The organism is Companilactobacillus keshanensis (assembly GCF_003946205.1).
GTDB lineage: Bacteria > Bacillota > Bacilli > Lactobacillales > Lactobacillaceae > Companilactobacillus > Companilactobacillus keshanensis.
Genome location: NZ_RHOS01000006.1, coordinates 1 through 115343, shown reverse-complemented (window position 1 = coordinate 115343; position 115343 = coordinate 1). Strand labels below are relative to the sequence as shown.

General features: G+C 36.1%; 115 protein-coding genes, 1 other RNA gene, 1 CRISPR repeat array, 1 riboswitch and 1 other annotated feature (1 of these 119 running past the window's edge). Of the genes, 96 read left to right on the top strand and 20 right to left on the bottom strand.

Annotation, left to right across the window (positions count from 1 at the left end; translation table 11 throughout):
• Window positions 1-1696, bottom strand: the 5' portion of a protein-coding gene (locus EKM64_RS05255) for an HAD-IC family P-type ATPase (RefSeq protein ID WP_191988519.1). It extends 944 nt beyond the left edge of the window; 1696 of the gene's 2640 nt are visible here — the first part of the coding sequence; it begins with the start codon at window positions 1694-1696; its stop codon lies beyond the left edge, outside the window.
• Between the two features lie 410 nt (window positions 1697-2106).
• Here EKM64_RS05255 and nagE point away from each other — a divergent pair, with 410 nt between their 5' ends.
• The 5 genes from nagE to EKM64_RS05230 all read left to right on the top strand — a co-directional run bounded on the left by nagE (window position 2107) and on the right by EKM64_RS05230 (window position 8065).
• Entirely contained in the window at window positions 2107-4092 is a 1986-nt protein-coding gene (gene nagE, locus EKM64_RS05250; RefSeq protein ID WP_125676317.1) for an N-acetylglucosamine-specific PTS transporter subunit IIBC, read from the top strand.
• Between the two features lie 724 nt (window positions 4093-4816).
• The gene (locus EKM64_RS05245; RefSeq protein ID WP_125676315.1) at window positions 4817-5788 is read left to right on the top strand and encodes a mannose/fructose/sorbose PTS transporter subunit IIA; all 972 of its coding nucleotides are present in this window, start codon (window positions 4817-4819) and stop codon (window positions 5786-5788) included.
• 36 nt (window positions 5789-5824) lie between these two features.
• Window positions 5825-6634: a PTS mannose/fructose/sorbose transporter subunit IIC gene (locus EKM64_RS05240; protein ID WP_125676313.1), complete on the top strand. Its 810-nt coding sequence runs from the start codon at window positions 5825-5827 to the stop codon at window positions 6632-6634.
• Between the two features lie 16 nt (window positions 6635-6650).
• Entirely contained in the window at window positions 6651-7562 is a 912-nt protein-coding gene (locus tag EKM64_RS05235) for a PTS system mannose/fructose/sorbose family transporter subunit IID (RefSeq protein ID WP_125676311.1), read from the top strand.
• Between the two features lie 110 nt (window positions 7563-7672).
• A complete protein-coding gene (locus EKM64_RS05230) occupies window positions 7673-8065 on the top strand; it encodes a DUF956 family protein (RefSeq protein ID WP_125676309.1) in 393 nt (130 codons plus the stop codon).
• A gap of 280 nt (window positions 8066-8345) precedes the next feature.
• Here EKM64_RS05230 and EKM64_RS05225 read toward each other — a convergent pair whose 3' ends face one another.
• The gene (locus EKM64_RS05225; protein WP_125676307.1) at window positions 8346-9098 is read right to left on the bottom strand and encodes a DUF5067 domain-containing protein; all 753 of its coding nucleotides are present in this window, start codon (window positions 9096-9098) and stop codon (window positions 8346-8348) included.
• A 204-nt stretch (window positions 9099-9302) separates the two neighbouring features.
• Here EKM64_RS05225 and EKM64_RS05220 point away from each other — a divergent pair, with 204 nt between their 5' ends.
• Together EKM64_RS05220 and EKM64_RS05215 are read left to right on the top strand one after the other, a co-directional pair.
• The gene (locus tag EKM64_RS05220; protein ID WP_225420961.1) at window positions 9303-9518 is read left to right on the top strand and encodes a hypothetical protein; all 216 of its coding nucleotides are present in this window, start codon (window positions 9303-9305) and stop codon (window positions 9516-9518) included.
• 124 nt (window positions 9519-9642) lie between these two features.
• Complete coding sequence (locus tag EKM64_RS05215; RefSeq protein ID WP_125676305.1) at window positions 9643-10314, top strand: 2,3-bisphosphoglycerate-dependent phosphoglycerate mutase; 672 nt, start codon at window positions 9643-9645, stop codon at window positions 10312-10314.
• Window positions 10315-10352: 38 nt separating this feature from the next.
• Here the strand turns inward: EKM64_RS05215 and EKM64_RS05210 are convergent, their stop codons facing one another.
• The 3 genes from EKM64_RS05210 to EKM64_RS05200 form a co-directional block, all read right to left on the bottom strand.
• Entirely contained in the window at window positions 10353-12434 is a 2082-nt protein-coding gene (locus tag EKM64_RS05210) for a KUP/HAK/KT family potassium transporter (protein ID WP_125676302.1), read from the bottom strand.
• 123 nt (window positions 12435-12557) lie between these two features.
• Window positions 12558-14981, bottom strand: a complete 2424-nt coding sequence (locus EKM64_RS05205; protein ID WP_125676300.1) for a Xaa-Pro dipeptidyl-peptidase — start codon at window positions 14979-14981, stop codon at window positions 12558-12560.
• 104 nt (window positions 14982-15085) lie between these two features.
• Complete coding sequence (locus EKM64_RS05200; RefSeq protein WP_125676298.1) at window positions 15086-15511, bottom strand: MarR family winged helix-turn-helix transcriptional regulator; 426 nt, start codon at window positions 15509-15511, stop codon at window positions 15086-15088.
• A gap of 113 nt (window positions 15512-15624) precedes the next feature.
• On the opposite strand from EKM64_RS05200, the gene EKM64_RS05195 reads away from it, so the two are divergent.
• Window positions 15625-17001: a DHA2 family efflux MFS transporter permease subunit gene (locus EKM64_RS05195; RefSeq protein WP_125676295.1), complete on the top strand. Its 1377-nt coding sequence runs from the start codon at window positions 15625-15627 to the stop codon at window positions 16999-17001.
• A gap of 190 nt (window positions 17002-17191) precedes the next feature.
• On the opposite strand, the gene EKM64_RS05190 is transcribed toward EKM64_RS05195, so the two are convergent.
• The 3 genes from EKM64_RS05190 to EKM64_RS05180 are packed head-to-tail and all read right to left on the bottom strand — an operon-like array spanning window position 17192 to window position 19540.
• A complete protein-coding gene (locus EKM64_RS05190) occupies window positions 17192-18535 on the bottom strand; it encodes a C1 family peptidase (RefSeq protein WP_125676293.1) in 1344 nt (447 codons plus the stop codon).
• A gap of 19 nt (window positions 18536-18554) precedes the next feature.
• Window positions 18555-19241, bottom strand: coding sequence for a ribose-5-phosphate isomerase RpiA (gene rpiA / locus EKM64_RS05185; RefSeq protein WP_125676291.1), 687 nt, complete (start codon window positions 19239-19241; stop codon window positions 18555-18557).
• Window positions 19238-19540, bottom strand: coding sequence for a GNAT family N-acetyltransferase (locus EKM64_RS05180; protein WP_125676289.1), 303 nt, complete (start codon window positions 19538-19540; stop codon window positions 19238-19240). The genes rpiA and EKM64_RS05180 overlap by 4 nt, the downstream gene beginning before the upstream one ends.
• A 131-nt stretch (window positions 19541-19671) precedes the next feature.
• Here EKM64_RS05180 and EKM64_RS05175 point away from each other — a divergent pair, with 131 nt between their 5' ends.
• The 38 genes from EKM64_RS05175 (at window position 19672) to EKM64_RS04990 (ending at window position 51059) form a co-directional block, all read left to right on the top strand.
• Window positions 19672-20214, top strand: a complete 543-nt coding sequence (locus EKM64_RS05175) for a dCTP deaminase/dUTPase family protein (RefSeq protein WP_125676287.1) — start codon at window positions 19672-19674, stop codon at window positions 20212-20214.
• Between the two features lie 18 nt (window positions 20215-20232).
• Window positions 20233-21603: a DNA repair protein RadA gene (gene radA, locus EKM64_RS05170; protein WP_125676285.1), complete on the top strand. Its 1371-nt coding sequence runs from the start codon at window positions 20233-20235 to the stop codon at window positions 21601-21603.
• Window positions 21604-21613: 10 nt separating this feature from the next.
• Entirely contained in the window at window positions 21614-22822 is a 1209-nt protein-coding gene (locus EKM64_RS05165; protein WP_125676283.1) for a PIN/TRAM domain-containing protein, read from the top strand.
• Complete coding sequence (gene gltX, locus EKM64_RS05160) at window positions 22803-24299, top strand: glutamate--tRNA ligase (protein ID WP_125676281.1); 1497 nt, start codon at window positions 22803-22805, stop codon at window positions 24297-24299. Before EKM64_RS05165 ends, gltX begins: the two co-directional genes overlap by 20 nt.
• Window positions 24300-24384: 85 nt before the next feature.
• Window positions 24385-25791, top strand: coding sequence for a cysteine--tRNA ligase (gene cysS, locus EKM64_RS05155; protein ID WP_125676279.1), 1407 nt, complete (start codon window positions 24385-24387; stop codon window positions 25789-25791).
• A complete protein-coding gene (locus EKM64_RS05150; RefSeq protein WP_125676277.1) occupies window positions 25784-26197 on the top strand; it encodes a Mini-ribonuclease 3 in 414 nt (137 codons plus the stop codon). Before cysS ends, EKM64_RS05150 begins: the two co-directional genes overlap by 8 nt.
• Complete coding sequence (gene rlmB, locus EKM64_RS05145; protein WP_125676275.1) at window positions 26178-26942, top strand: 23S rRNA (guanosine(2251)-2'-O)-methyltransferase RlmB; 765 nt, start codon at window positions 26178-26180, stop codon at window positions 26940-26942. Before EKM64_RS05150 ends, rlmB begins: the two co-directional genes overlap by 20 nt.
• 160 nt (window positions 26943-27102) lie before the next feature.
• Window positions 27103-27660 carry a sigma-70 family RNA polymerase sigma factor gene (locus EKM64_RS05140; protein ID WP_125676273.1) on the top strand — a complete coding sequence of 186 codons (558 nt, stop codon included), beginning with the start codon at window positions 27103-27105 and terminating at the stop codon, window positions 27658-27660.
• Window positions 27661-27733: 73 nt separating this feature from the next.
• Complete coding sequence (gene rpmG, locus EKM64_RS05135) at window positions 27734-27883, top strand: 50S ribosomal protein L33 (RefSeq protein WP_076613567.1); 150 nt, start codon at window positions 27734-27736, stop codon at window positions 27881-27883.
• Between the two features lie 13 nt (window positions 27884-27896).
• Window positions 27897-28082, top strand: coding sequence for a preprotein translocase subunit SecE (secE, locus tag EKM64_RS05130; RefSeq protein ID WP_125676271.1), 186 nt, complete (start codon window positions 27897-27899; stop codon window positions 28080-28082).
• Between the two features lie 94 nt (window positions 28083-28176).
• Window positions 28177-28719, top strand: a complete 543-nt coding sequence (gene nusG / locus EKM64_RS05125; RefSeq protein WP_125676268.1) for a transcription termination/antitermination protein NusG — start codon at window positions 28177-28179, stop codon at window positions 28717-28719.
• 123 nt (window positions 28720-28842) lie between these two features.
• Window positions 28843-29268 (top strand): 50S ribosomal protein L11, encoded by a 426-nt coding sequence (rplK, locus tag EKM64_RS05120; RefSeq protein ID WP_057765935.1) that lies wholly within the window; start codon window positions 28843-28845, stop codon window positions 29266-29268.
• Window positions 29269-29356: 88 nt separating this feature from the next.
• Window positions 29357-30037, top strand: a complete 681-nt coding sequence (gene rplA / locus EKM64_RS05115) for a 50S ribosomal protein L1 (RefSeq protein WP_125676266.1) — start codon at window positions 29357-29359, stop codon at window positions 30035-30037.
• Window positions 30038-30067: 30 nt separating this feature from the next.
• Window positions 30068-30185: a sequence feature (ribosomal protein L10 leader region), on the top strand.
• 47 nt (window positions 30186-30232) lie between these two features.
• The gene (gene rplJ / locus EKM64_RS05110) at window positions 30233-30739 is read left to right on the top strand and encodes a 50S ribosomal protein L10 (protein ID WP_125676264.1); all 507 of its coding nucleotides are present in this window, start codon (window positions 30233-30235) and stop codon (window positions 30737-30739) included.
• Between the two features lie 31 nt (window positions 30740-30770).
• A complete protein-coding gene (rplL, locus tag EKM64_RS05105) occupies window positions 30771-31139 on the top strand; it encodes a 50S ribosomal protein L7/L12 (RefSeq protein WP_057765941.1) in 369 nt (122 codons plus the stop codon).
• Window positions 31140-31212: 73 nt separating this feature from the next.
• Entirely contained in the window at window positions 31213-31815 is a 603-nt protein-coding gene (locus EKM64_RS05100; RefSeq protein ID WP_125676262.1) for a class I SAM-dependent methyltransferase, read from the top strand.
• 52 nt (window positions 31816-31867) lie between these two features.
• Entirely contained in the window at window positions 31868-32185 is a 318-nt protein-coding gene (locus EKM64_RS05095) for a hypothetical protein (protein ID WP_125676260.1), read from the top strand.
• A 6-nt stretch (window positions 32186-32191) separates the two neighbouring features.
• Window positions 32192-32668, top strand: coding sequence for a nucleoside deaminase (locus tag EKM64_RS05090; protein ID WP_225420960.1), 477 nt, complete (start codon window positions 32192-32194; stop codon window positions 32666-32668).
• A gap of 43 nt (window positions 32669-32711) precedes the next feature.
• Window positions 32712-32794, top strand: an RNA gene (gene ffs, locus EKM64_RS05085) — signal recognition particle sRNA small type.
• 81 nt (window positions 32795-32875) lie between these two features.
• Window positions 32876-34573 (top strand): DNA polymerase III subunit gamma/tau, encoded by a 1698-nt coding sequence (dnaX, locus tag EKM64_RS05080; protein ID WP_125676256.1) that lies wholly within the window; start codon window positions 32876-32878, stop codon window positions 34571-34573.
• Window positions 34574-34606: 33 nt separating this feature from the next.
• Entirely contained in the window at window positions 34607-34912 is a 306-nt protein-coding gene (locus EKM64_RS05075; protein WP_377769863.1) for a YbaB/EbfC family nucleoid-associated protein, read from the top strand.
• A gap of 1 nt (window position 34913) precedes the next feature.
• Window positions 34914-35513, top strand: a complete 600-nt coding sequence (gene recR / locus EKM64_RS05070; protein ID WP_125676251.1) for a recombination mediator RecR — start codon at window positions 34914-34916, stop codon at window positions 35511-35513.
• Window position 35514: 1 nt separating this feature from the next.
• Window positions 35515-35802, top strand: coding sequence for a DUF2508 family protein (locus EKM64_RS05065; RefSeq protein WP_125676249.1), 288 nt, complete (start codon window positions 35515-35517; stop codon window positions 35800-35802).
• A gap of 161 nt (window positions 35803-35963) precedes the next feature.
• Window positions 35964-36614, top strand: a complete 651-nt coding sequence (tmk, locus tag EKM64_RS05060) for a dTMP kinase (protein ID WP_125676247.1) — start codon at window positions 35964-35966, stop codon at window positions 36612-36614.
• A gap of 2 nt (window positions 36615-36616) precedes the next feature.
• The gene (locus EKM64_RS05055) at window positions 36617-36940 is read left to right on the top strand and encodes a cyclic-di-AMP receptor (protein ID WP_125676245.1); all 324 of its coding nucleotides are present in this window, start codon (window positions 36617-36619) and stop codon (window positions 36938-36940) included.
• A complete protein-coding gene (locus EKM64_RS05050) occupies window positions 36940-37893 on the top strand; it encodes a DNA polymerase III subunit delta' (protein WP_125676243.1) in 954 nt (317 codons plus the stop codon). The genes EKM64_RS05055 and EKM64_RS05050 overlap by 1 nt, the downstream gene beginning before the upstream one ends.
• An 11-nt stretch (window positions 37894-37904) precedes the next feature.
• Window positions 37905-38261, top strand: a complete 357-nt coding sequence (locus tag EKM64_RS05045; protein ID WP_125676241.1) for an initiation control protein YabA — start codon at window positions 37905-37907, stop codon at window positions 38259-38261.
• A 13-nt stretch (window positions 38262-38274) separates the two neighbouring features.
• Window positions 38275-39147 (top strand): 16S rRNA (cytidine(1402)-2'-O)-methyltransferase, encoded by an 873-nt coding sequence (gene rsmI, locus EKM64_RS05040; protein WP_125676239.1) that lies wholly within the window; start codon window positions 38275-38277, stop codon window positions 39145-39147.
• Window positions 39125-39889 carry an acyl-[acyl-carrier-protein] thioesterase gene (locus tag EKM64_RS05035; RefSeq protein ID WP_318530739.1) on the top strand — a complete coding sequence of 255 codons (765 nt, stop codon included), beginning with the start codon at window positions 39125-39127 and terminating at the stop codon, window positions 39887-39889. Before rsmI ends, EKM64_RS05035 begins: the two co-directional genes overlap by 23 nt.
• 49 nt (window positions 39890-39938) lie before the next feature.
• Window positions 39939-40046, top strand: a riboswitch (THF riboswitch).
• Window positions 40047-40106: 60 nt separating this feature from the next.
• Window positions 40107-40631: a folate family ECF transporter S component gene (locus EKM64_RS05030; protein WP_125676235.1), complete on the top strand. Its 525-nt coding sequence runs from the start codon at window positions 40107-40109 to the stop codon at window positions 40629-40631.
• Between the two features lie 78 nt (window positions 40632-40709).
• Window positions 40710-41432 (top strand): tRNA (adenosine(37)-N6)-threonylcarbamoyltransferase complex dimerization subunit type 1 TsaB, encoded by a 723-nt coding sequence (gene tsaB, locus EKM64_RS05025; protein ID WP_125676233.1) that lies wholly within the window; start codon window positions 40710-40712, stop codon window positions 41430-41432.
• A complete protein-coding gene (gene rimI, locus EKM64_RS05020) occupies window positions 41416-41952 on the top strand; it encodes a ribosomal protein S18-alanine N-acetyltransferase (protein WP_164505302.1) in 537 nt (178 codons plus the stop codon). Before tsaB ends, rimI begins: the two co-directional genes overlap by 17 nt.
• 10 nt (window positions 41953-41962) lie before the next feature.
• On the top strand, window positions 41963-42976 hold the full coding sequence (gene tsaD / locus EKM64_RS05015) for a tRNA (adenosine(37)-N6)-threonylcarbamoyltransferase complex transferase subunit TsaD (RefSeq protein ID WP_125676231.1): 1014 nt from the start codon (window positions 41963-41965) through the stop codon (window positions 42974-42976).
• Window positions 42977-43076: 100 nt separating this feature from the next.
• Window positions 43077-46469 carry a type II CRISPR RNA-guided endonuclease Cas9 gene (gene cas9, locus EKM64_RS05010; RefSeq protein ID WP_125676230.1) on the top strand — a complete coding sequence of 1131 codons (3393 nt, stop codon included), beginning with the start codon at window positions 43077-43079 and terminating at the stop codon, window positions 46467-46469.
• 174 nt (window positions 46470-46643) lie between these two features.
• Entirely contained in the window at window positions 46644-47552 is a 909-nt protein-coding gene (gene cas1, locus EKM64_RS05005; RefSeq protein WP_125676227.1) for a type II CRISPR-associated endonuclease Cas1, read from the top strand.
• 11 nt (window positions 47553-47563) lie between these two features.
• A complete protein-coding gene (cas2, locus tag EKM64_RS05000; protein ID WP_125676356.1) occupies window positions 47564-47872 on the top strand; it encodes a CRISPR-associated endonuclease Cas2 in 309 nt (102 codons plus the stop codon).
• Complete coding sequence (csn2-St, locus tag EKM64_RS04995; RefSeq protein WP_125676225.1) at window positions 47869-48891, top strand: CRISPR-associated protein Csn2-St; 1023 nt, start codon at window positions 47869-47871, stop codon at window positions 48889-48891. The genes cas2 and csn2-St overlap by 4 nt, the downstream gene beginning before the upstream one ends.
• Window positions 48892-48917: 26 nt before the next feature.
• Window positions 48918-50273: a CRISPR direct-repeat array (repeat unit 36 nt; unit sequence GTTTTTGTACTCTTAAGGATTTAGTAATAGTAAAAC).
• A gap of 147 nt (window positions 50274-50420) precedes the next feature.
• Window positions 50421-51059, top strand: coding sequence for an FMN-dependent NADH-azoreductase (locus tag EKM64_RS04990; RefSeq protein ID WP_125676223.1), 639 nt, complete (start codon window positions 50421-50423; stop codon window positions 51057-51059).
• An 83-nt stretch (window positions 51060-51142) separates the two neighbouring features.
• Here the strand turns inward: EKM64_RS04990 and EKM64_RS04985 are convergent, their stop codons facing one another.
• The gene (locus tag EKM64_RS04985) at window positions 51143-51715 is read right to left on the bottom strand and encodes a TetR/AcrR family transcriptional regulator (RefSeq protein ID WP_125676221.1); all 573 of its coding nucleotides are present in this window, start codon (window positions 51713-51715) and stop codon (window positions 51143-51145) included.
• A gap of 141 nt (window positions 51716-51856) precedes the next feature.
• Between EKM64_RS04985 and EKM64_RS04980 the strand changes: the two genes are divergently transcribed.
• Entirely contained in the window at window positions 51857-53596 is a 1740-nt protein-coding gene (locus EKM64_RS04980) for an MFS transporter (RefSeq protein ID WP_125676219.1), read from the top strand.
• Window positions 53597-53647: 51 nt separating this feature from the next.
• Here the strand turns inward: EKM64_RS04980 and EKM64_RS04975 are convergent, their stop codons facing one another.
• On the bottom strand, window positions 53648-54130 hold the full coding sequence (locus EKM64_RS04975) for a GNAT family N-acetyltransferase (protein ID WP_125676217.1): 483 nt from the start codon (window positions 54128-54130) through the stop codon (window positions 53648-53650).
• Window positions 54131-54281: 151 nt separating this feature from the next.
• Here EKM64_RS04975 and EKM64_RS04970 point away from each other — a divergent pair, with 151 nt between their 5' ends.
• Window positions 54282-55163 carry a LysR family transcriptional regulator gene (locus EKM64_RS04970; protein WP_125676215.1) on the top strand — a complete coding sequence of 294 codons (882 nt, stop codon included), beginning with the start codon at window positions 54282-54284 and terminating at the stop codon, window positions 55161-55163.
• Between the two features lie 289 nt (window positions 55164-55452).
• Here EKM64_RS04970 and EKM64_RS04965 read toward each other — a convergent pair whose 3' ends face one another.
• A complete protein-coding gene (locus EKM64_RS04965) occupies window positions 55453-56307 on the bottom strand; it encodes a DUF368 domain-containing protein (protein WP_125676212.1) in 855 nt (284 codons plus the stop codon).
• Between the two features lie 57 nt (window positions 56308-56364).
• The gene (locus EKM64_RS04960) at window positions 56365-58275 is read right to left on the bottom strand and encodes an ABC-F family ATP-binding cassette domain-containing protein (RefSeq protein WP_125676210.1); all 1911 of its coding nucleotides are present in this window, start codon (window positions 58273-58275) and stop codon (window positions 56365-56367) included.
• 136 nt (window positions 58276-58411) lie between these two features.
• On the opposite strand from EKM64_RS04960, the gene EKM64_RS04955 reads away from it, so the two are divergent.
• Genes EKM64_RS04955 through EKM64_RS04940 form a run of 4 tightly spaced genes read left to right on the top strand, consistent with a single transcriptional unit; the run spans window position 58412 to window position 62251 of the window.
• Window positions 58412-59062, top strand: coding sequence for a redox-sensing transcriptional repressor Rex (locus EKM64_RS04955; RefSeq protein ID WP_125676208.1), 651 nt, complete (start codon window positions 58412-58414; stop codon window positions 59060-59062).
• Window positions 59063-59080: 18 nt separating this feature from the next.
• A complete protein-coding gene (manA, locus tag EKM64_RS04950) occupies window positions 59081-60043 on the top strand; it encodes a mannose-6-phosphate isomerase, class I (protein WP_125676206.1) in 963 nt (320 codons plus the stop codon).
• A 57-nt stretch (window positions 60044-60100) separates the two neighbouring features.
• Window positions 60101-60913, top strand: a complete 813-nt coding sequence (locus EKM64_RS04945) for an alpha/beta fold hydrolase (protein WP_125676204.1) — start codon at window positions 60101-60103, stop codon at window positions 60911-60913.
• Window positions 60914-60970: 57 nt separating this feature from the next.
• Window positions 60971-62251, top strand: coding sequence for a cation:dicarboxylate symporter family transporter (locus EKM64_RS04940; RefSeq protein ID WP_125676202.1), 1281 nt, complete (start codon window positions 60971-60973; stop codon window positions 62249-62251).
• A 109-nt stretch (window positions 62252-62360) separates the two neighbouring features.
• On the opposite strand, the gene EKM64_RS04935 is transcribed toward EKM64_RS04940, so the two are convergent.
• Both EKM64_RS04935 and EKM64_RS04930 read right to left on the bottom strand, forming a co-directional pair.
• The gene (locus tag EKM64_RS04935) at window positions 62361-62747 is read right to left on the bottom strand and encodes a MerR family transcriptional regulator (RefSeq protein WP_125676200.1); all 387 of its coding nucleotides are present in this window, start codon (window positions 62745-62747) and stop codon (window positions 62361-62363) included.
• A gap of 46 nt (window positions 62748-62793) precedes the next feature.
• Entirely contained in the window at window positions 62794-63423 is a 630-nt protein-coding gene (locus tag EKM64_RS04930; RefSeq protein ID WP_225420959.1) for a CPBP family intramembrane glutamic endopeptidase, read from the bottom strand.
• A gap of 131 nt (window positions 63424-63554) precedes the next feature.
• On the opposite strand from EKM64_RS04930, the gene groES reads away from it, so the two are divergent.
• The 33 genes from groES to EKM64_RS04765 all read left to right on the top strand — a co-directional run bounded on the left by groES (window position 63555) and on the right by EKM64_RS04765 (window position 99482).
• Complete coding sequence (groES, locus tag EKM64_RS04925; protein WP_125593779.1) at window positions 63555-63839, top strand: co-chaperone GroES; 285 nt, start codon at window positions 63555-63557, stop codon at window positions 63837-63839.
• Window positions 63840-63882: 43 nt separating this feature from the next.
• Complete coding sequence (gene groL, locus EKM64_RS04920) at window positions 63883-65523, top strand: chaperonin GroEL (RefSeq protein ID WP_125676198.1); 1641 nt, start codon at window positions 63883-63885, stop codon at window positions 65521-65523.
• 217 nt (window positions 65524-65740) lie between these two features.
• Window positions 65741-66550: a MerR family transcriptional regulator gene (locus EKM64_RS04915; RefSeq protein ID WP_164505301.1), complete on the top strand. Its 810-nt coding sequence runs from the start codon at window positions 65741-65743 to the stop codon at window positions 66548-66550.
• 94 nt (window positions 66551-66644) lie between these two features.
• Complete coding sequence (locus tag EKM64_RS04910; RefSeq protein ID WP_125676194.1) at window positions 66645-67322, top strand: DUF554 domain-containing protein; 678 nt, start codon at window positions 66645-66647, stop codon at window positions 67320-67322.
• 101 nt (window positions 67323-67423) lie between these two features.
• Entirely contained in the window at window positions 67424-68101 is a 678-nt protein-coding gene (locus tag EKM64_RS04905; protein ID WP_125676191.1) for a DUF554 domain-containing protein, read from the top strand.
• Between the two features lie 111 nt (window positions 68102-68212).
• Window positions 68213-69187 carry a ketopantoate reductase family protein gene (locus EKM64_RS04900; RefSeq protein ID WP_125676189.1) on the top strand — a complete coding sequence of 325 codons (975 nt, stop codon included), beginning with the start codon at window positions 68213-68215 and terminating at the stop codon, window positions 69185-69187.
• 198 nt (window positions 69188-69385) lie between these two features.
• Window positions 69386-69919 carry an SLAP domain-containing protein gene (locus EKM64_RS04895; RefSeq protein ID WP_225420958.1) on the top strand — a complete coding sequence of 178 codons (534 nt, stop codon included), beginning with the start codon at window positions 69386-69388 and terminating at the stop codon, window positions 69917-69919.
• Window positions 69920-70077: 158 nt separating this feature from the next.
• Window positions 70078-70629, top strand: a complete 552-nt coding sequence (locus EKM64_RS04890) for an SLAP domain-containing protein (RefSeq protein ID WP_125676185.1) — start codon at window positions 70078-70080, stop codon at window positions 70627-70629.
• Window positions 70630-71197: 568 nt separating this feature from the next.
• On the top strand, window positions 71198-72001 hold the full coding sequence (locus tag EKM64_RS04885; RefSeq protein WP_125676183.1) for a TIGR00282 family metallophosphoesterase: 804 nt from the start codon (window positions 71198-71200) through the stop codon (window positions 71999-72001).
• Between the two features lie 12 nt (window positions 72002-72013).
• Entirely contained in the window at window positions 72014-74614 is a 2601-nt protein-coding gene (mutS, locus tag EKM64_RS04880; protein WP_125676181.1) for a DNA mismatch repair protein MutS, read from the top strand.
• 15 nt (window positions 74615-74629) lie between these two features.
• On the top strand, window positions 74630-76483 hold the full coding sequence (mutL, locus tag EKM64_RS04875; RefSeq protein ID WP_125676179.1) for a DNA mismatch repair endonuclease MutL: 1854 nt from the start codon (window positions 74630-74632) through the stop codon (window positions 76481-76483).
• Window positions 76484-76485: 2 nt separating this feature from the next.
• Window positions 76486-77076: a Holliday junction branch migration protein RuvA gene (gene ruvA, locus EKM64_RS04870; protein ID WP_125676177.1), complete on the top strand. Its 591-nt coding sequence runs from the start codon at window positions 76486-76488 to the stop codon at window positions 77074-77076.
• A 16-nt stretch (window positions 77077-77092) separates the two neighbouring features.
• Entirely contained in the window at window positions 77093-78118 is a 1026-nt protein-coding gene (ruvB, locus tag EKM64_RS04865; protein WP_125676175.1) for a Holliday junction branch migration DNA helicase RuvB, read from the top strand.
• A gap of 13 nt (window positions 78119-78131) precedes the next feature.
• Window positions 78132-79166, top strand: coding sequence for a tRNA preQ1(34) S-adenosylmethionine ribosyltransferase-isomerase QueA (queA, locus tag EKM64_RS04860; RefSeq protein ID WP_125676173.1), 1035 nt, complete (start codon window positions 78132-78134; stop codon window positions 79164-79166).
• Window positions 79167-79456: 290 nt separating this feature from the next.
• The gene (tgt, locus tag EKM64_RS04855) at window positions 79457-80599 is read left to right on the top strand and encodes a tRNA guanosine(34) transglycosylase Tgt (protein WP_125676171.1); all 1143 of its coding nucleotides are present in this window, start codon (window positions 79457-79459) and stop codon (window positions 80597-80599) included.
• Between the two features lie 99 nt (window positions 80600-80698).
• Window positions 80699-81139 (top strand): preprotein translocase subunit YajC, encoded by a 441-nt coding sequence (gene yajC, locus EKM64_RS04850; protein ID WP_125676169.1) that lies wholly within the window; start codon window positions 80699-80701, stop codon window positions 81137-81139.
• A gap of 190 nt (window positions 81140-81329) precedes the next feature.
• On the top strand, window positions 81330-82766 hold the full coding sequence (gene zwf, locus EKM64_RS04845) for a glucose-6-phosphate dehydrogenase (protein ID WP_125676167.1): 1437 nt from the start codon (window positions 81330-81332) through the stop codon (window positions 82764-82766).
• Window positions 82741-83913, top strand: coding sequence for a DNA polymerase IV (gene dinB, locus EKM64_RS04840; RefSeq protein WP_125676164.1), 1173 nt, complete (start codon window positions 82741-82743; stop codon window positions 83911-83913). The genes zwf and dinB overlap by 26 nt, the downstream gene beginning before the upstream one ends.
• Window positions 83906-84859, top strand: coding sequence for a DHH family phosphoesterase (locus EKM64_RS04835; protein WP_125676162.1), 954 nt, complete (start codon window positions 83906-83908; stop codon window positions 84857-84859). Before dinB ends, EKM64_RS04835 begins: the two co-directional genes overlap by 8 nt.
• Window positions 84860-86206: a DEAD/DEAH box helicase gene (locus tag EKM64_RS04830; RefSeq protein ID WP_125676160.1), complete on the top strand. Its 1347-nt coding sequence runs from the start codon at window positions 84860-84862 to the stop codon at window positions 86204-86206.
• 537 nt (window positions 86207-86743) lie between these two features.
• Window positions 86744-87772 (top strand): anthranilate phosphoribosyltransferase, encoded by a 1029-nt coding sequence (gene trpD / locus EKM64_RS04825; RefSeq protein ID WP_125676158.1) that lies wholly within the window; start codon window positions 86744-86746, stop codon window positions 87770-87772.
• Complete coding sequence (trpC, locus tag EKM64_RS04820) at window positions 87769-88503, top strand: indole-3-glycerol phosphate synthase TrpC (RefSeq protein WP_125676156.1); 735 nt, start codon at window positions 87769-87771, stop codon at window positions 88501-88503. Before trpD ends, trpC begins: the two co-directional genes overlap by 4 nt.
• A 3-nt stretch (window positions 88504-88506) precedes the next feature.
• The gene (locus EKM64_RS04815; RefSeq protein WP_125676154.1) at window positions 88507-89082 is read left to right on the top strand and encodes a phosphoribosylanthranilate isomerase; all 576 of its coding nucleotides are present in this window, start codon (window positions 88507-88509) and stop codon (window positions 89080-89082) included.
• Between the two features lie 12 nt (window positions 89083-89094).
• Complete coding sequence (gene trpB, locus EKM64_RS04810) at window positions 89095-90303, top strand: tryptophan synthase subunit beta (RefSeq protein ID WP_125676152.1); 1209 nt, start codon at window positions 89095-89097, stop codon at window positions 90301-90303.
• Window positions 90296-91048 carry a tryptophan synthase subunit alpha gene (gene trpA, locus EKM64_RS04805; protein WP_125676150.1) on the top strand — a complete coding sequence of 251 codons (753 nt, stop codon included), beginning with the start codon at window positions 90296-90298 and terminating at the stop codon, window positions 91046-91048. Before trpB ends, trpA begins: the two co-directional genes overlap by 8 nt.
• A gap of 301 nt (window positions 91049-91349) precedes the next feature.
• Entirely contained in the window at window positions 91350-93989 is a 2640-nt protein-coding gene (gene alaS, locus EKM64_RS04800) for an alanine--tRNA ligase (RefSeq protein ID WP_125676147.1), read from the top strand.
• A gap of 63 nt (window positions 93990-94052) precedes the next feature.
• Window positions 94053-94310, top strand: a complete 258-nt coding sequence (locus EKM64_RS04795) for an IreB family regulatory phosphoprotein (protein WP_057766528.1) — start codon at window positions 94053-94055, stop codon at window positions 94308-94310.
• On the top strand, window positions 94310-94744 hold the full coding sequence (gene ruvX / locus EKM64_RS04790) for a Holliday junction resolvase RuvX (protein WP_125676145.1): 435 nt from the start codon (window positions 94310-94312) through the stop codon (window positions 94742-94744). The genes EKM64_RS04795 and ruvX overlap by 1 nt, the downstream gene beginning before the upstream one ends.
• A gap of 8 nt (window positions 94745-94752) precedes the next feature.
• A complete protein-coding gene (locus EKM64_RS04785; protein ID WP_125676143.1) occupies window positions 94753-95061 on the top strand; it encodes a DUF1292 domain-containing protein in 309 nt (102 codons plus the stop codon).
• A gap of 87 nt (window positions 95062-95148) precedes the next feature.
• On the top strand, window positions 95149-95691 hold the full coding sequence (locus EKM64_RS04780) for a CvpA family protein (protein ID WP_125676141.1): 543 nt from the start codon (window positions 95149-95151) through the stop codon (window positions 95689-95691).
• A gap of 55 nt (window positions 95692-95746) precedes the next feature.
• Entirely contained in the window at window positions 95747-98101 is a 2355-nt protein-coding gene (locus EKM64_RS04775; RefSeq protein ID WP_125676139.1) for an endonuclease MutS2, read from the top strand.
• A 77-nt stretch (window positions 98102-98178) separates the two neighbouring features.
• Window positions 98179-98490: a thioredoxin gene (trxA, locus tag EKM64_RS04770; protein WP_125676137.1), complete on the top strand. Its 312-nt coding sequence runs from the start codon at window positions 98179-98181 to the stop codon at window positions 98488-98490.
• A 185-nt stretch (window positions 98491-98675) separates the two neighbouring features.
• The gene (locus EKM64_RS04765) at window positions 98676-99482 is read left to right on the top strand and encodes a hypothetical protein (protein WP_125676135.1); all 807 of its coding nucleotides are present in this window, start codon (window positions 98676-98678) and stop codon (window positions 99480-99482) included.
• 55 nt (window positions 99483-99537) lie between these two features.
• Here the strand turns inward: EKM64_RS04765 and EKM64_RS04760 are convergent, their stop codons facing one another.
• Window positions 99538-100026 (bottom strand): DUF2507 domain-containing protein, encoded by a 489-nt coding sequence (locus EKM64_RS04760; protein ID WP_125676133.1) that lies wholly within the window; start codon window positions 100024-100026, stop codon window positions 99538-99540.
• Window positions 100027-100165: 139 nt separating this feature from the next.
• On the opposite strand from EKM64_RS04760, the gene murI reads away from it, so the two are divergent.
• The 4 genes from murI to EKM64_RS04740 all read left to right on the top strand — a co-directional run bounded on the left by murI (window position 100166) and on the right by EKM64_RS04740 (window position 102326).
• Window positions 100166-100966 (top strand): glutamate racemase, encoded by an 801-nt coding sequence (murI, locus tag EKM64_RS04755; RefSeq protein WP_125676131.1) that lies wholly within the window; start codon window positions 100166-100168, stop codon window positions 100964-100966.
• Between the two features lie 2 nt (window positions 100967-100968).
• Complete coding sequence (locus EKM64_RS04750) at window positions 100969-101568, top strand: XTP/dITP diphosphatase (protein WP_125676129.1); 600 nt, start codon at window positions 100969-100971, stop codon at window positions 101566-101568.
• Between the two features lie 66 nt (window positions 101569-101634).
• On the top strand, window positions 101635-102045 hold the full coding sequence (locus EKM64_RS04745) for a DUF948 domain-containing protein (protein ID WP_125676127.1): 411 nt from the start codon (window positions 101635-101637) through the stop codon (window positions 102043-102045).
• Between the two features lie 2 nt (window positions 102046-102047).
• Window positions 102048-102326 carry a hypothetical protein gene (locus EKM64_RS04740; protein WP_225420957.1) on the top strand — a complete coding sequence of 93 codons (279 nt, stop codon included), beginning with the start codon at window positions 102048-102050 and terminating at the stop codon, window positions 102324-102326.
• Window positions 102327-102520: 194 nt separating this feature from the next.
• Here EKM64_RS04740 and EKM64_RS04735 read toward each other — a convergent pair whose 3' ends face one another.
• Complete coding sequence (locus EKM64_RS04735; protein ID WP_125676124.1) at window positions 102521-103621, bottom strand: M24 family metallopeptidase; 1101 nt, start codon at window positions 103619-103621, stop codon at window positions 102521-102523.
• Between the two features lie 177 nt (window positions 103622-103798).
• Here EKM64_RS04735 and ccpA point away from each other — a divergent pair, with 177 nt between their 5' ends.
• The gene (gene ccpA / locus EKM64_RS04730) at window positions 103799-104800 is read left to right on the top strand and encodes a catabolite control protein A (protein ID WP_125676121.1); all 1002 of its coding nucleotides are present in this window, start codon (window positions 103799-103801) and stop codon (window positions 104798-104800) included.
• A gap of 25 nt (window positions 104801-104825) precedes the next feature.
• Here ccpA and EKM64_RS04725 read toward each other — a convergent pair whose 3' ends face one another.
• From EKM64_RS04725 to EKM64_RS04710, 4 genes are all read right to left on the bottom strand, one after another.
• Window positions 104826-105125: a hypothetical protein gene (locus EKM64_RS04725; RefSeq protein ID WP_125676119.1), complete on the bottom strand. Its 300-nt coding sequence runs from the start codon at window positions 105123-105125 to the stop codon at window positions 104826-104828.
• Window positions 105126-105220: 95 nt separating this feature from the next.
• Window positions 105221-107920, bottom strand: a complete 2700-nt coding sequence (locus EKM64_RS04720; protein ID WP_125676117.1) for a transglycosylase domain-containing protein — start codon at window positions 107918-107920, stop codon at window positions 105221-105223.
• Window positions 107921-108043: 123 nt separating this feature from the next.
• Window positions 108044-109438, bottom strand: a complete 1395-nt coding sequence (pepV, locus tag EKM64_RS04715) for a dipeptidase PepV (protein ID WP_125676115.1) — start codon at window positions 109436-109438, stop codon at window positions 108044-108046.
• A 70-nt stretch (window positions 109439-109508) separates the two neighbouring features.
• Window positions 109509-110930, bottom strand: coding sequence for a glycerophosphodiester phosphodiesterase (locus EKM64_RS04710; protein ID WP_125676113.1), 1422 nt, complete (start codon window positions 110928-110930; stop codon window positions 109509-109511).
• Between the two features lie 71 nt (window positions 110931-111001).
• On the opposite strand from EKM64_RS04710, the gene EKM64_RS04705 reads away from it, so the two are divergent.
• Genes EKM64_RS04705 through EKM64_RS04680 form a run of 6 tightly spaced genes read left to right on the top strand, consistent with a single transcriptional unit; the run spans window position 111002 to window position 115239 of the window.
• Window positions 111002-111328, top strand: a complete 327-nt coding sequence (locus tag EKM64_RS04705) for a hypothetical protein (protein ID WP_125676111.1) — start codon at window positions 111002-111004, stop codon at window positions 111326-111328.
• An 8-nt stretch (window positions 111329-111336) separates the two neighbouring features.
• The gene (locus EKM64_RS04700; protein WP_125676109.1) at window positions 111337-111948 is read left to right on the top strand and encodes a metallophosphoesterase; all 612 of its coding nucleotides are present in this window, start codon (window positions 111337-111339) and stop codon (window positions 111946-111948) included.
• Between the two features lie 4 nt (window positions 111949-111952).
• Window positions 111953-113329, top strand: coding sequence for a bifunctional metallophosphatase/5'-nucleotidase (locus EKM64_RS04695; RefSeq protein ID WP_125676107.1), 1377 nt, complete (start codon window positions 111953-111955; stop codon window positions 113327-113329).
• An 11-nt stretch (window positions 113330-113340) separates the two neighbouring features.
• A complete protein-coding gene (locus EKM64_RS04690; RefSeq protein ID WP_225420956.1) occupies window positions 113341-113871 on the top strand; it encodes a YutD family protein in 531 nt (176 codons plus the stop codon).
• Entirely contained in the window at window positions 113871-114647 is a 777-nt protein-coding gene (locus EKM64_RS04685; protein ID WP_125676350.1) for a TIGR01457 family HAD-type hydrolase, read from the top strand. The genes EKM64_RS04690 and EKM64_RS04685 overlap by 1 nt, the downstream gene beginning before the upstream one ends.
• Window positions 114640-115239: a TIGR01906 family membrane protein gene (locus tag EKM64_RS04680; protein ID WP_125676105.1), complete on the top strand. Its 600-nt coding sequence runs from the start codon at window positions 114640-114642 to the stop codon at window positions 115237-115239. The genes EKM64_RS04685 and EKM64_RS04680 overlap by 8 nt, the downstream gene beginning before the upstream one ends.
• Window positions 115240-115343: the final 104 nt, after the last annotated feature.

The window sequence follows — 115343 nt, the reverse complement described above, 5'->3', positions numbered from 1 at the left end:
CGGCTAAGCCTAGTTGTTCACCAATTGCTTTCGCAGTAATGGCACTATCACCAGTAATCATTTTAACTTGAACGCCAGCGTCGTTCATAACTTTTAGTGAATCAATAACTTCTTCTCGAGGAGGATCGATAATGGCAGCCAGTCCTAAGAAGTCCATACCATTTGTTATCTGTTCATGGGTTATTTCATTGATATTTTCAGGTACTTCTTCGTAACTTACCGCAATTACACGTTTACCTTGAGCAGAATAAGCAGTAACTTTATCTAACCAATAATTGTAATCGAAGTCTTTATCATTAGTCATTTTTAACAGTTTATCGGGTGAACCTTTAGCAAATAAGAACTTTTTACCAGAATTATCTTTAACTAATTTAGCCATGTAACGATAGTCGGAATCAAATGGCAAAATATCTAATTCTGTATAATTATCAACTGTTCCTAGAGCCTTTTGATAAAGAGTTAAGAAAGCTCCATCAGTTGGTTCACCATTAATGATCCACTTATTGTCTTCATATAATAAGTCAGTATCGTTAGCCTGAAATCCGGCTTCTAAAAATAGTTTAAGTTTAGGATCAATGTCGGCCTTTTGATAATTTAAGTTGATTTGACCAGTTGGTTCATAACCAGTTCCCGATACAGAGTAGGTTTTATCATCAATCAAAATGTCCGTAACAGTCATTTCATTTTTAGTTAAAGTACCAGTTTTATCGGTTGCTACCACATCGACAGAGCCAAGAGTTTCAACCGCCGGTAGAGTCTTAACAATCGTGTTGTGATTTTTAGCCATGTCACTAACACCTTTAGCTAAAATAACTGAGGTCGTGGCAGGTAATCCTTCAGGAATAGCACCAACCATCATTGAAACAACAGCTAAAGTTAAAACCGATAATGAGTAGGTTTCAAAGAATAAACCTATCAAGAAAATTACGATCGATGCAAAGACGATAAAGTAGGATACGTTAGTACCCAAACGATCAATGATTTGGATCAATGGTGTTTTACGTTTCTTAACGGAGCTGACTTCTTGTGATATCTTACCGATTTCAGTTTCTTCAGCAGTCGCAATAACTAGACCAGAACCACTACCATTAGTGACAGCAGTCGATGCAAACGCCATGTTGGTTTGTTCAGCTAATGCAACTTTGTTACCAGCCAAGGCGTCAGTGATCTTTTCAACAGAATTGGCTTCACCAGTTAAGGCCGATTCTTGAATGCGCAAGTTGTCAGAGTCAATAATTCTAAGATCAGCTGGAACATTGTCACCAGCTTCCAAGAAGACCACATCTCCAACCACAATTTCTTCGGCAGGGATATCCTTTCTGGCACCGTCACGATAGACAGTGGCATCAGTTGACAACATTTCTTTGATTTTTTCTAAAGCATTTGAAGCATTATTCTCTTGATAGTAACCAATTAAAGCATTGATTATAACTACCATACCGATGATTATCGAATCAGAATAATGTCCCATCAAAAGTGTGATCATTGTTGCTGCTAGTAGGACATAGATCACCATACTTTTAAATTGACGGAAAAATATCTTCCACTTAGGTGTTTTTTTCGATTCTAATTTATTGGGACCAAATTTCTCAAGACGTTCTTTAGCTTCTTTTGATGTTAAGCCATCTTTGAAATCTTCAAGTTTTGTTTGTTTTTGTAGTTCTTCCAGATTTTTTTGATAATATTTTTTATCCATTTTCATCTCCTATTTTTTGTGTAAAAAAAAGACGGCTGCTCTAGAGCAGTGCGCCGCAAACAAACGTGATTAACTTTTAATGATGACAGTGTTGATATTAGCCTTCAGTTTCAATTCACTCCTTAAGATATGTTAACAATAAAATAACAGGTTTTATCTATTATGTCAATTTTAATATATTCATTAGATTTTAATTATGATTTACAATAAATAATTGGAGATCATCTTATGCTTTATGTAACTTTTGGAATATACCAATTATCGTAAATAGATTATTTGTCTGAATTATGAAAGCCTATACTCCACTTACATTAACCGATATAAGAAATTTTTGCTTGCAAAGTTACATATAGACCATTATTATTGACTTCATTGATATAAAATGGTTTTTGTAAGGGGAAAATAGGAAAATGAAAACATATCTTCAAAAAATGGGTCGTTCGTTACAACTACCCGTTGCGGTACTTCCTGCCGCAGCTCTTTTGCAAGGTATCGGACACTTAATGCCACAAAGCTGGGGGATTGCCCAGTTTATGCAGGCTGGTGGTGTTGCGATACTTAATCAAATCGCACTATTATTTGCGGTTGGATTGGCTTTTGGAATGTCCAAAGATAAAGATGGGGCAGCTGCCTTGGCAGGTTTAGTTGCCTACATCATTCCAGTTGGAATTTTAACTCCAGCTAATGTTGCATTGTTGATGGGAATCAGTGTTAAATCAGTTGATCCAGCCTTCAACTTTGTTTCAGGTAATGTGCTTGTGGGTATCATTGCCGGGTTATCCGCTGGTGCTCTGTATAATCGTTTCCATGAAACTAAGTTACCAATGGCACTTTCATTCTTTAGTGGAAAAAGATTGGTGCCGATCGTGGCCTCGTTGGTTATGTTGTTAGTCAGTGCAGTATTATTATTTGCTTGGCCAACTATCTACGATGCACTAGTAAGTTTTGGTAAATTCTTTATTAATTTAGGTGCTGTTGGTGCTGGATTGTATGGCTTTTTCAATAGGTTACTGATTCCAACCGGATTACATCAAGCACTTAATCAAGTATTCTGGTTCAATGTTGCTGGTATCGATGATATCGGTAATTTCTGGGCCAACAAAGGTGTTAAGGGTGTTACCGGAATGTATCAAGCTGGATTCTTCCCAGTCATGATGTTTGGTTTACCTGCTGGTGCCTATGCGATCTATCGTAATGCCTTACCTGAACGTAAAAAGGAAACTGCCGGATTGATGATGGCTGGTGCCTTTGCCTCATTCTTTACAGGTGTTACTGAACCATTAGAATTTTCATTTATGTTTGTAGCTTGGCCACTATATATTCTGCATGCAATCTTTGTAGGACTCTCACTAGGGTTTGCAGCTTTTATGCATTGGACTGCTGGTTTTACATTTAGTGCTGGGTTGGTCGATTACTTATTAAGTATTCACATGCCGATTGCAAACATGCCTTTAATGTTATTGGTCCAAGGAATATTTATGGCAGTTATTTACTACTTTGGATTTGATTTCGCTATTAAAAAATTCAACTTAATGACACCAGGTCGCGAGCCACTAAATACTGACGCCGTTGACTCGGTTGAAGTTTCAGATGATGACGACAAATATTCACTCGCTGCTAAGAAGGTTTATGCTGGAATTGGCGGATTTGAAAATATCAAAGTAATTGACAATTGTACAACACGTTTACGATTACAATTATTTGATACTGATAAAGCAGATCAATCATTGATCAAAACCTCTGGCGCTGCCGGAGTTAATATTTTGGATAAGAACAATATTCAAATTGTTATAGGAACAGAAGTACAATTCGTAGCTGATGCATTAACAAAATTATACGATGCAAAAACACCTTTGACTAAGGCTAAAGAAACTACAGAATCTGAAGAAACACTTGAGTCCACAAAAGAAGAAAAAATATCTGATGTTAAATCGGGGACAGAAACCTTCTATAGTGTAGCTAATGGAAAGCTTGAAGATATTGAACAAGTTCCTGATGATACTTTCTCACAAAAAATGTTAGGCGATGGATATGCGGTTGTTCCAACGGATGGACAAATAGTTTCACCAGTCGATGGAATTATTACGACTATTTTCCCAACCAAACATGCAATGGGAATAAAAACTGAAAATGGCTTAGAAGTCCTTTTACATATGGGAATCGATACTGTGCAATTAAAAGGTGAACCGTTTGATCTTAAAGTAGCTGATGGACAAACAGTTCGTCATGGAGATTTACTAGCATCGGTTGATCTTGATGCCATAACGGCAGCCGGAAAGAAAATTGATATGATGGTCATTGTTACCAATATGCCAGTTGTTTCCATGATGAAATTTAAAGATTTAGATCGACAAGTTAATAAAGATGACGATGTTGTCAAAGTAACTACTAAATAAATAGCAAAAGTCCAAATCGAAATTTTCGATTTGGACTTTTTGCTGTAATTAAATGATCAAAAGAAATGATAAATTTGGCAGAACATTTTATTATGTAATGATTCTACAAAGCCAAACACTATGTATGCAGCATAGTGTTTGGCTTTTTTTAAATTTAGTCACTTTTGTTAAAACGTTCAAATTTCAGCAAGAAGGGATGTAATGTATAGGTTTTAATTAAAGAGGAAACCCTATATTGAAGGCATTATGCAATGCTTATGTTGAAAAGGCATGACTGATAGAGGCTGAATAAATTAATAATTTGGAAAATTTTTAGTCTAATAGGAAGTAACCGGTAATACAATGAAAAAGACGATAAATGAATACGCTTTCATTATCTTTGATAAGTACACAAAAATCTGTCAAACCCTTGGCACAGCATTGGTCTAAACCATTTGAAAATAAATGACGGCCTGATTTAGAGCCTTTTTAGATGATAATCATTATCGCTTTCCTAAAAAAAGAAAATTTAAAAAAACTTAAAGATTCATTACGTTTTATATTTCTTTATATAAAAAGGTGTTTTTTTTCAGAAAAAATGATATTATGTAAGGGTTCACAAAGAAGGGTGAGCTCGATTAAAGTGCCTTATTACGAAATTATTCCATTTTAATTTTTATCAAGGGACTATTATTGTTTAGTTTAAGTAAGCGCTTTAATCACTAATTCATAAGGAGGATTAAAGATGGTAGGGATTATCATTGCTAGTCATGGTAAGTTTGCCGACGGTATATTGCAATCCGGATCGATGATCTTTGGAGAGCAAGAAAACGTCAAAGCCGTTACACTTATGCCTAGTCAAGGCCCAGACGACTTAAAGGCTAATCTGGAAGCTGCGATTGCATCTTTCGATGACCAAGACGAAGTATTATTCTTAGTCGATCTTTGGGGTGGTACACCTTTCAATCAAGTTAATAACTTGTTTGAAGCACATAAAGACAAGTGGGCAATTGTTGCCGGCTTGAATTTGCCTATGTTGATCGAAGCATATGCATCACGCATGTCTATGGACAGTGCGCACGAAATTGCTGCTCACATTATTGAAACAGCAAAAGAAGGTGTTAAGGCTCGTCCTGAATCACTTCAACCAAAAGAAGCTGCAAAACCTGTAGCTCAATCAAATGGTAGTGCTGGTAGACCGGGATCATTGGAATATGTTCTTGCACGTGTTGACTCACGTCTATTACACGGTCAAGTTGCAACCGCCTGGACAAAGACAACAAACCCAACACGTATTATCGTTGTGTCTGATGCCGTAGCTAAAGATGAACTTCGTACAAAGTTGATCCAACAAGCTGCTCCATCAGGTGTTAAAGCCCACGTTGTTCCTGTTGATCAAATGATCAAGATCGCCAAAGATGATAAACATTTCGGTGGTCAACGTGCACTATTACTATTCGAAGACCCACAAGATGCATTACGTGCTGTCGAGGGGGGAGTTCCTTTGAAGGAAATCAATGTCGGCTCAATGGCCCATTCAACTGGTAAAGTTCAACCTAACAAGGTTTTGGCTTTTGACCAAGATGACATTGATACATTCAAGAAACTTGAAAAAGAGGGCGTAGAATTTGATGTTCGTAAAGTTCCCGCTGACTCAAAAGACAACATGGATTCAATCTTGAACAAAGCTCAAGAAGAGCTTAACAAGAAAAAGTAAAATAATTATCAGAGGAAAATTGGAGGATTAATAATCATGGATTTGAATATTTTTCAAGTGATATTAGTCGTTTTAGTATCATTTCTAGCTGGTATGGAAGGTATTTTGGATGAATTCCACTTCCATCAACCAGTTATCGCCTGTACATTAATCGGATTAGTTACAGGTAACCTAATACCATGTTTGATTTTAGGTGGTTCACTACAAATGATTGCTCTTGGATGGGCAAACATTGGCGCTGCTGTTGCTCCTGATGCTGCTTTAGCATCTGTTGCTTCCGCAATTATTCTTGTTCTTGGTGGCGAAGGTAGAAAAGGTGTTGCTTCTGCTATCGCTATCGCTGTTCCATTGGCTGTTGCCGGATTGTTATTAACAATTATTGTTCGTACAATTACTACTGGTATTGTTCATATTATGGATAAAGCTGCCGAAGAAGGTAGTTTTAGAAAAATTGAATTCTGGCAAATTGTTGCTATCTGTTTACAAGGTATCCGTATCGCTATTCCTGCCGCTATGATCTTGGCAATTGGTGCCGGTCCCGTTAGAGGTATGCTAAATGCTATGCCTTCATGGTTGACTGACGGTCTTGCTGTTGGTGGTGGTATGGTTGTTGCTGTTGGTTACGCAATGGTTATCAACATGATGGCTTCTAAAGAAGTTTGGCCATTCTTTGCTATTGGTTTCGTTCTAGCAACTGTTACTGATCTTACATTGATCGCACTTGGTACTATTGGTATTTCTATGGCACTTATTTATCTTAAACTTGAAAAAACAGGTGGCGGATCAAATAACGGCGGTGGATCTAATACTGGTGATCCAGTCGGCGATATAATAGATAATTACTAGGATGGAGGAAGAAAAATTGGCTGAAGAATTAAAGTTAACTAAAAAAGATCGTATAGCCGTTTGGTGGCGTTCAACCTTCATTCAAGGTTCATGGAACTACGAACGTATGCAAAACGGTGGTTGGGCATATTCAATGATCCCAGCACTTAAGAGACTATATACTACTAAAGAAGACCGCGCCTCAGCATTGAAGCGTCACTTGGAATTCTTTAATACTCACCCTTACTTAGCTTCACCTATTTTAGGTGTTACTATGGCTCTTGAAGAGGAACGTGCTAACGGTGCACCCGTTGATGACGTCGCCATTCAAGGTGTTAAAGTTGGTATGATGGGTCCTCTAGCTGGTATTGGTGATCCAGTGTTCTGGTTCACTGTTAAGCCTATCGTTGGTGCTCTAGCAGCATCACTTGCTATGACAGGTAATATCTTAGGACCAATCATTTACTTCGTTGTATGGAATGCTATTCGTATGGGATTCATGTGGTATACACAAGAACTTGGCTACAAAGCCGGTTCAAAGATCACAGAAGATATGTCTGGTGGTTTGCTACAAGACATTACTAAAGGTGCTTCGATTCTAGGTATGTTTATCCTAGGGTCATTGATTAACCGTTGGGTTGTTGTTAAGTTCACACCAACCGTTTCAACAGTTAAACTTGATAAGGGTGCCTTCATCGACTGGGCTCATTTACCAGCAGGTGCACAAGGTGTCAAAGAAGCATTGATCCAACAAAAGGCAGGTCTTTCATTGACTGCACATAAAGTAACAACATTACAAGATAACTTGGATAGTTTGGTACCTGGTTTAGCTGCCTTACTTCTAACATTCTTATGTATGTGGTTATTAAAGAAAAAAGTTTCACCAATCATTATCATTCTTGGCTTGTTCGTTGTCGGTGTCTTACTACACGTACTCCACGTTATGTAATAATTGGATCTATAAATTTGATGAACTCTTTTGGAGTTCATCTTTTTTTTAACCGAAAAATTCATAGGTGTATAATGACAATTAATTAGAGAAAGAATGGAGTAAATCAAATGGTCCAGTCAATCAATACAAAGTCTGACCTTGTCATAGATGGGACTTCACATGTTGGTATGTCGGAGTATGGCAAGATCATGGTCGGTGATAAGGGATTTGAATTTTATAGTGATAGAGATACTAAAAATTATATTCAAATTCCTTGGAAGGAAGTCGACAAAGTCGTCGTTTCTATCATATTCAAGGGTAAATGGATACCTCGTTATGCTTTAAAAACTAAGAAGAACGGAATGTATGCATTCTCTTCAAAAGACCCCAAAAAGGTTCTTAGAACGATCAGAAAGTATATTGATCCAAAAGATATCGTCCAATCATTGAGTTTTAATGATGTTGTTAAACGTGGTGTTAAGAATCTTTTCACACGTAAAAAGAAAAACAAGAAGAAATAATAGAAAAACGCTTATCAAATTTTTTATTTGATAAACGTTTTTTATTTTGGGCTATTTTAAAATAGCCATTTGGATAAGAAGGGTGTAAGTAACTCGATTGACTTACAATTTGTATTTTAAGTTATGAAACGCGTTCCACAGCAAGTACTTTTTAATAATAATAGTCTATATCTCAGAAGCCTAATATTTGAGTCTCTAAGAGCATATTAAAAAAGACGACTAATTGTCCGTATGACAGTCGATCGTCCTTGTCAGAGCTTTTTAGATGTATTTAAAAGCGCTAGCTGAGTTTGAATGGTTGTGTTGTTTGAATTGGTTGATTAGTTTGAATATTTAGGAATGACATTATAACGTCGTCATCTGTACTATTTACCTTAACTAAGAGTGCGCCGTCAAAGCTTTTACCTGGTTGTACTTGGTCGTTATTACTTGAATTAACGATACCAGCATAATCGCCAGTGGCTTGAGTTGCTGACAATTGTTGATCATCTTGTTTTAAGATCATGTACTTAGATTGGATCTGGGAAGGATTCTGAGGTGATTGTGTCTTATTGGTGTAATTGTAATTGATCATCAAAGCTGCGTCTCCGTTTGCATCTTTAATGAGCTTTACGTCGTTTGATAGTTTGAAAGTGAACCAATCGCTAGTATAAGAGAGTGCATTGTAAGTTCCGGCATTCTTAATTGATTTGTCATCAGATCCGGCATTCTTAGCCTCGTCCTTTTTTTCGTCAGTTTTTGTTTCATCTTTTACAGTTTGAGGATCTTGTTTCTTCGATTTATCAGCAGTTTTTTTCTTGGGTGTGACTTTTTTTAGTTTGATATCAGTTTTTTTGCTGGAGGCTTTATTCTCAACTTTTGGAGTAGCATTTGAGTTGTCTTTGTTAAATAAATAAACGCCACCACCGATCAAACAAATAACTAATAAAGAAATGATGGTAATAAAACCCTTCTTTTTGTAGAACGGTTTTTTACGGTTACGTAATGCGCGACGAGTTAAGTTAGAATTATTTTTTTGGTGACGTCTATTCATGGTCTAAAACCCCCAAAGTATATACCCTTATAGTAACTTAATTGGTGGCTATTATCATAGTCATTTTGCGATAATTTTTTAACTAAAAGTAGAAAAATCTTTTTCGATAAAAAAAGGCAAAAAGTATTGAACGCCCTCGAAAAAAATGGTATAAATATCTGGTCGAAACATGTGGGGTTTCTATCAATATAAAAGGGGGTCACAATGATGTTGTTTTTTGGTAATCATGGCGACTATGAGGTCACTTGCAAGTTTTTGAATAAAGAAGGCCAGCGAATTGCTAAGAAGCGCGTCTGTCACAACGTTTCTAAGAAAGAAGCACGTGACGGTATGAGGGACTATATTACAAATAGATTCTCTGATACTATTGATGTAGCTCAGCCCATTAGAGTTGTTGCTAAACCGGCAGTCTCTAAATAATACAGAAGAATAATATACATAAGTCGCCTTGGGGGCGATTTTTTTATTTTCATTAATAAATGAAAATAACGATTGTGATAATATATAATAGGTATCTTTCAAGAAAGTTGGTAACATCACAAATATGGTAAAACTAATTATGGTAAGACATGGGGAAAGTATTGCAAATGCCCTAAATCGTTACACCGGTTGGAGCGACGTTGATCTTACCAAAATGGGAGAGCAGCAAGCACATCAAGCTGCAAAACAATTGCAAGGTATAGGGATCGAACATGTTCATACGTCTGTTTTAAAACGGGCCATTATGACAGCTTATTTGATCCAAGATGACCTTAATATCAATTATGTGCCGATTACCAAAAGTTGGCGCTTAAACGAACGACACTACGGAGCATTACGCGGGCAGAATAAAGATGAAACTCGTGTTGAATATGGTGTTGAGCAAGTTAGACTGTGGCGTAGAAGCTATTATACGATGCCGCCAAAGTTAGCTGAACCAGATAAAAATGTGGGACCATATAAGTATCTTGATCCAAGGGTCATGCCGTTGTCTGAGAGCCTGTTTCAAGCCTATAAGCGGATTATACCTTACTATGTTGATGCGATCGCACCACGCCTTTTAGAGGGTAAAAATCAATTAGTAGTAGCTCATGGCAGTACCATCCGCGCTTTGATCAAATATCTTGAAGATATTAGTGATAAAGATATTGATGGGGTAGAGGTTGCTAATGGGAAGCCATTGATTTATGAACTGGACGACAAGTTGAATATTATTAAATCCAATCGAATAGAATAAAAAATGGACCGATTATTTTAAATAATCGATCCATCTTTTTATTCATCATCGTCGTCATCAATAGGTTGATCAATTGGGATATCTCGTAATGCGGAGCTATCCTTTCTGACTAATCTGAGACGATTTAGCGATACTTTGCCTAAAACTAAAGGAACACGTTCTTCCAACACATCACTGTAGGATAATCCAAACCAGTTAGCAGGAGAAATGAACTTTTGTAGTAATAGACGAAGTCTAATAATACCTTTTTTAACATTGCTGATCTTTGTGTCAGGTGAAAGAACTTCTTTGATAAGAACGAATGAGAAGTCACCAACCTGACGGTCAGGAATGGTGGTATATTTTTGTGGTTGTGATTTGATCTCACCACTGGCCATAAGATCTTGCACGACTTGTCTTAGATAGACGTTAACCTTTTGGTCGACTCTAAAGCCAAGATATAATTGAACGCTGACCATGTAGTCAGTATCGAAAGTCTCGACACTGTAAGCTGCAGTGTACGGCTCATCAGTAACGTTTACTGTTACGAACCAGTAGACTTCAGCACGTTTTGGCCGTTTGTCTAAGATCGAATAAAGAATGTTTTTCTTGATTCGATAGCCGTCGTGAACTTTAGTCAAGTAAACCAAGTTAGTTGTATAAAGTGGATAACTTGGATCTTTTCTAAGGTCATTTAATTGATGCTTGAAAGCTAGTAATGATGCAAAGTGGCTTCTAAAAGTATTGTCATCCATTAGACGGTCACCATATCTCCAAATGAACATCACACTAATCAAAACAGCGGCGATGAACATAGTGATATAAGCACCATGAATGAACTTACTACTGTTTGTTACAAAGAAGATACTCTCGATAACAAAGAAGAAACCAATAACTAATGATGTTAACAAACGATTGAATCGCTTCATTAGTAACCACTGATGTAGCAAGATAGTCGTCATCAGCATTGTGATCGTAATTTCCAAACCGTAAGCATTCGACATGTTTTCAGAATTTTGGAAGTAAACGACGATAAACATACAAACGACCCAGATAATTGAGTTAACAGTCGGAATATATAGCTGTCCTTTGAAATTAGTAGGGTAGTAAGTCTTCAAACGTGGGAAAATTCTCAGTTTGATAGCTTCTGAAACCAGGGTATATGATCCAGAGATCAAAGCTTGCGAAGCAATGATAGCAGCCATGGCCGATAGGAAGATACCAAAGACACGTAAATTGTCAGGCATTGATTGATAGAATGGATTCATTGAATCCATTGCTTGCATGGCAGGGTTATCTTTGACACGTAACAACCAAACGGCTTGACCTAAATAACTTAACAAGAGACATATCTTAACAAAAGGCCAACTAGTATAAATATTAGAACGGCCAACATGTCCCATGTCAGAATAAAGTGCTTCAGCACCAGTCGTGGCTAGGAAAATACTTCCTAAAATGAAAACACCACGAATATTAATCGGGCTGCGCAGCAATTCAAAAGCGTAGTAAGGATTTAGGGCACGAATAATAGTCCAATCAAAGGAGATGTTGTACAGCCCCATTAAGCCCAAAAAGGCAAACCAGACTAACATTATCGGTCCAAAAGCTCTACCGATCAATTGTGTTCCGAATCTTTGAATGAAGAACAACGTCGACAAAATTATCAAAGTAATTATGATAACTTGTGTCTGATTATGAATCATGACGTTGTTATTAAAGGAGATCCCCTTTAAGCCTTCAATTGCAGCCGTAACAGTAACAGCTGGTGTCATCATACCATCAGCCAAGAAGGTTGCTCCTCCAACCATAGCTGGAATTATCAGCCATTTGGCACGCTTTCTAACTAAAGTATAGAGGGCAAAGATACCACCCTCACCACGGTTATCGGCACGCAAAGCAATCAGCACGTACTTGATCGTGGTAACTATGGTCAGTGTCCAAAATATTAAGGAAACACTACCTAAAATAAAATTGGTGGACATTTTACTTAATCCACCATTCCCCACCATTAATGAGTGCATAACATATAGAGGCGAGGTTCCGATGTCTCCATAAACAATTCCTAGAGCAATCAGAAATCCCGCTAAACTCATTTTTGAACGAGGATTATTTTTTAAAGAATTCAATTCACGTTTTTCCATTATAAATAATCTCCAAATAAACAGTTCAAGCGTGATTATAACATTAGAAAAGAGCACATGAAACCTTTTAATTTTGGTCTAGTTAGTAAGCGCTTTGTTAATGAGGATCATTGAAGTCTGGTATTAATTTTGTTTGTGAAGTGGAATTGATAGTTTGGCATTCTCTAATTCAAAACTGTACTTCAAATCTTGATTGCCACGAACTGTCATTCCAAAGTCAGTTGCGTAAATGATTAATCCTAATTGATGATCCTTTAATAGATGATAGAAGTTAGGTTGTAATGAAACGCTTAGATCGTAGAACTTATCAGGTGTTAATTCGTCATTCTTATATGGGTTATGACGATTTTGAAGATTGATATGTCCTTTAGTGATCATCTTTGAGGCTGTTTCTTTACCTAATTCAAATTCTCTAAGGTCATCTTTTCTCCAGTCAAAGGTCTCATCGATTCCGTTTGGTGTGAGAACGGAAGGGGAAACGTTGAGGCGTTTTGCTTTACCATAATCAACTAGTTGGAAACTTAGCATCCCAAGATCTTGATTGGATGAAACAGTTAAATCAAGTTTTGGAATTCCATCCAAAGTCATGTTATCTGATAATTTATCAGTCTTGAAAACTAAACGATTGTCATTTAGAGGACTGTCATCTTTTAGAAGATCAGCTTGCCATGCATCGTTATCTTTTGAATAAGCCCAGTATTGATCATCTGATAGAGAATCCTTGAAGGAAACTGTTGTATCAGAAGGTTTGTCAGCTAGTTTATCAGGTGCTAAATTAAAAACTTTGCGAGGATTCTCAGGGTCGCTCCAGTTGTCATAAGTATCCCATGTTTCTGGCTTGATATTGTCTTGGATAATAACATCTGGCAAGATTTTTTCAGCCTGATTGTCGACATCTAATAGTTCATGTGTCATCCATAGGTTGATCATGTCTGTATAGTCAATTGAGCGGAAATTATTGATGTAAATATGCTGACCTTGATGTAGGATCGCTTTTTGAACAATATTGTTATTCTTGATACCGTTCCAGAGTCGTTCAACGTTTCTTGGCTTAACATTCCAATCATTTAGACCATGAACCATTAGGACATCGGCTTTAATATTCTTAAAGTTCTTGTGATAATTTCTAGCATCCCAATAAGTGTTGTAATCACCAGTATCACGATCTTGATCGTGATTTAACTCAATCAATTTTTCATCCCAGGCTTCTTTGATACGATGGAAATCACCAGGGTTTAGGCGACGACTAAAGGTTTCTTCAGCTAGAACGTCAGCATCTTCACCAGGAAAACCTCCAGCAGCAATGACAAGTCCGCCATCACGATAGTAGTCATACCAACTAGAAATGGCGGCTTCAGTAACAATAGTCTTTAGGCCTTCAACACCAGTAGTTGCCGCAGCGGTAGCTAATGTACCTAGATAAGAACGTCCAGTCATACCAACTGATTTATTTGACCACCAAGCTTTTATTTCAATGTTGTCGACACGATTTGTGAATGCAATACGATTTCCGGCTAACCATTCAATGATGGCAATTGTAGAAGTTGTTTCTTCAGGACCACCGGTAGTACGCATACCATCAGAGTCACTAGTACCAACACCTGAAGCGTAAACTACAGCAAATCCGCGAGCCAAGAAGTAGTCGTTTAAACTGTAACAGAGGTCTTTGATAAATCCTTCTTCGGCTTCAGTTGCACTACCATTAACAATACGTTTGTCAGGTAGTTTCTCGTCAGGTGTGTGATATTCAATGTCTTCATATTTAGTGTCGTTTGGTTCCTTATGGCGTAAAGAAACGTTGACATTGTGAGTCATTTCCAAACCTGTTTCATCATTAGTACCTTGTAGATAAGGAGTGGCAGTATAGAGAACTGGAACTTTTAGACCTTTTTGCGTTTGGGCGGGGCGAATTATTTCGGCTTTTAGTAAGTCTAGTTTACCGTCGTGATCAGTGTCTTGTGGTGATTCAACGTAGACGACCTCACGGATTAATTTATGTGGATCAAATATGGGCAAGGTTTTACCATTGAAAAGTAGTTGTTTAGTTGTGTCTTTATAGAATGGTACAAAATAACCTTGAGTAGCCAATCTGTCAATGAAGGATTGACCATTCTTAGTATGGGTAGCTAATAGCCAGTACCAGGCTGAAATTATCTCATCGTGATCAAATTTGTCAGTTTTATGATCAGAAACTTTTAATTGAATCTTTTTCATAGCTTCCAGTGGATCAGAAAAAGTAAAGTCCACATCCGGATTAAATTGTAGAAGTTGAAGAGCAATATTATAGAAGGCGAGTACAGATACTTGTTCATTATTCTCTAAATAATCGTAAGCGTCTGAATCTTCAGTAGCTTGCAAAGAATGCAATCTGTGAGCAAGTGCTTGGTCAGATTTTATCTCGGGATAACCAAGTTTTAGAAAGCTCTTTAAGAGTTTACTTGGACTATTTTCAGCCTCATTGTCTTTGTTTAAGAATCTAATTTCTTTCAGTTCCTTAATTTGAGTATCAAAATCAGTGGGACGAATAGCAAATTGATTATTACGCATAACAAAACATCTCCTTAATCTATTTATGACTCATGCCTTCAGTATAAGATAATTAATTCACAATTACTATTTGATTTGTGAAGTTGTCAAAAAGTAATGCGTGATCAGTCTGATAATTGGGTGATAATTTTTGATAGTCCATTGAAAACTACTGATTTATTGTCTGTTCCCAATGCATCAATAATAATTTCTTCCGTTTGATCGAAGTAATTATTGATCTGCTTTGAAATTTTTTTTGCTTTATGAGTAAGTAGAACTTGTTTTAATCGAGCATCTTGTTCTACGGAAATGCGCACGATCAAATCTCTTTCTTCCATTAATTTGAGAGCACTAGTAGCAGTTGCACGTCTAATATTGAATTCTTTTTCAATGTCTTTTTGAAAGATGGCTCGATTGTCCAAACCCCTTGATAAGTAATCAATAATACTAATTTGAACACTTGTTAATCCCAGTGTCTGTGCAAATTTATCAGCGTTTCTAGTTACAGAATTGTTAGCTTGTTTGATAAGAGTACCAAATTTACGATTCATAAGATCACCTCGTTGTTAGAATTCTAACATATTTTTCTAGAGATTTTATAAAGATATGTGTTATAACAAGTAAGGTTAGTTTGAATTCTAACAATCAATGAGGAGGAAAATCAGTGAATAAAGGCTTGAATGCTAAATTGATCCTGTCGATCGTTGCTACAGGATTATTATCGTTTAGTGGGGTGGTTGTCGAAACGGCCACAAATGTTACGTTTCCAACTTTAATGAAGGAATTTAATGTGACGACTTCATCAGTTCAGTGGATGACAACTGGTTATTTATTGGTGGCTGCCATCATGATGCCTCTATCGGCATTTCTGAAGAATAGATTTACATATAAAAAATTATTTGCCTTTGCAGCTTCACTATTTGCGAGCGGTTTGTTGATCGATGTTTTGGCACCCGCCTTTTTAGTTTTGGTTATTGGAAGAGTTGTCCAAGGAATCGGTGCTGGGATCGCTCTGCCATTGATGTTCAACATTATATTGGAGCAAGCACCTCGAAATAAAATTGGCTTCTTAATGGGGATCGGAACTTTAATAACAGCCGTAGCTCCAGCAATTGGACCAACTTTTGGAGGTGTTATCGTTGATGCCATTGGATGGCGGAGTATTTTTGGATTACTGATACCAGTTATCATTATTGCTCTAATCATCGGTATATATGCTATTAAACAAGTACAAGAACCAGTTAAAACACATTTAGATTTTTTGAGTGTTTTTTATATAGCGTTAACATTTATTGGTCTAATTATTGGTTTCAGTAATCTATCAAAAGGTTTAGGAATGTTTTTGATCCCAGTAATTTTAGGAATAGTATTTTTGATGCTGTTTATGAAACGTTCAAACCAAGTTGAGCAACCATTATTAAATTTAAAAGTTTTAAAAAATAAGCTGTTCAGACAACACCTGGGGGCATTTTTCCTATTTCAAATGTCTGCTTTGGGGATGTCATTTATTTTACCTAATTATATTCAATTGGTAGATCACAAATCGGCCTTGATGGCCGGATTAGTAGTTTTGCCAGGTGCGGCCATTGGGGCAATGTTTGCTCCTGTAAGTGGGATTTTGTTAGACAATTTGGGAGCAAGAAGACCAATTATTTTTGGTTCTTGTTTGCAGATATTAGCTATGATCATTTTTGCAATTTCGGGCAGAAGTTTAATTGTTTGGTCGATCCTGAGTTTCTACATTCTATATATGGTCGGAATAGGTACTAGTTTCGGCAATACGATGACTAATGGAATCAATAAATTACAACAGTCAGATAGTGCGGATGGCAATGGTTTATTCAATACAGTACAACAATTTGCCGGAGCAGTTGGAACATCAATAATTTCGGCCATTGTAGCCATTTCTCAATCTTCTGTTAATAGTTTTAGCCGTGCCGAAAAGACCGCGATTGGTTCACAACACGGCTTTATAGTTTTGTTAGTGTTGCTTGTAATTGGCGCATTGCTGTTGAATAACGCAACCAAGAAAGAGGATTAAAAATTTCTTATGAGCTATAGGGAACTGGACTGCTTTTTGGTAGCCGAATTTTGAATATTGTATTAATAAGAAGAACATAAAAATCCCTAGATATACAAGATTTACTATTAAATCTGTGTATCTAGGGATTTTATTTTCTCGATATATATTTGTATAGAATTACTCACCCGCGTAAGCGGTTATAAAATAATTATGCTAATGCGCCCATTGGATCCCATGGTGCAAGCACTTTAGGATCTTTAGACTCAGTTTCAAAAGTTTCTTTTAGTGAATCACTAAGAAGGCTCTTATTAATAACGAGTTGGTAAACATATTCGTCAAACCATGAATCACTCATGACGAAGTAACCTTTAGTACCAACTTTTTCACCCCATGAATTTTCAACTTTCCATTTGAGTGGTTTGCCATTTTCATCAAGATCTACACCAGTGATGACCATAGCGTGTGTCATCATACTTTCAATATAATCAAGACGTTGTGCTTTAGTAAGCCCAAGATCAGTATTTAAAAGGCCTTCAAGGTCGTAGATATTTGTATCCATGATTCCAACCTTTGTGTCAGAGCTTTGTCCAACATCACTACCGAACCAAACCACTTCGCCACTTTGCAATTGTTTAACGGCTAAGTCTTTAAAGTCATTGATCTCAAGATTCAAGTGACGTACTTGACGTCCGCCGACAACATTACCTAACATTTCTACGGTATAAACGTGGTTGTATGGTTTGTCATCAGTTGGAGCATTGATAGTTGAAACATAGTTATCTAAGTCCCAACCAACATACTTCTTGAAGAATTCTTGAGGTGTGATATTTGATTCTTTGTGATATTTTTTGTCGTCATCACGATAAGCCCAATCGAATTTAGCGGGTGGCTCGCCAACTGAATAAACTAAGATCTTATAAATTTCACTTAGCATTTCATTTTTTTGACGTTCGACATCTGTTTCTGATTCATTCTTGTTAACTAAGTTACGCAAAATAATCGCATCTTTACGTAGTTTAGTGTTCAAAACAGTGTTAAGCTCATTTGATTTAGTCCGGCTGAAGGTGTCAGGCATAACACTCTTAGGAACGACACCATATTTTTGAACAAGTGCCATGACCATGTCCCATTGTCCACCATCTTGTTGTGGCGTTGTCATTAGGAAGTCAACTTTTCTGTCGCCAACTGGTAGGTCGGCTGTGTTGATCACGTTTTGGAAGAAGAAGTTGGATTTTTCTAGTTTGTCCCAGAACAACATGTATCCTTCAGATAATTCAAAACCTTTGATCTTGAAATCTTTTTGTAAAGGATGTCTCATTGTATTTAAAGCTGCAAAGACCCAGCAAAGACCCGATTGTTTTTGATCAGCAACTGCGCCGGTATCGATGTCAACCGAAAAAATAGGATCCATAGCTACTTTAGAAGCAATTGTTTCACTTGATTTGTAGAGACCATTATTTGCAACGGAATTTTTTATTGCTGAAGATCCAGGAGTTTGTTCAAAGCTTTCTTGAAACTTGGCCAATTCTTGTGATGTTATTTCTTTTGTCATAAAATTTCTCCCTCTAATTTTATCTGCATTCAATTACTTTTGGACCATCATCATAACCGACGACGATCGTATTAACTAGGTCAAGAAATAATCCATGGGCAACAATGCCAACTTGATGATCCAGCCAATCTGCCAAAAGATGTGGATGCTTGATTGATCCCATCTTGAGGTCAATTACGTAATTTTTATTATGCGTCAGTACACGTTTTCCATTTTCGTCCAAACGGAACTCTGGTTGCAAGTTTTCGGCTTCGAGATCGGCAAATGTCTTCTCGCATCCAAAAGGAATAACCTCGCTTGGAAGTGGGAAACTGCCCAATTCGTTAGCTAATTTTGATTGATCAACGATCCAGATATTCTTATGTGAGTTAGTAGCTACCATTTTTTCCAGCAAATGGGCAGCACCGCCACCTTTGATACCTTGGAAATTTTTATCAATTTGATCAGCGCCATCGATCGTTAGGTCGATATGATCAACTTCATTTAAGTCCTTCATTGGAATGCCTAATGACTCAGCCTGTTTTTGAGAACGTGATGAAGTAGCAACGCCAACGATGTTTTTGATCTCACCATTTTGATATCTTTTGCCGAGCTCTTCGATCATATAATAGACGGTTGATCCTGTACCTAATCCCACGACGGAATTACTTTGAATGAAGTCTACTGACTTGATACCGACAGCTTTTTTAAGTTCATCTTGATTCATTTTTCTCCTCCTAGAAGTTCTTGATAGTTTTTAGTTAAGAGATACTGGATCCCTGGAGTGTTTTTGAAAGTTGCTTTAGCGTATGAACAGACTGGGACTACTTTTAAGTCATACAATTTTGCATATTCTAAAGCAGAGTCTAACAACTTTTTAGCTAACCCTTGACCACGATAGTTTTCGTTTACAAAAGTATGATCGATCGAAATTGTCAAATCATCAATTTGGGTGATCCCTACTTCGCCAACTAAAATATCGTTTTCTTCGATATAAAAACGATTAGTTTCTGACTTTATTTCCATAAACAGCCCCCTTTAAAAACTTTTAATTCAATATTACCGTATTAATGGAGGAAAGTCAGTGTTCAGGATAGTTTTATATCCATTAGAATGCTATCATTTTAGGTATCTAATAGTTTGGTGAGGTTGGAATTTTGAATAAAAAACGCGGTTTTGAAATTGTCGAGAAATATCGTGAACAGGAAATTAATTTGCCAAAGAGACAGACTAAAAGCGCTGCTGGATATGATATCGAGAGTGCGGCCGATTTTGTGGTTCCTTCAATTTGGAAATTTGGAGTACTAAATGTTTTAAAATTTTTATTTAACAAGGGTAAAATAGAAGATCTAGAATTAGACAAAGTTCAAAAATCTATCAAACCAGTTTTGGTTCCAACTGGAATCAAGGCTTACATGCAAGATGACGAAGTTTTGATAATTGCCAGTCGTTCTAGTAATCCTTTAAAGCGAGGACTTTCAATTCCTAATGGAATCGGAGTGGTTGATGCTGATTACTATAATAATGAAGGAAACGAAGGAGAATTGTTCATTCAATTGATCAATTTCTTCCCCGTAGATTATAAAATCAAGAAGGGTGAACGCTTAGCTCAAGGGATTTTCATCAAGTATCTTACAAGTGATGATGACCAGGGCGGTCTTAAAGAGAGACAAGGCGGATTTGGTTCATCTGGAATTTAGTTAAGGAAGGAATTTTTAGTGGCTAAACCAAAAACAAAATATATTTGTCAAAATTGTGGTTACGTTTCTCCAAGATATTTGGGACGTTGCCCAAACTGTGGTGTTTGGAATCAGATGGTAGAAGAGGTTGAGCATAAAGAAGTTGCTCAGGCCACTCCCAGCCGTCGGACAAGTGATCTAGAGTCTAAACCTATCAGTTTGAATAACGTTTCTTTCTCAAAAGAGGAACGTGTTAAAACTAAGATGTCAGAACTTAATCGTGTCTTGGGAGGAGGCATCGTACCAGGATCATTGATCTTGATCGGTGGTGATCCTGGTATTGGTAAGTCAACTTTATTGATGCAAGTATCAGGTCAATTACAAGATGCTGGTGGTAAAGTTTTATATGTTTCTGGTGAAGAGAGTGCTTCACAGATCAAGATGCGCGCTGATCGTTTAGGAATTAATGGGGATGACCTATTTGTCTATCCGCAGACTGATATGAGCTACATCAGGGAGACTATCAATGATATTAAACCTGATTACTTAGTTATTGATTCAGTTCAGACAATGGATGAACCAGAGATCACTTCAGCAGTCGGCAGTGTGTCACAGATCAGAGAAGTTACGGCAGAGTTGATGAATATTGCTAAACAGCAGAATATTACGGTTTTTGTTGTTGGACATGTAACAAAGGGTGGAGCCATCGCTGGGCCTAAAGTTTTGGAGCATATGGTGGATACAGTTTTATATTTTGAGGGTGACACGCACCATAGTTATCGTATTTTACGTTCAGTTAAAAATCGTTTTGGATCAACTAATGAAATTGGTATTTTTGAGATGAGGACTCAAGGTCTGATCGAGGTCGATAATCCTTCTGAAATATTCTTAGAGGAAAGATTAACTGATACTAATGGTTCGGCTGTTGTAGTATCTATGGAAGGAACTAGACCTATTTTAGTTGAGATCCAATCTTTGATTTCTCCAACGATCTTTGGAAATGCTAAACGCACAGCAACGGGATTGGATCATAATCGAGTGTCAGTTATTATGGCAGTTTTAGAAAAACGTGGTAACTTAATGTTGCAAAACCAAGATGCTTATTTAAAATCAACTGGTGGTGTAAAATTAGATGAGCCGGCAATTGATTTAGCCTTGGCTATGGCAGTGGCTTCAAGTTACAAGAATCTAGGTATTCCGGCAACGGATTGCTTTGTTGGTGAGATAGGTCTAACAGGCGAAGTTAGACGAGTAAATTTGATCGATCAAAGAGTTAACGAAGCGGAAAAATTGGGTTTCAAACGAATTTTTATTCCAAAGAACAATCTTGGTGATTGGTCAAAGGATAACACGATACAAATTATTGGAGTTTCTACAGTTACAGAAGCAATGAATAAAGTTTTTAACTAGGAGGTTTTCTATGCGAAAAATTTTGATAAACGCTATTTTCGCATTGCTTGGAATAGCTGTTGGTATAACGGTTTTACCAACATTATGGATAGTTACTGGTATGTCAGATATCAGATGGTTGAATAATGGCTATGTTGATGGAATTATTGGTGGGATTATTTTATATTTGTTATCATTTTTATTTGTTAAACCAATATCTGACTTAAATACTAGAATTGAAAAGTATCTTAATTCCCGTTCTCCTGGATGGATAATTTTTGGTGCACTTTTCTTGATAGGTGGATTAATTTTAGCAAACATCATTTCGATTCCTTTTTATATGATGCACAATATGTTTGCTAATATTATTCCTCCAATATTAATGATTATTTTTGGATTCCTTGGCTTCAGAATGGGGACAAGTCGAAGAAATGATTGGCGTAGTTTTTCTATAAACAAGCGAAAAAATACTGATAAAAATGAGGGATTAGATTTCAATGGTGAAATCACCCGTCGAGAATCTAAAAAAGATTTTTATCCATATAAGATCCTTGATACATCAGTCGTTATTGATGGAAGGATTCATCAAATTGCGCAGACGGGTTTTCTTGAAGGAAAGTTAATGATCCCAGATTTCGTGGTTCATGAATTGCAATTGATCTCTGATTCTAGCGATAATCAAAAGCGTGAACGTGGTCGTCGTGGCTTGGATATTTTAAATGAGATCAAAATGGATCAAACAATAAATTATGAAACAACAACCAGAGATTATGATAATATCCCTGAAGTTGATATGAAATTACTTAAATTAGCTAAAGAAATTGGTGGCGCTGTAATTACAAATGATTATAATTTAAGTAAGGTGAGTGAATTTCAAAACGTTCAGGTCCTGAATATTAACGAACTAGCTAAAGTCTTAAAACCTATGGTTTTGCCAGGAGAGACAATGACTGTTAATGTAATAAAGGAGGGTACTGAACGAGAACAAGGCGTTGCGTACCTAGAAGACGGAACGATGGTCGTCGTTGAAGATGGGAAATACTTCATCGATAAAAAGGTCGACGTCGTTGTAACTAGTGCACTGCAAACAGATGCTGGTAAAATGATTTTTGCAAAACCTAAGCATTCTATGAATGGTATCCAAGAAAGCACTAAGAATAGTTCAAAGGAAAAGAAAAATCCTAAGAACAATTCGCAAAATAAGAGGGGAGTCAATAGAAATGGCAAAAAAGTCAGATAGTAAAGTACGAGTTAGATATGCACCAAGTCCTACAGGACATTTGCATATTGGTAACGCTAGAACTGCAATCTTTAATTATTTGTTTGCAAGAAGACATAAGGGGACTTTTGTTATCCGTATCGAAGATACAGATACAAAACGTAATGTTGAAGGCGGAGAACAAAGTCAACTAGAAAACCTTAAATGGTTAGGTGTCGATTGGGATGAAGGTCCTGATATCGGTGGAGATTACGGTCCTTATCGTCAATCTGAAAGAAAAGAAATTTATCAAAAATATATCCAAGAATTACTTGATAAAGGTCTAGCTTACGAATCATATCTGACTGAAGACGAACTAACTAAAATGCGTGAGGATCAAGAAGCTCGCGGAGAAATGCCTCATTATGAATATGAATTTGCTGGTATGAGTGAAGAAGAAAAGGCAGCTAAGATCCAAGAATCTAAAGATGCCGGCTTGACACCAGTTGTCAGAATCCATGTTCCAAAGGGTAAAGATTACGAGTGGGATGATATCGTTAAGGGTAAAGTTTCAATTGATTCCGACACTATCGGTGGAGATTGGATCATTCAAAAACGTGATGGTATGCCAACGTATAATTTTGCTGTTGTTATTGATGACCATCTGATGGAAATCAGTCATGTTCTTCGTGGTGATGATCACGTTGCTAACACACCAAAACAATTGATGATTTATGAAGCACTTGGCTGGGAAGCTCCACGATTTGGTCATATGACTTTGATCATCAATACTGAAACTGGTAAGAAGTTAAGTAAACGTGATGAATCGATCCTACAATTTATCGAACAATATCGTGCATTAGGTTATTTGCCAGAAGCTATGTTTAACTTCATTACTCTATTAGGCTGGTCACCAGTGGGTGAGGATGAATTATTCACACGTAAACAATTTATCAAAATCTTTGATGAAAACCGTTTGAGTAAGTCACCAGCTAAATTTGATCAAAAGAAATTGGAATGGGTCAATAATCAATATGTTAAGACAGCTGATGTTAGTGAAATCACAGACTTAACACTTGAGAACTTGATCGAGGCAAAACGCATTCCAGAAAATCCGGATACAAATACTATTCAATGGGTAAGACATTTAACAGAATTGTATATGCCACAAATGAGTTTTACACAACAAATTGTTGATCTATCAGATGTCTTCTTCAATCAACCAGATGTTTTGACAGATGATGAGCAAAAAGAATTAGTAGACGATGACGCCCGTCCAGCGATTGAAGACTTACGTACTAAACTTGAGAAACTAGATCGCTTCACAGCATCAAGAATCATGGCTGCTATCCAATCGGTTCGTGCAGATACAGGTGTTAAGGGTAGAAAACTTTATATGCCAGCTAGAATTGCTGCTACGCGTACAATGCATGGTCCAGCAATTGCTGAAGCTATCGAATTAGTTGGTCGCAAAAAGGCATTAACTAATATTGATACTACTTTGTCACAAATGAACTAAATTTGAATAAATAAAAAAGAGGTCGAAGGCTCAATTTGCCTCGACCTCTTTTTTTGAAATAACTTATATATGGGAAGGAGAAATCATGCTAAAGATATTCAACACGTTGACAAGCCGAAAAGAAGAATTTAAATCAATCGTCCCAAATGAGGTTCACATGTATGTCTGTGGTCCAACCGTTTATAATTATATTCATATTGGTAATGCTCGTTCGATAGTAGCCTTTGACACGATCCGTCGTTATTTAGAGTATTTGGGCTACAAAGTAACCTTTGTATCTAACTTTACTGATGTTGATGACAAGATGATCAAAGAAGCAAATCGTGAAGGTACAACCGTGCCTGCCGTAGCTGACAGATTTATCAAAGCATTCTATGAAGATGTGGGAAAATTGAACGTTCAAAGGGCTACCATCAATCCACGTGCGACAGATAATATAAAAGAGATTATTGAATTTATTTCTGACCTGATTGAAAAAGGCTATGCTTATGAATCAGAGGGGGATGTCTTCTATCGTGCCCGTAAATTCAAACACTATGGAGAATTATCAGGTCAAGATATCGATCAATTAGTTCAAGGTGCAAGTGAGCATGTTGGTGAGGCTGAGTTTGATAAGAAACAAGATCCAGTAGATTTTGCTCTGTGGAAAAAGGCTAAGCCTAATGAGATTAAATGGGATTCACCTTGGGGTGAAGGACGTCCTGGTTGGCATATTGAATGTTCAGTTATGTCGACTAAATACTTAGGTGATACTTTTGATATTCACGGTGGTGGTCAAGATCTTGAGTTCCCACATCATGAAAATGAGTTGGCTCAAAGCGAAGCCAAAACTGGTAAAAAGTTTGTTAATTATTGGATGCACAATGGCTTTGTAACAGTTGAGAACAATGAAAAAATGAGTAAGTCACTGGGAAACTTTGTTACAGTGCACGACCTTGTAACGAAAGTAGATCCACAAGTATTGCGTTTCTTCTTATCTTCAACTCATTACCGCAGACCTTTGGAATATTCACAATCCAATTTACAAAAGGCAGCTGATAACTTTGAGAAGATCAAGACAGCTTACAATAATTTACAATTCAGATTAGATGATGCCAGTGGTGTTGCTGATGATGGAATCAAAGATCAATTAGTAGTTATTTCTAACAAGTTTCAGGAGGCCATGAATGATGATTTTAATGTTCAAAATGGTTTAACTGAGATTTTTGAATTAGTCAGTTTAGCAAATAATTACAGTTCTCAAGATGAAATCAATGTTGATAGTGCCAAGGCTATTTTAGATGAAATGGCTTCATTTGGTGGTATCTTGGGTATCAAATTTGACGAACAACAAGATTTGTCAGATGAAATTCAAAAGATGGTTGACCAACGTGATCAAGCACGTGCAGACAAGGATTTTGCAATGAGTGACCAATTACGAGATAAATTAAAAGAAATGGGTGTCATCCTTGAAGACACTCCACAGGGAACACGGTGGCACATTAATGGTTAAAATTGAACAATTAAACGGTGTTACTTTGGCATATTTAGGTGATGCTACCTATGAAGTTTATATTCGTAGACATCTTTTAGATCTGAATATTACTAAGGTAAATCTGTTGCAACAAAAGGCTAAACACTACGTTTCAGCTAAGGCTCAGGCGGCACTTATAAACTTGATGTTAGAGGAAAATATTTTATCTGATGAAGAAATCAGGATCTATAAGAATGGCCGTAATGCTAAGAAGTATACAAAAGCTAAGAATACTGGTGTTTTGACATATCATATGTCAACTGGCTTTGAAGCCTTGATCGGCTATTTAGATATAAAAAAAGATCAAAAACGTTTGGAAGAATTAATTCTTTGGTGTATTAAAAAAGTAGAATCGGGGGAAACTGATGCAGAACAATTCGAATGATAATGAAGAGAGTGAATTAGTTTTTGGACATCACTCAGTTGTGGAACTATTAAAATCGCCTACAGCTGGACAACGTGTTAATAAAGTATTAGTTCAAAAGGGTCTAAAGAGTTCACATATCGGTGAAGTTATTGAATTGGGTAAGCGCAGTAAGTTGATTGTGCAAGAAGTTCCCAAAGCAAAGTTGGATGACATCACTAATGGTGGCAATCACCAAGGGATGGCGGCATACATTGCACCATATCAATATGCAGAACTTGATGACATATTCAAGGCTGCCAAGGATAAAAATGAAGATCCATTCATTTTGATCTTGGATCGGATTGAAGATCCACATAATTTGGGATCAATTTTGAGAACTGCCGATGCAGTAGGTGTCCACGGAATAATCGTACCTAAGCATCGCTCAACTGGCTTGACATCAGTTGTTGCTAAGACATCAACCGGTGCAATCGAGCATGTTCCAGTCGTACGTGTTACTAATTTAGTTAATACTATTAAGGACTTGAAGAAAGAGAACGTTTGGATTTTTGGTACAGCTATGGAAGGAGACAACTACCGTAATTGGAATGCCAAAGGTGCTGTTGCTTTGGTTATCGGTAACGAAGGTAAGGGTGTCTCACCACTCGTTCAAAAGCAAGTTGATCAGACTTTGAGTATTCCGATGGTAGGTCATGTCCAGAGTTTAAATGCCAGTGTTGCTACTGGCGTATTGTTGTATCAAGCATTTGCTTCAAGACATTAAAGTCGGAATCCTTTGAGGATCTGGCTTTTTTTATATTGTGAAATAATCAATTCAGTATCAAGCATAACGAAGTTTTAATGAACTAATGTTCTCTTTATATTAGTAACCATCCAATGATAAATTTAAATAGAAAAATCGTTCATAAAAGAGGGGACCTTTTATGAATATATCTGAGACCGATCTTATTTCGATGGTTAAGCGAGGAAATGATTCTGACTCTTTGCAAAAATTGATCAAACGTTATAGACCAATGATAGAGAATTTATTTCAGCAATATTATATCCACGGTTATGATCGCAATGATTGGTATCAGGAGGCATTCATCGTCTGCCATGAAACCTGTATGATTTTCAATGGTAGTAATGGATCACAATTTGGCAGTTTTTTTAAAATGAGATTTAAGAATCATATTATTGATATTGTTCGTAGGGAGAATGCTGATAAACGTCAGGCTAATCAGAATGCAAATTCATTTGAAATATATTTAGTCGAAGATAATCAGTCATTCATCTCAAATCAACACACAAAAATGGTTGATCTCGTTAACTGCCTAGAAGGTTATTTTAATGATTTAAGTCACCGAGAAGCGTTGGCGTTACAGTTTCTATTAGGCAAAATTGAATTTGAAGATGCATGCTTGTCAGCTCAGTGTAGCAAAGAACAAATGATCAGAGCGACTAGTCGTTGTAAAACCAAGATCAAAAGCCAATTGCACTAAAATTATTGGACTTTTGATATTTAAAAAGCTACAATTAACAAGATAATAAACTGCATAGATTCTGGAGAATTCAATGGGACTAAGAAAAGTAGCACTAGCTTGCAGCGTTTGTGGATCAAGAAATTACACAATCTCTGAAAATCCAAATAGAACAGAACGTCTTGAAGTTAAGAAGTTTTGCAAGCATTGTGGAAAACATACGTTACATAAAGAAACACGCTAAACTGGAGGACTAAATGAAATTATTCAAATTTTTCGGTAGTGTCAAAAAAGAAATGAAACTTGTTGTTTGGCCTACATTTAAAGAAAATAGACGTGATACATGGACAGTTATTGCTACATCATTAATATACGCTGCCTTTTTAGCTCTGATCGATTGGGGCATGTTATCAATACTACAACATTTCTTAATGGGCAAATAGGTTTGTAACTAATTGAGAAATTTGCTAGTATTGAACTAAGCGAAAACTTCGAATTATTTCGGAGTTTTTTTATTTTGATTTTTTGGAGGAAATTATGGCTGAAGCTGGAGATAAACAATGGTATGTTCTACATACATACTCAGGTTACGAAAATAAAGTTAAAGAAAACTTGGAATCACGTGCCCAATCAATGGGTATGGAGGACTACATTTTTCGTGCAGTAGTGCCAGAAGAAGAAGAAACAGAAGTAAAGAATGGTAAGTCTAAGACAGAAATGAAGAAGACTTTCCCAGGTTATGTTTTGGTTGAAATGGTTATGAGTGATGAATCATGGTTTATCGTTCGTAACACACCTGGTGTTACAGGATTCGTTGGAAGTCACGGTTCAGGTAGTAAACCTGCACCACTTCTACCAGAAGAAATTGACCATATTCTAAATGACCTAGGTATTAGCATTAAAGATCAAGGCAATGACTTTGAAGTCGGTGAAACAGTTACGATCATCGAGGGTGCTTTTGCTAATATGACTGGTAAAATTACAGAAATTGATGCTGATCACAGCAAATTAAAAGTTGATGTTGATATGTTCGGACGTATGACAAGTGCCGAAGTTGACTTCAATGCCGTTGAAAAATAAAAAACATCATTGATATAGTAAATAATTGATGATATTATAAGACGGTATGTTTTTATCATACATGTGGGAGAGAAAATATTTATTCTCAATATGACCACATCACGGAACAAGGAGGTATGCACCGTGGCTAAAAAAGTTGCTAACGTAGTTAAATTACAAATTCCTGCTGGTCAGGCTACTCCAGCTCCACCAGTTGGTCCTGCTTTAGGACAAGCTGGTATCAATATCGTTGCATTCACAAAGGATTTCAATGCACGTACACAAGATCAAAAGGGAATGATCATTCCCGTTGTTATCTCTGTATATGAAGATCGTTCATTCGACTTCGTTACAAAGACACCACCCGCAGCTGTTCTATTAAAGAAAGCTGCTGGCGTTGAAAAAGGCTCTGGCGAACCTAATACTAAGAAAGTTGCCAAAGTCTCACAAGACCAAGTTCGCGAAATTGCTGAAACCAAGATGAAAGACCTAAACGCTGCAAATGTTGAATCTGCAATGCGTATGGTTGCTGGTACTGCAAGAAGTATGGGCTTTGAAGTAGAAGACTAGACATAGCAGTTTACAGGGATACGAAAGTATTCTTAACAAGTGGGAGGGGAAAATCCCCAATAGACCACAAAGCAAGGAGGAACTTAGCATGGCTAAGCATGGAAAAAAATATATTGAAGCTCTTAAGCAAGTAGATAAGACAAAGACTTATACTGCTACTGAGGCTATTGACTTACTTAAAAAAGTAAATTACGCAAAATTTGACGCAACTGTTGAGGTTGCTGTTAACTTGGATGTTGATCCAAAACAAGCTGATCAACAAATTCGTGGTGCCGTTGTTCTACCTAATGGAACAGGTAAATCACAAAAGGTTATCGTCTTCGCTGAGGGTGAACAAGCTAAGGCTGCTGAAGCTGCCGGTGCTGACATCGTTGGTTCTGATGATCTTGTTGAAAAAATTCAAGATGGTTGGTTAGACTTTGATGTTGCTGTTGCAACACCACCAATGATGGCTAAAGTTGGTCGTTTAGGTCGTGTACTTGGACCTAAAGGATTAATGCCAAACCCTAAGACTGGTACTGTAACAATGGATGTTACAAAGGCAGTTAATGATGTTAAGGCTGGACAAGTTACTTACCGTGTAGATCCTAATGGTTTGATCCACGCACCTATCGGTAAGATTTCATTTGATACAGATAAACTTGCTGAAAACTTTAACGCTTTTTACGACGTTATCGCTAAAGCACGTCCTGCATCACTTAAGGGTAACTATGTTGTTAGTGTCAATATGACATCAACATTTGGCCCTGGTCTAACAATCAACGCTTAATGTTGACTTATAACCAAAATAATGATAATGTACAATAGTTGATTTCTACCGAAGACTCAGGTGATGTGAATCTTAATATCCTGCCGAGGCCAGAAGATTGTTAATTAATCTCTGTGTCCTTCGGGCGCAGAGATTTTATTTTTAGCCGAAATTTGTAGAATTAACTAAAATAAATTGTGGAGGTGAAACGTAATAATGAAGCAAGAAAAACTAGCACAAAAAGAAGCACTCGTTACAGAAGTTGCTAAGAACCTTAAAGGCGCTAAGTCAGTTATTGTTGTTGACTACTTAGGTCTTACTGTTGAACAAGCTACTGAAATGCGTGCTGAATTACGTGAGCAAGGTGCTACTATGCAAGTTATCAAGAACACTGTCTTGAGACGTGCTGCTGAAGAAGCTGGACTAGAAGGTCTCGAAGAATTCTTCGTTGGCCCAACAGCCATCGCTTATTCTGAAGAAGATCCAGTTGGACCTGCTAAAGTTGCTGCCAAATTTGCTAAGGATGTTGAAGCCGTTGAAATCAAGGGTGGAATCATTGAAGGCAAAGCTGCATCACTTGAAGAAATTCAAGCCCTTGCAACACTACCAAACAGAGATGGTATGCTATCTATGTTGGTATCTGTATTACAAGCTCCAGTTCGCGACTTTGCATTGGCTGTTAAGGCTGTTGCTGAAAAGAAAGACGACGAACCAGCTGCTTAATTAAAACAAACATAATTCGGAGGACAAAATAATGGCTTTAGATACACAAAAGATTATTGATGATTTAAAAGATGCTTCAATTCTAGAACTTAACGACCTTGTTAAGGCTATCGAAGAAGAATTTGACGTTACAGCTGCTGCTCCTGTTGCTGCAGGTGCTGCTGCTGGTGGCGACGCTGCTGCTGAAAAGGATTCATTTGATGTTGAACTTACAGAAGCAGGTCAAGAAAAGGTTAAGGTTATCAAGGAAGTTCGTGGTATCACAGGACTTGGCTTGAAAGACTCAAAAGACCTTGTTGATGGTGCTCCTAAGGTTATCAAGGAAGGCGTTGCTAAGGCTGACGCTGATGACATGAAGTCAAAACTTGAAGCTGTTGGTGCTACAGTTACTTTGAAATAATAATTTCAAATTTTAAAAAGTTTGGGTTTAGCCCAGACTTTTTTTGTATCTAAAAATACAGAAAGAGAATAATATGGCTAATCAATACTTTGAAAACTCAACAGATTTAGAACACGAATTAAAAAAATTCGACTTTACTTTACGAGGTCATAATCTGGCCTTTACATCAGATAGCGGGGTTTTTTCCAGACAAACGATTGATTTTGGATCACGAGTTTTAATAGAATCGATCAATTTTGATGAGATACCAGCTGGGAATATTTTGGATGTCGGCTGTGGATATGGACCAATTGGTCTAGCGCTTGCCAAAGAACAAAATAAACGTCAAGTTGTTATGGGGGACGTTAATTTACGTGCTTTGGATTTAGCCCGTGATAATGCTAAAGCTAATGGAATCAAAAATGTAGATATTTTAGAATCAGATGTTTATGACAAAATCACTGATAAATTTGCACTTGTAGTTTCCAACCCTCCAGTACGTGCCGGTAAAAAGGTCGTCACTGATATTCTGAAAAATTCGATCAATCATTTGATTGATGGTGGGGAACTTTGGATCATCTTACAGAAGAAACAAGGTGCACCATCTGCCAAAAAATTGATGAAAGAAACGTTTGGTAATGTTGAAGTCGTTACTAGAGATAAGGGATATTACATCTTAAAAAGTTGTTTAAACTAATTTGTTTTTTAATTAGATTAAATATGTTATATTCATGCTGGAGGTGTTTACAATGGACAAAAAACAAATTGCTGTTGGTATGATCCTAGCGCTAATAACAGGTGGAATTTTCTTAATTGCTATCTTTATTTGGAAGGCTGTTAGAACCCTCAGAGTTAAGAGAGAAAGAATCCAATTGGAGTCATATATTAAAGATTATTTTCGAGGTAATGAGAAAATTTTGGCTTTTGTAGGCACATTATCAGATGAAGAAGTTAAGATATTGATCGATATTATCAATAAAGTTCGTGAAGATAAGTCTGAAATAGAGTGGAAAACTCTTAAACTACCAAAGGTAATTGAGCAGAAGTTTAAAGATTTAGTTGATTAAAACAATATGAAGTTTTCAGAAGAAGAAATTAATTACTTTATGGATCTCGCAATAGAGGAAGCTAAGGATGCTGAAATTAGAGCCGAGGTACCTATTGGCTGTGTTATTGTAGATAATCGTACTAAGGAAGTTGTTTCTGTGGGTTCAAACGAACGAGAAGAGACTCAAAACGCTATAAAGCATGCTGAAATCATTGCGATTGAGGCTGCTTGTGCAAAGGTTGGAAGCTGGCGCTTAGAGCATATGAGTTTATTTGTGACCCTAGAACCGTGTCCGATGTGTGCCGGTGCAATTATTAATAGTCGAATTGAAGAAGTTATTTTCGGTGCAAGTGATCCTAAGGCTGGATCAGTTGGATCAATTAATAATTTATTGGCGGAAACGCGCTATAATCACCAGCCGGAGGTGCTAGCAAACGTTAAATCTGAAGAAACTGGTGATTTATTACGAAATTTCTTTCGAAAAATCCGTGGCAAAAAGTAGCATAAAAAGTAAATTTATAGTATTATAGTTATTGCCGCAAGGCCTTAGGGCAATGGTGCTCTTGCGAATCGTGTCAGGTTCGGAAGAAAGCAGCACTAAGTGAGTTGTACCATGTGCCTTTTGTTATGTATATTAGCCTCCTAATCATAATTGGTTAGGAGTTTTTTTGTGGTAAAATTTACTTATTCTATTCACTAAGGAGACAAAATGGCATATCAAGCACTTTATCGAGTTTGGCGTCCCCAAACTTTTTCAGATGTAATTGGTCAGAGTGTGATAACACAAACTTTGAAAAATGCTGTCGCAAGTAAAATGACCAGTCATGCTTATTTATTCAGCGGACCCCGTGGGACTGGGAAAACTTCCTGTGCCAAGATATTAGCTAAGGCTGTTAACTGTTTGAATCCACATGATGGTGAACCATGCAATGAGTGTGAAATTTGCCAAGCCGAAAATGAGAACCGTTTAAACGATGTTATCGAGATCGATGCCGCATCAAATAACGGTGTTGAAGAAATTCGTGATATTCGTGACAAGGTAAAATATGCACCAACTGAGGCTAAATTTAAGGTTTATATTATTGATGAGGTCCATATGTTATCACAAGGTGCATTCAATGCCCTGTTGAAAACTTTGGAAGAACCTCCGGCCAATGTTATGTTTATTTTGGCAACAACGGAACCTCAAAAAATCCCCGCAACCATTATTTCCAGAACACAAAGCTTTACTTTTAGAAGGATTTCCAGACAAGATATTTTGGAACGAATGGTTTATATTCTAAAAGATAAGCATATTGAATACGATGAAGAAGCGTTGAATATCATTGCGGCCTCTGCCGAAGGTGGTATGCGTGATGCTTTGAGTATTCTTGATCAGGCACTTTCATATGGCGATGATCAGCTGACTTTGAAGAATGCTCAAGAAGTTACGGGTGCTTTGAGTAATGACCAGATAACGGCTTATATGACGGCTATCGCTAATAATAAGTCGGCGCAAGCACTAGAAAGTCTATATAAGATCTTGGAAAGTGGTCGCTCAGCCGTTAGATTCACTGAAATGATCATTCGAGTCTGTCGAAATCTTATCCTGTATAACTCAAATTCTGATCTATCAGAGCAGATGGACAATACAATAATGACCAAGGATTTGTTGAATCTCGCTGATAAATTCGACAATAAGCGCTTATTTTATATCGTTGATCAAGTCAGTGCTGCGCAGAAAAATTTAAAAAATTCTAACCAAACTGATGTTTATATGGAAATTTTAACTGTTAAAATCAGTGAGCCAAAAGTTATAGATCAACCAGACGTTGAAGAAGTCAAAGTTGATAATCAAGAAGTTGAAAAACTCAGTGGACAAGTTGAGAAACTTCAAAAAGAAATCAAGAATCTTTCCACAGGTAATGTTCAACCTCAGTCCGAAAAACCAAAAAAAGCTACACATAAGTCAAAAACTAATCATCTTAATAAGACTGCTATTTATAAAGTCTTAGATAATGCAACAAAAAGTGATTTAGCCGTGGCTAAGGATATTTGGCCTGATTTAATGAGTAAGCTTTCAGTGACACAACGTGCTAAAATGAGAGTTGCTGATCCTGTGGCTGCCAGTGTAGATGGAATCGTTGTAGCATTTGATTTTGAACTCTGGTATGAGCAGGTTCAAGAAGATACTGAATTCTTGGATGAGTTGAGTAATAGTGCTGGTACGCTTTTAAAAAAGGATTGTCAGATCGTATTAGTACCGAAAGATCAATGGCCAAGAATTAGAAAAGAATATATTTCTAATAATATTGATTTACCAAAGAAAGAAAATGTAGAATCTAAAGCAGAACCTAAAAAGGATCCAGCGGTCGATGAAGCGTTAAATCTTTTTGGAAATGAAATTGTAGATATCAAAGACGACTAGGAGGAACTATTTATGAGTAAAGGAATGCCTAACATGGGTGGAATGGGAAACATGGGAAATCTCATGCGCCAAGCCCAAAAGATGCAAAAAGAAATGCAAGGTGCCCAAGAGGAATTAAAGAAGTCTGAATATGTTGGTAAGTCAGTTGATGATTTGGTAACTGTTAAATTAAACGGTGACCACAAAGTTTTAGATATCAAAATTGATGAAAAAGTTATCGATCCTGATGATCCTGATACATTGACAGATATGTTAATTGACGCCTTTAACAACGGTGTCGATGAAGTTGCTAAGGACCAACAGGATAAGTTAGGAAAATACACGAACGGGTTGATGTAGTATGAAATATCCAGAACCAATTTCTAAATTAATTGATAGTTATATGATGTTGCCAGGTATCGGTAAGAAAACTGCAACAAGAATGGCATTTTTTACTTTGAGCATGGATAAAAACCGCGTTCAAGAATTTGCTGACAATCTTGTTTCTGCTAAGACAGACCTGAGATATTGTAAAATTTGTGGAAATATCACGACTGATGAAGTTTGTTCAATATGTACAGATGAGAGCCGTGATCAATCGACAATTCTAGTTGTAGAACAACCTAAAGATATAATGGCACTTGATGATATGAATAGTTACAACGGACTTTACCACGTCTTAGGCGGTGTATTGTCGCCAGTTGATGGTATTGGACCAGAAGACCTCAATATTAAATTATTGTTGAATCGTTTAAGAACCAATAATTCAGTCAAAGAGTTAATCATTGCAACAAATGCCACCCCAGAAGGGGAAGCAACCGCACAGTATTTAGCTAAATTAGTTAAACCAGCTGGTATCACGGTTACAAGATTGGCTCATGGTCTAGCCGTTGGATCAGATATTGAATACGCCGATGAAATGACTCTAAAGAGTGCCGTTCAGGGCCGTAGGGAGATCTAATATGTTTGGTAAAAAAAAAGTAAGTGTTCAAAAAGCAGAAGATGATCGACTATTGGGTAAGACCCATGAATTACAGGAGAAAATCAATAATTCATCAAAGTTAATGAATAGTTCCTTTGATCTTCCACAGGATACGCAAGATGAAATGAAATTAGATAGAATTAAATATCAGTATCTTTATTTAGAAGCCAGAAGAAGAAAGGCTGCCGCTAAGAGGACGACTAATATTATTTTTGGTGAAGAAGATACCTTTTTGAGACAACCTAGTCGAGCCGAGAAACATTGGTAGAGAGTGGAGGGGGTTTGTCCTCTTGCACTCATTTAAAGTAGTAAATAAAACAGCACACTTTTGAAGTGTGCTGTTTTGTTATAAACTCTTAGTCCACAACCTTGGATTTATCTACCGATTCAAGTAAAATAGTTATAATCACTTAGGAGAGAGTAATTTATATGTCAGGAATTTTTATTTCGTTTGAAGGTTCAGATGGAGCTGGTAAGACAACAGTTTTGAATTCACTATTACCTTTATTAAAGCAAAGAACTAATCAAGAAGTTATTGTTTCCAGAGAACCTGGTGGCAGTCCTATTTCAGAAAAAATCCGTAAAATAATTTTGAGTATTCATGATCAAGAAATGGATAATAGAACTGAGGCACTTTTATACGCGGCGGCTAGAAGACAGCATTTGATCGATGTCATTTTACCAGCGTTAAAATCTGATAAGATCATGATAAGTGATCGCTTCGTCGACAGTTCTATTGCCTATCAGGGTGGAGGTCGTCAAATTGGCGTTAAGGAAGTTGCCGAGATAAATGACTTTGCCATTAATGGTACAATGCCTGATCTAACAATTTATTTCGATGTCACTCCCGAGGTTGGTCTAGCAAGGATACGTAAAGATCATGAGGACACAATGGATCGACTTGAGCAAGAAAAGATTGACTTTCATCAGCGAGTTCATGATACTTATCAAAAATTGATCGAAGAGAATCCTAATAGAATTGTTACGGTCAATGCTGAACAGACACCTGAAAAAGTTGTAGCAGATGCATTGGACGCAATAATCAAGAGATTTCCTAAGACATTTAATGGAGGAAAATAATTATGAAACTTATTTTAGCCATTGTCCAAGATAAAGATAGTCAACAATTACAGGCACATTTAGTTAAAGATGGATTTCGTTCAACTAGATTACCTTCAACTGGTGGGTTTTTGAAGTCTGGTAATTCAACCTTTATTCTTGGGGTAGAAGACGAAAAAGTTGATGATGCATTGAATGTTATCAAAGAAAATTGTCATACAAGAACTCAATATGTAACGCCTTCATTTATTTTGCCTGAAGCCGCCAATATGAGTGATCCTGTAGAAGTTCAAGTTGGAGGGGCAACTTGCTTTATCTTACCTGTAGATAAGCTTGTCAGATTCTAATGAATGAATTATTGGAAACACAGTCTAAAATACTAGATGAATTTCAAAAAGTTATTCAAGCCAATATGCTATCACATGCTTACTTGATCGATAAAGCATCCTCAAAAGTAAGGCATGAGGTTGCTATTTGGCTTGCTCAAAGTCAATTCTGCAATAACTTACAAGATGGAGTACCAGATCAAACCTGTCAGCGCTGTAAAACGATAGCCTTAGGAGATAATCCCGACGTGCTGGAGATAAAGACAGATAAACAGAGTATTGGTGTGGATGATATTAAATTCTTCAAAAGAGAAGCTAGTATGACAGCAACTCAAGGTAAAAGGCGTATTTTGATTATCGATGCTGCTGAGAAGATGACTAATGCTGCCAGTAATAATTTATTGAAAACGATTGAGGAACCAGAAGGTAATCTGATGATTATTTTATTGGCCGATTCGTCAAAACAACTTTTACCGACCATTAGATCGCGGGTTCAAACTTTCCATCTGTCCGATCAAAGTAATGATGAAGAAGTGGAGGCATTAGTGGAAACTGGATACAAAGAGATTCAGGCTAAAGTTGCATTAAAGGTCTCAGATATTAAATTCCTACAAGGGATGACTGGAGAGAATTATCAATTATTATTGTCAGCAGTTGTCAATTGGATGAAAGAATGTAATCGTCAAAAAATAAGTAGTTTTATTGATATACAGACTGATATCATGACGTTAGTAGAGAATAAAGATCAGCAACATTTGGTATTCGACATGATGAATCAAATTTTTAGTGATATATTATCAATTAGGTATAATTTTAAAAAAGCACTTTTGATTAAAGAGGATATTCTATCTAACAAGAGTATTCAAAAGATTGTTGATCTTTCGGATGAGTTATTTAAAGCAGAAGAAATGTGGAAAAGTAATGTCGCCTTTCAAGCAGTCTTAGAAGATTTATCGTTAAAATTTGTGGATTAGTGGGTGAAACTATGGCAGAAAAGGATTTATACGATGAGTTTGAGACTATCTCTAATCAATTAAATAATTTGAATGATCGTTTGGAATCGTTAAAAGAACAGTTGTCAAAGAGTTTAGAGGAAAAAGAAGAGTTGGAGATGGAAAATCAAAATCTTCGCAAACATTTAGAGAAACTTGGTTATGAAGATAAAGATTTTGGAGCAAACGGATTATCTACTTCCAGATTAAACTTGGAAAAGTTGTATCTGAAAGGATTTCACGTTTGTCAGCCATTTTATGGTTCGCATCGAAAGGAAGATGAAGAATGTGTCTTCTGCCAAGGTGTGATTTATGGTAATCATGAAAAGAAAAATAAAAAAGTAAAGTAAGGGAGCTAATTGAATGAGAGAACAAAAAAGTTTTGTCGACAATTCTAAGGGCTGCCTTTTTTTAGTACCAACACCAATTGGTAACTTAGATGATATGACCTTTAGAAGTGTCAAGACTCTGCAGGATGCTGATTTAATTGCCGCAGAGGATACTAGAAATACAATGAAGTTATTGACTCACTTTGAAATAGATACTGATTTGATCAGTTTTCATGAGCACAATACGTCTCAACGTATTCCAGAATTGATTGAAAAATTAGAAGAAGGTACAAATATCGCTCAAGTAAGCGATGCGGGCACGCCTTCAATCAGTGATCCAGGTAAAGAATTGGTTAAGGCTGCAATTGAGCATGACATTTCAGTTATTCCTTTACCAGGGGCCACGGCTTCGATCAGTGCTTTGATTGCATCAGGAATTGAACCACAGCCATTTTATTTTTTTGGTTTCTTGCCAAGGAAAGGCAAAGAGAGAACTGAAGCATTAGAAAACCTTTCAAATCGGGTTGAAACGTCAATTATTTATGAATCACCTAAACGAGTGGTTAAAACTCTAACTGATTTAAAAGAGTCATTAGGTGAAGATCGACAGATAACTTTGGCTAGAGAATTAACTAAGATCCACGAAGCATTTTTACGCGGAACAGTTGTTCAGACATTAGACTATTATCAAGAACATGATCCTAAAGGTGAGTTCGTTATTATCATTTCTGGTAAATCAATTGAGAAGAATGCCGAAATGACCGATGCTGAGATCATAAACGCTATTGATCTGCAGATTCAAGGCGGAGAAAAGCCCAATCATGCAATCAAAGATATTGCCAATCAGAATTTATTAAAGAAGCAAGTTGTTTACAACTTGTATCATGGAATCGGAAAGGATGAATAAATTGTCCGAGGAACAAATTTTTTCACAAGAAATGGAATTCCCCTTTTATTTTGCTAATTTAACAGGGGACATGCGTTTGTCATCTTTAGTAGACGCAATGCTATTGACCTCAGAAAAACAATTGCACCAGTCTGATTCAGATAGTTCAGAAATGGTCAAACGTGGTTTAGGATGGGTCGTTGTCCAATATCATATGGACATTAAGTCAATGCCACAACTTGGTCAGAGATTGAATGTTAGAACACGTGCAACTAGTTATAATAAGTATTTTTTCTATCGTGATTTTTGGATCGATGATTTAGATGGAAATAATATGGTCAAGTTGGAAAGTGCATTTGTCATTATTGATGTTAAAGAACGTAAAATGGTCAGCGCTGCCGATAAGTTAACTGATATGTTTGGAGCAGAAGAAATCACTAAGATCAAGCGATTTCCAAGAGTTAAGGCTCCTAAGGAATATGATATCAAGCGTGATCAACAGATCGGTTATTACAATATTGACGTTAATCGTCACGTTAATAACTCGTATTATTTTGATTGGATGGTCGACTCTTTAGGCATTGAATTTGTCGAAAAGCATCGTGTTAAGACGATGGATATAAAATACGAAAAAGAGCTGGATATCACTAGTAATCCGGAAGTTTTTGCTAAGATCAGTGATGATGGATTAGAAACTACACATTGGATTCAAAATGGCAACGACTTAAACGTTGTTGCGCACATGACCTGGGAAGACAAATAAAAAGGCTTTGTAAAAATAAACACTTGTGCTAATATATTGGGGTAATAATTTTGGAGTAGGATTCAAAGCGTGAAGTGCCAGCGGAACGGAATGTGAACGTTGGACGAAGAGTCAGAGATTTTTCTCTACTCGCGGTTTTGTTTCCGCATTCGCCACTTTATATAGTTAATTTGCCTCTAGTTATATTCGGTGGCAGCTCCTCCTAGGAGATGTCAATATGTTAAGTAAGAGTAGAAGTAGTATAAGTGTCCACGAACTTACGTGGATGGCGATTTTAATTTCATTGGAAATGGTTTTGAGCCGTTTTTCAATAGGAAGTAATGCGTTGCAAGTCGGTTTCAGTTTTGTGGCTATGGGTCTACTTGGATATTATTTTGGACCGTACAAGGCTGCAATTGCAATGGCTATTGCGGATATAATGAAGATGGTAATTTTACCGAGTTCAGGTGCATTCTTTTGGGGATTCACTGTCTCGGCAATTATTTCAGGAATTATTTATGGTGTAATGCTTCATAACAAGAAAGTAACCATTGTTAGAGTTTTGATTACGACTATTTTAGTAGTTGTAATTGTTAATACTTTAATGAATACATTGTGGATTCAAATGATTTCTAATGCACCATTTTGGGTATTGCTAACGCCAAGACTGTTAAAAGAGGCTATCAGCTTGGTTTATCAAACCGGAATCTTGTACATAGTCCTTAAATGGATCAGTAATTCAAGATTTAACAAAATTGATTAATAAGAAGACCGGAAGGTCTTTTTTTTTACGTTAAATAACTTGTGGTAGAATAATGCTATTAAGAATGAGGGGATATTTATGAAAATTTTAGCTTTTGACACTTCGAATAAGCCTTTGACCGTTGCTGTAGTCAGTGATGGTAATATTTTGGCTTCGATCGAGTCAACTGAAAAGAAGACTCACAGTGTTAGTTTGTTGCCAGATATCCAGCAAGTATTAAAAGATTCAAAACTTTCGATTGAGGGGATAGATTTAATAGCCGTGGCACAGGGACCTGGTTCATATACTGGTGTTCGCATCGCAGTCACTGTGGCAAAAACTTTAGCCTTCACCTTGAAGAAAAACTTGGTAGGAGTATCAAGCTTGGAGGTTTTGGCTGCTGATGGATCTGAGGATAAGATCCTAGTTCCTTTGATGGATGCTAGAAACGACAATGCTTTTGCGGGAGTGTATCAATATCAAGACGGTAAATTGGTTAATTTGATTGAAGATCACCATACTTCAATGGAAAAGCTGTTGGGTTCATTAAAACAACATGGATCTGACAAACTAGAATTTATCAATGCCACTGAACACTTAACTGACCTGATCAAAGATGTTTATCCTGGAGCCATGATTATGGATACTAAAGACAGTTTGCCAAAGGCTGATAAATTAGCTAAATTGGCCGAAAATAAACCTGTTGTATCAGATGTAGATAACTTTGTTCCTAATTATCTGCGTTTGACGCAAGCTGAGCATGATTGGTACCAAAAAGGACATAAAAAAGATGGTAATATTTCCTATGTTGAAGAAGTTTAAGGATACTTTTTGGCCGTCTGGTTCGCCCGATAAATATCCGTTTGACAAACAGTCAGTAACTATCAATGGTCAGGAATTGGTTTTAAGAAAAGCCGAGTTAAGCGATTCAAATGATTATATGAATATTCAAGAAGTTATTTATTCTAAACCTGCACCTTGGCCACAAGATGTGGTCGATACTGAGCTTAGAAATAAAAATGCTCTCTACTTATCAATTCTCAAACGTAATCACTGTGTAGCCTTTATTGGTGTGTCCTTGAGCAATCCTAAAGAGGCACATATAACTAATATTGCAGTGTTACCTGAATTGCAAAAAGATGGTATTGGTCATTTATTCTTGAATCAAGTTTTTGAGTATTGTCGTAAGTATAATTTTCAGAAAATGTCGTTAGAAGTGGATATTACTAATGAATCCGCAATCGAATTGTATAAAGCCTTTGGTTTTAGGACAAGAACAATACATGAGAAATATTATTTTAGAAATCATCACGATGCTTTAGAGATGGTGGTCGATTTATAGGGAGAGAATCGTGAAAAAAGATACATTAATATTGTCGTTTGAGAGTAGCTGTGACGAAACAAGTGTCGCTGTTATTAAGAATGGTAAGAAAATCTTATCAAATATAATTGCAACTCAGATCAAGAGTCATCAAAGATTCGGCGGAGTTGTACCAGAAGTTGCCAGTCGTCATCATGTTGAGGAAGTTACTCACTGTATTGAACTTGCTTTAGATGAGGCTAAAATTGGCTATGATGATCTTGATGCTGTAGCTGTGACATATGGACCAGGATTAGTTGGTTCATTGTTGATCGGTATTATGGCCGCTAAGACAGTCGCCTTTGCACATAATTTACCTTTGATAAAGGCCAATCATTTGGCAGGGCACATTTATTCAGCTAATCTTGTTGCTGATTTACAATATCCATTTATGGCGCTCTTAGTATCCGGTGGACATACAGAGATCGTTTTAGTACGTTCACCTGGTGAATTTGAAACTCTTGGAGATACACGTGATGATGCTGTAGGTGAGGCCTATGACAAAATCGGTCGTGTTTTGGGAATCAATTATCCAGCTGGTAAACAAGTTGATGAAATGGCTGCTAGAGGAAATGATATTTTTGATTTCCCACGTGCCATGGTTCAAGAAGATAATCTTGACTTTAGTTTTAGTGGCCTGAAGAGTTCATTTATTAATCGCGTTCATCATGCAGATCAAGTTCATGAAGAACTCAACAAAGATGATCTAGCTGCTAGTTTTCAAGGTGCCGTTTTGGATATTTTAAGTAATAAAATTTTCAGAGCCCTAAAACAGCATCCAGTTAAGCAACTAGTTGTTGCTGGCGGAGTGGCCGCTAATCAAGGGTTACGCCAACGTTTGAAGAAAGATGTCGAAGAACGTAATTTAGATATGGATCTGATTTTCCCACCATTAAGATTATGTGGTGACAATGCCGCTATGATCGGTGCAATTGCTCAGGTTCAATATGATAAGAAGGATTTTGCTGATTTAACAATTAATGCGGATCCTAGTTTGGATTTTTAGAAGATCGAGGTAGACTCGATCTTTTTTTATTATCGTTTTTCGCGTACAATCTTTGTGATATATTAAACTTGTGTAATTTAAGGTAATGGGGGGAATTAAAGTGAATCGAAAGATAAGTTTAGGATTAGATATTGGCGTGTCGTCGGTTGGATACAGTGTAATAGATTATGAAGCCGGTAAAATTCTTGAGTTAGGGTCAAGACTAATTAATGCCAAAATCGGTGAAGAAAATCAGACACGTAGAAGTATGCGTGGTACACGTAGATTAATTAACCGTAAAAAACAGCGTCGTAAGGATACTGCTAAGTTGTTTAATGAGTTTGGGTTAATAAATACTAAGGACGATAAAAATTATTTTGATCATTTTGCCAATAATTCTAATCCATATGAATTGCGAGTTAAAGGGTTATCTGAAGAATTGTCCTTATCAGAAATTTCTGAAAGTCTATATCATATTGTGAAACGTCGGGGAATAAGTTATGACTTGAAAGATGCTGATGATGAGTCTGAAGGTTCAGAGTATTCCAAAAGTTTGCAAATAAATACTAAGGAGTTGAAGACGCAAACACCAGCACAAATACAGTTAGAACGTTTAGATAAATATAGGGCCACTAGGGGTAAGGTAGTAGTTGATGCTAATGAGAGGGAAGTATTGCTGAATGTCTTTCCCACAAAATCATATTTTGATGAGGCGAAACTGATCATTGAAAAGCAAAGAGAATTTTACCCTGATGTATTAACCGAAGAGTTTGAAGAAGCATACTGTGAAATATTAAATCGTAAAAGGGATTACTTTGTTGGACCAGGTAGTGAGAAGTCGAGGTCTGATTATGGTATTTATAAAGAAGACGGTCGTACTTTAAAAAATCTATTCGAAGAATTAATTGGACATGATAAAATTTTCCCAAAGGAATTAAGAGCTTCAAGTGCTTCGTATACCGCACAGGTATTTAATGTGTTAAATGATTTGAATAATTTACGTATTTTGAATTATGAAGATCAAAAATTAACTGAGGCCGATAAGAATCATATCCTATTAGAACTAAAGAAATCTACATCTAATATCAATATGATTAAATTGATTAAAAAAATAGTGGGTTGTGATGACTCGGATATTACTGGTTATAGAACTAATGAAAAAGATAAACCTGAAATAAGCTCGATGGGAATTTATCATAAAATACATAAAAAATTCTTAGAGTCGGATATTGATATATTTGATTGGCCTACTGACTTTTTGGATCGGCTTAGTTTTATTATTACTCTTAACACTGAGAATGGTGAAATTAGGAAACAGTTGCGTAGTCAATTACAGCCTGAATATGATTTTTTGACCGATGATTTGATTCAATTAATTATTGATAACAAGGTTAGTTTTAATGTTACGTCCAATAATAAATGGCACAGACTATCTGTCAAAACAATGAAACTACTAATACCAGAAATGTTAAAACGTCCCGTTGAACAAATGACTCTGATCAACGAAATGGGATTGATCAAAGATAATGGTAAGAAGTATAATCAATATAAATATATACCATATAAGAAAATTGCCGAAGAGATCTACAATCCAGTTGCGGCTAAATCAGTTCGGGAAGCTTTAAAAATTGTTAATGCTGTAGTGAAAGAATATGGTCATATTAACTATATTGTTGTAGAAATGCCTCGTGATAAGAATGAAAAAGAAGCCAAGGACCAAATTAAAGATTTTCAAGATAAAAATAAAGAGCAAAAGAACGATGCTCTCAAAAAATTTACTAATTCAGTTGGTAGTAAGCCAATGGTTGATGATGGCTTAAGAAGATATGGAGCAAAGCTATTTTTCAAAATCAGGCTCTGGTATCAACAACAAGGAATAGATTTGTATAACGGCAAATCAATTTTGGCATCTGATTTATTAAATAATCCTGATAATTTTGAAATAGATCATATAATACCGCAATCCATTTCATTTGACGATAGTGTCAATAATAAGACATTATGTTATGCCGAGATGAATCAAATTAAAGGGCAAAAGACTCCATTTGAATTCTTGAATGAAGGACACGGTCAGGGATTTGATTCTATGAAGGCAATGGTAATTAAAAATCCAATATTTAATAAAAATAAACGCAAGAACTATCTATTTTCGGAAAATGTTAGTGATATTGATACGCGGAAGAGATTTATTTCTCGTAATTTAGTTGACACTAGGTATTCTTCAAGAGTCGTTTTGAATAGTTTACAGGAATTTTTTAGAGAAAAAGAAATTAATACAAAAGTTACCGTCATTCGTGGTAAATTTACTTCCAATATGCGTAAACATTGGCATATTAATAAGACCAGAGAAACCTATCATCATCATGCCATTGATGCGTCAATAATTGCTTCAACTCCATTTTTAAATATTTGGAAAAAAGGAGTCAATATCTTCCCCGTCAAGGTTGAAAACGATAATACTGTAGATATCGAAACTGGGGAGATATTGGATGATAAGAGTTTTGACAAAGAGGTTTATGCACAACCATACAATGGATTTGTTTATGAACTTATGAATTCCGATGACAGAATTAAGTTTTCTCATCAAGTAGATAAAAAGATGAATCGTAAAGTCAGTGATGCCACGATATATTCTACAAGGTTTGGGAAACTGGCTAAAGATAAAAAAGAATCAGAATATGTTGTCGCCAAAATTAAAAATATTTATGATCCTAAAGAGTATGCTAGATTTAAAAACATTTATGATAAGGATAAAACCAAATTTTTGTTGAATAAATATGATCCAAGAAGTTTCAACTATTTGGAAGAGATAATGAATACGTATCCAGATTCAATTGAGAAAATGGGTAGGAATGATAAAGTCCATGTGGTTGCGGTATCCCCATTTGAACTTTATCGTCTGGATCACGGACCAGTTAGAAAATATTCAAAGAAAAATAATGGACCTGAAATAAGACAACTCAAATATTTAGATAAGAACATTGGATCCAATATTGATATCACTCCTGAAAATGCTAAAAATAAACATGTTATCTTACAGTCGCTCAATCCATGGCGAACCGATGTTTATTTGAATCATGAAAATGATGAGTATGAGATCATGGGTATTAAATATTCTGATCTTAAATTCAATAAGAATGAAGGATATGGAATTAAACGTGATAAGTATTTAGAAATCAAGCATCGTGAAAAAGTATCGGATGATTCTGAATTTATGTTTACTTTGTACAAGAAAAATCAAATTAAGGTTAAAAATATGGAAACTGGTGAAAGTGTGGAGATGTTATTTTGGTCTCGCACTATGGAAACACACAAAGGTTATGTTGAATTGAAGCCAATATATAAATATAAGACAGATAATGATGTTTGGAAAATATATGGTTCTGCAAAGAAACAAATTCTTAAACAGTTAGTACCAAAAAATTGTAAAATTTGGAAAGTAAACACAGACATACTAGGCAATCCATATTACTTAGAAAAAGAGGGAGAGAATCCTAAAGATATCCTTGATTAATGAATAGTTTGTGATACTATTAATTTGTAAGGGACGCCTTATATGTTTGAATATATTCATTCGACGTTTTACTATTACTAAATTCTTAAGGATCTACAAAAATAAGGATTTATTCCGAATTTACCACCTACTTGTTAGGTGGTTTTTTTTTACAAAAATTTAGGAGGATAACTTATGGCGTGGAGAATAGTTCATGTTAAGGAAGGCGATTTATTAAGGCTTAGATTGGATAATTTGGAAATTAGAAAGAAGGACGATAAATTTTATATTCCATTATCGGATATCACAATGGTTGTACTTGAGGGGAATAAGACCTCGATAACCACCAAATTGATGTCTAGTTTAAGTCAGAATAATGTTGGTTTAGTAATTTGTGATGATAAATATTTGCCCGTTGGTATCTACTTACCTTACGGTCAATATCATCATTATGCAAAAAGGGTTATAAAACAGGCTTGTTGGACTACTGAACAAAAAGATTTAATTTGGCAAAGTGTTATTAAGCAAAAAATGGATAATCAAATAGCTTTTGCCAGATGGACTGGAGTAGAACAGGAACGTCTTGAATTAATGGAAGATTTGGTTTCTGATCTTGCGGTTGGTGATAAAACTAATCGAGAAGGGCACGTTGCTAAAGTATATTTTGATTCGCTGTATGGAAAGAGTTTTACTCGTGGAGATGACAATGTTATAAATGCCGCTATGAACTTTGGATATGCAATTTTAAGATCATGTATGGCAAGGATAGTAGTCGGTAACGGATTAGTGACAATGTTAGGGATATTTCATAAAAATGAATTTAATAGTTTTAACTTAGTTGATGATTTGATGGAACCTTATCGTCCACTGATGGATTATTGGATCAATCAAAATCTATTGGGTGAAAAAAACTATTTAAGCTATGAATCACGACTCCAAATAATTGAATTTATGAATCAGAAGATCAAAATTAAAGGAAAGAAAATGTCGATAGATAATTCAATGCAAGAATTTGTCACCAGCTTCATAACTGCAATAGAAGCTAATGATATAGAATCTTTGTCAAATATCGATTTAAAAAATTTCGTGGGTGAAGGAAGTTGAAATATCAGAATATGAGAATGATGTGTTTATTTGATTTACCAATGGATACTCCAAAACAACAACGACAATACCGAATTTTTAGGAAGGAATTGATCAGAAACGGTTTTATGATGTTGCAATATTCAGTTTATTATCGTTCAATTCCTAATCGATCAGCTGGTAAGAAATATCAAAATGCAATCGAATATTTCTTACCGGAAAATGGGGAGATTAGACTTATGGCCGTTAGTGAAAAGCAATTTGAAGATATGCAAGTTCTTGTTGGTAGTAAGAGCAAACAAGAAACGATTGTTGGTAATAAGAATCTGGTGATCATATGATATTAAAAATTGAATTAGAAAATCAGAAATTTTTGGATCTTGATTTTGACGATATTGTTTATTTAACAGGGATTGATCATAAAAAATTATGGACTGTTTTTCGCAGTTTATATTATTATTTCAATCGCAGCCCCAGATTGACCTCCAATATTTATGGAGATAATGATATCGAGTTGTACATTGATGATGAGAAGGTTTCAGTGAAGAATAATGATGTTTTCTTTATAAATAATCGTGACAGTATTTATCAACAAATGCAGTATAAAAAGGATACCTTATTGTATGAGTTGCTGAATAAACTGAATGATGATCTCGATATTGACCATGCAATTGAGAATATGAATAATGAAAACTTTCGTTTAGAGATTAAAGTTCAAGAATTCTTAGATGACTATTCTAATAATTTGCGGATAAATTTTCAGGATCTAAATTATTTAGAGATGTTAAAAAATTTTTTGGTATTGAATTATCAAGAGGATTCAAAAAATTATCCCTTGGAATTTATGAATACTGAAAGTTTGTTAGATGAATTTTTAAATTTTTTGAAATTAAAATTGAGTAAGAATAGCCATCCGACTTGGTTAGTTTTGTACAATGTTGATAGTTTTATTTCTCAATATGAAAAAAATAACTTCTTTATCAAAATAAAAAAGTTATTGAGTGAATATGATTTGAAGGTAGTTTATATTGGCAATAATCTTGAAAACTTACCAATAGATACAATGGATTTAGAAAAGATTGTCGTGGCCGCTGATGAATTTGATCAGTTATTGCCAACCGATGAGTTATTACATTCTGTAAAGAATAACTATCCTAATGAATTTAATAGTAGTGAAGAAAAATTTGTTGAATCTATGCAGCGAATTATTCCCTATATTGGAATTAAAGAAAAATTGTTTCTTAATAACAAGGATTTGGTATTATTGAAGGTAGTAAATGAGATTCTAAACTACGAGACGTCGTTTAGTTTTGAAGATCAGTTACTGACAGATGCAGAAACCAAATTTTTGGAGGATTGATAACGTGTTGATTTTTTGAATTTGAGGTTTTTGTACTCTTAAGGATTTAGTAATAGTAAAACTGACCCTTCCAATTTCTTAGTAAGGACTAAGTTTTTGTACTCTTAAGGATTTAGTAATAGTAAAACTCATAGCAAGAATATTATTCCAATCCAAATGTTTTTGTACTCTTAAGGATTTAGTAATAGTAAAACGGTTCGCCAGTCTTTTCGTTCCAAACGTATGTTTTTGTACTCTTAAGGATTTAGTAATAGTAAAACATTTACTGGGGTAAAGCAGATGATTGATGAGTTTTTGTACTCTTAAGGATTTAGTAATAGTAAAACCATTTTTAAATGACAGTTCATTTACACATAGTTTTTGTACTCTTAAGGATTTAGTAATAGTAAAACTTACTAACTTATAAGCACCGAAATCTTTATGTTTTTGTACTCTTAAGGATTTAGTAATAGTAAAACATTGATTTTGTATTCTAGTGTAAAACTAGGGTTTTTGTACTCTTAAGGATTTAGTAATAGTAAAACCAGTAACCCACAAAAAAAGCGAATTTCATTGTTTTTGTACTCTTAAGGATTTAGTAATAGTAAAACATCAAACACATGGTAGTTTTCCTACTGTTGGTTTTTGTACTCTTAAGGATTTAGTAATAGTAAAACGAATTGTTAATCAAACTAATTTGTTAATTGGTTTTTGTACTCTTAAGGATTTAGTAATAGTAAAACATAATGTACCTACAATCCCATCGGATCCGTGTTTTTGTACTCTTAAGGATTTAGTAATAGTAAAACTGTATTAGCTGAATCTGGACGTGATATGGAGTTTTTGTACTCTTAAGGATTTAGTAATAGTAAAACAAATATGATGATTAATAAGGTTAAGAAGAGGTTTTTGTACTCTTAAGGATTTAGTAATAGTAAAACTTTGAAACTACTGACATTACAGCATTTCAAGTTTTTGTACTCTTAAGGATTTAGTAATAGTAAAACGAAATTATAAAGGTATGATATATTCAATCGGTTTTTGTACTCTTAAGGATTTAGTAATAGTAAAACTTTGAAACTACTGACATTACAGCATTTCAAGTTTTTGTACTCTTAAGGATTTAGTAATAGTAAAACAAATATGATGATTAATAAGGTTAAGAAGAGGTTTTTGTACTCTTAAGGATTTAGTAATAGTAAAACTAATGATTTTAAAACTCCGTCTGATCCTAAGTTTTTGTACTCTTAAGGATTTAGTAATAGTAAAACAACACTAGAACAATATCGCATTCTTGGTGAGTTTTTGTACTCTTAAGGATTTAGTAATAGTAAAACTCTGAAGATAATTAAGTTACCAGCTGGCACGTTTTTGTACTCTTAAGGATTTAGTAATAGTAAAACTATTACTAACATTAATCTTGATTGCCAACTATTTTCATACTCTTAAAGACTCAGCATCATTAAAATAATTAAACACGCCAAATGTAGGCGTGCTTTTTCTATCTCCAAATTCTCAATTTGTTAAAATAAAGAAAAAAGGTGATTTACATGACACAACTTCTAGCCATAATTGCTCATCCCAAAACTGATAAAGTATCAACAAGCATCAAGCTCTATCAAAACTTCATAAGAGAGTATCAAGAATCAAATCCTAACGATACAATTATCGAGCGCTACGTTTCTGAAGAGCCACGCCTACCATTTGATGAAACGGCTCTGTCTATATATAACAAGAAAGCTAGTGGAGCCAAATTTACTAGGCACGAGCGAGCGATAAATGTGGCCCGGCAACTATATGTTGATGAGTTTGTTACTACAGACAAGTATGTTTTTGTAAATCCTATGTATAATTTTTTTCTTCCAGCAGAAATGAAGAGTTATTTAGATCTCGTCATGCAAATTCCAGATACTTTTGAATATGACAACCATTCAAAACTACAAGGTAATTTGCACGCAAAAAAGGCACTGCATCTGCAATCTAGTGGGGATCGGTTTCACAGTGCGGATATTATTCAAATGAAGGAGTTGGACTTAGGGAACAGGTATTTAAGGACTATCTTTAATATTATGGGTGTATCTGACTTCCAGAACATATTTATAGAAGGGATGGATTTTGATCCAGACAATACGCAAAAAATCTTAAATCAAGGTTATAAAAAGGTTCAAAACTTAGCTAGGGTATTTTAAAAGCCGACTTGAAAGTCGACTTTTTTTGTGCGCTTCGAATGGTCGATAACTTGGTGTTGAAAAGGTTAGAAATCATCTCTTACTTAATTTTCCTTAGCTAAACTTTGTAAGACTTTCATTATTTCAGATACCATTTTATCTTCGGGGGTGCGGCAATCTGTTGAAATCCAATTAAACAGAACATTGATCATTCCACCAAATCCTAACTGAACGCCGATAGTTTTTTCTAATGGTGATTGCCATTCTCTCCAAATAGCAGGATTATCTGAAATTTCTTTGATGAATATGGAAGTGGCACTTTTTGATAAATAACTAGATAAATCGGAATCGATTAGAATTTTTAAATCATCATGATTTTTACCGAAATATTCAAAAGCATACAGTAGTAATTGTTTGTATGACTTCGGATCAAGATTGTGAACCGATTGAGAATATTTATACCAAATATCGTTTATAGTCTCTTTTAGTGTTTCATTCTTTGATTTATACAACCGATAAAAAGTGGGACGTGAAATTCCAGCGGTTAGAACTATTTGCTTTATCGTTATTTCATTGAAATTGTAAGTTTTTAGTAATTCAAGCAGTGCATCCTTGATCCATATCTTAGTTTGAATTTGCATTCTTGTTACATTTTGAACTGTTTTGTCTCTATCCATTACAAGTATCTCCAATTCATAAAATATAAGCCTCAAAAATAGTAGTTTTGAATGAATTATTTTATATTGGTCTCGAGTTGAGACAAGTGTATCAGGTTGAATCAAATGTAACACTAAATTCGACTCGACGGAGGCTAAAACATGTATACAGAGAATGCAGGTAAGTTTAAAGAAAAACTAATATTGGTGGCCATGACAATAACGGGCTTTATGGTTATCCTAGATACTAATATAATGAATATTACAATTCCTGATATTCAATCGGGATTAAACGTATCATTATCGGATCTATCGTGGGCAATAAATATATATACAATATTATTTGCTTCATTTTTAATTCCGTTTGGTAGATTAGGAGACAAAATTGGTCATGTTAAATTACTAAATACAGCAATTATTGTGTTTGCTGCTGGGTCAATAGTCAGTGGAATGTCTCAAAGTTTGACAATGTTAATTATCGGTCGCTCTATTCAAAGTATTGGTGCCGCAGTTATGTTGCCTTCTGGTATGATTATTGAATTTCATCATAGCACCATGAAACAACGTGGGAAAATAGTCTCAATCTTTGCGGCAACTCAAGCAATGGGAGCAGCACTTGGACCTTCTATTGGTGGATTAGTTGCACAATTCATGGGCTGGCATTGGGTATTTCTTATCAATATACCAGTTGTAGTGCTTGTATTAATAATAAATATAGCGACATTATCAATGAAAAATGAACAAGTTTCAGCTTCAAAAATTGATATCATTGGTGCAGTGTTGATAGCTTTGACTCTATTTTTAATGACTCTCGGATTAGTTCAAGGTAGAAATTGGGGTTGGACTAGTGCAACAACAATTGGTACATTCGTGACGGGATTGATTTCATTGGTAGCTTTTATTTACCACGACAAACACACGTCAGATCCTATTGTTCCATTATCACTTTTTAAAGATAGAAATTTTGTTGCATCAACGATTATGATATTATTATCCTTCACTTTTTTGGCAAGTTTTGTAGGTATCATGCCCACATACTTAACGAAAATAATGGGTGTGTCAGAATTGCATGCCGGTTTATTAATTACACCAATGTCAGCCGCCATGTTGGTAGCCACACCAATCGCCACTAATATTATTGAAAAAATAAACGTTAAAATACCTTTGACTGTCGGAATCTTGTCAACAGCAGTTGGAGTCTATTTACTAAGTAAAATCAACGTTGACAATAGTTGGTCGCAGCTTTATATCATTGATATTTTGATTGGAATTGGCGTGGGATGCATTGCTGGTCCTGCATTATCACTTGGAATTAATAAATTACAGGGTGCCGACTTAACCTCAGGACAGAATGTTTTGAATGTTCTAAGAAATGTTGGTGCGGTAATTGGAATTGCTTTATTCTTATCATTACTAGATGGAAATATCACTACTGCTAAGCAAGATACATACGATTATTCAGTTCGCCAAGTACAAAAAATTGATGTGGCAAAGGGTACTAAGAATAAGATAGATAATAAACTTCACAACAAGTTAGTTTCATCAAGTACACAAATTAGTAATGGTAATAAGAAAATCAAGACTATGACAATTACTAATTCCGCAAAAAATACTTTGGTAAATGAAACATACAATAAGCTACTATTACAAAAGCAAATGGCTGGGGTAAGCGTACCAGCACCGATGAAACTAATAATGTATAAAACAGTTGAACAAAAAGCTGATGCTAGTGTACTTAAAATCAATGATCAAATTTCAACAGCAACTCACAACATTAAGCATCATTTGACGGTACAATTAAAAGATTCATTTAAGATTCTATACTCTTGGGAATTGCCAGCAGTTTTAATTAGTTTACTTGGAGTATTTATCTACAAAAATGATCCTAATAAAATTAAGTAACATGACCTATATCCCCCAAAAGTTAGAACAACTTTGGGGGTATTTTTTGTGTTAAATATTTTTGATGAAAAAGAGTGAATCACGATCTGGATAATCATATTTAATTGGAACATCATTTCTGTCAATTTCTTCAAATCCGTTCTTTTTATAAAAATGATGTGCCCGATGACAGGCTTCAGGTGTATCTAATAAAATATGATGTAAATGATTTTCCTTTGCTGAGCTAATTAACGCATCAAATAATTTCGCAGAGATTCCATTTTTAGATCCACGATAATCTTGATGAACAAAGAATTTCTTCAAAACACCGTATTCCTCGTTCTCTTGAAGTAATCCAATCGTACCAATAACATCATCATTATCGTTTGTTGCAATCCAAAACCCACCCTGGTTTTGTAAATAATATTTCGTGATATCTTGCATATCTGGCTGTTCCTCCAGAGATAAATCGACATTGTTATCAAAGTTTTGTAGATACAGAATTAATGCAATTACTTGATTACGATATTTTGGTGAGTACATTTTGATTTCCATATTTCTATTCTCCATTTTTTCCATAAATTGACATTTATTATGTTGTTTTCTATAATAATTCTGATAAACGATTCAGTCTAATTGAAATATTAACATTTACAATTCGAATATTTCGATGTTTCGGTAGAAATTTTTGAAAAAGGAGAAGAATATGGATACTAAAACTTTAACAACTCTTCGAACAATTGCTGAAACAGGGAGTTTTCAAGCCGCAGCAAATAGATTAAATTACGCTCAGTCTACGGTCACATTTCAAATTCAACAATTAGAGCAAGAGTTATCGCTACAACTTTTTGAAAAAGTGGGGCGGAGAATGGTACTTACAAAAGCAGGCAAAGATATTCTTCCATTAATCGACAGTATTTTGGGTACAATTGATGAAATGAGAAACTACGGAAAATCTGAGAATGATTTATCTGGAGAATTAAAAATATCTGTTCCCGATACATTATTAACTTACAAAATGCAACCAATTTTAAATGCGTTTCATAATCAGAATCCAAATGTCCAACTTAGTTTACAAATGGCGAATTGTTTTACAATTCCTCAAAAGGTTGCTGATGGTACGGTCGACTTGGGCATTCATTATGATGTGGGTGGTTACAGTGATAGCCTTGTTGTTCATCGATTATGTGATTTTTCACTTGTATTAGTGGCGAGTTCACAAATGGATCCAAAAACTATAAATTTGCAAAGGACTCACCAACGGATAAATTTAACCCTTATTACAGATGATAAAGAAAGTATTTATCACAAAAAATTTTCGGCAGAAATTCTCACACGAGATATCGTCTTTACTCACATGCTAGAAATTGGAAGCATTGAAGCGGTCAAACAAAGTGTAATTAGTAACCTAGGGGTTGCGTATCTACCAAAGTTTGTTGTTGAATCAGAATTGGCTAATAATCAATTGCAAGTGATACAAACGAAATTTACTGATGATAAATTAACATCAGTTTATGTTCATAGAAAGAATATGTGGGAGTCACGAGCATTCGACAGTTTTACTCAAAATTTGACTAATTTACTTTGAAAGATAATTGAGTTTGGTTGTATGATTTTCTCATCAAACAACAACCTAAGATTATATGCTTAGAAACAGGTCCATTTCCTTTTGATGTACAAAGAATTTATTTATCATATTTTATGAGAATTACTATCATACTTGAATATGACGCTCCTACGTTAGATGACCTCGAGCATATTGGGTTGTTTAAATTAAAAATACCCCTCAACAATATTTAATTGCTGGGGGGTATTTATGTCAGAAATGAATACTAATTTGATGTTGGAAGGCCGGAAACTAAAAGTTATCCCATACTTTATTTGTATTTATCCTCTAATTTACTCATCCACAGTCCTAATAGCATTCCGAGAATGAAGGTAATAACACTAAGCATGATCGTCATGCCAGTTATTCCGGCATAAGAAATTGTTTCTTCTGAATTAGGGTTTGGCACAAGGATCAAAATTGTACTGGCAACCACTATTCCTAAAATGAAATGATAGACCCGAGAATGATGGTGTTTGATCAGATATTCCATTCCCTTTGAGAATAGGGCCATAGAAATAACACCACCAACAGCAATTGGTAAAAATACTCCCATAATGTCGAAGTTTTTAAACCCGGTCAGCATGGGTGTGTACAATCCTAAAATCAATAGTAAGTTTGAAGGACTAAGTCCAGGGACCAGTACACCCAGTGCAATCAACATTCCGGCAATCACGAATCCAAAGAAATTAGCCGGGATAGTTCCAAATATTTCGCTCATGAAGAAAAGGAACAGTCCCCCTAAAATCAACATGGCGAAAAACCAACTAATATCGAAGAAATCTCGTTTTGAACGTGAGGTTGATTCTTTGATCAAAGCAGGTAAGGTTCCAATAATTGCTCCAGCAAACCCCCATAATACGATGACTTGATAGTGTGCTAAAAGAAATTCTAACGGTTTAGAAAGTAGACCAATTCCTACAATTCCACCTATACCAACTGGTAGAAAATACATGAAGTCCTTTTTGAAATTCTTTCTAAAATGAGCCATAAAGTGGAGTAATCGTTCGTAGATTCCTAAAATTGCTGCTAAAACACCACCAGAAACTCCAGGTAAGATAAAACCTAAGGCGATAATGACACCTTTGAAAAAGCGGATAAAGAAATTTTCTTGTCTGTTTTTCATTTGATCTCCTAAGTTGTTTGTTCTTAGAATATTAGCAAATTACTTCGATAAAGACAATTATTCACCTAAATCTTCCAACTCCAATGATTTTTCAGTCCATTCATCTTCAAGCTCACTTTGTTTTTTCTTGTTATCATCTAATTCTTTTTGAAAGTCGGCTAGTTTAGTGTATGAAGTAAGATTTTCTTCTTTAGTCATTTCTAATTGAATAGCAGAACTTTTCTCATCTAATTCAGAGATCTCTTTTTCTAATTGTTCAACTTGACGACGAATTTTTCTCTCTTGCTTTTGTTGTTCTTTAGATTGCTGGTACTCGACCTTTTTTTCACTGACGTTATGGCTTACACCGCTTTCCTCAGTTGGAGTAGCAGTCGTTTTCTCCAAGTAATAATCGTAATCACCAAGATAAATTTTGCTACCATTAGCACCGATATCGACGATACGATTGGCAAGTGTATTCAATAAGTAACGATCATGTGATACAAAGAGAACGGTTCCGTCAAAATTGCTTAAGGCATCTTCCAAAACTTCCTTACTGTCGATATCCAAATGGTTAGTTGGTTCATCCATTACTAAGAAATTATCGTGTTCCATTGACAACTTAGTCAAAGTAAGTCGAGCCTTTTCACCACCAGATAATCCAGATATTGGTTTCAAAACATCATCACCACTGAATAAAAATGATCCTAAAATGTTACGAATTATCTGTTCATCAAGTAGTGGATGGAGATCCCAGATCTCGTGAAGTACATCTTTACGTGAGTCCAAATTTGTCAAATTCTGGTCATAGTAACCTACTTGAACGTTGGCACCGAATTGGTAAGTACCTTTGATCAAAGGTATCTGATCTAGAATTGATTTTAGAAGGGTAGATTTACCAATTCCGTTAGGCCCGATAATACCAATTCGTTCGCCTTTTTTGACATCAAGATTTATTGGCTCTGACATGATGTGATCATCGTAGCCAATTGCAGCATCTTTAATCAACAAAACGTCATTTCCACTCTCTTTGTCAATTTGGAAACTGAAGTGTGCTGATGCTTGATCAGAACCAGGACGGTCCATGACATCCATCTTTTCCAGCTTTTTACGACGGCTTTGGGCCATCTTAGTAGTAGAAGCACGGACAATGTTCTTTTGAATATATTCTTCCGTCTTCTTGATCTCGGCCTGTTGTTCTTCGTAATGCTTCCACTCAACTTGTTGATTCTTTTTCTTTTCTTGTAAGTAGAAAGTATAGTTACCAGAATAGTGTTTTGAAGAATGGTGATTGATCTCAACAATTTCTGTAACGACTTTATCTAAGAAGTACTGGTCATGAGAGATGATAACCAGGGCACCACGATAGTTCTTCAAATAACCTTCTAACCACTCAACTGTATCGATATCTAAGTGGTTTGTCGGTTCGTCAAGTAACAGAATATCATGATGTTCTAAGAGCATTTTAGCCATAGCTAGACGTGAGCGTTCACCACCTGAGAGAGTAGAGATCTTGTCATGCCAGACGCCTTCTTCAAAGCCGAATCCTTTGAGGACACTACGGATCTCAGATTGATAGCCATAACCATTTTCTTGTCGAAAAGTGTTTTGTAATTGATCATATTGTTTTAGAATTTGATCATAGTCTTTGGTTGTATTGTCAGCTAGTTTAGCCTCGAGTTCGTGCATCTGATTTTCTTGCTTCTTAAGATAATCAAAGATTTTTTCCATCTCATCGAAAATGATATTGTCGCGATCAAGACCTGAATCCTGAGCTAAGTAACCGATATTAGTATCTTTTTTGAGAGCAATGTTTCCATCGCTATAACTTTCTTGATCGGAAATGATCTTGAGAAGCGTCGATTTACCAACGCCATTACGTCCTACGAGGCCGATACGACTGTTATCTTGAACTTCAAAATTGACATTTTCGAAGAGTTTTTTAGTTCCAAAGTTTTTAGTAATGCTCTGAGCTTGTAATAAAATCAAGTTAAATACCCCTTTACATATTCACAATTTTATCATTATTTGTAAAAAACAATTCTTTATAGGCTTAATCTATTGCGTTTTTGCTTAATTTTATTTACTATAAATATTAGTGAAATAACGCACATTGGTGGTAGATATGACAAAAACAACAGTTCCAAACGCAACTATTAAAAGGTTACCTATTTATTATAGGTATTTCCAGTTCTTAAAAGATGAAGGCACGCAAAAAGTTTCCTCAGGAGAATTATCTGAGGGCGTCAAAATTGACAGCGCTACGATAAGACGTGACTTCTCATACTTGGGAGCTTTAGGTAAGAGAGGGTACGGTTATGATGTAGATGAGCTTGTCGCCTTCTTCAAAAAATTACTCAATCAAGACAAACGGACTAATGTTGCCTTAGTCGGTGTCGGTAATTTGGGTAATGCCTTATTAAATTATAACTTTGCTAGAACAAATAATGTAAGAATTGCCGCAGCTTTTGATATTGATCAATCGATCGTTGGTACAGTCAAGAGCGGTGTGCCTGTTTATGATGTCTCTGAAATAAAAGAACAGTTAGATTTACAACAGATCGATGTATGTATTCTAACAGTTTCATCAAATGCAGCACAAGTTACGGCAAACCTTTTGGCTGATGCCGGAGTAAAGGGGATTTTAAACTTTACACCGGTAATTATTAACGTGCCAAATTCAATTCGTGTACATTATGTCGATTTGGCAAACGAATTACAGACTTTGATCTTCTTCTTGGACCGCGATAAGTCATTAGAGGAAAACGAAGACTAAAAATTGGGGGATTCTAACGTGGAGCCATTATTTTTAAAACCTGTTTTTCATGAAAAAATGTGGGGTGGTCGTAAATTAGAGAAATTCGATTACGATTTACCTGCAGGTGATATAGGAGAATGCTGGGCAATTTCGGGGCATCCCCATGGTCGTTCTGAGGTTGAAAATGGAGAATTTGCTGGACAATTTATCGATGATCTGTGGAAAAATCATGGTGAGTTATTCGGTAATCCAGAGGGCAAAGTATTTCCATTGCTAACAAAGATCTTAGATGCTGAGGCCAGCTTGTCGGTCCAAGTCCATCCAGATAATGATTATGCATGGAAACATGAGCATGAATTAGGTAAGACTGAATGCTGGTACATTATTGATGCCGAACCAGGTTCTTATCTTATTTATGGTCATAATGCCAAAAATAAAGCGGAACTAGTTGATATGATCGAATCAGGTAAGTGGGATGATCTTTTGAGAAAAGTCCCTGTTAAAACAGGTGATTTCTTCTATGTTCCTAGTGGTACAGTTCATGCCTTGAACAAGGGTATTATGGCTCTTGAAACGCAACAGAGCAGTGATACAACTTATCGTTTGTATGACTATGACCGTGTTGAAAAGAGTACTGGTAAGAAACGTGAACTACATATTCAACAATCAGAGGATACGATCACGGTTCCTCATAAGGATCCACAATTAGATATTCAGACAAAGACAGAAGGTAAGAACAAATTTACAACCTTTGTTCAACCACCTATCTCACCATTTTTTGCTGTTTATCGTTGGGAAGTACAAGAACCTGTTACTTTAAAACATGATATTGGAAAATATACTTTGATTTCAGTTATCAATGGTACTGGTAAAATTACCATTGAAGGCAAGGATTATGGCTTAAAGAAGGGTGTTCACTTGATTGTTCCTGCAACAGTTGACGAATGGACACTTGATGGAAGTCTTGATATAATTGCCTCTGAATCTGGTGAAAAATAAATTCTTATGAGATTGGGATGAAAATTCCAACCTCATTTTTTTGTTAGGAAGCAAAATATGAAAATTACTATAAACAATACACAGTTGAATTATGAAATCGTTGGAACTGGTTTTCCAGTTTATTTCTTTCATGGTATGAGTCAGGATTCAACCAGTATGATTGAAAACTATGAGCCACTTATGACGACAGGTATCAAAAGGATTTATCTTGACCTCCCAGGAATGGGGGACTCACAAGATGTATCCTTAATACACAATTCAGACGATGTCTTAAAATTAGTCATCAAATTTATTGATCAAATTACGGGGGATCAAAAAATTGCTGTCTGTGGACACTCTTATGGCGGTTATATTTGTCTAGGGCTGCTCGATAAACTTGGCTCAAAAATTAAATCATCCTTCATTACCTGTCCGGTGATCCATGCTGACAAAGAGAACCGTGATGTCAGTTCTCATAAGAATATTTTTCAAGAGAGGTTAGAAACAACTGATCCTAACTATCAAAAATTTCTTGATATGAATGTGTTGATCAATTCAATGGCCTGGGATAACTATAATAAATCGATAATTCCTGGTGCTAAGAAATACGATCTTGCATTTTGGAATCAGATAAAAGCTAGTCACAATTACAGTTTTTCATTTGAAAAACAGTTAATAGCAGATCTTAGTTCAAACAAGACTGACGTGACGATCCTTTTAGGAAAAAATGACCAAATAGTCGGTTACAGAGATCAACTTGCACTTTTAAATCCAGCAAATGAAATTCAAATAACAGTTTTGAATGACTCCGGGCATAATTTATTTACTGACAAACCAACGGATTGGCACGATCAATTTGAAAAATTCTCAAAATCCATTAAAAAAATTTAATTTGATTAGAAATAATCTGCTATAATATAACTCGACGCTTTTAAGGGGGCTTCTAAATTGCAAAAGCAAAAGTTTTTTCGACTTAGTTTAGGCTGGCAAATTATTATCGGCCTAGTTCTAGGTATAATTTTAGGGCAGATCTTTTATCACAATAAGGCTGCTATAACAGTCATGCAAAACATTGGTACAATGTTCATTTCATTAATCCAAATGATTGTTTTGCCTATTGTTATCTCATGTTTGACCGTCGGAATTGCCAATATGGGTGACATTAGAAAGCTAGGTCGTATCGGTCTGAAAACTTTGATTTACTTTGAGGTTATGACGACGCTAGCTATTATTATTGGTATTTTGGTTGCTAATGTCACACATCCAGGTACTTATATCAACATCAATGATTTAAAAGGTTCAAGTATTTCGCAATATACGGCCTCTGCTTCAAGCGCTAAACATTCAGGCGTCTGGTCAGTTTTGATGGGGATCATTCCAACAAATATCTTTGCTGCTATGGGTAAAGGGGACATGTTGCCAGTTATCTTCTTCTCAGTCCTATTTGGACTAGGAACGGCATCACTTGGTAAACAAGGTAAGATCATTACTGATCTGCTGAATGCTGTAGCAAATGTTATGTTTAAAGTAACAAACTGGGTTATGCGTACTGCTCCAATCGGTGTTTGTGCTCTGATCGGTGTTACTGTGGGTGAAATGGGATTTGAATCTCTCAAACCACTGGCATTATTTATTCTGATCGCTTATGCAACAATGGCTTTCTTTGTTTTCGTTGTTATGTATATTGTTGGTCGGATTTTCCATGTAAACTTCTTTGAATTATTCAGAATTATTGAAAATGAATTCGTCTTGGCCTTTACAACTGCCAGTTCGGAAGCTGCATTACCTAAGATGATGGAAAAAATGCAGGATTATGGGGCAAGTAAAGGTATAGTTTCATTTGTTATACCAACCGGATATACCTTTAACCTTGATGGTTCAGCAATATATCAATCGTTAGCTGCCTTGTTCTTGGCTCAGGCTTACCATATTGACCTATCGATCGGACAACAGATCACACTGATCGTTGTTTTGATGCTGACGTCTAAAGGTATGGCAGGTGTTCCAGGAGCCTCATTCGTTGTATTGTTAGCCACTGTTTCAACAATTGGTGTACCAATGCAGGGGTTAACATTTATCGCCGGTATCGATCGTCTAGTCGATATGGGACGTACTGCCGTCAACGTTGTCGGTAATTCACTAGCTACAATTATTATCGCTAAGAGTGAAAATGAGTTTGATGATGATCAGCGAAAGAAATATGTTGCTAGTTATAAACGTGGAGATTAAAGTGTGCCTTTGGGCAGGCTTTTTTTGTTGAAATTATTGACTTAAAATCTAGTCCAATATTTATTATTGGATCGTAAAAAAAGAGATTCCCAAGAATTGGGGATCTCTTTTAGCATTCTATGCCATCTTCAGTGCCAGCGTCGCAGGCTCTAGTGTAGTAATCTATTTTGTGATCGACCATATCTAAGTAGCCTTTAACTTCTTCGAGCTGTTTTTCAACATCTTTTCGATGCTTGTTAAAAAAATCTAGCCGTTCCTCAAGGGTACAATCACCTTTTTGACACAATTCAATAAATTGCTTGATTTCTTTGAGGCTCATGCCAGTATTTTTTAAACAGTTGATCGTTTGTAAAAATTCAAAGTCGTGTTCTTTAAAGTGGCGGCGACCATTAGCATCACGATCAACAAAGGGTAGTAGTCCCTTTTTATCATAATACCTGAGTGTATAAGAGCTCATACCAGTTCTTTTGGCAGCATCGCCAATTGTATATCCCATAAGTTTACCTTTCTAAAACATAATTGGTTTAATTATAATTCAATCATCACATAAAGAAACTGGCAATAACAACAATTGTATTCATGATCAAATGACTGGCGGCACTAATATAGATGTTCTTTGATTTGTAGTAGACGAAAGCAAACCACAATCCCATTCCTACATATACAGCAAACCGAGTGTCTTGATGCATAAAAGCAAAGAAGGCGGCAGAGATAATAGCAGCCCAATAAACGTTAGTCAGTGTGATCAAATTTGAGAAGAATAAACGTCTAAAGACGATCTCTTCCATTATCGGTGCGCAGATCAAAACGTAGATGAAATAATAAGGATAAGCGGTAACTAGTGTTAATAATTGCGCAGTATTAGCCGAAGCTATACTGTGATGCAAGACTAGTTCTTCTATTAAGCTTATCCCGATTTGAATAGCAAGAGCTCCGACGGTACCAATAACAATCCATTTGATTTTGTCAGATGTACTAGTTTGTTCTTCAATATTATTTTGGGAGCTTTTTTGGGTTAGATAAACCATTAATCCAGTAGCAATAATAGCAGCAATAGTTAAAATGATGAAATAGCTGGAACCGGTTACTTTAAGCATGGTCAGGACAGATCCTGTAAAAAGTAAGAGGATGTAAATCAAGAGGGTCGTGAATTGATTTTTGAAATAAGTCATAGGTTCTCCTTAATTTTTTTGAAGGTAAATACTTGCATGTTCACAAGAAAATGTTAATATTAAACATGTGATTAGCACAAGACAAGTTCGAGTGCTAAAGTTTAAAAATTTAATCATCGGAGGGATTCAAATTGTTAAAACCACTTGGAGACAGAGTTATTGTAACAGTCGATAAAGAAGAAGAGAAGACAGTTGGCGGCATTGTTTTAGCTAACAACGCTAAAGAAAAGCCACAAACAGCAGAGGTAGTTGCTGTAGGTGCAGGAGCCGTAACAGAAGATGGAAAGAAGTTACCAATGAGTATTAAAGTTGGCGACAAGATTCTCTTTGATAAGTATGCTGGTTCAAACGTTAAATACGATGACAATGAATATTTAATCCTTCATGAAAAAGATGTCATGGCAATCGTTGAATAATAAACATTATATAGAATTTTAAATGATAATTGGAGTGTGAATAATGGCTAAAGAAATTAAATTTTCAGAAGATGCACGTTCAAAGATGTTGGATGGCGTTAACAAACTTGCTGACACAGTTAAAACAACTATCGGACCTAAGGGTAGAAATGTTGTTCTAGAAAAGAGTTACGGTTCACCTGAGATCACAAATGATGGTGTTACTATTGCTAAGAGTATTGAATTAGAAGATCACTTCGAAAACATGGGTGCAAAGCTTGTTGCTGAAGTTGCTTCAAAGACAAACGATATTGCCGGTGATGGTACTACTACAGCTACTGTATTAGCCCAAGCAATCATCAAAGAAGGTATGAAGAACGTTACTGCTGGTGCTAATCCTGTTGGAATCAGAACAGGTATTGAAAAGGCTACTAAAGCAGCTGTTGATGAATTACACAAGGTATCACACAAGGTTTCTGGCAAGTCAGATATTGCCCAAGTAGCATCAGTTTCTTCAGCTAGTGAAGAGACAGGTAAATTAATTGCCGATGCTATGGAAAAAGTTGGTAACGATGGTGTTATTACAATTGAAGAATCAAAGGGTATTGATACAACTCTTGATGTTGTTGAAGGTATGCAATTCGATCGTGGATATATTTCACAATACATGGTTACTGATAATGATAAGATGGAAGCCGATCTTGATAATCCATATATCTTGGTAACAGACAAGAAAATCTCAAGTATTCAAGATATTTTGCCATTACTACAACAAATCGTTCAACAAGGTAAAGCATTGTTGATCATTGCTGATGATATTGATGGTGAAGCTCTACCAACACTTGTTTTGAACAAGATCCGTGGAACATTTAATGTTGTTGCTGTTAAGGCTCCTGGTTTTGGTGACCGTCGTAAGGAACAATTACAAGATATTGCTACATTAACAGGTGCCACAGTTATTACATCTGATCTTGGACTTGAATTAAAAGACACAACAATGGATCAATTAGGTCAAGCTGGGAAAATCACAATTACAAAAGATAACACAACAATCGTTGAAGGTTCTGGCGACAAAGATGCCATTAGCGAACGTGTTGAAACAATCAAGAAACAAATTGCTGAATCAAATTCTGATTTCGACCGTGAGAAGTTACAAGAACGTCTTGCTAAACTTGCTGGTGGTGTTGCCGTTGTTAAAGTCGGTGCTGCTACTGAAACAGAATTGAAAGAACGCAAATATAGAATTGAAGATGCTCTAAATGCTACACGTGCTGCCGTTGAAGAAGGCTATGTAGCCGGCGGTGGTACAGCATTCCTAGATATCATTGATGCAGTTAAAGGTGTTAAAGGTGAAGGCGACGTTCAAACAGGTATCAACATTGTTGTTAGATCACTTGAAGAACCCGTACGTCAAATTGCTGAAAATGCCGGTCTTGAAGGATCAGTTATTGTTGAACACATGAAGGGTGAAAAGCCTGAAGTTGGTTACAACGCTGCAACTGATAAGTGGGAAAATATGGTTGAAGCCGGAATCATCGACCCAACTAAAGTTTCTCGTTCAGCATTACAAAACGCTGCCAGTGTTGCCGCATTATTGTTGACAACAGAAGCAGTTGTTGCTGACAAGCCAGACAAGAATGCTCCAGCTGCACCAGCAGCCGGTGCTGGCGCTGGTGGACCAGCAGGAATGGGCGGAATGATGTAGAGAGTGAAACAGAGCGCAGGAAGTTGCTTTGTGGAACTAGTTTCGGATAACCAGTCTGGAACACCTCATTATATCTCCACTTGATTTAAGAATAAGAACTAGAATAAGTTTCAAAAATAAAACCATTAATTAGACAACTAATAACCATCCCTACACCAACACAGGGATGGTTATTTTTTATGCTAAAATTAAAGAAAAACGTTTGAGGAAAATATTAATGGATCAATTATTTACTATCGGACAATTATCGAAATTATATGACATTAAAATACCAACTTTAAGATATTACGATGAAGTCGGTATTTTGAAGCCGGCTAGAGTTGATCCAGAATCACATTACCGTTATTACTCAACCGAGGAATTTGAGCGCCTGAATGTGATCAAATATTTGCGTGCGCTTGATGTTCCGATATCTGATATCAAGAATTTTTTTGATGCTCGTGATATATCTACCTTAGAAAATCTTTTGGAGAAGCAACAAATTGAGGTAGAACAACAAATGAAGACACTTCAAGCCGTCAACGGTCGAATAACTTCACGTTTGAAACAAGTTCGTGATGCTAAGGATTCAGTTCTTGGTAAAATAGAATATTTGAATTTACCTGAAACACCTATCGTCTATTTGAGAAGAGATTATCAGTTAAGTGAAGATATTGAAGTCCCTCTGACTGCTTTGCGAAGAAAATATGGTTTGGATCAGGCGATATTTCTTGGCAAGATCGCACTATCATTGAGCAAAAAAAATATATTAGCTAATAAGTTCGATCAATATAGCGGTATTCTGATGATTTTGGAGTCTGGTGATGAAAGAGAAGCAACGTCGCTTTTATCAGCAGGTTCATATTTGCGGATCAGGTTTCATGGGACACACGAGAATTCAGTAGATTCTTATCGTCAATTGATCAAATATTGTCAGGATCATTTGCTCACGATCATTGACGATGCAATCGAGATTACTTTAATTGATTATGGTATTACGAATGACTTTGATAAATATGTGACGGAAATTAGATTACCAGTCAGATAAATTCTAAAATTTGCTCAATCCCATTGACCCTATAGTTACTGGAGAGTTTATTATTGTAGGTAGTGTAATCGCTTACATAAGAGGGAGAATAATAATGATTGGGACACTATTTAATGTAGCAATGATTATTGGCGGCAGTATTTTAGGTAAATTATTCCATAATGGTATCAAATTGGAATATCAACGTATTTTGACACAGGGGCTAGGACTATCAGCAATGGCAATTGGAATCAACGCTGTAGTGGAGTATATGCCTAAGAGTCACTATCCTGTTTTGTTTATTGTTAGTTTGTCAGTCGGAGGATTGATCGGTGAGTGGATCAATTTACAAAAGCGATTTGACGACTTCGTTGGTAAATTCTCTAGTGGGAATTTGGCGGAAGGATTGGCTACAGCAATTCTGTTATATTGCATCGGTTCATTATCTATCCTTGGTCCAATACAAGAGGCATTGCAACATGATATGACGTTTTTACTGACTAATGGAATCTTGGATGGGATCACTTCAGTAGTTTTGGCGTCGACCTTTGGTATTGGAATAGCTTTTTCGGCCGTAGCAGTATTTGTCTGGCAAGGTAGCATTTATGGAATTGCGTTGTTACTTCAGAACTCGATCAATCAGGATATGATCACAGAATTAACAATTGTTGGGGGGATCCTAATAATTGCTTCAGGGCTAGGATTACTAGAAATAAAGAAAATTAATGTAGTTAATTTATTACCAGCATTGATCGTACCAATCGTAGTAGTATCAATCATGCAATTATTTTAAATCTCGTTGACAAAAATCAATGAGATTTTTTTAATCTTTTATTGACCCTCTAGTAACATTAGAGTTTATATTAGTCATATTTAATTATGGGGGACATAAATATGATTGGAACAATTTTTAATGTGTCGATGATACTTATTGGCAGTGTTATTGGTAGATTTTTACACAAAGGTATGAAACCAGAATTTCAGAAAATTTTGACACAGGGACTAGGATTGGCGGCCATGGTAATTGGGATCAATGCCGTGATACAGCACATGCCTAAGAGTCACTATCCAGTTTTATTTATTGTTAGCTTAGCTGTTGGCGGTTTATTTGGTCAGTGGGTCGATCTTCAGACTAGATTCGACAAGCTAGTTGGAAGATTTTCTGGTGGTAACTTGGCGGAAGGATTGGCTACAGCCATTTTACTGTACTGTATTGGTTCATTGTCGATCCTTGGCCCAATCGAAGCTGCCTTGAAGCACGATTACACTTTCTTATTTACTAATGGAATGTTAGATGGGATCACTTCAATCGTTTTAGCATCGACCTTTGGACTGGGAATAGCCTTTGCAGCAGTTGCTGTTTTGGTTTGGCAAGGTAGCATTTACATGATTGCCTTATTTTTCCAAAGTGCTTTAAATACAAATATGATCAATGAGTTGACGATAGTTGGTGGAATCTTAATTTTAGCATCTGGTTTGGGATTGCTAGAGATAAAGAAAATTAGTGTCTTGAATCTTTTACCGTCACTAGCCGTTCCAATACTTGCAGTATTCTTACTAGGATTGTTTTAATTTTTAATTGTTATTATTAAGATACCATCGATGTATTTATTATAATGACTTGACATTTATTAAAAAGTATCTAATAATGCTTAACAACATATAATTTGGAGGCAGTCATTTATGAAATATGCAGTATTAGGTGCAGGAGCCATGGGTTTGAGATATGGAGTACTGTTACAAGAGGCGGGATTTTCAGTTGATTTTGTCGATATTTGGGATAAACAAATTGAAGCTGTAACAAAACAAAACGGTGTCTTTGTATCTAGGGATGGTGAAAACAAGCATTTAATACCAATCAACATTTCATCGCCAGAAGATTATTCAGGAGATCCAGATGTTTGGATCGTCTTTGTTAAGCAGATGCAACTTGAAAATGCTCTAAAACGTGCCGGACATTTATTTACAAAAAAACAGTATGTTGTAGCGCCAATGAACGGAATGGGTCACATTGAAAAACTTGATCAATACTTTGCTGAAGATAAGGTTATCAGTGGAACTGCCATGATTGCTACCGTTCTGAATGGACCCGGAGATGTTGATTTCATGGGACCATCTGGTGCCGGAAGTATGAAACTGGTCAATCAAAATGAAACACCAGACGAAATGACTCAACAGATTGCTGATGATTTTACTAAAGCCAATCTAAATCCAGAGATCACAACTAATTTTCAAGGAACACTGATGGCTAAAGTTATTTTGAATTCTGTCTGCAACACACTATGTACCATGTTTGGTATAAAAATGGGCGAGTTTATTCAGGCACCCACAACAGAAGCCTTGAGTAAACAATTGATCAATGAGGCCTTTGATGTTTGTGAAAGAGCAGGAATTACGTTGCTGAATACTCGTGAACAGGAATGGAAAGCCATTCAAGTTGCGTCTACTAAGGGGATGCCATTGCATTATCCATCTATGTATCAGGACATGTCTAAACATCGTCCAACTGAAGTTGACTACATTAACGGTTATATCTACGAGTTAGGATTGAAGAATCATTATGAAGCTACAACACATGATTACTTGCGTAATTTGGTGCATTTAGCGGAATTCACTAGTGACTTTGATCCAGAAACTTTGGTGGCTAAAGTTGAATAAAATGAAATTCTAACGTTTTACTTCCACAGCTGTTAAATAATCCTTAATTCTTCTGATTAGTCTGATTTTAAAAATAATTCATATAGCCTTTGCATACAAGTGTTTTGTCAAAGCACTACACATGTTACAATTCGATTAGCTAGAGGATTTTATTAAAGAGGCTCAAATTGGAAGAAACTTGTTATGAAGAAATATCTAATGAGTAGTATAGTAGTTTTACTTGCGTTAAGTACTGGGGTGACAATTGTTCAAGCGGCCGATATGGCAACAAGCAATAATAGTGACTATACAATTACTAATGAGGATGGCAGCACTACAACGAATACTCAAGATCTTGATAACTTTGGAGTAACAGTAATATCGAATTCAGCACAGTTATACAATATTAATGGTGAAAAAATTTCGGCTAGTCTCAATAATGGAACGTCTTGGAAAACTGACAATGAGCGCTATATTGGTAACGAAGTTTATTATCGGGTTTCCTCAAATGGCTATGTGAATAGCAGTGACGTTTATCTCTATAAACCAATCAATGATGTAATTAAGGCTATGGGAGATAAACCGGTTGTCCTATATAATAATCAAGGTCAGTTGATCAAAAATTCTAATCGTGCTTTAGCACCGGGATCAACTTGGAGAACAGATAGAATTATTACAGTTGATCATGTGAGTTATTACCGAGTTTCGACTAATGAATTTGCTGTTTTATCTGATGTGTCATTTGTAGAGTAATTAAAACTTTAGCCTTGAGATGATAGTCTCAAGGCTTTTTATATTAAAAAAGATTACTAGTTTTGAGTCTTTGAATAAGTTTGATTTAAAAGTGTTTCAAAGTGAATTCTTAATGTTAGGATGGGGGTGTAATAGGTATTTACTAAGGGGAGAGCATTATGAAAAAGAGTCTATTAAGCAGTATTGTTATTTTGTTGACTTTGAGTGTGGGGGCAACGACAGTTCAAGCCGCTGATACATCAACCTCAAACACAGGCAATATTTCAATTAAGGATGGCTATGGAACGGATACCAATACATTGGACCTTAACAATGGTAACTATGGAGTAACTGTTACTGCCAATTCAGCTCAATTATATGATATTAACGGAAACAAGATCTCCGCTAGCTTGAATCAAGGGACATCTTGGAAGACAGATAATGAACGTTATATTGGCAATGAAGTTTATTATCGTGTTTCAACTGACGCTTATGTTGATAGTAGTGATGTTTACTTCTATCAACCAACTGATCAAGTTGTTTATGTAAATGGAAATAAACCAGTTTCACTTTATGACAATAGTGGTCAATTAATTAAGAACTCCAACCGTGCATTAGCACCGGGTTCATATTGGCGTACAGACAGAATGATCACAGTTGATCATATAACTTACTTAAGAGTTTCAACCAATGAGTTTGTTGCGTTCGGAGATGTTCAACAAGCTAAATAGTTTTTTAAAGTAGTTCGACTATTGTGTCGGACTTTTTTTGTGGTTTTATTCCACCAGTAGTTTCGAGTAATTCCATCTGTTACGCGACCGTTTCCAGCCGGGGTCTGGAAACTCGATTTTGAGCTTTGCTTTTGCAAATCTCAGAATCGTCGGTGGTGTACGAACGAAAAATCACCGTTCTACACCACTTGCGCAACTGATTCCATTACTCGAAACCACTGGATAATTTTTTATACTATTGAAATATTAGGAATTACATTAATTAATGATTTTCAATCCCTTTTTACGGTTCGAATGTAATTTAGCCGAAGGACGTGAAGGGTGGTCCAGCAGTGCAAATGCCGCTGGGATGGTGGACTTTTGTCCTTACGGCATTGACGTATTTCGAGATTTGTGTAAGCAAAGCTCAAAATCTAGACACGAGACCAAGGGTCGCGTCGGTCCCATTGCAGGCCCACCTCACATCCGTAGGCGGCAAATCAACCAATCATAATATAAGCCCAGTCTCTTTTTAATTTTCAACAATATTGATACAATATCATAGGTAAAGATGGGGGAATTTTATATAATGAAAATACTTTTCGTTGGGGATGTCGTTGGCAAGATCGGCCTCAAGACAGTGGAAACTTATTTGCCAGAAATCAAGCAGAAAGTTAAACCACAGCTAACTATCGTTAATGGTGAAAATGCAAACGGTGGTAAAGGGATCAAGGTTGAAGATTATCAAAGAATTCAAGTTGCCGGTGCCGATGTAGTGTCTGGTGGTAATCATATTTGGGATAAGCGTGAAATTCTAGATTTCATTGATGATCCTAAGAAAAGTATTTTGCGCCCATATAACTTTTCAGGTGCCGATGTACCCGGTCGTGGTGTGATTGAAAAGAAGGTCAATCAAAAGAAAGTTTACATTATTAATATGCAAGGAACTGCTTTGATGCAACCTTTGGATAATCCATTTTTGGCGTTTGATAAATTATTACCAACCTTAGATGAAGATGCGGTTAAGTTTGTTGATTTTCACGCTGAAACAACTAGTGAAAAGATTGCAACTGCCAAGTATTTGACCGGTCGTGTTTCAGCAGTCGTGGGTACTCACACGCATGTGCAAACAAATGATGCTCGTGTTTTTGACAAGAAAACGGCTTATTTAACTGACGTTGGTATGACTGGTTCGTATGATGGTATCCTTGGTGTTAAAGAAGAACCGATCATCACCCGTTTCTTAACACAGCGTCCAACTAAGTTTGACGTTGATGAGGATGGTCGTATGCAAATCGGCTTTTGTGTGATCGATATTAATGATCAGACTAATTATGCCCGTAGTATTAAAAATTATGTAATAAGTCCTGACAATCAAAAATTTTTAAATTAGTGGAGGAAATAGATGCCACAAAAAACTAAAGAGACTCCTATGATGCAACAGTATCTCGATATGAAAGATGAATATCCAGATGCTTTTTTGTTTTACCGTGTGGGAGATTTCTATGAAATGTTTTATGATGATGCCGTTAAAGGTTCACAAATATTAGAATTGACGTTAACGTCACGTAATAAAAAAGCTGATGAGAGTATTCCAATGTGCGGAGTGCCCCATAAAGCCGTTCAAAGTTATATCGATATTCTGGTTGATAAAGGTTATAAAGTGGCCATCTGTGATCAACTAGAAAATCCGCAAGATGCTGAAGGTATGGTCAAACGAGGAATAACTCGGATTGTTACACCTGGTACAGTTATGGATGAATCGGCTAATCAAGCAACTGAGAACAACTATATTACTGCGATTGGTCGGAATAAAAACCAATTCGGTTTAGCGTACGCCGACTTGTCCACTGGTGAAGTCAAGGTAACTGTGGTCAGTAATACGGTAGATTTGATCAATGAATTACAGAATCTAAACACCAAAGAATGCGTTGTTTTTAATGATTTGGCTAAGAAATATCTAGAACCAATTCAAAAAATCGGTATTTTGATTTCAACTATTGATGCAATCGATAACAATTTTAAATATGATTTCAGTAATATTTCAGATGATCTGGAAGTTGGCACTGTTAAAATATTGATCTCTTATTTGATCGAAACACAAATGCGTTCGCTTGATCATTTGAAGGCTGCTGAAACATATGAAACAACAGCTTATCTTTCAATGGATCACACGGCTCAGAGCAATTTGGAACTATTCAAAAACTTGCGAACTAATAAAAAATCAGGAACTTTATTATGGTTATTGGATGAAACTAAGACTGCCATGGGTGGTAGATTATTGAAACAATGGTTGTCACGTCCGTTGATCGATCAAGGAACTCTAGAACATCGGCAACACATAGTAGAAGTTTTTTTGGAAAATTATTTTCAACGTTCATCATTTCAGGATTATTTAACTAAGGTCTATGATTTGGAACGTTTGGCAGGTCGGATTGCCTATGGAACAGTCAATGGACGAGATTTAGTACAATTGAAAACTTCACTCGAACAAGTTCCTAAGATCAAACAGATTTTATTAGATATTGATGACTATGATCTTGATACCTATGTGGAAAAAATCGATGATGTGAACGATGTTTATACACTTATCGACAAAGCTATCAGTGATGAACCACCTATTTCAGTTACTGGTGGTGGATTGATCAAACAAGGCTACAATGAACAGCTTGATAAATACATCGATGCTTCTAAAAATGGTAAGCAATGGATGGCAAGCTTGCGTGCTCAAGAGCAAGAGGTTACTGGTATTAGTAATCTAAAAATCGGTTACAACAAAGTTTTTGGCTATTACATTGAAGTTACTAAGTCGAATATCGATAAAGTTCCTGAAGGACGTTATCAGAGAAAACAAACGCTAACTAATGCTGAAAGATATATTACTCCTGAATTGAAAGAAAAAGAGAGCTTGATCCTCGAGGCAGAAGAGAAATCTCAGTCTTTGGAATATCATCTGTTTGATGAGATCAGAAGTAAGATCAAACAAGAAATCAGACGAATTCAAAATTTGGCTAACATTTTGTCACAACTTGATGTTTTGCAGAGTTTTGCGGTGGTAAGTGAGACTTATCATTATGTTAAACCAGTATTTACAGAGGGTCATGAATTAAAAGTTATCAATGGTCGCCATCCGGTCGTGGAAAAAGTTCTCAGCAATAATGGTTATATTCCTAACGATGTTAGCTTTGATGATGAAACTGATATTTTGTTGATAACTGGACCCAATATGTCTGGTAAAAGTACTTATATGAGACAGATGGCTTTAACAGTCATAATGGGACAAATAGGTTGTTTTGTGCCAGCTGAAAAGGCTGAATTACCAATTTTTGATCACATTTTTACACGAATTGGAGCCGCTGACGACCTGATATCTGGTGATAGTACTTTCATGGTTGAAATGAGAGAAGCTAATGATGCTTTGAAAAATGCGACTGAAAACAGTCTGATCATTTTCGATGAAATTGGTCGCGGAACAGCTACATATGATGGCATGGCACTGGCCCAAGCAATCATTGAATACATTGATAAGAATGTTAAAGCTATGACAATGTTTTCAACTCATTATCATGAATTGACTGAATTAGAATCACAATTACCAGGAGTTAAAAATGTTCACGTTGATGCCTCTGAAGAAAATGGGACTTTAGTATTCTTACACAAGGTATTACCAGGTCCAGCAGATAAATCCTACGGTATTCACGTCGCCAAATTAGCCGGATTACCGGATGAAGTTTTAACACGAGCCGATACGATTTTGAGTAGTTTAGAAGAAACTGCTCCAAAAGAAATCAAAGTAGAAGATGTTAAACCTGACTTATCAACAGTCAGTGAACCAGAGCCTGAATCACAACTTTCATTATTCCCAGAACTTAAAGAAGTACCTAAGGCAAAACTCAATAAGGGTGAGCAGAAAATCGTTAATGAATTGCAAAAACAAGATTTGATGAGTGTCACGCCGATCGATGCCATCAATCTCTTATATAAATGGCAACAAGAACTTAAATAAAGAAGGTGGAAAACTTTGGGGTTGATTCATGAATTACCAGTTGAATTGAGTAATCAAATTGCGGCCGGTGAAGTAATTGAACGTCCAGCATCTGTGGTCAAAGAATTGGCCGAAAATGCAATTGATGCACAGGCTACACAAGTTCTGATCACAGTTCATCAGGCCGGATTGCGCTCAGTCGAAATCAATGATAACGGTGTCGGTATTGCAGCAGATGATGTAGAGATTGCCTTTCAACCTCATACCACCAGCAAGATATCTACTGATCACGACTTGTTTAATGTAAGAACTTTAGGATTTCGTGGTGAGGCTCTAGCAAGTATTGCCTCAGTTTCTAAGTTGACCGTGGTTACAAGTACTGATGGAAAATCAGCCGTTAAGGCTGAATTTTCAGGAAATGATTTACTTAAAAAAAAGACACATGCTCGTTCAAAGGGGACGACTGTTACGGTTGAAGATCTGTTCTTCAATACGCCGGCACGACTAAAATATGTAAAATCTTTGCACACGGAATTGAATAAAATTGTAGATATTGTCGATCGTTTAGCAATGGGACATCCTGATATATCTTTTCGCTTGATTCACGAAGGAAAAGATTTAGTTTGGACATCAGGTAACGGTAACCTACAACAGACAATTGCAGGAATTTATGGAAGAACGATTGCTAGTCATATGTATGCTTTTGAAAACAGTGATGCTGATTATCAAATCAAAGGCTATTTTTCAAAACCTGATACAACTCGTTCTAATCGTTCCTATATTTCACTGATTTTAAATGGTCGTTATATCAGAAATTATCAGCTTGCCAATGCCGTTATTAAAGGTTATGGTTCCAAGCTGATGATTGGACGTTTTCCGATTGCAATAGTTGATATTACACTGGATCCTAGCTTGGTTGATATCAATGTCCATCCAACTAAACAAGAAGTTAGACTAACTAACGAAGGTCATATTGGTGATCTTATCAGTGAAGGCATCAAAGAAAAGTTATCCACACAAAATTTGATCCCGGATGCAGTCAAGAATCTGGAACGTAAAACGACCGCGGAAACCACTATTAGACCAGAGAAACCTGAACAGATAAGTTTTGATGATCTTGATATAGTGGATCATATCAGTGAACCAGATCCAGAGCCTTTGGTAGTGGATAAAATACCGATTGAAAAATTAGAATCACATCCAATTTTTAATGACCCAGATCATTTACAAGCTTGGGATAATCGATTAAAAGAAGAAAAGCAACCTACTGAGTCGGTTTCTACTTTTCCAGATTTACGTTATATTGGACAGATCCATGGGACATATCTTGTAGCTGAAAGTTCAGAAGGTTTCTATTTAGTTGATCAACATGCAGCTCAAGAACGTGTCAATTATGAATACTATCGGAAACAAATCGGTGAAGTTGAAGCTGATCAACAACGTTTACTGGTACCGATCGTTTTGGATTATCCCAATTCCGAGAGTATCCTGATCCGTGAAAAAAAACCTGTGTTAGAAAGTATAGGATTGTTCTTAGATGACTTTGGTCAGAATAGTTTCGTGGTCAACACACACCCAACTTGGTTTGTAGCGGGACAAGAAGAATCAACCATTAGAGAAATGATCGATTATGTTTTAAACGATTCAAAGATATCTGTAGCCGCTTTTAGAGAAAAAAATGCCATTATGATGAGCTGTAAACGTGCTATTAAGGCTAATCAACATTTGGATGATAAACAGGCTATCTTTCTGTTGAAAAACTTATCAAAAGCAGAAAATCCTTATAATTGTCCACATGGAAGACCTGTATTGATAGAATTTAGTAATAGAGATTTAGAAAAAATGTTTAAGCGAATTCAAGACTCGCATGACACAAGAGAAAGTGAATAATAATGTTTGAATACTTAAATGGAATCATCGCCGAAATCGATCCTGCATATGTGGTTGTCGATGTTAGTGGGGTCGGATATAAGGTACAAGTGGCCAATCCCTATCGCTATCAACAAGATGAACAGGCCAAAATCTATGTCGAACAAATCGTTCGTGATAATGAACAATCACTATATGGATTTTATGATTTGAATGAAAAGAAGATTTTTTTAAATCTGATCAGTGTTTCAGGGATCGGGCCAAAAAGTGCTTTGGCTATTTTAGCTGGACAGGATTTAAATGGTTTGATCACGGCCATTGAAAATAATGATGTAAAATTTTTAACTCGTTTTCCAAAAATAGGTAAAAAGACTGCACAACAGATCGTTTTAGATTTAAGTGGTAAGTTCACTGCTCAAGGCCAGATGACTTTGGGGGAAGAGCCAGTAGCTTTCAGCTCTAGTAATAAAGAATTAGAAGATGGTATGCTTGCTTTAGAATCACTAGGCTATACGGCACGTGATATCAGCAAGATAAAACCTAAGTTACAAAAAGAATCACTCGATTCAGCCGATGCTTACTTGAGAGCTGGATTGAAATTACTAACTAACTAAAGAAGGGGGTTAATCAATGGATAATAATGATAATGACCGTCTAACAGATGCTGATTCGTTGGATGATATTGAAGATATTGTTGAGCAAACTTTACGTCCAACTACGTTTGATCAGTATTTGGGACAAGAGAAAGCCAAAAAAGAATTGGATGTTTACATCAAGGCTGCCAAGCAACGTCAGCAAACTTTAGACCATGTCTTGTTGTATGGACCTCCTGGTTTAGGTAAAACTACATTAGCAATGATCATCGCTAATGAAATGGGTGTAAACATTCATACGACAACTGGTCCTTCGATCGAGAAATCAGGTGATCTAGTAGCCGTTTTGGATGAATTATCACCTGGGGATGTTCTCTTTATTGATGAGATTCATCGTATGCCGCGTGCTATTGAAGAAGTTCTCTATTCTGCTATGGAGGATTTCTACATTGATATTATTGTCGGACAAGGAACAGAAGCACGATCACTTCACCATGAATTGGTTCCCTATACATTGATTGGTGCAACAACAACGGCCGGAAAGCTGTCAGCTCCGTTGCGGGATCGATTTGGAATTGTCGAACATATGGAGTATTATTCAGAAGCTGAACTGTCTAAGATTGTTTTTAGATCGGCTAATGTTTTGAATATCAATGTCGATGAGGAAGGTGCACATGAAATTGCTAGAAGATCCCGTGGTACACCTAGAATTGCTAATCGTCTGCTAAAACGTGTGCGTGATTTCGCACAGGTTGCGGGTAAAGATATGATAGACTATGATATTGCTGAATCGGCTTTAAATCAGCTTCAAGTTGATGATGCCGGACTTGATCGATTGGATAGAAAAATCTTATCGATGATGATCGAACTGTACAACGGTGGACCCTTAGGAATTAAAGTGATCGCCGCCAATATCGGTGAAGATCAAGAAACGATTGAGTCAGTTTATGAACCATATTTAATGCAAAAGGGCTTTTTGAAACGGACTGCCAGAGGTCGAATCGTAACTCGTAAAGGTTATGATCATCTTGGCTTTGCATATCCTGACAAGAAGACTGACTAAGGAGAAGTAAGAAATGACACTAACAACTGAAGATTTTGATTATAATTTGCCAGAGGAACTAATTGCCCAGACTCCCATTAAAGATCGTGACCACTCACGCTTACTAGTTTTGGACCATGAGACAGGTAAGTATGACGATAAGCATTTTTATGATATCTTGGATTATTTAAATCCTGGTGATGCCTTGGTTATGAACAATTCACGTGTTTTGCCAGCTAGACTTTATGGAACTAAAGAAGATACTGACGGACATGAAGAAGTATTATTACTGAATAATATTGAAGGAGACAAGTGGGAGGTTTTGATGAAGCCTGCTCGTCGTGCCAAAGTCGGTACTAAAGTTCAGTTTGGGGACGGTCAACTAGAGGCCACAGTTGTAGAGGAATTAGAACATGGTGGTAAGATCATTGAATTTAACTATGATGGAATTTTCTTAGAGATCTTGGAAAAATTAGGTGAGATGCCTTTACCTCCATATATCAAAGAAAAACTAGATGATCCCGATCGTTACCAAACAGTTTATGCTAAAGAAAATGGCTCTGCAGCCGCACCAACAGCTGGATTACACTGGACCAAAGACCTACTAGAAAAAGTTCAAGAAAAAGGTGTTAAGTTAGTTTATCTAACCCTACATGTTGGACTAGGGACATTTAGACCAGTGACAGAATCAGATATCAGCAAACATATAATGCATTCAGAATTTTATCGATTAGATGAAGATTCAGCCAATACATTAAATGAAGTACGTAAAAATGGTGGCAAGATCGTCGCAACCGGAACAACATCGATCCGTACACTAGAAACAATCGGAACAAAATTTAAAGGTGAGATCAAACCAGATAGTGGTTGGACAGATATCTTTATCAAACCTGGCTATGAATGGAAAGTAGTCGATGAATTCATTACAAACTTCCATTTACCAAAATCAACCTTAGTTATGTTAGTGGCAGCCTTTACCGGCCGTGAAAATATTTTGAATGCTTATGAACATGCCATTGAAGAGAAATATCGATTCTTTAGCTTTGGAGATGCCATGTTTATTAAGTAGAGAGCAAAACAAGCCGGTTAGCTCCCGAGCATTACCTAGGATAAGTTGAGCGTCGCAAAGCGACACACAACTTATCCGTAGTAAGCACAAGGAGTTGGCTTGTTTTGCTCGTTTTAGAAGCAAAAACAAAAAGGCTTTTGAACTGTATTACTACAAGATAAAAACGCAAAGCGACACACAACATATCCGTAGTAAGCACAGGGAGTTGGCTTGTTTTGCTCGTTTTAGAAGCAAAACAAGGTTTGAACATATAATATGCTTTAAAAAATTAAATAAAAAAGGAAGTACATATGGAACCAGCCGTTAAGTACACATTACTAAAAAAAGAAAAACATACTGGTGCACGATTAGGTTTACTTGAAACTCCACATGGAACGTTTGAAACACCAATGTTTATGCCCGTTGGGACTGAAGCTTCTGTTAAGAATATGGCTCCAGAGGATCTGGACAAGATCGGTGCTTCAATTATTCTAGCCAATACTTATCATCTATGGTTAAGGCCTGGTGAAGACATCGTTAAAGAAGCCGGTGGCCTGCATAAATTTATGCATTGGGATAAGGGTATTTTAACTGATTCTGGTGGTTTTCAAGTCTTTTCACTAGCCAATACTCGTGATATTACTGAAGCTGGTGTTCATTTCAGAAATCATTTGAATGGTCGTCGTGAATTTCTATCACCTGAAAAAGCTATTAAGATCGAAAATTATTTGGGACCTGATATTATGATGAGCTTGGACGAATGTCCACCATTCTTTGAAAGTTACGACTACATCAAGAAGTCTGTTGCTAGAACAAGTCGTTGGGCCGAGCGTGGACTAGAAGCACATCGCAATCCTGATTGGCAAGCTTTGTTTGGTATCGTGCAAGGTGCTGGTTTTGAAGACCTTCGTAAACAAAGTGCCCAAGATTTAGTTAGCATGGATTTTCCTGGCTATTCGATCGGCGGACTATCAGTCGGTGAATCTAAAGATGAGATGAACAACGTGCTTGATTTCACGACGCCACTGTTACCTGAAAACAAACCTCGTTATCTTATGGGTGTTGGCTCAACTGATGCTTTAATTGATGGTGTTATTCGTGGAATCGATATGTTCGACTGTGTTCTGCCAACTAGAATTGCTAGAAATGGTACATGTATGACTACTAAGGGGCGTTTAGTTGTTAAAAACGCCAAATACGCACGTGACTTTAGACCAATCGATGAAGATTGTGACTGTTATGTTTGCCGTAATTATAGCCGTGCATATATTCGTCATTTGATCAATGCTAATGAGCTGTTTGGAACGCATTTGACGAGTTATCATAATCTTTATTACTTGCTCAACTTAATGAAAGGCGTTCGTCAAGCCATCAAAGATGACAATTTAATTGAATTTCGTGAGCATGTTTTTGAAGAATATGGACTAAATGAAGCAAATGCACGTAATTTCTAATATTTTTTTAATAAAAAAAAGCCACGGAGTGGCTAGGTGTGTCAATCTTTGTTATTCTATAATAAGGATATAAATTATTAAGAGGTGGAAAATTTGAATATGTTAACATTGGGCGCTGCAGCTGGTGGATTATCATCATATAGTTTCTTTATCATTATTATTCTTATGGTTGTGGTAATGTACTTTATGTCAGTTCGTCCTCAAAAGAAACAACGAGAAAAACGTGAACAAATGCTTAAAGCTATGAGTGATGGCGACAACGTCGTTACACTTGGTGGTATCAAAGGTAAGATTCATTCGATCGATCAAGAGGCTAAAGAAGTAGTTGTTGATTGTGATGGTATCTATTTAACATTTGATATGAACTTTATCCGTAAATCAACTCCTGCTGATAAGACTGTTGAAGCAAAACCAGCTGAACCAGCTAAGACAGAAGCAAAGCCAGAGGCTGAAACAAAGCCAGAAGAAACATCTACAGAAGCTGCTCCTAAAGAAGCTAAAGATGATGCTAAAACTGACGAAACAAAAGAAGATAAATAACTTTTCAGATTGAAACCTAGGTTTCAATCTTTTTTTTAGCTTATTACTTGCCTTATAGTGCAGTCTAAGGTTTAAAATATTACTTGTGTTAGAGAGACGATATTAAAGATGTTTCGAAACGGGTAGTGTAAAATAGAATTATATATTTTGTTAATGGAAATTAGATGATTTATCAAAGGGAGTTTAGATAATGGCTACAGAAAAGTCGGCAGTTTTTATAATTTTTGGTGGTTCCGGTGATTTGGCACATCGTAAGTTATATCCAGCTTTGTATCGCTTATTTAAAGCTGGTATGTTGAAAGATCACTTTGCAGTAATTGGTACAGCTAGACGTCCATGGAGTAATGAATATTTCCGTCAAACTGTGGTAACTTCACTTGAGGATTTTGATGATGATAAGAGAATGATGGAAAACTTTGCCATGCATTTCTTCTATCAATCACATGATGTGAACGATTCTGATCATTATATTGCTTTGAAACAATTGGCAAGTAAATTAGATGACCGTTTTGATACTGGTCGTAATCGAGTTTATTACATGGCAATTGCTCCAAGATTCTTTGGTACAGTTGCAGCACATATCAAGTCAGAAGATTTGAAGACTGATGGATATAATCGCTTAGTTATCGAAAAACCTTTCGGAAGAGATCTGAAGAGTGCATGTGATCTGAATGATGCATTATCAAAGGCCTTTACCGAAAAAGAAATTTATCGTATCGATCATTATTTAGGTAAGAAGATGATACAAGAAATTCCTAATCTTCGCCAAAACAATCCTAAATTTGATGAACTTTTGAATAATAAATATGTTTCAAATGTTCAGGTTACTTTAGGGGAATCACTTGGTGTAGAAGATCGCGGTGGATATTATGAAACCGCTGGAGCTTTGCGTGATATGGTTCAAAACCATATTATGCAAATTCTTGGAGTCATCGCTATGGACGAACCTGAATCTATGAATGCTGAATCAATTCATGAAATTAAAGGTGAATTGTTTGCCAATCTGAAGGATCTTACACCTGAACAAGTTTCTAAGAAATTTGTACGTGGTCAATATGACACTGATAAGATGGGTAAACTCAATCCTTATAGAAAAGAAGATAAGGTTGAAGAGGGCTCAAATATTGAGACTTTTGTAGCTGGTAAGATTGAGTTTAATAATGAACGTTGGGAAAATATTCCTTTTTACGTACGTTCCGGTAAGAGAATGCCTAAAAAATCTTCAAGAATTGATATTGTCTTCAATGAAAAGGTTGAAGATTTTGGTATTAGACCAAATACCATTGTGACCTTGTTTATTGAACCTGATGAAGGTAGCAGTATTTTGATCAACGGTATTGATTATCAAGATGTTAAACAAGATTTGATCAAATATCCTGAAGATCCAGAAATATTTAATGGTGCACGTGAAGCTTATGAAAGTTTGTTCATTGATATTCTTGCTGGTGATAAGGCCAACTTTACACTTTGGGAAGAATTGAAGAGCACTTGGAAATATATTGATGTTATAAGGGAACAATGGGATGCCAAAACTCCTGAATTTCCTAACTATTTGAGTAACACAATGGGTCCAGATACTGCCGACACACTCTTAGAGAAAGATGGTAATTCTTGGATCTGGAATTAAGGCGGTGTTTGTAATCGAATTTCTAAAAATACCAATTAGAATTGAAGAAAATCGAAAAATCATCCATGTTGATATGGATGCTTTTTTTGCGTCCGTGGAAGAACGGGAACATCCATATTATAAGAAGAAATGCCTGATTGTCGCTCCTGATCCGAGAAAGAATCATCATCATGGGGTGGTGACAACGGCAAATTATAATGCTAGAAAATACGGTGTTCACTCTGCTATGCCAGCTCAGCAGGCACTAGAACTTATCCCACGTGATAAACTAGTTATTGCACCGCCAAATTTTGAATTGTACCGTAAGACTTCGGATTATATTCACAGTATTTTTGCAGATGTAACTGATGTATATCAATCGGTGGCACTCGATGAGGCTTATCTTGATGTGACCAAAAATAAATTAAATGAGCCAAACACGGTCAAGGTAGCAAACTACATTCAACAACGGATCATCAAGGAAACTAAGCTAACGTGTTCGGTTGGAATATCGTATAATAAATTTCTGGCTAAAATGGCATCAGACTATCGTAAGCCATTTGGTCGAACAATTGTTTTAGGTGAGTATGCGGAGGATTTCTTGAAACCAATTCCAATTGAAAAATTTAACGGTATTGGTAAAGCTATGCAAAAGAGATTACATGACATGGATATCTATACCGGTGAGGACCTGCAAAACCTCGATCAAGATGTTTTTTTACAAACATTTGGTAAACTAGGGTATGTGATGTTTCGCAGAGTTCATGGAATCGACGATTCAGAGGTCAATAATCATCGTTTGAGAAAGTCTGTAGGAAGAGAACGAACTTATGGCATGAACCTAGTTTTGGATCAGCAAGTTGAACAAGAATTACATTTCTTAGCCGATTTAGTTAGTAAGGATTTGAAGAAACAGCGACAACATGGTAAGACAGTTGTTTTGAAATTACGTAATTCTGATTTTGAGACCGTCACCAAACGTATGAGTTTTCAAGATTATGTTCAAGATTCAGATGAAATTTATCAGGTTGCTAAGGGTATTTATGATAAATTAAAAGCAAGCGATCAAAAGATTCGTTTGTTGGGAATAACTGTTACGAATCTTGATCCATTATCGTATCAGGAAGTTTCATTGAAGCTATTTTTAGATGGAGGCACTAATGAATAAGTTTGCAGATATAATTGAAACAATTAAAAAGTATGATAAAATTATCATTCTACGTCATCAAAATCCAGATCCAGATGCTTTGGGATCTCAAAAGGGATTGGCATTGACTTTACAAGTAGCCTTTCCAGACAAAACTATTTTGATCGGTGGACAAAATGCCGAAGGTTTAAAATGGTTATCCACAATGGATCATGTAAAGAATGATGATTTCAAGGGTGCGTTGGTCATTACGACAGATACAGCAAATACGCCAAGAGTTGACGATGACCGTTACGATCAAGGGGACTTTTTGATCAAAATCGACCATCATCCAAATGATGAAGCATATGGTGATCAACTATATGTGAATACTGATGCAAGTTCTAGTTCAGAGATCATTGCTGACCTTATTGCATCAAGTAGTGATTTGACTTTGACTAAAGAAGCAGCCTACTATCTATATGCAGGTATTGTTGGTGATACAGGTCGTTTTATGTATCCGGCTACGACTGAACATACTATGTGTGTTGCTGGTAGATTTCTCTCTTTGGATATTGATGCTCCCGGGATCAATCAAAAAATGAATGAGATAACTTTGCAACAAGCTAAACTCCAAGGTGAATTATTTGATCGTTTAAAGGTTGATGAATCTGGTGCTGCGATGGCTATTATCGATGATGATCTGATGAATAAATTGGATATCAATCAAGAACAAGCTAATTCAGTAGTATCAACGCCGGGTCGTTTAGGTAATGTTTTTGCTTGGCTAGAAGCTGTTCAAAAATATGATGGCACTTATAGGATTCATCTACGTTCTAAGGGACCAGTTATTAACGAATTGGCCAAGGAACATGATGGCGGTGGACATCCTTTAGCTAGTGGTGCTAACGCTAAGGATTTAGAAGAAGTAGACCAAATGTATAAGAAATTAATTAAAATCGTAACTGATTTTAAAAAGGGTGAATAAATGACAAAATTTTCACAGTACAACTTCAATGACGCAATCAACAAGTCGTTGGAAGAGATTCATTTTGATGAGCCAACACCAGTCCAAGAGGCTGTCATCTCATTAGTGAATAAGAAAAAAGACATTATTGTTCAATCAGAAACAGGGTCTGGTAAGACTCATGCTTTCTTATTGCCAATTCTAAATGCCTTGACTAAGAACCAAACTGCGCAAGCTTTGATCGCGACACCTAGTCGTGAATTGGCTTACCAAATATATGAAGATACACAAAATATCCTAAAAAATTATCCTGAAGAATATAACGCTTTTATTTTTGTTGGTGGCGCTGATCGTGAACGTCAAAAGAGAAAATTAAAGGCTCATCAACCGCAAATTGCAATCGGAACACCAGGTAGGCTTTGGGACCTGATTCGTGAAAATGACCTACATGTCGAAAATGTGGAACGTTTTGTTGTTGATGAAGCAGATATGACTTTAGATATGGGCTTCTTAAACGATATCGATCGTATTGCTGCTAAGATGCCAGAAAACCATGAAATGATGGTTTTCTCAGCTACTATTCCACAGAAATTAGAACCATTCTTGAAGAAATATATGAAGGGTCCTAAGCGTGTTGAATTGAAGAACTCATCAGTTATTGCTAAGAATGTTGATAACTGGTTAATGTTCACACATGGCCGTGATAAGAAAGAATTGATCTATCAATTAATGACTTTAGGTTCACCATATATGGCCTTGATTTTTGCTAATACCAAAAAATCTGTTGATGAAATCTATGAGTATTTAAAGAATAAGGGACTTAAAGTTGCTCGAATTCATGGTGGATTGACTCCTCGTGAGAGAAAACGAGTTATGAAACAAATTGAGAATATGGAATATCAATTTGTTGTAGCAACTGATTTGGCTGCTCGTGGAATCGATATCAATGGTGTTTCACACGTTATTAATGCTGAGATCCCTGATGATTTGGAATTCTTTATTCATCGTGTTGGTAGAACTGGACGTAATAAAATGTCCGGAACTGCTATCACTCTTTATGCTCCAGGTGAAGAAAACAAAGTAGGCGAGATCGAACACTTAGGTATTAAATTCAAACCTAAGGAATTGAAGAACAATGAGATCGTCGATGGTTACGAACGTGATCGTCGTGAAGATCGTCATGCTAGTCAAGAAAAGCTTGATCCAAAACTAGTTGGTTTTGTTAAGAAACAAAAGACCAAGAAGAAGCCTGGCTATAAAAAGAAGATCAGGCAAGCAATCTCTACTGAAAAACGTCAACAAAGAAAGATCAAGAATCGTCAAGAAATGCGTAAACAACGCGATAAGAGACGTAGTAATAACAAATAATCGTTTAACCTTATAATATTATTTTTAGACACATAAGATTAAAAAAATCTAATTTTATGTTGACAAACACTAGCAATAGTCTTAATCTCTATAACAACAAAACAAATTCGTCCATAAACCGATGAGATGGAGATCAAGACTATTGTGCATGCACAGAGAGTTACCGTTGCTGAGAGTGTAACCAAACGCAGATAGTTAAATGGACCATCGAGGGTTCTTTCAAATATCTGATTATTAAAATTGCTTTAATTTTAATATCAAATTAGTACAAAGAAACGTTAGGCATACGTCAGTTGTCGGAAGGGTGATAGCCCTTTGCTAAGAGTAATGGATAGTAGTGCTGTTGTATTTTGCATACACTATGAGTCTATTAAAATAAGGTGGTACCGCGGATATATCCGTCCTTAAACTTAATAAGTTTATGGGCGGATTTTTTTGTATCTTTTTTAAAAGGAGAACTTAAATGATACAAAATCCTGGAAAACGATGGTCTTCACAATTTGATTTAGCGTAAAAAATTAAATTGGAGGAACCATTATGCAAGAAAAAATTGAAAGTGCTATTAAAAAATTAGTTCAAGGTCAAGATTTAACTTTTGAAGAAACAAACCAAGTGATCGATGAAATTATGAGCGGTAAAACAAGCAATGTTCAAATATCAAGTTTTCTAACAGCTTTATCTATTCGTAAAGAAACGGTTGAGGAAATAGCCGGAGCTGCGGATGCTATGAGAAAACATGCGTTGGGATTCAAGGTCGATGAACCGGTTTTGGAAATTGTAGGAACTGGTGGTGATCATTCTAATTCTTTTAATATTTCAACCACTTCAGCGTTCGTTGTGTCGGCAACCGGAATTCCGGTTGCAAAACATGGTAATAGGGCAGCTAGTTCTAAGAGTGGGGCAGCCGATGTGTTAGAAGCTTTAGGTGTTCAAATTAATATTGATCCAAATCAAAGTGAGACTATCCTCAAACAAATTGGAATCTGCTTCTTGTTTGCACAAGAATATCACAAAGCAATGAAATATGTTGCTCCAGTCAGAAAAGAATTAGGTATTAGAACTTTGTTTAATATTTTGGGACCTTTAGCAAATCCAGCACATGCAGCATATCAAATGCTAGGTGTCTATGACGAAGAACTAGTAGAACCTATGGTAAAGGTTTTAGATCAATTAGGGGTAGAACATGCAGTTGTGATCCATGGGCAAGATGGGTTTGATGAAGTGTCTGCATCGGCGCCTACAACAGTTGCAGAGATAATTAATGGCAAATTGAGTAAATATGAAATAACACCAGAAAAATTTGGTATTAAGCGGTGCAATAAGTTAGATATTATTGGCGGAACACCAAATGAAAATGCACAAATAACACGTGATGTTTTAAATGGTAAATTTGATGCACATAGGGACGTAGTACTTCTAAATGCCGGTGTGGCAATTCATACGGCTAAACCTGAAATCACAATAGCTGATGGAATCCAAATGGCAACGCAGGCCATTGACTCTGGTGCAGCAATGCGACAATTAGAAAAATTCATTGATCTGACTAAAGTTGGATTAGTCGCATGATATTAGATGATTTGGTGTCAACTACAAAAGAAAGAATCAAAAATGAAAAAACAGGTCATAATATTGAAAATGTCATAGCAAAATTCTTAAATTCGGATATGGGATTTATCGGTGAAGTGAAAAAAGCTTCACCTTCAAAGGGAGTAATTGTTGATAACTTCCCTTATCTAGAAATAGCTAATGAATATCAACAGGCTGGTGTGGATGCAATTTCAGTTTTAACTGAACCCAAATATTTTCAAGGTAAATTGAAATATTTGACTGAGATTGTCAAAGAAGTTGACGTACCAGTTCTTAGAAAAGACTTTGTGATCGATCCATATATGATCTACCAAGCTAAATTTGCTGGAGCCAATATTATTTTGTTGATAACAGCAATCTTGACACCAGAACAATTAAAGAATTTTCAACAATTGGCTGATGAATTAGATTTGGCAGCAATCGTGGAAGTGCATTCGAAAAGTGAATTAGACATTGCTCTTAATGCGGGTGCTAAGATCATTGGAGTCAATAACCGCAATTTAAAGAACTTTACGGTTGATCTGAATAATAGTTTAAAATTAAGAAATTTTGTTCCTAAACAAATTCCCTTCATTGCTGAAAGTGGTATCAAATCAATTGAAGATATCAAACTCTTAAAAAAAGCCGATGTAAATGAAGTATTGATTGGAGAAACTTTTATGAGAGCTAATGACAAGTTAAAAATAATCAATGAATTTAAAGAAGCGTAAATTATGACAAAAATAAAAATTTGTGGATTGATGACAGAAAGTGACATAAAAGCCGTCAATCAGGCTGTACCTGATTATGCTGGATTTATTTTTGCGGAGGGACGTCATCATGTTGAATTAGAGCAGGTTATAAAATTACGTAAACTACTCGATCCTAAAATTATAAGTGTTGGAGTATTTGTAGATGCACCAATCAATGTGATGCTTGAGGCCGTTTATAGTGGTGCCATTTCAATTATTCAACTGCATGGCAATGAATCAGAAAAATTGGTTGATAGATTAAAGGATCTTGATATGAAAGTCATTCAAGTTTTTAAACTGCCTACTAATAAAATCATCCAAACTCACGCAGATCTATTAATGATAGATAGTGGTTCGGGAGATGGTAAGAAGTTAGATTGGTCATCACTGCTACTAAAGCCAAATATTTTGGCTGGAGCGATTGATATAAATAATGTTGCTACGGCCATCAAACAAGTTGCTCCAGATATTATTGATGTATCCCGCGGAGTAGAAACTGACAATAAAAAAGATCCATTAAAAATAAAACAAATTGTAAATAAAGTACATAAATTGTAAGGAGAAAATACTATGAAAGAAATGCAGAAAACTGATCCTAAGTCACGCTATTATGGTGAATTTGGCGGACAATTTATTCCCGAAACACTAATGACAGAATTGAATAAAGTTTCAGCGGCATATGACAAATATAAAACTGATCCAGATTTTTTAGAGGAATTGAAAACACTTTTAAATGATTATGCCAATCGTCCATCACTTTTGTACTATGCAAAGAACATGACTGAAGACCTTGGGGGAGCTAAGGTCTACTTCAAAAGAGAAGATCTTAATCATACAGGTGCACATAAGATAAATAATGTTATTGGACAGGCCTTAATTGCCAAACGCATGGGGAAAACGCGTTTGATAGCGGAAACGGGAGCAGGCCAACATGGAGTTGCTACAGCGACGATCGCCGCATTGTTTGGGATGGAATGTGAGATTTACATGGGGAAGATGGATACCGACAGACAGAAATTAAATGTTTATCGTATGGAATTATTAGGTGCCAAGGTGCATCCAGTGACGACTGGCTCCATGGTTTTGAAAGATGCCGTTAATGCCACTTTGCAAGCATGGACTCAACGTGTTGATGATACTTTTTATGTTTTGGGATCAGCAGTTGGACCTTATCCATTTCCTGAAATGGTCCATGACTTTCAAAGTGTTATTAGTAAAGAATCAAAACGTCAAATACTTGATGTTGAAGGAAGACTCCCAGATGCTGTAGTTGCCTGTGTGGGTGGAGGTAGTAATGCAATCGGTAGTTTTGCTGAATATATTGCTGATGGAGATGTTAAATTGATTGGCTGTGAAGCTGCTGGAAAAGGTGTTGATACTGATCAAACTGCAGCTACAATCGAACGTGGTTCAACGGGAATCTTTCATGGTATGAAATCATTATTCCTACAAAATAATGATGGTCAAATTGACAAAGTTTATTCTATTTCAGCAGGTCTAGATTACCCAGGAGTTGGACCAGAACATGCACATCTAGCAATTACTAAGCGTGCTAAATATGTTGGTATAACCGATGATGAGGCCGTCGATGCGTTTGAATATATTGCTAAAACCGAAGGTATAATTGCTGCCATTGAAAGTTGTCATGCTGTGGCTTATGTTGAGAAATTAGCTCCAACAATGTCAAAAGACAAAATTATTATCTGCACTTTGTCAGGCCGTGGTGATAAAGACGTTGCTTCAATAGCCAAGTATAGAGGGAGAGATATTGATGAATAAATTACAAAAGATTTTTGAAAATAAAAAGGCTTTTATACCGTTTGTAGTGGCCGACGATCCTGATTTTGAAACAACTGTCCAAAATATTTTGACCTTGGCCGATAACGGAGCAAATATTGTGGAATTAGGGATTCCCTTTTCAGATCCGGTCGCCGATGGTCCGGTAATTCAAGCAGCTGATTTAAGAGCCTTTAAAGCAGGAGTAAATGTTAATTTAGTTTTTGATATTGTTGAAAAGGCCAGAGAATCAACGAATGTACCGATTGTTTTTCTAACATATACGAATATTGCTTTTAAGTTCGGTTACGAAGCTTTCTGTAAGAAATGTCATGAATTAAACATTGATGGTTTGGTGGTCCCCGATTTACCACTTGAAGAACAAGGTGATTTAAAGAAATATACGGATAAATATAATATTTCTTTGATTCAGCTGATCGCCCCAACTTCTGATGAGCGAATTATTAAAATTGCTAAAGCAGCACAAGGATTCATCTATATGGTCTCTTCTATGGGAGTCACCGGAAAGCGTGAAGATTTTTCAAATGAGTTGAGTCCGACAATAAAAAGAATCAAAGAAGTTACTGACGTTCCAGTAGCAATTGGATTTGGTATTCATTCAGTGCAACAAGCCAAAGATCTTTCGGAGTTGGCTGATGGAATAATCATTGGCAGTGCGATTGTTGATCTAATTAATAAAGGAGAAGATCTAGCTGAATATGCCAATAAGATCAGTACGGCAATTTAAAATATTTGAATAGAATTATGGATAGGGATTTAAATATTGACTTTTTTTAGTTGTGTCGTTAATATTTTCATTGGATATATCAAATGATAAGTGTCAAAAGAGAAGGCTAGCCGGTGAGAATGCCTAGACAACTAATTATTTAGATGCTACCAAAATGTTAATTGAATATAACTTTTTGAGAGGCTAACGAAAAATCGTTGCAAACAAGGTGGTACCGCGCAGTGGCGTCCTTGAATTGCAGCGGTTTTTATTTTTTTTTGAGTGGTCTTATGAAGAAATCATCTATATTAGGGGAGATAAAATGAAAAATTTATCTAGTGCAGAAATAAGAAAAATGTTTTTAGATTTTTTCCAAACGAAAGGTCACACCGTTGAACCTAGTGCATCTCTAGTGCCAGTCAATGATCCGACTTTACTATGGGTCAATTCCGGGGTTGCCACATTGAAGAAGTATTTTGATGGAACTGTGATTCCTAAGAACCCTAGAATTACTAATGCTCAAAAGTGTATTAGAACTAATGATATCGAAAACGTTGGTAAAACAGCTCGTCACCAAACATTCTTTGAAATGCTTGGTAACTTTTCCGTTGGTGATTATTTCAAGAAAGAAATTATTCCTTGGGCCTTTGAATTTCTAACAAGTCCGGAATGGATCGATATGGATGCTGAAAAACTTTATGTCACAACTTATCCAAAGGATACTGAAACTCAAAAGCTTTGGGCAGAAGTAGGTATTTTACCAGATCATATTCTAAAAGAAGAAGACAACTTCTGGGATATCGGGGAAGGTCCATGTGGCCCTGATTCAGAAATCTTTTATGATCGTGGTCAAAGTTTCAATAATCTATCAGAAGATGATCCTGAAAATTATCCTGGTGGCGAGAATGAAAGATATTTGGAAGTTTGGAATATTGTTTTCTCAGAACTAAACCACTTGTCAAATGGTAAATATGTTGAACAACCACATAAAAATATTGATACGGGTATGGGACTAGAACGTTTAGTTTCTATTATTCAAGGATCAAAGACTAACTTTGAAACTGACCTTTTCAAACCAATCATTGAACAAGCTGAAGAATTAAGTAACAATCGTAAATATGGCGTTAATGCCGAAGATGATGTATCATTTAAAATCATCGCTGACCACGCCAGAACAGTTTCATTTGCTGTCGGTGACGGCGCCTTGCCTTCTAATGAAGGTCGAGGATACGTTATCAGACGTTTGATCAGACGTGCTGTTTTAAATGGTAAGAAAATCGGTATTGATGGTCCATTCCTTTATAAACTTGTTCCAACTGTTGGTAAAATCATGGAAAGCTACTATCCAGAAGTTAGTCAACAACAAGAATTTATTGCTAAGACAATCCAACAAGAAGAAAAACGCTTTTCAGATACTTTAAATGACGGTTTAGCACTACTAAACGGTGTGATCAGTGACCTTCACAAAAAGAATGAAAAGATGATCGATGGAGCATCTGCTTTCAAACTATATGATACTTACGGTTTCCCATTGGAAATGACTCGCGAGTATGCTCATGATGAAGGACTGGATGTTGATGAAGCTGGTTTCAAAGAAAACATGGAAGCTCAAAAACAACGTGCTCGTGATGCTCGTGGAAACTTACAATCTATGGGTATGCAAGATGAAACATTGATGGAAATCAAAACAAAGAGCGAATTCGTGGGTTATGATCAAACGGATATTAAGGCTACATTAAAGGATATCGTTTCCGATGATAACGAAGTTTCAGCTGTTGCTGAAGGTAAAGCTCAATTAGTTTTTGATAAGACACCTTTCTATGCTGAAATGGGTGGACAAGTGGCTGACATTGGTGGGATTTATGATGATAATGGCAACCAAGTAGCAGAAGTTGTCGATGTTCAACATGCACCAAATGGTCAAAATATTCATGTAGTTAATGTTTTCAATGAATTGAAACAAAATGCAGAGTATGAATTGAAGATCGATGTTGATTTCCGTGAAAAAGTGCGTCACAATCATACAGCTACTCATTTATTAGATCAGGCTTTGCGTGATGTTGTTGGACCAAGAACACATCAAGCCGGATCATTAGTTGAACCAGATTACTTGAGATTTGATTTTAACAGTAATTCTGCTTTAACAAAGGACCAAATCGGTCAATTAGAAACAATCGTTAACAAGAAAATCTGGGAAGCTATTCCTGTTAAGACAGAAGTTTTACCTATTGAGGAAGCTAAACAAAAGAAGGGCGCAATTGCTCTCTTTAGTGAAAAATACGGTGATTTAGTACGTGTCGTTGAAATTGATGACTATTCAGTCGAATTCTGTGGTGGTACGCATGCCAGAAATACTTCTGAACTGGGATTATTCAAGATCACTTCTGAATCAGCCATTGGTTCAGGTATCAGAAGAGTTGAAGCCGTAACTGGTGAGGAAGCATTTGAATACTTGAATACTCAATTACAGCTATTGCAAGAAACAGCTGATATGATGAAAGTAAATCAATTGAAGGATGTCCCACAACGTGCAAGTCAATTGATCGATGATAATAAAGCTTTAAAACGTGATAACCAGAATCTTAAGACACAATTAACTAGTCAAAAATCAAATGAGATTTTTGATCATGTTGAGGACATTAATGGGTTCAAAGTTATTGCTGATATAGTTCCAGCAGATATGGCCGCTTTACGTCAATTGGCTGATAAGTGGAAGAACGATCAAAGTTCTGATATTTTAGTGCTAGGCGCAAGCGCAGATCAAAAAGCCAGCTTAGTAGTTGCTGTAAATAAGGATTCTCAAACTAAAGGTGTTAAAGCCGGCGATGTGATCAAGAAGATTGCTAAAGAGATCCAAGGTGGCGGCGGTGGTCGTCCAGATATGGCACAAGCTGGTGGTAAAAACCCTGCTGGTTTAACAAATGCGTTACAAATGGCCAAAGATGTTATTAAATCTTATTAAAGTGGGCTATAATTGAAGTAAGATTTTTTCAACCATTTAAATAATGTTATATGGAGGTTTGCCATGAGTTCACTTGATAAAACAATGAGTTTTGACTTTAATGAGAATAAAGGCAAAGATGTAAAAGATACACTTCAAAGTGTCTACCAGTCCTTAGAAGAAAAGGGATATAATCCCATCAATCAAATTGTCGGATACTTGTTATCAGGGGATCCAGCATATATTCCAAGACACAACGATGCCAGAAATCTAATTTTGAAGCATGAAAGGGACGAGATAATTGAAGAGTTAGTCAAAAGTTATCTCGGTCAAAGTAAATAATGCGTCTACTTGGATTAGATGTGGGCTCAAGAACTGTTGGGGTAGCCGCTAGTGATTTATTAGGCTGGACTGCTCAAGGAGTTGAAATTATTCGTATTAATGAAGATGATGATGATTTTGGATTAGACAGATTGTCAGAAATTATCAAAGATAAACAGGCAACAGGCATTGTCATTGGTTTACCTAAGAATATGAATAATACTGAGGGACCTAGAGCTGAAAAGTCTCGTGAGTACGGTAACATGGTGGAAGAAAAATTTGATTTGCCAGTCGATTTTATCGATGAAAGATTGACTACCGTTCAAGCCGAACGTATGTTGGTCGATGAAGCGAATGTTTCGCGTAAGAAACGTAAAAAAGTTATTGATAAAGTTGCTGCCGAAATGATTTTACAAAATTATTTAGATGCGAAAGGTAAGTTAACACGAAAATAGGTGAAAATATGAATGAAAATCCACAATCACCAAAAGATTTGGATGAAGTGATTTTAAGTGATGATCAAGGAAATGAAGAAACTTACAAGATTCTTTTTACCTTTGATTCAGAAGATTACGGCAAATCATATGTCGTCTTGTATCCTAAAGATGTAGAAGATTCAAGTGAAATTGAAGTACAAGCTTTCTCATTTACACCTGATGAAAATGGGGATGTTGATGCTGGTGAATTAGACCCCATCGAAGATGATGAAGAATGGGATATGATTCAAGAAGTACTTAATACATTCAGTTCAGATGAAGAACAAGATGAATAACCGATAAAAAGCGGGACAAGAGGATTATTTAATCTCTTGTCCCGCATTTATGCAAAACTTGAGTGATACGGAATTAAAGGGGATATAATGCTGAGTCTTTTAATTGTTTTATGTTTAGTCTACGGTTTTTACGTCGGTTCTCGACGCGGACTGTTGATGCAAGCTTTTTATACAGTTGGATATACAATATTCTTTGGGATAGCATGGATCTCGGCTAGAGCTTTGGGACCAAAATTTGAAATGTTAATACCATATCCTTCCGCTAATTTGGGAAGTGAATTTGCTTTCTTTTCAACGAAAGTCGGGATGGAATTAGACGACGCATTTTATCGTGCATTTGCCTTTATTTTTGTCTGCTTTATTGGTTGGATCGTCATGCGATTCATTGGCTTATATTTTAAGAAATTAACTTATTTTCCAATGTACAATGATGTTAACCTCTTGAGCGGGGGAATACTCGGATTGCTGGTCAACTATGTAATGATCTTTTTGATCCTTTTGACTATGGCAATGATACCGGTCACTGGTATTCAAAATTCGTTGCAACATTCATTTATTGCAGCAGCAATGATCAGGAGTACTCCAATATTGACTCACGCGTTAACAACGCTTTTAATAAGTGGTATCTAAAGATAGGGCTGGGACAATTCAATTGTTTCAGTCTTATTTACTAAGAGGAGATTAAATGAATAATAAAGCATTAAATGTTTTGGAGTTTGACAAGATAAAAGCTGAAATAGGGAAGTTTTTGATTACCTCTCGAGGACATACATTACTAAAAAAATTAATGCCAATGTCAGTCGAATCGATCGTTCAAATAATGATCGATCAAACTAAAGATGGTATGGATATCGTCCGTTTAAAGGGTGAGATTCCGGTTAGAAAATTAGCCGATCTTAATGACCAGGCTAATCGACTCAAAAAAGATGGTAATTTAAATGGAACCGAATTAGCCGCAATTGGGCAAGTTCTAAAAAATACAAGTGAATTAAAAGAATTTTTTGAAGGTTTGCATGATGATGCAGTTGATCTTCGACAACTATATGAATTAAATGATGGTTTGATCGATAATCCGACTTTGACGACTAGGATCAATAAATCATTGGACGATAGCGGTCGAGTTTTAAGCGCCGCATCCCCAGATCTAAAATATATCAGAGAACATATAGAACGTTTGAGTGGGCAGATCAGACATGCAATGGAACAATATACTAGAGGAAAGAGTACCAAGTATTTAACTGAAGCAATCGTTACGTTACGTGATGATCGGTTTGTTGTTCCCGTTAAAACTGAATATAGAGCCAAATTTGGTGGAGTTGTTCATGATCAAAGTGCCAGTGGACAAACACTTTATATTGAACCGCAAGCAGTTGTAGGCTTGAATAATCAATTACACGATAATCAAACTTCTGAGAAGTTGGAAGAAATTAAAATTTTGAATGAACTATCTGATTTAGTTCGCCCAGAAATTGATGATATTGTTAAGAATAATGATGTTTTGGCTCAATTCGATTTGATCAATGCCAAGGCTAAGTATGCTAAAGAAATCACGGGTACTGAACCTTTGATCTCTAAAGAACGTGTCGTTGACTTAAAAGCGGCTAAGCATCCTTTGATTGATCCTGATCGAGTGGTCGCCAATGATATTAAAATTGGTGATGGCTACAAAACTATGTTGATAACTGGACCTAATACTGGTGGTAAAACTATCACTATGAAGACCCTAGGTTTGATCCAAGCCATGGCACAGGCAGGATTATTCATTCCCGCTCATGAAGAGAGTGAAGTTGCCGTTTTTGATGAGATCTTTGTTGATATTGGTGATGAACAATCAATTGAACAAAATTTGTCAACATTCTCATCACATATGGACAATATTATTAATATTATCCACAAGGTATCTCAAAATAGTTTGGTTTTGATCGATGAGTTAGGTGCCGGAACAGATCCTCAAGAAGGTGCATCAATTGCAATCGCCATTTTGGAGAAACTGTCTAAATCAAATTGTATGATCATGGCAACAACGCATTATCCAGAATTAAAAGTATTTGCTTATAATACCGAAGAAACGATCAACTCCAGTATGGAATTCGATGATAAGTCATTGAGACCAACATATCGCTTATTGATCGGTATCCCCGGAGCAAGTAATGCCTTTAATATTGCTGGACGCTTGGGTATGGATCGTGATGTGGTCGAACGTGGTGAATCATTAATGAGTGGTGAAAGCCAAGATTTAAATAATATGATCACTGATTTAGAGAATCGTCGTAAAGAGTTTGAACAAAAGAATCAAGACTTGTCCGAACAATTAGCTAAAAATAAGGCTATTGAAGATGACTATGATCAAAAACAAGTTGCTTTGGCTAATTCGAAAGATAGTGAGATCCAAGCCGCTAAAGTTCGTGCCAATCAAATCGTTGCGCGTGCTAAAGGGAAGTCGGACAAGATCATAGATCATTTGCGTGAAATGGAACGTAAAGGTGTTGCGGTTAAAGAGGACCAACTTATCAGTGCAAAAACTGAGTTGAAGAATCTTCATCAAGATGAAACTGTCAAAAAGAATCGTGTTTTACGTCGTAATAAACGTAATCAGGCTCTTAAAGTTGGCGATGAAGTCAAAGCTATTCCTTATGGTCAAAATGGTACGATCGTTCGTAAAAATCGTAACGATGAATATGAAGTTCAACTGGGTATCCTCAAAATGAAATTCAAGAGTGATGATCTGGAAAAGATCCAAGCTTCTAAAGATGAAGATGAACCTAAGCCAACGATGGTCAGAAGAACTAGGAGTTCAGGCCTTTCTAGTAAGTTAGACTTACGTGGTAAACGTTATGAAGAAGCAATGACTGAATTGGATAGATATATTGATGAAGCGTTATTAGCGGGTTATAATCAAGTTACCATCGTTCATGGATTCGGTACGGGAGTAATTAGAAAAGGTGTTACTAAATATTTGCAGACAAACCCAAGAGTTAAGTCATTTGGATATGCTCCTGCAAGTTCAGGTGGTTCAGGTGCTACGATCGTTGATCTTTAGATTTTCGATACAAAATGTTTCCTAGAATTGTCCGAAAGTGATACCTTTATATGAGTGATTTAAAAAGGAGTGATTTCATGGTTGATGAAGTAACAGATGCAAATTTTCAAGAAGAAACTAAAGACGGCGTAGTATTGACAGACTTTTGGGCTACATGGTGTGGTCCATGTCGCATGCAATCACCTGTCATTGAGGATCTATCTGAGGAAAATGATGCAGTTAAGTTCACTAAGATGGACGTAGATGCTAATCCTAAAACACCAGAATCATTTGGAATCATGGCTATCCCAACACTAATTGTCAAAAAAGACGGCGAAGTTGTTGAAAAGATAACTGGATTTCACAGTAAAGCTCAATTAGCTAAAATTTTGGATGGATATACTGATTAGTATCATTAAAAAAAGCCATGCTTGCTATGCAAACATGGCTTTTTATATAGTACTGGAATAATAATATTTCCATGTAAATATATAATGTAAGCGATATTATTATTATCGGAAAATAGATTGACTTTTAGTCTGAATCGATTAAATAATGACCTTGTAGAGTGTTTAAAAACAAGGAGTGGATATAGATGGACAAAATTGATGATAACTTTTATTTAAATGTCGACAATAAGGCACTAAAACAAAAAATTATTAATGATATCTTTGAATGGCAAGCTAATATTCCGGCACAATTAGAGCGCGATTTGAAGAAACATAAAATTGAGGATAAAATCGTCTGGAAGGGCGCTGTTATTGGAAATGTTAAAGATGAAAAATACTATGGCAAACGCAGTGTCTTGATGTTTTATTTCAATAACTATTATGTCATGAATGTTTGGGCAGACATCACAGATCCAATCAAATTCTACATGGATGACTTTCAGATAAAACCTAACATGGCAATTATTGGTTATGGATTCTTGGAAGACAGAAATGTGACATTCACTGAAAATGCTCCAGTGGAAATTGCTTACAGTATTGATAAGTTCTGTATTGGTGATGGTATTGGTGATCCTGCTGAAATTTATGATGTTGTTTCAAATCTTATTAATACTCGTAAAGATGAGGTTAATGAAGAAGTTGAAAAGGCCATCAGCAAACGTGACGAAGATTACGGCGGATCAAAGATTGATAAACGTTTCCGTAATGTGAAGGATATCGTCAGCCAAGGACCTATTCCTGATGGTTTCAAATATCAATCACCAAAGATCTACATTGCTCATGATGATATTGTTAACTGCCAAAAAGCTTATAATGATTGTTTGGCACAAGCATATGCTGATATGAACAGCGGTAGATATGATGCCTTATTCAATGTCAAAGTTACTAGCGAACCAGCTAAAGATAACGTTTGTGGCATGTATATAACCGGCGATGCGGTTGTAATTCATTAAATAAACAAAAAGACGATCAAGCAGTTTTGCTTGATCGTCTTTTTTGTTGTAAACTTTAGTTTCGATCGATTTCGATTTTAATCGAAACACTTTGAGCTTTACTGTTGGTTGTATAAGTTCCCAAACAATAAGCATCAATCGTTTTTTCCACAGTCTCAGCAATTACTCCTGTTTCTAATGAGAATTCAGGATCGTCATTGTTCAAATTAAAACGTTGTTCGACTTCAGGTCCATTTAAAGTATATTGATAGCTGGTTTTTGTTTGTTTTGCTATTTCAAGATCACCAAAACCCGCTTTAGTGAATAGTTCTGGAAGACTTTGCATGTCCAAAACGAGGTTTCTACTGAGATTCTTACCCGCCCAATAGAGCATTTCAACTGAATCTTTCTTTAATAGATCTGAAAGAACAAAGTCGCGGAGCACTGAAACTGCAAAATAATTTTCGGTTAACTGTGAACCTTCGCCATTTTCATTTTCTTTGAGAACGTCGGGGATGTCACGTTCAGCTAACTCTGGATTTGTTTTTTTTGATTTTGCGGCCATTATTTTAACTCCTTTTTTATGACAATTTATTATATCATTAGGATAGTTGCTTTTTAAGTGATTGTAACAGATCGGTTAAAAATTTTGGTTAAATATACAATTAAATCATTAAAGTGAAAATAAATTATAGAGGTGTATTATGAGCGACAACAGACCAATAGGATTATTAGATTCAGGTTTAGGTGGCTTAACCGTAACCAAAGAAGTTATTCGTCAATTACCAGACGAAGATATTGTCTTTATCGGGGATGAGGCAAGAATGCCGTATGGTGTTAAGACAAAAGAAGAAATTATCGGTTGTACTCGACAATTGGTGCAATATTTAATTGACCAAAATGTTAAAGTCATTATCTACGCTTGCAATACGGCCACAGCTAATGCACTGCCAACCTTACGAAAAGAGTTCTCGATCCCGATGATCGGGGTAATTGAACCAGGTGCAATTTCTGCAACACAAGTTACCAAAACAAAGCATATTGGTGTTATCGGTACAGAGGCAACTATCAATGCCAAAAGTTATAGCACAGCTATTCAAAGTCTAGATAGTAATATTGACGTTTTGGGGGTCGCCGCTCAAGAATTTGTAACTCTTGTTGAAAAAGATATTGCTGATACTGATGTTGCTAAAAATAATATTGCTAAAACTTTGAAACCATATAAAAATAATGATTATGACACCTTAGTATTGGGATGTACACATTTCCCAATGTTAAGAGATCAAATTCAAAGCTTTTTGCCAAATGTTCAATTAGTCGATTCAGGAGTCGCAACTGTTACGATCACTAAGAAATTTTTAAAAGAAAATGATATGCTAACTGACACTAAGAATTCTAAGATCGAATTGCATGCTACTGGTAATATTGATGATTTTAAACGGCTAGCTACACGTTGGTTAGCAACAGATATTGAAGAAATAAGTTTAGTAAATGTGGAGAAATAACAATGAAAGAAATCATAATTGCTACTAGTAATCCCAATAAGGCTAAAGAGTTCAGAAGAATTTTTGATGAGTCAGAAATTGAATTAAGAACTTTACTGGATCTAAATGATGTACCAGTGATCAGAGAAAACGGTGAAAGTTTTAAAGAGAACGCTCAAATAAAGGCACATACAGTGATGGAGCGCTTTAATTTACCAACCATTGCTGATGACTCCGGACTTGAAGTAGATGCCTTATTCGGCCAGCCAGGTATCTATTCGGCAAGATATGCAGGAGATCATAATGACGCTGCTAATAATGCTAAGTTATTAGCTGAATTAGGTGGCTTTCCTGAAGAAAAGAGAACCGCTAGATTTGTAACGACATTGGTATTTTCTAATCCTAATAACGAAGAAGACCTTGTTGTTGAGGGTGAAGTTAGGGGTAGAATAGCTAACTTTCCAGAAGGTGACAACGGCTTTGGCTATGATCCATTATTTTATTTGCCAGAATTGAAAAAAACGATGGCTGAATTGACACTTGATCAAAAAAATGAAATCAGCCATCGTGGGCGTGCAATTAGGAAATTAGAAACGGAATGGCCTGACTGGATTAATTGGTAATTGATTGCTGTAATACCGCGATAATGCTAATATTAGATTGCTATTAAAATTTAGGAGGAATTTGATATGACAGGTGGACAAATTGCAGGATTAATCGCAGCAATCGCTTTTGTTGCTTTGGTTGTTTACTTGGCTATGACGCTAGTTCAAACAGCTAAGTTACTTAAAGAATTACAAGAAACAATGAAAGAAACAACTAAGATGGTGGAAGTTCTTTCAAAGAATACTGACGATCTTATGAGTCAAAGTAGTCAATTAGTTGATAAGACTAATACTTTGATGGATGACGTTAATAGTAAAGCTGAGAAGCTGAACCCACTTTTTGAAACAGTTGAAAACTTAGGTCAAAAGGCTGCCAATGCTACAGCTGAAAAGCCAAATTCTGGATTTGGAATACATAGTATCATGAATCTTTCTAGTGCAGCTTCAATTGTTAAATCAGTTGCCAAGTTAGTGCCAAGAAAGAAGAAAGATTAATTATGAAAAATAAATTCGTTTTGGGACTAGCCTTGGGTAGTGTTGTAGGCTATGGTGCCTCTAAATATTTAACTAGTGAATCAGGTCAAAAATTATTGGAAAATGTCAAAACGATTCGTGGCGACTTTAACAATGGTGGTGTTGGTCTGGCAGACGCTAAGATAGTTAATTCTTTCAATGAGAGAACTGATGAATTAAAGCAACAAATGCTTAATACAGCAGATAAAATAAATGATGACGATTCTAATATCGTTTTCGATGAAGACGATATTAAGAAATAGGGCTGGGGAGATCCAGTCTTTTTTGTTGTCTTTTGATGCTTCCAGAACGGCTCTTTTGACTAGTTTTTTTGTATTAATTAAGTATAAGAATAATGTGGTATATAAAAACCCCGTACATACACGATTTATTTTGTATTTGTACGGGGTAAAATTTTTTATAAAGTTAGTTTATTAAAAACCATAGGTAGCAATAATTAGTTTATATATGTAAGTTCTTTACTGGTATGTGTAAATGGTTCGCAGCCATCGTCAGTGATATAAACACAATCCTCAATTCTAACTCCAGCTACTTCTGGAATATAGATTCCTGGTTCAATCGAGAAGCACATGCCTGGTTTGAGTTCCATGTTATTTCCTTCCATGATTGAAGGAAATTCGTGCTCTGATTGTCCCATACCATGACCTAGTCTGTGAATGAAGTATTCACCATAACCGGCCTTTGTGATCACGTCACGAGCAATTTTATCAAGTTCAGCAGCAGTTACGCCGGGTTTAGCAGCATCCATAGCAGCATATTGTGCCTCTAAGTCCACTTTGTAAATGTCTAATGATTTAGCATCTGGCTTGCCAAAGGCAACAGTTCTAGAAGCATCACTGATATATCCATTGTGAATTGTACCAAGATCAAATAAGATTAATTCATTTTTCTTAAGAGGATTTTTTTCAGCGGCACCATGTGGATTAGCAGCATTTGCGCCAGCTTGGACGATAGTGTCAAAGCTCATGTGCATAACACCTTTTTTCATCATAGCATATTCGATCTCGGCTACAACGTCTTGTTCAGTACGTCCTTCTTTGATGGCGTTAAAGGCAACTGAGAATGCGTAATCAGCTTCTTTACCGGCAGCAATTAGTTCTTTTATCTCGTCATCAGTTTTGATCAATTTAGCGTTTTCCATATAGCGAGAGAGGTTTTCAGGGAAGTCAGCGCTAGGAAATTGTTCTCTGATAGCTTCAAATTTGTCAACAGAAAGGTCATCTTTTTCGATGCCCCAATGTAATGGGTTGGCAGTTACATCTTTGATGTGTCCAGCAATAAGGTCAAATGGTTTTTCATGATCTAAATAACCGAAGACATCTTGATCCCAGCCTGCTTTTTTAGCAGATTCAACCTCGAGTTGAGGGGCAAATAGGAATGGGTCCTTATCGGGGAAAACTAGTAGAGCAAGGATCCTTTCAACTGGTTCACTATAGAAGCCAGTAAAATATTGAATATCCGTAGGATTAGAGATATACGCAATATCCAAATTTTTCTTAGCTAAGTATTCTTGTAGTTCTAATAATTGTTTCTTCATTTCCAACACTCCCTTTTTAAATCAAAATACAATTACGAGTATAACACTGAAAACATGATATTCTCTTTGAAAAATTATGAAAACTTGTCGTATTGATATGGAAAACGCTTGCAACTAGGCTTATTTTCTGATAAATTAAAGTTATCTAAATGAAAATTTGAGAGAGTGAATATAAAAATGGAAAAAAAAGTAGTAACAATATACGATGTGGCTGAGGCAGCTAACGTTTCTATGGCAACCATTTCTCGAGTTGTTAATGGAAATGCAAACGTTAAGGAAGAAACACGTAAACGAGTTTTGGAAGTCATTGATCGTTTAAACTATCGTCCTAATGCGGTTGCTCGTGGTTTGGCAAGTAAGAAGAGTACTACTATCGGGGTTATCCTGCCTGATATTACGGATCTTTATTACGCATCCCTTGCCAAAGGAATTGATGATGTTGCCTCAATGTACAAATACAATATTATCCTTACAAGTATCCAAGAATCAGTTGGTGATGAAGAGCAGATCTTAAATAACTTACTTTCAAAGCAAGTTGATGGTTTGATTTACATGGGCAAACAACTATCAAAGAAGTTGAAGCGTACTTTGTCAAACTCAAAGACGCCAATCGTTTTGGCAGGTTCTGTTGATAAGAATAATGAGGCCGCTAGTGTAAATATAGACTTCACTGATGCTGTATGCAGTGTAGTTAATCAATTAGTCCAAAATGGACATAAGAAAATTGCTTTTGTCGGTGGAAGTCTTGAAAACCCAATCGACGGCAAGTTTAGACTTGATGGTTATAAACGTGCCTTGAAGAAAGCTCATATTAATTTCTCATCTAACTTGGTCTTTGAAGCTGAATATTCAGTCCGTGCCGGAGAAGCTATGTGGGATGCTGTTAAGAACAGTGGTGCAACAGCTGCTTACGTTACAGAAGATCTTCTTGCTTCTGGATTATTGAACTCAGCCGTTAAAGGCGGCGTTAAGATCCCTGATGACTTTGAGATCATCACAAGTAATGACACGATTCTTTGTGAAGTAACACGTCCTAAGATGAGTTCAATTGAGGAACCACTTTATGATATTGGTGCTGTTGCTATGCGTCTTTTAACTAAAATGATGAATCAAGAACAAATTGATGAAAATACTATCAAGTTACCTTATAGTATTGTAAAACGTGAATCAACAAGATAAAAGTAAAAAAAATAGACCGAAAGGTCTATTTTTTTTGTTTAACATTTTCTTTATGAAAATCCCAGATGATAACAATAATATAGCCAAAAGTGATCAGTGTAAGACCACCAGTTACCACAGCATTCAATTCATAAGGTAGGTCAACGAATCCAGTTAAAATTGAATATAAAGTATTAATTAGGACGACAAATGACAGTATCAATGGCTTATCGAGGATTTTAAGATTATTTTTAATTTTGTAAAGCGTAATACCGATCATAAAGGCAATCAGTATGATTGCCACAAGATAAAGGGTGTTCTGCAAGAATTCTGGACTGAAATACATAAAAAAACTCCTTTGTTAATAACTCTATAATTCTATCATTGTTCAAGGGTTAAAGAAATGGACCATCGAAATTAATCGATGGTCCATTTTAATATTTATTCAGCTGATGGATCAACTATTCCGGTACCAGTCCCAGTGGTTCCTGTAGAACCGCCGGTGCTAGATTCGTCAGTAATGTTAGTTGTTCCACTACCAGTTCCAGATCCGGAACCAGACCCACTACCGGTACCAGTTTCAGAGGTACCATTACTTGTAGTAGAGTTCGTAGTTCTTGAATTTCCAGTTGAAGTAGAAGTACTTGTTGTAACATCAGAAGAATCATTGTTATTAGTGCTATTGCTAAATCCAGATGTCCGTCCGCTACCATTTTCAGAAGCAAGCTCATCAGATGACTTAGAAGTTTCTCCGACTTGTTTAACAACCCCATAACCGTTGCTCTTACCAAAGTAGTTATCCCAGAAGAGTTTATAGTTCTTACTCTTTCCGCCGATAGCAAAGTCAGAATGCGACATATCACTAGGTTTACCTTTGTAGTAAAGAGAAGTAGTCATATGCTGGTTGACCTTAGCAGTCATACCGTTATATTCAACGGTTCCCGGTAAGGTACCAGTTTCTTTATCAACCTTGTATGAAACAACCCCTTCAGGTTTAGTGAATTTCTTATGAATATTCATGACACCAGGGTCTTCTTTGTAAATAGCATTAGCCATATTGGCCCATTGTTCTTGGTTAATATCAGTGGAATTACTTGCTAAGTTGTAGTTATTTCCATAGAAGTTATCATAACCGATCCAAGATGCCAAGGTGATACCGTCAGTACTACCAATAAACCAATTATCGCGATAATCATTAGAAGTACCTGTTTTACCAAAGAGGTTCTTAGTACTGAAGTTTGATTCATATGAAAGAGCAGAGGCAGTACCTTTAGTAACAACACCATGCAACATGTTTTTAATAATGTAGGAAGTCTGTTTAGTGAAGACACGTTTCTTTGAACCTTTATGTTTATAAATAGTCTTACCAGATGGTTCAGTTACGTCTTTAACAACATAAGGATCAACGTGGACACCTTTATTAGCAAAAGTAGAGAAGGCACTAGCTTGTTGAAGGACAGTGACCCCCTTATCTAAACCACCAAGTGTGACACCAAGTTGAGCATATTCATGATTAGTTAGATCAATACCCATTTTTGACATGTAAGATTTAGAACTGACACCCTTATTACGGATATAGTCATATAAATTAACCGCTGGAATATTATATGATTCTTCTAGTGCTTCACGAGCTGATAGGAATTTATTTTGAATAGTTTCTCCATAGTCAGTAGGTGAGTAGCCCTTATACTTAGTCTTAAAGTCGGCTAGCATTGATTGTGAACCAATTAATCCATTTTCGACCGCTGGTCCATAGGTGATCAGAGGTTTGATAGATGATCCTGGTGATCTTCGCGTATCAAATGCATGGTTCAGTTGTGATTTCTTGAAGTTTACACCACCGACGAATGACAATACTTCACCAGTTTTATTATCTAAAAGAACAGAACCGTTTTGAACTGGTTCTGAAATCTTGATCGATTTACCAGTGTTAGGATCTTTGGCATTGTCTGTGTGAGTAGTACCAAGATTTGCTTTATATTGTTGAGTTTGTTTATTCATAGCAATGTATAGATCCTTATTGATGGTACTGTGGATCTTATACTTTTTACTATGTAACTCGGTATCGGCTTGAGTGTAATACTTTGTATACAAGCCCTTGTCTTTTTTGACAGTATCGTATTTTAAACCATCATTTTTAACTAAACGTTTGATCAAAATGGTTCTAGCTTGTTCAGTCAAAGTATTATAAAGATAGCCATACTTAATAGTCTTAGAACTTAATTTACTTGGTTTTTGGAAGTCATCCTTTAAATCAAACTTTTGTGCTTCTTTGTATTGAGCTTGATTGATATTATTATCACGATACATTCTGTAAAGGACGATATTCTTACGTTTCAGACCCAAACTATAATCATCCTTCAATTTACCCTTCGTATCGTAAGGTGTATAAATTGAGGGACTTTGAGGTAAACCAGCGATAAAAGCTGATTCAGCCAAGTTTAAATTCTTTGCACTTTTACCGAAAAGTCCTTGAGCAGCAGCTTGAACGCCTTGAATATTTTGACCTTTATTATTACGTCCAAAGGTGGCGGCATTCAAATAGTCCTCAAGAATTTCGTCTTTAGTGAAGTACTTGTCGACACGCATAGCCAAGAAAATTTCGACAGCTTTACGTTTCCAAGTTGTCTCAGAAGAAAGTAACTGCATCTTAACAGTTTGCTGTGTCAAAGTTGATCCACCAGTTTGTGCACCGATACCAGTAATATCAGAAATAATTGCACGTACGATAGATTTAGGGACGACACCATTATGATGATAAAAATCACTATCTTCAGTGGAAACGATTGCCTCTTTTAGATAAGGTGACATCTCGGAAAGACTGATACTTTTACCAGTGAGGTCTCTTTGAAGATTTTCAACTTTTTCACCGTTAGCAAAATAGAGTGTGGCAGAATTATTAACATCTTGTAATTGAGATTTCATTTCATGCTTAGTGGGTACTTGAACTTGACTAGTTAGTGCCGAAACATAACCAACACCAAGTCCGAATCCGAGTCCCATTAAAATTAGTATGCCGGCTAAGGAATAGAGGATAATTCGTCGAATAACCTCTATCGTTAGATTGGCTCTTGTAGCAAAGTCAGACCAGCTTTTGATGCTCTTAAAGCTTTGGACGATGCTATTCCATAAATTTTTCACTTTTAAATAAGCCCCTTTAAAAAGTTACATATGCTTAATTATATAATAAAAATCTTTCATAAGTACAAAAACAAAAAAAGTTCTATGGCAAAAGGCTCTCCATAGAACTTTTAAGGATAAAAATTATTTAATTAAACGGTAGATAGCATCGGCAAAAATTGCAGTAGCCTTTTGAAGTTTAGCTAGGTCGATGTATTCGTTTGGTTGATGCATAACGTTCTCATCATTAGGGAACATGGCACCAAAAGCGACACCCTTTTTAAGGATACGTCCGTATGTACCACCACCAACTGTATAGGCAGGACTGTCATCACCAGTGTGATCTTTGTAAGCACCAAGTAGTGTTTGAACCAATGGATCATCAGCTGGAACGAAGTGAGGCAACTGATTGTGACCCTTAATAGTTGCGGTAACGCGTTTAGGTAAGTTTTGATTGATCTTATCAGTTAGACTTTGACCATCATCACCCTTTGGATAACGAATATTTAATAAGATAGAAGCATTATTATCATCAAATTTGAAAATATTAGGAGAAAGTGTTAATTCGCCCATAACTTCGTGAGTATTAGCAATTCCTAAAGCCTTACCTGCGAAATCTAAGTGAAGATCTTTAGCAATAAAATCGAAGTAAGGTCTTTGACGATCATTCAAGTTTAATTTAGTAAGGAATGTTGCTAGATAAGTTGCAGCGTTGATACCAACAGCGGGTTGCATAGCATGTGCACCTTTACCAATGACGTGAATTGTTGCTTCATCGTCAGTTAGGTCGATTGAACCCTTAACTTCAGGATGACCAGTTAAGAATTGTTCAAATAGATCTTTTAGTTCATCTGATTTAATTTCGTTGAGGTCGACCACAGCATCGGCATTTTGAGGAACCATGTTTGCTACGATACCACTCTCAAACTTTTTAACTAATCCGTCTGAGGGATTAGGGAACTGAACATCAAATGAAACGATTCCTTTTTCACCATTGATAGCAGGAAATTGAGCATCTGGTGAAAAACCAATTTCTGGCATTGTTTCAGACTTCATGTAGTGATTGATACCAGTCCAATCATTTTCCTCATCAGTACCCAAGATAAGTTGAACTTTTTTACTTACAGGTAAGTTTAATTCTTTGATAACCTTTAGGGCGTAATAAGCACCCAACCCAGGTCCTTTATCATCACTAGCACCACGTGCATAAAGTTTTCCATCTTTGATAACAGGTTTAAATGGATCTGTTTCCCAACCCGGACCTTCAGGAACAACATCAACGTGGGCAAGGATACCAACTGTTTCACCTTCACCGTATTCAATGCGTCCAGCTAAGTTATCAACGTTCTTTGTTTCAAAACCGTCTCTTTTAGCAAAGCTTAAAAATGTTTTAAGTGCTTTTGCGGGTCCAGGACCTAGTGGATATTCCTCAGTTTTATGTTCAACATCTCTTTGACTGTTGATACTTACCAATTCTGATAAATCATTTAGCATCTCGTCAGAACGATGTGCAATTTCTTTTTCCCAATCTATAGCCATGTTTTTAAAAAGCCTCCCTATGGAAATATTCTTTTAATTCTACCAAATGATTAAGTAGATGGCGAATTTATTAAATTTGATTGATCGAGTTATTGTCGTTTTTTATTGGAAAAATCAAATTCAAACTATTGAAGTCACGTATTAATTTAGCACGTTTTAGTTGTTGATCAGTACTTGGTCTAAGATATAAATTGTTTTCCAATAAGTCAAGGTTCTTAAATCTCTGACCAACTGGTAGATCATAATAGCTTTCTTTACTATCGTTTCCAAGATAGTTGTCAGGATTTAATTGGATCAAGACATCCTTGGCATTGATCCAGCCGTCTGGAAGCTTAAGCCACACTTGTGTACCAAGCTTTTGAACAGTTAAGATGTGTTCTGGTTGATTAAACTCTAGACGATTGACGATACTGTTTTTCCTTCGAGGATCACGATACAAATAATTATTTTGCTCTTGGCCTCTAAAGATAGCCTTAGCGCCAAAGTAAGGGCGCAATTCACGTAGAGCAGAGTCAGAATTGAATCCTTCAGCATTAGCAAATGAATTCTCACCCAATTGAACGTACTCATTGCCATGGAACTTGATGATCTTAGTGATGTGGAATCCATCTAGGGGATGTACTTCATGTTTAGTTTTGACTAAACGATATGGATTCTCATAGATAGGTTCATCCTTTGTTCCCAAGTAAAAGACGTTTTGATCGAGGACCTCACTTTGAGATTGATTCTTTAATTCCCGATATTCATTACCAGTAGCAGGATAATTAGTAACGACTCCATCAATCGGCATATTGACTAAAGTATTCCATTTACTAGGAGACTCGTTCATTTCGTCCCAAACATAAACGGACTTGTTCATTGCGTGTAAAGCGTTGATAATGTCAGGTGTAACGATATTTGAGGACAGATTGACACCAGTTACATATTGTAAGACATCAAAATTAACTCTTTTAGTTGTCCCAGCAATGAATATCCTAGGGATGTCAGGCATTAGCTCGGCTTCATTTTGCAAGCTCTTAGTTGAAAATGAATGAAACATTACCCGATGCTGCATACCGTACTTGTCAATTGAAGCTTTTAAAAGTTCCTCCATATTTTGAGGATTACCTTTTTTAGTTTTTTTAGTTTCGATCAAGAACTTAGCCTTAGGATTGTCTTTATAATGTGCAAAGACTTGGTCAAGACTGTGGACAGGCTCACCATTTTCCTGATTCAATTGACTTAGAGTTGAAAAGTTTTGCTGAGATACGACCATTGATGTACCTGTGATACGTTCCAAGTTTCGATCATGAGAAACAACTAGAACGTTATCTTTAGATACATGTAAGTCCAGTTCTACATAATCGGCTCCTTCAGAAAAGGCCGTGTTGAAACTTTCAAAAGTCTCTTCAGGTGCTTTGATTGGATCACCCCGATGTCCAATGACATCAAAGCCACTCATTAAAAAGAAAACCGAAAGTGACATAAAAAGGATTATTTTTTTTGAGACCATAATTAACTCCCTAGCTTTTTAGATATTATATACTAAATATGTAGTAATAATTTGTGAGGTATTAAAGATAAATGAATAATGAAAAGCAAACGCTTGATATAATTGAGCAGATAACCAGAAACGATGGAACTAAGTATTACGAGTTAGCCAACATTTTGATGAATGGTAGAGCAGAGAAGGCCGCCGAGTTAGGAATGATCAAAGAAGTTAGAATATTAAAATTAAACATTCCCCACTCTTCGGCGGTAGCAATATACGAAGACTACGTAAATGATAACTATACCGTACCTCCGATGAACCTTAAAGAATGGGTCGAGTATGACAAGCCAGAAGGTAAAGTACGTGATGCGTTTAATGACATTCTAAAGGCAAATAAAATTATTTTAAAGGAAGAGTGAGTATAACAATGAATTATTTTATATCAGATACTCATTTTTATCATTATCAATTATTAGAACCAAATGATTTTGCACCAAGACACTTTGACAATGTGGAAATGATGAATCAAGCAATGATCGATGCTTGGAATCAACGAGTACATGAAACTGATACAGTTTATCACTTGGGTGATATCTCAATGAGGCCACAGGACTATCCAACTGATGAAGAGACATTTGACATCTTGAAACAGTTAAAAGGACATATGGTACTGATCAAGGGAAATCATGATTATCGCTCACTGTTCAAATATTTAGATAAACATAATCAGATTATGGATGACGGACTTCCTAAGTTTAAATTTGAAGATGTTGGTGCACTATTAAAATTTGACCATAACCAATTTTACTGTACTCACTATCCAATGTTTTTGGGGAAAGTCGACCAAATCATTAATCTTCACGGTCATATTCATCATTATAGTATGCCAACGGCCGAGAATATAAACGTTGGTGTTGATGCTCCGGAACGTGATTATCTATCAGAAGATTTGCCATGGGGATCACCTTTACGTGGTGAAGAGATAATTGAAATGTATGAAAAAAAGAAACAGGATTTAGCAAGATTACAAAGAAAGTAGGAATATGATGGAGACAATTAAGATTATCCATACTAACGATCTACATTCTCATTTTGAAAATTTTCCTAAAGTTAAACATTTCATTGAAGATAAAAGAAATAACAATTCGGCCGACGAGTTCTATTTATTCGATATTGGAGATGCGATGGATCGAGCACATCCACTAACAGACGCAACCAATGGACAGGCTAATATTGAGTGGCTGAACAGTTTGAATTACGATGGTGCTACGATCGGGAATAATGAAGGACTGGGGAATAGTCATTCTGAATTGAGTCATCTATATGACAAAGCCAATTTTCCAGTTATTTTGGGTAATCTTTTTGAAAAGGGTACCGGAGAACTAGCCAATTTTGCTAAACCATACAAGATAATAGAAACTAAAAAACATACTAAAATTGGTGTGATAGGCTTAACCGCACCCTATATTTTGACATATCCATTATTGAATTGGGATATTCATTTGATTCAAGAGACTCTGCCTAAGTTGATCCAAGAGTTAAATGATCAAAAATGTGATGTCATAATTTTATTGTCGCATTTAGGAGTTTCTATGGATCGTCGAATAGCCGGAAAATATCCACAGATAGATGTCGTTATTGGATCACATACTCATCATTTGTTCGAAAAAGGTGAAATGGATAATGGGGTTTTACTAGCAGCGGCTGGTAAATATGGACAAAATATCGGTGAAATCAATTTAACTTTAAATGATGATAAGGCGATAATTCAAAAAAACGCTGTGACTACAAGAACTAGCTCATTAACAGAGTTACCTGAAGATAATAATTGGATCGCGCAAAAACTCCATCAAGGTGAAACATTATTAGATGAAGAAAAAGTAGCAAAAATACCTCGGACCATGAGTCGAGATATTACTAAGCCTGATCCGGTAATTGAAGAGGGACTAACTGCCATCAAAGAATATGTCAATGCTGATGTTGCAATTCTTAGTTCTGGACTATTTTTGCAGAGTTTACATAAAGGTATAGTCACTAAAAATGATTTGCACAAAATGTTGCCACATGCGATCCATGTCATGAGAACTAAAATGAGTGGAGAAAATGTCTGGCGTTTGGTTATGGAAATGGAAAAGAATCGAGCCTTTCTCCGCAACCATCCACAAAAAGGAATGGGATTTCGAGGAAAGACCTTTGGTGAACTAGTTTATCGTGGAATTAGTATCGATGATAAGAAAAATGTCTACATTAATGGAGAAGCATTACATAAGAAGAAAGAGTATACTTTAGCATTATTGGATCATTATTTATTTGTACCGTATTTTCCTTCTATAGAAATAACCGGTAATAATGATATTTTGTATCCTAAATTTTTAAGAAGTGTATTTGGAGAATACTTAAGTAAAAAATATCCGATTTAAGAGGTGATCCTTTGCAGGAAATAGATGATAATACTGCATCTAAGCAGGCAAAAGTAACAATTTTGACGGATGAGATTATTACCATCAATAAGAAAAAGTACCGTTTAGTTGAAAATCATGAAAATGGTTTTGATGAAGAGAAAATTGAAGAACGTTTCAATACGGTACTAGATAAATTTGATTATGTTGTTGGTGACTGGGGATATGATCAACTGAGATTTAAAGGATTTTATGATGATCAACGCCCAGAAAGTGGGATCGACAATAAAATTTCTCATCTAGAAGATTATTTGATAGAGTATTGCAATTTTGGATGTTCATATTTTGTTTTGGAGAAGGAGAATAAATCTCCATTTAAGAAGCATAATAGTAAGAAACCTAGCCGTAGGCCTAGGAAGAAACGTCCAACAAATGCTGCTCCACATCATAATCACAATAGTAATAATACTAATAAAAACCCCCATCCTAATGCCAGTAATAAGCGTAAACGGGCTTCTACAAGTAAATTTAAAATCAGAAAAATAGGTGAGAATAGTAAATGATGGATTATCAAACATATCTAATTGATTTAGACGGTACGATGTATCGTGGCAAGGATAAGATTCCTGAAGCTAAGATCTTCATTGATCGTCTAAACGAAAAGCATTTAGACTATTACTTTTTAACTAATAATACGACGAAGACTCCACAACAAGTGGCCGACAATTTGATGAATAATCACCAGATAACAGCCAATGCTAAACATATTGTGACACCTTCTTTAGCTACAGCCGACTATGTTAAAAACATGTTTGACGATGATTTATCTAATCATTCAGCATATGTTATTGGTGAGTATGGTCTTAAAAGTGCTGTCTTTGGTACTGGTATCAAGTTGAACGAAGTCACTCCAGATGTCGTTATCGTTGGTTTGGATTATGACGTTACATATCATAAATTTGAAATGGCGACCTTGGCAGTCAAACGTGGAGCTTTCTTTATTGGAACCAATGCAGATACTAATTTACCTAATGAGCGTGGCTTAGTTCCTGGTGCAGGTTCAGTTATTTCTCTAGTTGAGACATCGACACAACAAAAAGCTAAGTATATCGGTAAGCCGGAACGGGACATTGTTGACTTCGCAGTTGCAGAAAAAGGATTTGATCCTAAAACAGCTGTAATAGTCGGAGACAACTATAATACTGACATAAAATGTGGATTAAATGCTGATATCGACACACTCTTAGTCTATACAGGAGTTAGCACACATGCTGATATTGATAAAGAGATCAAGAAACCAACTCATCAAGTAGAAAGTCTGGATCAATGGGATGTCTAATGGCCAAAAGGATACAATTTACACAATTGTATTAGCTTTTTTCATATTCACATTTGCAATAACAGTGACAATTTTTGCCAGCTATCCGTTGTTTATGTTTGCCATCAAACATTACTATTTGGAACAGGCAGTAAATCTAAGCTTTGGTAAAATCATGCACAATTATAGTCAAATGATGAATTATTTGATCAATCCTTTCAGCGGTAAGTTTCATTTAAGTGATTTTCAATCGTCAGTAGCCGGGCGAACTCACTTCGCAGATACTAAGAATCTCTTTATGTTAAACTTTTGCGTTTTGATTGTTTCAGGAATCTATCTTTGGTTCCAACGCCAAAAGCGGGCGTACTTTAATCAAGTTTTTAAATATATTGCTATTGGTGGAATAATTCTAGCAATATTAATGGCAGTCAATTTTGATGGATTCTTTGTTGTCTTTCACGAAGTCCTATTCAGGAATAGTGACTGGCTGTTTGATCCGAATAAGGACCCAGTCATTAATATTTTGCCAGAAGAGTTTTTCACGCAGTGTTTTGTTTTGTTCTTTATTTTATTTGAAGGACTAAATTTTTGGAAATATAAATCGAAGAAATAAAAAAAGGACTTTGCAGTTTACTTAATCTGCAATGAACCCCAGTAATTGGAGTTGATTATGAAATTTTACGTCTAATCACTTAAATGTGATTAGGCGTTTTTTGA

Excerpts from the sequence above, each read along its gene's own strand:
- trxA (WP_125676137.1), top strand. The coding sequence starts at position 98,179 with ATGGTTGATGAAGTAACAGATGCAAATTTTCAAGAAGAAACTAAAGAC.
- nagE (WP_125676317.1), top strand. The coding sequence starts at position 2,107 with ATGAAAACATATCTTCAAAAAATGGGTCGTTCGTTACAACTACCCGTT.
- EKM64_RS05230 (WP_125676309.1), top strand. The coding sequence starts at position 7,673 with ATGGTCCAGTCAATCAATACAAAGTCTGACCTTGTCATAGATGGGACT.
- EKM64_RS05065 (WP_125676249.1), top strand. The coding sequence starts at position 35,515 with ATGTTTGGTAAAAAAAAAGTAAGTGTTCAAAAAGCAGAAGATGATCGA.
- EKM64_RS04970 (WP_125676215.1), top strand. The coding sequence starts at position 54,282 with ATGGATACTAAAACTTTAACAACTCTTCGAACAATTGCTGAAACAGGG.
- ruvB (WP_125676175.1), top strand. The coding sequence starts at position 77,093 with ATGGATAATAATGATAATGACCGTCTAACAGATGCTGATTCGTTGGAT.
- trpB (WP_125676152.1), top strand. The coding sequence starts at position 89,095 with ATGAAAGAAATGCAGAAAACTGATCCTAAGTCACGCTATTATGGTGAA.
- EKM64_RS05150 (WP_125676277.1), top strand. The coding sequence starts at position 25,784 with ATGGTTAAAATTGAACAATTAAACGGTGTTACTTTGGCATATTTAGGT.
- cas2 (WP_125676356.1), top strand. The coding sequence starts at position 47,564 with ATGAGAATGATGTGTTTATTTGATTTACCAATGGATACTCCAAAACAA.
- EKM64_RS04765 (WP_125676135.1), top strand. The coding sequence starts at position 98,676 with ATGGACAAAATTGATGATAACTTTTATTTAAATGTCGACAATAAGGCA.
- EKM64_RS04735 (WP_125676124.1), bottom strand. The coding sequence starts at position 103,621 with ATGAAGAAACAATTATTAGAACTACAAGAATACTTAGCTAAGAAAAAT.
- cysS (WP_125676279.1), top strand. The coding sequence starts at position 24,385 with ATGCTAAAGATATTCAACACGTTGACAAGCCGAAAAGAAGAATTTAAA.
- EKM64_RS04785 (WP_125676143.1), top strand. The coding sequence starts at position 94,753 with ATGAATGAAAATCCACAATCACCAAAAGATTTGGATGAAGTGATTTTA.
- EKM64_RS04700 (WP_125676109.1), top strand. The coding sequence starts at position 111,337 with ATGAATTATTTTATATCAGATACTCATTTTTATCATTATCAATTATTA.
- EKM64_RS04815 (WP_125676154.1), top strand. The coding sequence starts at position 88,507 with ATGACAAAAATAAAAATTTGTGGATTGATGACAGAAAGTGACATAAAA.
- EKM64_RS04985 (WP_125676221.1), bottom strand. The coding sequence starts at position 51,715 with ATGGATAGAGACAAAACAGTTCAAAATGTAACAAGAATGCAAATTCAA.
- EKM64_RS05030 (WP_125676235.1), top strand. The coding sequence starts at position 40,107 with ATGTTAAGTAAGAGTAGAAGTAGTATAAGTGTCCACGAACTTACGTGG.
- rsmI (WP_125676239.1), top strand. The coding sequence starts at position 38,275 with ATGAGAGAACAAAAAAGTTTTGTCGACAATTCTAAGGGCTGCCTTTTT.
- EKM64_RS04835 (WP_125676162.1), top strand. The coding sequence starts at position 83,906 with ATGAATAAGTTTGCAGATATAATTGAAACAATTAAAAAGTATGATAAA.
- ruvX (WP_125676145.1), top strand. The coding sequence starts at position 94,310 with ATGCGTCTACTTGGATTAGATGTGGGCTCAAGAACTGTTGGGGTAGCC.
- EKM64_RS04710 (WP_125676113.1), bottom strand. The coding sequence starts at position 110,930 with ATGGTCTCAAAAAAAATAATCCTTTTTATGTCACTTTCGGTTTTCTTT.
- EKM64_RS05035 (WP_318530739.1), top strand. The coding sequence starts at position 39,125 with ATGGAATCGGAAAGGATGAATAAATTGTCCGAGGAACAAATTTTTTCA.
- rplA (WP_125676266.1), top strand. The coding sequence starts at position 29,357 with ATGGCTAAGCATGGAAAAAAATATATTGAAGCTCTTAAGCAAGTAGAT.
- EKM64_RS04905 (WP_125676191.1), top strand. The coding sequence starts at position 67,424 with ATGATTGGAACAATTTTTAATGTGTCGATGATACTTATTGGCAGTGTT.
- EKM64_RS04955 (WP_125676208.1), top strand. The coding sequence starts at position 58,412 with ATGACAAAAACAACAGTTCCAAACGCAACTATTAAAAGGTTACCTATT.
- trpA (WP_125676150.1), top strand. The coding sequence starts at position 90,296 with ATGAATAAATTACAAAAGATTTTTGAAAATAAAAAGGCTTTTATACCG.
- EKM64_RS04775 (WP_125676139.1), top strand. The coding sequence starts at position 95,747 with ATGAATAATAAAGCATTAAATGTTTTGGAGTTTGACAAGATAAAAGCT.
- pepV (WP_125676115.1), bottom strand. The coding sequence starts at position 109,438 with ATGGCTATAGATTGGGAAAAAGAAATTGCACATCGTTCTGACGAGATG.
- rplJ (WP_125676264.1), top strand. The coding sequence starts at position 30,233 with ATGAAGCAAGAAAAACTAGCACAAAAAGAAGCACTCGTTACAGAAGTT.
- EKM64_RS04685 (WP_125676350.1), top strand. The coding sequence starts at position 113,871 with ATGGATTATCAAACATATCTAATTGATTTAGACGGTACGATGTATCGT.
- queA (WP_125676173.1), top strand. The coding sequence starts at position 78,132 with ATGACACTAACAACTGAAGATTTTGATTATAATTTGCCAGAGGAACTA.
- alaS (WP_125676147.1), top strand. The coding sequence starts at position 91,350 with ATGAAAAATTTATCTAGTGCAGAAATAAGAAAAATGTTTTTAGATTTT.
- tgt (WP_125676171.1), top strand. The coding sequence starts at position 79,457 with ATGGAACCAGCCGTTAAGTACACATTACTAAAAAAAGAAAAACATACT.
- EKM64_RS04750 (WP_125676129.1), top strand. The coding sequence starts at position 100,969 with ATGAAAGAAATCATAATTGCTACTAGTAATCCCAATAAGGCTAAAGAG.
- EKM64_RS05055 (WP_125676245.1), top strand. The coding sequence starts at position 36,617 with ATGAAACTTATTTTAGCCATTGTCCAAGATAAAGATAGTCAACAATTA.
- EKM64_RS04725 (WP_125676119.1), bottom strand. The coding sequence starts at position 105,125 with ATGTATTTCAGTCCAGAATTCTTGCAGAACACCCTTTATCTTGTGGCA.
- EKM64_RS05220 (WP_225420961.1), top strand. The coding sequence starts at position 9,303 with ATGATGTTGTTTTTTGGTAATCATGGCGACTATGAGGTCACTTGCAAG.
- EKM64_RS04680 (WP_125676105.1), top strand. The coding sequence starts at position 114,640 with ATGTCTAATGGCCAAAAGGATACAATTTACACAATTGTATTAGCTTTT.
- EKM64_RS04780 (WP_125676141.1), top strand. The coding sequence starts at position 95,149 with ATGCTGAGTCTTTTAATTGTTTTATGTTTAGTCTACGGTTTTTACGTC.
- ruvA (WP_125676177.1), top strand. The coding sequence starts at position 76,486 with ATGTTTGAATACTTAAATGGAATCATCGCCGAAATCGATCCTGCATAT.
- trpC (WP_125676156.1), top strand. The coding sequence starts at position 87,769 with ATGATATTAGATGATTTGGTGTCAACTACAAAAGAAAGAATCAAAAAT.
- rimI (WP_164505302.1), top strand. The coding sequence starts at position 41,416 with ATGTTGAAGAAGTTTAAGGATACTTTTTGGCCGTCTGGTTCGCCCGAT.
- EKM64_RS04945 (WP_125676204.1), top strand. The coding sequence starts at position 60,101 with ATGAAAATTACTATAAACAATACACAGTTGAATTATGAAATCGTTGGA.
- EKM64_RS05210 (WP_125676302.1), bottom strand. The coding sequence starts at position 12,434 with ATGGAAAAACGTGAATTGAATTCTTTAAAAAATAATCCTCGTTCAAAA.
- yajC (WP_125676169.1), top strand. The coding sequence starts at position 80,699 with ATGTTAACATTGGGCGCTGCAGCTGGTGGATTATCATCATATAGTTTC.
- zwf (WP_125676167.1), top strand. The coding sequence starts at position 81,330 with ATGGCTACAGAAAAGTCGGCAGTTTTTATAATTTTTGGTGGTTCCGGT.
- csn2-St (WP_125676225.1), top strand. The coding sequence starts at position 47,869 with ATGATATTAAAAATTGAATTAGAAAATCAGAAATTTTTGGATCTTGAT.
- EKM64_RS05200 (WP_125676298.1), bottom strand. The coding sequence starts at position 15,511 with ATGAATCGTAAATTTGGTACTCTTATCAAACAAGCTAACAATTCTGTA.
- nusG (WP_125676268.1), top strand. The coding sequence starts at position 28,177 with ATGGCTGAAGCTGGAGATAAACAATGGTATGTTCTACATACATACTCA.
- groL (WP_125676198.1), top strand. The coding sequence starts at position 63,883 with ATGGCTAAAGAAATTAAATTTTCAGAAGATGCACGTTCAAAGATGTTG.
- ccpA (WP_125676121.1), top strand. The coding sequence starts at position 103,799 with ATGGAAAAAAAAGTAGTAACAATATACGATGTGGCTGAGGCAGCTAAC.
- recR (WP_125676251.1), top strand. The coding sequence starts at position 34,914 with ATGAAATATCCAGAACCAATTTCTAAATTAATTGATAGTTATATGATG.
- secE (WP_125676271.1), top strand. The coding sequence starts at position 27,897 with ATGAAATTATTCAAATTTTTCGGTAGTGTCAAAAAAGAAATGAAACTT.
- EKM64_RS05180 (WP_125676289.1), bottom strand. The coding sequence starts at position 19,540 with ATGGAAATAAAGTCAGAAACTAATCGTTTTTATATCGAAGAAAACGAT.
- EKM64_RS05140 (WP_125676273.1), top strand. The coding sequence starts at position 27,103 with ATGAATATATCTGAGACCGATCTTATTTCGATGGTTAAGCGAGGAAAT.
- EKM64_RS04760 (WP_125676133.1), bottom strand. The coding sequence starts at position 100,026 with ATGGCCGCAAAATCAAAAAAAACAAATCCAGAGTTAGCTGAACGTGAC.
- EKM64_RS05165 (WP_125676283.1), top strand. The coding sequence starts at position 21,614 with ATGCGAAAAATTTTGATAAACGCTATTTTCGCATTGCTTGGAATAGCT.
- EKM64_RS04975 (WP_125676217.1), bottom strand. The coding sequence starts at position 54,130 with ATGGAAATCAAAATGTACTCACCAAAATATCGTAATCAAGTAATTGCA.
- EKM64_RS04930 (WP_225420959.1), bottom strand. The coding sequence starts at position 63,423 with ATGACTTATTTCAAAAATCAATTCACGACCCTCTTGATTTACATCCTC.
- EKM64_RS05075 (WP_377769863.1), top strand. The coding sequence starts at position 34,607 with ATGGGTGGAATGGGAAACATGGGAAATCTCATGCGCCAAGCCCAAAAG.
- EKM64_RS04910 (WP_125676194.1), top strand. The coding sequence starts at position 66,645 with ATGATTGGGACACTATTTAATGTAGCAATGATTATTGGCGGCAGTATT.
- EKM64_RS05050 (WP_125676243.1), top strand. The coding sequence starts at position 36,940 with ATGAATGAATTATTGGAAACACAGTCTAAAATACTAGATGAATTTCAA.
- EKM64_RS04795 (WP_057766528.1), top strand. The coding sequence starts at position 94,053 with ATGAGTTCACTTGATAAAACAATGAGTTTTGACTTTAATGAGAATAAA.
- gltX (WP_125676281.1), top strand. The coding sequence starts at position 22,803 with ATGGCAAAAAAGTCAGATAGTAAAGTACGAGTTAGATATGCACCAAGT.
- EKM64_RS04885 (WP_125676183.1), top strand. The coding sequence starts at position 71,198 with ATGAAAATACTTTTCGTTGGGGATGTCGTTGGCAAGATCGGCCTCAAG.
- EKM64_RS04705 (WP_125676111.1), top strand. The coding sequence starts at position 111,002 with ATGAATAATGAAAAGCAAACGCTTGATATAATTGAGCAGATAACCAGA.
- EKM64_RS04915 (WP_164505301.1), top strand. The coding sequence starts at position 65,741 with ATGGATCAATTATTTACTATCGGACAATTATCGAAATTATATGACATT.
- EKM64_RS05095 (WP_125676260.1), top strand. The coding sequence starts at position 31,868 with ATGGACAAAAAACAAATTGCTGTTGGTATGATCCTAGCGCTAATAACA.
- EKM64_RS04890 (WP_125676185.1), top strand. The coding sequence starts at position 70,078 with ATGAAAAAGAGTCTATTAAGCAGTATTGTTATTTTGTTGACTTTGAGT.
- EKM64_RS04980 (WP_125676219.1), top strand. The coding sequence starts at position 51,857 with ATGTATACAGAGAATGCAGGTAAGTTTAAAGAAAAACTAATATTGGTG.
- dinB (WP_125676164.1), top strand. The coding sequence starts at position 82,741 with ATGGTAATTCTTGGATCTGGAATTAAGGCGGTGTTTGTAATCGAATTT.
- EKM64_RS04830 (WP_125676160.1), top strand. The coding sequence starts at position 84,860 with ATGACAAAATTTTCACAGTACAACTTCAATGACGCAATCAACAAGTCG.
- EKM64_RS05240 (WP_125676313.1), top strand. The coding sequence starts at position 5,825 with ATGGATTTGAATATTTTTCAAGTGATATTAGTCGTTTTAGTATCATTT.
- tsaB (WP_125676233.1), top strand. The coding sequence starts at position 40,710 with ATGAAAATTTTAGCTTTTGACACTTCGAATAAGCCTTTGACCGTTGCT.
- EKM64_RS04935 (WP_125676200.1), bottom strand. The coding sequence starts at position 62,747 with ATGGGATATACAATTGGCGATGCTGCCAAAAGAACTGGTATGAGCTCT.
- EKM64_RS05100 (WP_125676262.1), top strand. The coding sequence starts at position 31,213 with ATGGCTAATCAATACTTTGAAAACTCAACAGATTTAGAACACGAATTA.
- EKM64_RS04895 (WP_225420958.1), top strand. The coding sequence starts at position 69,386 with ATGAGTAGTATAGTAGTTTTACTTGCGTTAAGTACTGGGGTGACAATT.
- EKM64_RS04965 (WP_125676212.1), bottom strand. The coding sequence starts at position 56,307 with ATGAAAAACAGACAAGAAAATTTCTTTATCCGCTTTTTCAAAGGTGTC.
- EKM64_RS04695 (WP_125676107.1), top strand. The coding sequence starts at position 111,953 with ATGATGGAGACAATTAAGATTATCCATACTAACGATCTACATTCTCAT.
- EKM64_RS05045 (WP_125676241.1), top strand. The coding sequence starts at position 37,905 with ATGGCAGAAAAGGATTTATACGATGAGTTTGAGACTATCTCTAATCAA.
- EKM64_RS04990 (WP_125676223.1), top strand. The coding sequence starts at position 50,421 with ATGACACAACTTCTAGCCATAATTGCTCATCCCAAAACTGATAAAGTA.
- trpD (WP_125676158.1), top strand. The coding sequence starts at position 86,744 with ATGCAAGAAAAAATTGAAAGTGCTATTAAAAAATTAGTTCAAGGTCAA.
- EKM64_RS05090 (WP_225420960.1), top strand. The coding sequence starts at position 32,192 with ATGAAGTTTTCAGAAGAAGAAATTAATTACTTTATGGATCTCGCAATA.
- mutS (WP_125676181.1), top strand. The coding sequence starts at position 72,014 with ATGCCACAAAAAACTAAAGAGACTCCTATGATGCAACAGTATCTCGAT.
- tmk (WP_125676247.1), top strand. The coding sequence starts at position 35,964 with ATGTCAGGAATTTTTATTTCGTTTGAAGGTTCAGATGGAGCTGGTAAG.
- EKM64_RS05225 (WP_125676307.1), bottom strand. The coding sequence starts at position 9,098 with ATGAATAGACGTCACCAAAAAAATAATTCTAACTTAACTCGTCGCGCA.
- cas1 (WP_125676227.1), top strand. The coding sequence starts at position 46,644 with ATGGCGTGGAGAATAGTTCATGTTAAGGAAGGCGATTTATTAAGGCTT.
- rplL (WP_057765941.1), top strand. The coding sequence starts at position 30,771 with ATGGCTTTAGATACACAAAAGATTATTGATGATTTAAAAGATGCTTCA.
- EKM64_RS05190 (WP_125676293.1), bottom strand. The coding sequence starts at position 18,535 with ATGACAAAAGAAATAACATCACAAGAATTGGCCAAGTTTCAAGAAAGC.
- dnaX (WP_125676256.1), top strand. The coding sequence starts at position 32,876 with ATGGCATATCAAGCACTTTATCGAGTTTGGCGTCCCCAAACTTTTTCA.
- EKM64_RS04740 (WP_225420957.1), top strand. The coding sequence starts at position 102,048 with ATGAAAAATAAATTCGTTTTGGGACTAGCCTTGGGTAGTGTTGTAGGC.
- rpmG (WP_076613567.1), top strand. The coding sequence starts at position 27,734 with ATGGGACTAAGAAAAGTAGCACTAGCTTGCAGCGTTTGTGGATCAAGA.
- EKM64_RS05205 (WP_125676300.1), bottom strand. The coding sequence starts at position 14,981 with ATGCGTAATAATCAATTTGCTATTCGTCCCACTGATTTTGATACTCAA.
- EKM64_RS05245 (WP_125676315.1), top strand. The coding sequence starts at position 4,817 with ATGGTAGGGATTATCATTGCTAGTCATGGTAAGTTTGCCGACGGTATA.
- EKM64_RS04900 (WP_125676189.1), top strand. The coding sequence starts at position 68,213 with ATGAAATATGCAGTATTAGGTGCAGGAGCCATGGGTTTGAGATATGGA.
- rlmB (WP_125676275.1), top strand. The coding sequence starts at position 26,178 with ATGCAGAACAATTCGAATGATAATGAAGAGAGTGAATTAGTTTTTGGA.
- EKM64_RS05215 (WP_125676305.1), top strand. The coding sequence starts at position 9,643 with ATGGTAAAACTAATTATGGTAAGACATGGGGAAAGTATTGCAAATGCC.
- EKM64_RS04745 (WP_125676127.1), top strand. The coding sequence starts at position 101,635 with ATGACAGGTGGACAAATTGCAGGATTAATCGCAGCAATCGCTTTTGTT.
- murI (WP_125676131.1), top strand. The coding sequence starts at position 100,166 with ATGAGCGACAACAGACCAATAGGATTATTAGATTCAGGTTTAGGTGGC.
- rpiA (WP_125676291.1), bottom strand. The coding sequence starts at position 19,241 with ATGAATCAAGATGAACTTAAAAAAGCTGTCGGTATCAAGTCAGTAGAC.